The 115,343-nt window shown below is 45.1% G+C and carries 111 protein-coding genes and 1 pseudogene (1 of these 112 running past the window's edge); 39 read left to right on the forward strand and 73 right to left on the reverse strand.

All coding sequences use genetic code 11. The annotated features are described in order from the left end of the window. Positions 1-140 precede the first annotated feature (140 nt). The 6 genes from PAE54_RS03480 to pilG form a co-directional block, all read right to left on the reverse strand. Positions 141-605 (reverse strand): hypothetical protein, encoded by a 465-nt coding sequence (locus PAE54_RS03480; RefSeq protein WP_273777270.1) that lies wholly within the window; start codon positions 603-605, stop codon positions 141-143. A gap of 4 nt (positions 606-609) precedes the next feature. Beyond that, positions 610-5,148, reverse strand: a complete 4,539-nt coding sequence (locus PAE54_RS03485) for a hybrid sensor histidine kinase/response regulator (RefSeq protein WP_326518452.1) — start codon at positions 5,146-5,148, stop codon at positions 610-612. Positions 5,149-5,314: 166 nt separating this feature from the next. Then, positions 5,315-7,006, reverse strand: coding sequence for a methyl-accepting chemotaxis protein (locus tag PAE54_RS03490; protein WP_273777272.1), 1,692 nt, complete (start codon positions 7,004-7,006; stop codon positions 5,315-5,317). Between the two features lie 47 nt (positions 7,007-7,053). Further along, positions 7,054-7,590: a chemotaxis protein CheW gene (locus PAE54_RS03495; RefSeq protein WP_326518453.1), complete on the reverse strand. Its 537-nt coding sequence runs from the start codon at positions 7,588-7,590 to the stop codon at positions 7,054-7,056. A gap of 3 nt (positions 7,591-7,593) precedes the next feature. After that, entirely contained in the window at positions 7,594-7,962 is a 369-nt protein-coding gene (locus tag PAE54_RS03500; RefSeq protein WP_273777274.1) for a response regulator, read from the reverse strand. Between the two features lie 29 nt (positions 7,963-7,991). Further along, on the reverse strand, positions 7,992-8,375 hold the full coding sequence (gene pilG / locus PAE54_RS03505) for a twitching motility response regulator PilG (protein ID WP_273777275.1): 384 nt from the start codon (positions 8,373-8,375) through the stop codon (positions 7,992-7,994). Positions 8,376-8,660: 285 nt separating this feature from the next. Here pilG and PAE54_RS03510 point away from each other — a divergent pair, with 285 nt between their 5' ends. Both PAE54_RS03510 and PAE54_RS03515 read left to right on the forward strand, forming a co-directional pair. Beyond that, positions 8,661-9,305: a hypothetical protein gene (locus PAE54_RS03510; protein ID WP_326518454.1), complete on the forward strand. Its 645-nt coding sequence runs from the start codon at positions 8,661-8,663 to the stop codon at positions 9,303-9,305. A 262-nt stretch (positions 9,306-9,567) separates the two neighbouring features. Continuing rightward, positions 9,568-11,283: a proline--tRNA ligase gene (locus PAE54_RS03515; protein ID WP_326518455.1), complete on the forward strand. Its 1,716-nt coding sequence runs from the start codon at positions 9,568-9,570 to the stop codon at positions 11,281-11,283. A 60-nt stretch (positions 11,284-11,343) separates the two neighbouring features. On the opposite strand, the gene dcd is transcribed toward PAE54_RS03515, so the two are convergent. After that, positions 11,344-11,913 carry a dCTP deaminase gene (dcd, locus tag PAE54_RS03520; protein WP_273777278.1) on the reverse strand — a complete coding sequence of 190 codons (570 nt, stop codon included), beginning with the start codon at positions 11,911-11,913 and terminating at the stop codon, positions 11,344-11,346. A gap of 274 nt (positions 11,914-12,187) precedes the next feature. Between dcd and PAE54_RS03525 the strand changes: the two genes are divergently transcribed. Then, complete coding sequence (locus tag PAE54_RS03525) at positions 12,188-12,748, forward strand: DUF2062 domain-containing protein (protein WP_273777279.1); 561 nt, start codon at positions 12,188-12,190, stop codon at positions 12,746-12,748. A gap of 46 nt (positions 12,749-12,794) precedes the next feature. Here PAE54_RS03525 and apbC read toward each other — a convergent pair whose 3' ends face one another. Continuing rightward, positions 12,795-14,021 (reverse strand): iron-sulfur cluster carrier protein ApbC, encoded by a 1,227-nt coding sequence (apbC, locus tag PAE54_RS03530; RefSeq protein WP_326518456.1) that lies wholly within the window; start codon positions 14,019-14,021, stop codon positions 12,795-12,797. A 388-nt stretch (positions 14,022-14,409) separates the two neighbouring features. On the opposite strand from apbC, the gene metG reads away from it, so the two are divergent. Beyond that, complete coding sequence (metG, locus tag PAE54_RS03535) at positions 14,410-16,467, forward strand: methionine--tRNA ligase (protein ID WP_326518457.1); 2,058 nt, start codon at positions 14,410-14,412, stop codon at positions 16,465-16,467. A 38-nt stretch (positions 16,468-16,505) separates the two neighbouring features. Here the strand turns inward: metG and PAE54_RS03540 are convergent, their stop codons facing one another. Further along, entirely contained in the window at positions 16,506-17,183 is a 678-nt protein-coding gene (locus PAE54_RS03540) for a DUF1345 domain-containing protein (protein WP_326518458.1), read from the reverse strand. A gap of 204 nt (positions 17,184-17,387) precedes the next feature. Between PAE54_RS03540 and PAE54_RS03545 the strand changes: the two genes are divergently transcribed. Together PAE54_RS03545 and PAE54_RS03550 are read left to right on the forward strand one after the other, a co-directional pair. Next, entirely contained in the window at positions 17,388-18,260 is an 873-nt protein-coding gene (locus PAE54_RS03545) for a 1-aminocyclopropane-1-carboxylate deaminase/D-cysteine desulfhydrase (RefSeq protein ID WP_442784378.1), read from the forward strand. Between the two features lie 54 nt (positions 18,261-18,314). Then, positions 18,315-19,514, forward strand: coding sequence for a BaiN/RdsA family NAD(P)/FAD-dependent oxidoreductase (locus tag PAE54_RS03550; RefSeq protein ID WP_326518460.1), 1,200 nt, complete (start codon positions 18,315-18,317; stop codon positions 19,512-19,514). Positions 19,515-19,518: 4 nt separating this feature from the next. On the opposite strand, the gene PAE54_RS03555 is transcribed toward PAE54_RS03550, so the two are convergent. The 3 genes from PAE54_RS03555 to PAE54_RS03565 all read right to left on the reverse strand — a co-directional run bounded on the left by PAE54_RS03555 (position 19,519) and on the right by PAE54_RS03565 (position 22,328). Beyond that, complete coding sequence (locus tag PAE54_RS03555; protein ID WP_273777285.1) at positions 19,519-19,692, reverse strand: hypothetical protein; 174 nt, start codon at positions 19,690-19,692, stop codon at positions 19,519-19,521. A 373-nt stretch (positions 19,693-20,065) separates the two neighbouring features. Beyond that, on the reverse strand, positions 20,066-21,799 hold the full coding sequence (locus tag PAE54_RS03560; protein ID WP_326518461.1) for a mechanosensitive ion channel: 1,734 nt from the start codon (positions 21,797-21,799) through the stop codon (positions 20,066-20,068). 250 nt (positions 21,800-22,049) lie between these two features. Further along, positions 22,050-22,328 (reverse strand): hypothetical protein, encoded by a 279-nt coding sequence (locus tag PAE54_RS03565; RefSeq protein WP_326518462.1) that lies wholly within the window; start codon positions 22,326-22,328, stop codon positions 22,050-22,052. Between the two features lie 157 nt (positions 22,329-22,485). Here PAE54_RS03565 and PAE54_RS03570 point away from each other — a divergent pair, with 157 nt between their 5' ends. Beyond that, positions 22,486-22,908, forward strand: a complete 423-nt coding sequence (locus PAE54_RS03570; RefSeq protein ID WP_273779485.1) for a hypothetical protein — start codon at positions 22,486-22,488, stop codon at positions 22,906-22,908. An 88-nt stretch (positions 22,909-22,996) separates the two neighbouring features. Here the strand turns inward: PAE54_RS03570 and PAE54_RS03575 are convergent, their stop codons facing one another. Continuing rightward, positions 22,997-23,758 carry a ferredoxin--NADP reductase gene (locus tag PAE54_RS03575; RefSeq protein ID WP_326518463.1) on the reverse strand — a complete coding sequence of 254 codons (762 nt, stop codon included), beginning with the start codon at positions 23,756-23,758 and terminating at the stop codon, positions 22,997-22,999. A gap of 85 nt (positions 23,759-23,843) precedes the next feature. Between PAE54_RS03575 and gigC the strand changes: the two genes are divergently transcribed. Then, entirely contained in the window at positions 23,844-24,731 is an 888-nt protein-coding gene (gigC, locus tag PAE54_RS03580; protein WP_273777289.1) for a LysR family transcriptional regulator GigC, read from the forward strand. Between the two features lie 55 nt (positions 24,732-24,786). On the opposite strand, the gene PAE54_RS03585 is transcribed toward gigC, so the two are convergent. The 16 genes from PAE54_RS03585 to ndhC form a co-directional block, all read right to left on the reverse strand. Further along, complete coding sequence (locus tag PAE54_RS03585) at positions 24,787-25,494, reverse strand: cold shock domain-containing protein (protein ID WP_326518464.1); 708 nt, start codon at positions 25,492-25,494, stop codon at positions 24,787-24,789. Between the two features lie 87 nt (positions 25,495-25,581). Beyond that, positions 25,582-25,875 (reverse strand): cold shock domain-containing protein, encoded by a 294-nt coding sequence (locus tag PAE54_RS03590; RefSeq protein WP_326518465.1) that lies wholly within the window; start codon positions 25,873-25,875, stop codon positions 25,582-25,584. An 82-nt stretch (positions 25,876-25,957) separates the two neighbouring features. Further along, complete coding sequence (gene upp, locus PAE54_RS03595) at positions 25,958-26,593, reverse strand: uracil phosphoribosyltransferase (protein ID WP_326518466.1); 636 nt, start codon at positions 26,591-26,593, stop codon at positions 25,958-25,960. A gap of 112 nt (positions 26,594-26,705) precedes the next feature. Then, positions 26,706-28,199, reverse strand: coding sequence for an NADH-quinone oxidoreductase subunit NuoN (gene nuoN, locus PAE54_RS03600; RefSeq protein ID WP_273777293.1), 1,494 nt, complete (start codon positions 28,197-28,199; stop codon positions 26,706-26,708). A 3-nt stretch (positions 28,200-28,202) separates the two neighbouring features. After that, entirely contained in the window at positions 28,203-29,810 is a 1,608-nt protein-coding gene (nuoM, locus tag PAE54_RS03605; RefSeq protein WP_326518467.1) for an NADH-quinone oxidoreductase subunit M, read from the reverse strand. Position 29,811: 1 nt separating this feature from the next. After that, positions 29,812-31,701, reverse strand: coding sequence for an NADH-quinone oxidoreductase subunit L (gene nuoL / locus PAE54_RS03610; protein ID WP_326518468.1), 1,890 nt, complete (start codon positions 31,699-31,701; stop codon positions 29,812-29,814). After that, a complete protein-coding gene (nuoK, locus tag PAE54_RS03615; protein ID WP_004987386.1) occupies positions 31,698-32,006 on the reverse strand; it encodes an NADH-quinone oxidoreductase subunit NuoK in 309 nt (102 codons plus the stop codon). The genes nuoL and nuoK overlap by 4 nt, the downstream gene beginning before the upstream one ends. Further along, entirely contained in the window at positions 32,006-32,524 is a 519-nt protein-coding gene (nuoJ, locus tag PAE54_RS03620; protein ID WP_273779486.1) for an NADH-quinone oxidoreductase subunit J, read from the reverse strand. The genes nuoK and nuoJ overlap by 1 nt, the downstream gene beginning before the upstream one ends. Continuing rightward, positions 32,524-33,066, reverse strand: coding sequence for an NADH-quinone oxidoreductase subunit NuoI (gene nuoI / locus PAE54_RS03625; RefSeq protein WP_273777296.1), 543 nt, complete (start codon positions 33,064-33,066; stop codon positions 32,524-32,526). Before nuoI ends, nuoJ begins: the two co-directional genes overlap by 1 nt. 18 nt (positions 33,067-33,084) lie before the next feature. Next, positions 33,085-34,101, reverse strand: a complete 1,017-nt coding sequence (gene nuoH / locus PAE54_RS03630) for an NADH-quinone oxidoreductase subunit NuoH (protein ID WP_273777297.1) — start codon at positions 34,099-34,101, stop codon at positions 33,085-33,087. 2 nt (positions 34,102-34,103) lie between these two features. After that, positions 34,104-36,794, reverse strand: coding sequence for an NADH-quinone oxidoreductase subunit NuoG (gene nuoG / locus PAE54_RS03635; protein ID WP_326518469.1), 2,691 nt, complete (start codon positions 36,792-36,794; stop codon positions 34,104-34,106). A gap of 11 nt (positions 36,795-36,805) precedes the next feature. After that, positions 36,806-38,137, reverse strand: a complete 1,332-nt coding sequence (nuoF, locus tag PAE54_RS03640) for an NADH-quinone oxidoreductase subunit NuoF (RefSeq protein WP_273777299.1) — start codon at positions 38,135-38,137, stop codon at positions 36,806-36,808. After that, positions 38,134-38,643 (reverse strand): NADH-quinone oxidoreductase subunit NuoE, encoded by a 510-nt coding sequence (gene nuoE, locus PAE54_RS03645; RefSeq protein WP_273777300.1) that lies wholly within the window; start codon positions 38,641-38,643, stop codon positions 38,134-38,136. The genes nuoF and nuoE overlap by 4 nt, the downstream gene beginning before the upstream one ends. 14 nt (positions 38,644-38,657) lie before the next feature. Further along, a complete protein-coding gene (nuoC, locus tag PAE54_RS03650) occupies positions 38,658-40,445 on the reverse strand; it encodes an NADH-quinone oxidoreductase subunit C/D (RefSeq protein ID WP_273777301.1) in 1,788 nt (595 codons plus the stop codon). 85 nt (positions 40,446-40,530) lie between these two features. Further along, positions 40,531-41,208, reverse strand: a complete 678-nt coding sequence (locus PAE54_RS03655) for a NuoB/complex I 20 kDa subunit family protein (RefSeq protein ID WP_273777302.1) — start codon at positions 41,206-41,208, stop codon at positions 40,531-40,533. Positions 41,209-41,214: 6 nt separating this feature from the next. Continuing rightward, positions 41,215-41,766 carry an NADH-quinone oxidoreductase subunit A gene (gene ndhC, locus PAE54_RS03660; protein WP_273777303.1) on the reverse strand — a complete coding sequence of 184 codons (552 nt, stop codon included), beginning with the start codon at positions 41,764-41,766 and terminating at the stop codon, positions 41,215-41,217. 436 nt (positions 41,767-42,202) lie between these two features. On the opposite strand from ndhC, the gene PAE54_RS03665 reads away from it, so the two are divergent. Both PAE54_RS03665 and PAE54_RS03670 read left to right on the forward strand, forming a co-directional pair. Next, positions 42,203-43,624 (forward strand): GGDEF domain-containing protein, encoded by a 1,422-nt coding sequence (locus tag PAE54_RS03665; RefSeq protein ID WP_326518530.1) that lies wholly within the window; start codon positions 42,203-42,205, stop codon positions 43,622-43,624. Between the two features lie 91 nt (positions 43,625-43,715). Continuing rightward, on the forward strand, positions 43,716-44,072 hold the full coding sequence (locus PAE54_RS03670; RefSeq protein ID WP_326518470.1) for a hypothetical protein: 357 nt from the start codon (positions 43,716-43,718) through the stop codon (positions 44,070-44,072). A gap of 26 nt (positions 44,073-44,098) precedes the next feature. Here PAE54_RS03670 and bfmS read toward each other — a convergent pair whose 3' ends face one another. Further along, positions 44,099-45,751 (reverse strand): sensor histidine kinase BfmS, encoded by a 1,653-nt coding sequence (gene bfmS, locus PAE54_RS03675; RefSeq protein WP_326518531.1) that lies wholly within the window; start codon positions 45,749-45,751, stop codon positions 44,099-44,101. 47 nt (positions 45,752-45,798) lie between these two features. Next, entirely contained in the window at positions 45,799-46,515 is a 717-nt protein-coding gene (gene bfmR, locus PAE54_RS03680; protein WP_326518471.1) for a response regulator transcription factor BfmR, read from the reverse strand. Positions 46,516-47,090: 575 nt separating this feature from the next. On the opposite strand from bfmR, the gene PAE54_RS03685 reads away from it, so the two are divergent. The 6 genes from PAE54_RS03685 (at position 47,091) to PAE54_RS03710 (ending at position 53,074) form a co-directional block, all read left to right on the forward strand. After that, the gene (locus tag PAE54_RS03685; protein ID WP_326518472.1) at positions 47,091-49,919 is read left to right on the forward strand and encodes a ribonucleoside-diphosphate reductase subunit alpha; all 2,829 of its coding nucleotides are present in this window, start codon (positions 47,091-47,093) and stop codon (positions 49,917-49,919) included. A gap of 130 nt (positions 49,920-50,049) precedes the next feature. After that, entirely contained in the window at positions 50,050-50,223 is a 174-nt protein-coding gene (locus PAE54_RS03690) for a hypothetical protein (protein WP_326518473.1), read from the forward strand. 17 nt (positions 50,224-50,240) lie between these two features. Then, entirely contained in the window at positions 50,241-50,378 is a 138-nt protein-coding gene (locus tag PAE54_RS03695) for a preprotein translocase subunit YajC (RefSeq protein WP_273777308.1), read from the forward strand. 135 nt (positions 50,379-50,513) lie between these two features. Then, positions 50,514-51,797, forward strand: coding sequence for a ribonucleotide-diphosphate reductase subunit beta (locus tag PAE54_RS03700; RefSeq protein WP_326518474.1), 1,284 nt, complete (start codon positions 50,514-50,516; stop codon positions 51,795-51,797). Positions 51,798-51,899: 102 nt separating this feature from the next. Continuing rightward, positions 51,900-52,496, forward strand: coding sequence for a hypothetical protein (locus PAE54_RS03705; protein ID WP_326518475.1), 597 nt, complete (start codon positions 51,900-51,902; stop codon positions 52,494-52,496). 14 nt (positions 52,497-52,510) lie between these two features. Beyond that, complete coding sequence (locus tag PAE54_RS03710) at positions 52,511-53,074, forward strand: 3'-5' exonuclease (protein WP_326518476.1); 564 nt, start codon at positions 52,511-52,513, stop codon at positions 53,072-53,074. Positions 53,075-53,177: 103 nt separating this feature from the next. Here the strand turns inward: PAE54_RS03710 and lysM are convergent, their stop codons facing one another. The 6 genes from lysM to PAE54_RS03740 form a co-directional block, all read right to left on the reverse strand. Further along, the gene (gene lysM, locus PAE54_RS03715) at positions 53,178-53,687 is read right to left on the reverse strand and encodes a peptidoglycan-binding protein LysM (protein ID WP_326518477.1); all 510 of its coding nucleotides are present in this window, start codon (positions 53,685-53,687) and stop codon (positions 53,178-53,180) included. Positions 53,688-53,883: 196 nt separating this feature from the next. Next, a complete protein-coding gene (acpP, locus tag PAE54_RS03720) occupies positions 53,884-54,120 on the reverse strand; it encodes an acyl carrier protein (protein WP_273777315.1) in 237 nt (78 codons plus the stop codon). Between the two features lie 84 nt (positions 54,121-54,204). Next, positions 54,205-54,939, reverse strand: coding sequence for a 3-oxoacyl-ACP reductase FabG (fabG, locus tag PAE54_RS03725; protein ID WP_273777316.1), 735 nt, complete (start codon positions 54,937-54,939; stop codon positions 54,205-54,207). Then, on the reverse strand, positions 54,936-55,922 hold the full coding sequence (fabD, locus tag PAE54_RS03730; protein WP_273777317.1) for an ACP S-malonyltransferase: 987 nt from the start codon (positions 55,920-55,922) through the stop codon (positions 54,936-54,938). The genes fabG and fabD overlap by 4 nt, the downstream gene beginning before the upstream one ends. A gap of 150 nt (positions 55,923-56,072) precedes the next feature. Then, positions 56,073-56,258 (reverse strand): 50S ribosomal protein L32, encoded by a 186-nt coding sequence (gene rpmF / locus PAE54_RS03735; protein ID WP_000290730.1) that lies wholly within the window; start codon positions 56,256-56,258, stop codon positions 56,073-56,075. Positions 56,259-56,334: 76 nt separating this feature from the next. Next, complete coding sequence (locus PAE54_RS03740; protein WP_326518478.1) at positions 56,335-56,895, reverse strand: YceD family protein; 561 nt, start codon at positions 56,893-56,895, stop codon at positions 56,335-56,337. Between the two features lie 97 nt (positions 56,896-56,992). On the opposite strand from PAE54_RS03740, the gene PAE54_RS03745 reads away from it, so the two are divergent. The 5 genes from PAE54_RS03745 to rluB all read left to right on the forward strand — a co-directional run bounded on the left by PAE54_RS03745 (position 56,993) and on the right by rluB (position 60,998). Further along, positions 56,993-57,655: an elongation factor P hydroxylase gene (locus tag PAE54_RS03745; protein WP_326518479.1), complete on the forward strand. Its 663-nt coding sequence runs from the start codon at positions 56,993-56,995 to the stop codon at positions 57,653-57,655. 93 nt (positions 57,656-57,748) lie between these two features. Further along, positions 57,749-58,366, forward strand: a complete 618-nt coding sequence (locus PAE54_RS03750) for an L-threonylcarbamoyladenylate synthase (RefSeq protein WP_326518480.1) — start codon at positions 57,749-57,751, stop codon at positions 58,364-58,366. Positions 58,367-58,597: 231 nt separating this feature from the next. Beyond that, complete coding sequence (locus PAE54_RS03755) at positions 58,598-59,389, forward strand: segregation and condensation protein A (RefSeq protein WP_273777321.1); 792 nt, start codon at positions 58,598-58,600, stop codon at positions 59,387-59,389. Then, positions 59,386-59,976, forward strand: coding sequence for an SMC-Scp complex subunit ScpB (gene scpB / locus PAE54_RS03760; protein WP_273777322.1), 591 nt, complete (start codon positions 59,386-59,388; stop codon positions 59,974-59,976). Before PAE54_RS03755 ends, scpB begins: the two co-directional genes overlap by 4 nt. Positions 59,977-60,017: 41 nt before the next feature. After that, positions 60,018-60,998 (forward strand): 23S rRNA pseudouridine(2605) synthase RluB, encoded by a 981-nt coding sequence (gene rluB / locus PAE54_RS03765; protein WP_273777323.1) that lies wholly within the window; start codon positions 60,018-60,020, stop codon positions 60,996-60,998. Between the two features lie 51 nt (positions 60,999-61,049). On the opposite strand, the gene bioD is transcribed toward rluB, so the two are convergent. The 6 genes from bioD to ftn all read right to left on the reverse strand — a co-directional run bounded on the left by bioD (position 61,050) and on the right by ftn (position 66,305). Next, positions 61,050-61,703 (reverse strand): dethiobiotin synthase, encoded by a 654-nt coding sequence (gene bioD / locus PAE54_RS03770; RefSeq protein ID WP_326518481.1) that lies wholly within the window; start codon positions 61,701-61,703, stop codon positions 61,050-61,052. Continuing rightward, on the reverse strand, positions 61,700-62,467 hold the full coding sequence (bioC, locus tag PAE54_RS03775; protein WP_326518482.1) for a malonyl-ACP O-methyltransferase BioC: 768 nt from the start codon (positions 62,465-62,467) through the stop codon (positions 61,700-61,702). The genes bioD and bioC overlap by 4 nt, the downstream gene beginning before the upstream one ends. Next, the gene (locus PAE54_RS03780) at positions 62,464-63,621 is read right to left on the reverse strand and encodes an 8-amino-7-oxononanoate synthase (RefSeq protein ID WP_326518483.1); all 1,158 of its coding nucleotides are present in this window, start codon (positions 63,619-63,621) and stop codon (positions 62,464-62,466) included. The genes bioC and PAE54_RS03780 overlap by 4 nt, the downstream gene beginning before the upstream one ends. Further along, on the reverse strand, positions 63,608-64,903 hold the full coding sequence (bioA, locus tag PAE54_RS03785) for an adenosylmethionine--8-amino-7-oxononanoate transaminase (RefSeq protein ID WP_326518484.1): 1,296 nt from the start codon (positions 64,901-64,903) through the stop codon (positions 63,608-63,610). Before bioA ends, PAE54_RS03780 begins: the two co-directional genes overlap by 14 nt. Before the next feature lie 96 nt (positions 64,904-64,999). Then, on the reverse strand, positions 65,000-65,725 hold the full coding sequence (locus tag PAE54_RS03790) for an alpha/beta fold hydrolase (protein ID WP_326518485.1): 726 nt from the start codon (positions 65,723-65,725) through the stop codon (positions 65,000-65,002). A gap of 115 nt (positions 65,726-65,840) precedes the next feature. Then, on the reverse strand, positions 65,841-66,305 hold the full coding sequence (gene ftn, locus PAE54_RS03795; protein ID WP_326518486.1) for a heteropolymeric bacterioferritin subunit Ftn: 465 nt from the start codon (positions 66,303-66,305) through the stop codon (positions 65,841-65,843). A 524-nt stretch (positions 66,306-66,829) separates the two neighbouring features. On the opposite strand from ftn, the pseudogene PAE54_RS03800 reads away from it, so the two are divergent. Next, a pseudogene (locus PAE54_RS03800) lies at positions 66,830-67,246 on the forward strand (trehalose-phosphatase); the annotation flags it as partial. 39 nt (positions 67,247-67,285) lie between these two features. Here PAE54_RS03800 and ligA read toward each other — a convergent pair. From ligA to PAE54_RS03825, 5 genes are all read right to left on the reverse strand, one after another. Then, positions 67,286-69,316, reverse strand: a complete 2,031-nt coding sequence (gene ligA, locus PAE54_RS03805; protein WP_442784375.1) for an NAD-dependent DNA ligase LigA — start codon at positions 69,314-69,316, stop codon at positions 67,286-67,288. Positions 69,317-69,399: 83 nt separating this feature from the next. Further along, positions 69,400-70,350 carry a cell division protein ZipA C-terminal FtsZ-binding domain-containing protein gene (locus PAE54_RS03810; RefSeq protein WP_326518487.1) on the reverse strand — a complete coding sequence of 317 codons (951 nt, stop codon included), beginning with the start codon at positions 70,348-70,350 and terminating at the stop codon, positions 69,400-69,402. Positions 70,351-70,355: 5 nt separating this feature from the next. Then, on the reverse strand, positions 70,356-73,808 hold the full coding sequence (gene smc / locus PAE54_RS03815; RefSeq protein ID WP_326518533.1) for a chromosome segregation protein SMC: 3,453 nt from the start codon (positions 73,806-73,808) through the stop codon (positions 70,356-70,358). 10 nt (positions 73,809-73,818) lie between these two features. Next, positions 73,819-74,514, reverse strand: a complete 696-nt coding sequence (locus PAE54_RS03820) for a GntR family transcriptional regulator (RefSeq protein ID WP_326518488.1) — start codon at positions 74,512-74,514, stop codon at positions 73,819-73,821. A gap of 161 nt (positions 74,515-74,675) precedes the next feature. Further along, positions 74,676-75,479: a sulfite exporter TauE/SafE family protein gene (locus PAE54_RS03825; RefSeq protein WP_273777334.1), complete on the reverse strand. Its 804-nt coding sequence runs from the start codon at positions 75,477-75,479 to the stop codon at positions 74,676-74,678. Between the two features lie 28 nt (positions 75,480-75,507). On the opposite strand from PAE54_RS03825, the gene PAE54_RS03830 reads away from it, so the two are divergent. Beyond that, entirely contained in the window at positions 75,508-76,257 is a 750-nt protein-coding gene (locus tag PAE54_RS03830) for a biotin--[acetyl-CoA-carboxylase] ligase (protein ID WP_326518489.1), read from the forward strand. Positions 76,258-76,274: 17 nt separating this feature from the next. Then, the gene (locus PAE54_RS03835) at positions 76,275-77,021 is read left to right on the forward strand and encodes a pantothenate kinase (protein WP_326518490.1); all 747 of its coding nucleotides are present in this window, start codon (positions 76,275-76,277) and stop codon (positions 77,019-77,021) included. 56 nt (positions 77,022-77,077) lie between these two features. On the opposite strand, the gene ffh is transcribed toward PAE54_RS03835, so the two are convergent. After that, positions 77,078-78,490, reverse strand: a complete 1,413-nt coding sequence (ffh, locus tag PAE54_RS03840) for a signal recognition particle protein (RefSeq protein WP_273777337.1) — start codon at positions 78,488-78,490, stop codon at positions 77,078-77,080. A 147-nt stretch (positions 78,491-78,637) separates the two neighbouring features. Here ffh and PAE54_RS03845 point away from each other — a divergent pair, with 147 nt between their 5' ends. From PAE54_RS03845 to PAE54_RS03855, 3 genes are all read left to right on the forward strand, one after another. After that, complete coding sequence (locus PAE54_RS03845; protein WP_326518491.1) at positions 78,638-79,444, forward strand: cytochrome C assembly family protein; 807 nt, start codon at positions 78,638-78,640, stop codon at positions 79,442-79,444. Positions 79,445-79,672: 228 nt separating this feature from the next. Beyond that, positions 79,673-80,104, forward strand: a complete 432-nt coding sequence (locus PAE54_RS03850) for a hypothetical protein (RefSeq protein WP_326518492.1) — start codon at positions 79,673-79,675, stop codon at positions 80,102-80,104. A 228-nt stretch (positions 80,105-80,332) separates the two neighbouring features. Then, positions 80,333-81,277 carry a tRNA-dihydrouridine synthase gene (locus PAE54_RS03855; protein WP_326518493.1) on the forward strand — a complete coding sequence of 315 codons (945 nt, stop codon included), beginning with the start codon at positions 80,333-80,335 and terminating at the stop codon, positions 81,275-81,277. Between the two features lie 92 nt (positions 81,278-81,369). On the opposite strand, the gene PAE54_RS03860 is transcribed toward PAE54_RS03855, so the two are convergent. The 12 genes from PAE54_RS03860 to PAE54_RS03915 all read right to left on the reverse strand — a co-directional run bounded on the left by PAE54_RS03860 (position 81,370) and on the right by PAE54_RS03915 (position 90,140). Beyond that, positions 81,370-81,960, reverse strand: a complete 591-nt coding sequence (locus tag PAE54_RS03860; protein WP_273777341.1) for a LysE family translocator — start codon at positions 81,958-81,960, stop codon at positions 81,370-81,372. Positions 81,961-82,300: 340 nt separating this feature from the next. Next, complete coding sequence (locus PAE54_RS03865) at positions 82,301-82,657, reverse strand: ribonuclease E inhibitor RraB (protein WP_273777342.1); 357 nt, start codon at positions 82,655-82,657, stop codon at positions 82,301-82,303. A 77-nt stretch (positions 82,658-82,734) separates the two neighbouring features. Beyond that, positions 82,735-83,085, reverse strand: a complete 351-nt coding sequence (locus PAE54_RS03870) for a DUF488 domain-containing protein (RefSeq protein ID WP_326518494.1) — start codon at positions 83,083-83,085, stop codon at positions 82,735-82,737. Positions 83,086-83,103: 18 nt separating this feature from the next. Next, on the reverse strand, positions 83,104-83,550 hold the full coding sequence (locus PAE54_RS03875) for an SRPBCC domain-containing protein (RefSeq protein WP_326518495.1): 447 nt from the start codon (positions 83,548-83,550) through the stop codon (positions 83,104-83,106). Between the two features lie 148 nt (positions 83,551-83,698). Continuing rightward, entirely contained in the window at positions 83,699-84,067 is a 369-nt protein-coding gene (locus PAE54_RS03880; protein ID WP_326518496.1) for a ribonuclease E inhibitor RraB, read from the reverse strand. Between the two features lie 177 nt (positions 84,068-84,244). Next, the gene (locus tag PAE54_RS03885; RefSeq protein WP_326518497.1) at positions 84,245-84,961 is read right to left on the reverse strand and encodes an SIMPL domain-containing protein; all 717 of its coding nucleotides are present in this window, start codon (positions 84,959-84,961) and stop codon (positions 84,245-84,247) included. A 163-nt stretch (positions 84,962-85,124) separates the two neighbouring features. Continuing rightward, positions 85,125-85,790 carry a pseudouridine synthase gene (locus tag PAE54_RS03890; RefSeq protein WP_326518498.1) on the reverse strand — a complete coding sequence of 222 codons (666 nt, stop codon included), beginning with the start codon at positions 85,788-85,790 and terminating at the stop codon, positions 85,125-85,127. Positions 85,791-86,097: 307 nt separating this feature from the next. Beyond that, positions 86,098-86,781 carry a DUF421 domain-containing protein gene (locus PAE54_RS03895; protein ID WP_326518499.1) on the reverse strand — a complete coding sequence of 228 codons (684 nt, stop codon included), beginning with the start codon at positions 86,779-86,781 and terminating at the stop codon, positions 86,098-86,100. A gap of 101 nt (positions 86,782-86,882) precedes the next feature. Continuing rightward, positions 86,883-87,200, reverse strand: a complete 318-nt coding sequence (locus tag PAE54_RS03900; RefSeq protein WP_442784376.1) for a hypothetical protein — start codon at positions 87,198-87,200, stop codon at positions 86,883-86,885. A 92-nt stretch (positions 87,201-87,292) separates the two neighbouring features. After that, the gene (locus PAE54_RS03905; RefSeq protein WP_326518500.1) at positions 87,293-87,544 is read right to left on the reverse strand and encodes a hypothetical protein; all 252 of its coding nucleotides are present in this window, start codon (positions 87,542-87,544) and stop codon (positions 87,293-87,295) included. A 403-nt stretch (positions 87,545-87,947) separates the two neighbouring features. Continuing rightward, positions 87,948-88,655, reverse strand: a complete 708-nt coding sequence (locus tag PAE54_RS03910) for a DUF1003 domain-containing protein (protein WP_273777351.1) — start codon at positions 88,653-88,655, stop codon at positions 87,948-87,950. 597 nt (positions 88,656-89,252) lie between these two features. Continuing rightward, a complete protein-coding gene (locus PAE54_RS03915) occupies positions 89,253-90,140 on the reverse strand; it encodes a DMT family transporter (RefSeq protein WP_326518501.1) in 888 nt (295 codons plus the stop codon). Between the two features lie 422 nt (positions 90,141-90,562). On the opposite strand from PAE54_RS03915, the gene ygfZ reads away from it, so the two are divergent. Together ygfZ and PAE54_RS03925 are read left to right on the forward strand one after the other, a co-directional pair. Beyond that, complete coding sequence (gene ygfZ, locus PAE54_RS03920) at positions 90,563-91,285, forward strand: CAF17-like 4Fe-4S cluster assembly/insertion protein YgfZ (protein WP_326518502.1); 723 nt, start codon at positions 90,563-90,565, stop codon at positions 91,283-91,285. A gap of 197 nt (positions 91,286-91,482) precedes the next feature. Continuing rightward, positions 91,483-92,289 (forward strand): tetratricopeptide repeat protein, encoded by an 807-nt coding sequence (locus tag PAE54_RS03925; RefSeq protein WP_326518535.1) that lies wholly within the window; start codon positions 91,483-91,485, stop codon positions 92,287-92,289. Positions 92,290-92,362: 73 nt separating this feature from the next. Here PAE54_RS03925 and PAE54_RS03930 read toward each other — a convergent pair whose 3' ends face one another. Further along, entirely contained in the window at positions 92,363-93,481 is a 1,119-nt protein-coding gene (locus PAE54_RS03930; protein ID WP_326518503.1) for an NADH:flavin oxidoreductase/NADH oxidase, read from the reverse strand. A 231-nt stretch (positions 93,482-93,712) separates the two neighbouring features. Here PAE54_RS03930 and mutM point away from each other — a divergent pair, with 231 nt between their 5' ends. Both mutM and PAE54_RS03940 read left to right on the forward strand, forming a co-directional pair. Then, positions 93,713-94,567 (forward strand): bifunctional DNA-formamidopyrimidine glycosylase/DNA-(apurinic or apyrimidinic site) lyase, encoded by an 855-nt coding sequence (gene mutM / locus PAE54_RS03935; protein WP_326518504.1) that lies wholly within the window; start codon positions 93,713-93,715, stop codon positions 94,565-94,567. Further along, complete coding sequence (locus PAE54_RS03940; RefSeq protein ID WP_326518505.1) at positions 94,564-94,848, forward strand: peptidylprolyl isomerase; 285 nt, start codon at positions 94,564-94,566, stop codon at positions 94,846-94,848. Before mutM ends, PAE54_RS03940 begins: the two co-directional genes overlap by 4 nt. Positions 94,849-94,898: 50 nt before the next feature. Here the strand turns inward: PAE54_RS03940 and PAE54_RS03945 are convergent, their stop codons facing one another. From PAE54_RS03945 to typA, 3 genes are all read right to left on the reverse strand, one after another. Next, positions 94,899-95,231: a gamma-glutamylcyclotransferase family protein gene (locus tag PAE54_RS03945; protein WP_326518506.1), complete on the reverse strand. Its 333-nt coding sequence runs from the start codon at positions 95,229-95,231 to the stop codon at positions 94,899-94,901. 123 nt (positions 95,232-95,354) lie between these two features. After that, positions 95,355-95,789, reverse strand: a complete 435-nt coding sequence (gene mscL / locus PAE54_RS03950; protein WP_326518507.1) for a large conductance mechanosensitive channel protein MscL — start codon at positions 95,787-95,789, stop codon at positions 95,355-95,357. A 165-nt stretch (positions 95,790-95,954) separates the two neighbouring features. Next, positions 95,955-97,790, reverse strand: coding sequence for a translational GTPase TypA (gene typA, locus PAE54_RS03955; RefSeq protein ID WP_326518508.1), 1,836 nt, complete (start codon positions 97,788-97,790; stop codon positions 95,955-95,957). A 695-nt stretch (positions 97,791-98,485) separates the two neighbouring features. On the opposite strand from typA, the gene PAE54_RS03960 reads away from it, so the two are divergent. Beyond that, a complete protein-coding gene (locus PAE54_RS03960) occupies positions 98,486-99,505 on the forward strand; it encodes a methyltransferase (RefSeq protein WP_326518509.1) in 1,020 nt (339 codons plus the stop codon). A gap of 197 nt (positions 99,506-99,702) precedes the next feature. Here PAE54_RS03960 and omp38 read toward each other — a convergent pair whose 3' ends face one another. Further along, positions 99,703-100,785 (reverse strand): outer membrane protein Omp38, encoded by a 1,083-nt coding sequence (gene omp38, locus PAE54_RS03965; RefSeq protein WP_326518510.1) that lies wholly within the window; start codon positions 100,783-100,785, stop codon positions 99,703-99,705. 347 nt (positions 100,786-101,132) lie between these two features. On the opposite strand from omp38, the gene PAE54_RS03970 reads away from it, so the two are divergent. Next, entirely contained in the window at positions 101,133-101,654 is a 522-nt protein-coding gene (locus PAE54_RS03970; RefSeq protein ID WP_326518511.1) for a GspH/FimT family pseudopilin, read from the forward strand. A gap of 115 nt (positions 101,655-101,769) precedes the next feature. On the opposite strand, the gene PAE54_RS03975 is transcribed toward PAE54_RS03970, so the two are convergent. From PAE54_RS03975 to PAE54_RS03985, 3 genes are all read right to left on the reverse strand, one after another. Beyond that, entirely contained in the window at positions 101,770-102,261 is a 492-nt protein-coding gene (locus tag PAE54_RS03975; RefSeq protein WP_326518512.1) for a DUF934 domain-containing protein, read from the reverse strand. Continuing rightward, positions 102,254-103,897 (reverse strand): nitrite/sulfite reductase, encoded by a 1,644-nt coding sequence (locus PAE54_RS03980; protein WP_273777365.1) that lies wholly within the window; start codon positions 103,895-103,897, stop codon positions 102,254-102,256. Before PAE54_RS03980 ends, PAE54_RS03975 begins: the two co-directional genes overlap by 8 nt. Positions 103,898-104,076: 179 nt before the next feature. Further along, the gene (locus PAE54_RS03985; protein WP_326518513.1) at positions 104,077-105,198 is read right to left on the reverse strand and encodes a CaiB/BaiF CoA transferase family protein; all 1,122 of its coding nucleotides are present in this window, start codon (positions 105,196-105,198) and stop codon (positions 104,077-104,079) included. 220 nt (positions 105,199-105,418) lie between these two features. On the opposite strand from PAE54_RS03985, the gene PAE54_RS03990 reads away from it, so the two are divergent. Both PAE54_RS03990 and PAE54_RS03995 read left to right on the forward strand, forming a co-directional pair. Beyond that, a complete protein-coding gene (locus tag PAE54_RS03990) occupies positions 105,419-106,429 on the forward strand; it encodes an AraC family transcriptional regulator (protein WP_326518514.1) in 1,011 nt (336 codons plus the stop codon). A gap of 281 nt (positions 106,430-106,710) precedes the next feature. Then, positions 106,711-106,974: a hypothetical protein gene (locus tag PAE54_RS03995; RefSeq protein WP_326518515.1), complete on the forward strand. Its 264-nt coding sequence runs from the start codon at positions 106,711-106,713 to the stop codon at positions 106,972-106,974. Between the two features lie 89 nt (positions 106,975-107,063). Here the strand turns inward: PAE54_RS03995 and PAE54_RS04000 are convergent, their stop codons facing one another. Both PAE54_RS04000 and PAE54_RS04005 read right to left on the reverse strand, forming a co-directional pair. After that, positions 107,064-107,633 carry a hypothetical protein gene (locus PAE54_RS04000; protein WP_326518516.1) on the reverse strand — a complete coding sequence of 190 codons (570 nt, stop codon included), beginning with the start codon at positions 107,631-107,633 and terminating at the stop codon, positions 107,064-107,066. Positions 107,634-107,717: 84 nt separating this feature from the next. Beyond that, positions 107,718-108,941, reverse strand: coding sequence for a class I SAM-dependent methyltransferase (locus PAE54_RS04005; RefSeq protein ID WP_326518517.1), 1,224 nt, complete (start codon positions 108,939-108,941; stop codon positions 107,718-107,720). Between the two features lie 93 nt (positions 108,942-109,034). On the opposite strand from PAE54_RS04005, the gene trhA reads away from it, so the two are divergent. Together trhA and PAE54_RS04015 are read left to right on the forward strand one after the other, a co-directional pair. Continuing rightward, a complete protein-coding gene (gene trhA / locus PAE54_RS04010; protein ID WP_442784377.1) occupies positions 109,035-109,682 on the forward strand; it encodes a PAQR family membrane homeostasis protein TrhA in 648 nt (215 codons plus the stop codon). Between the two features lie 80 nt (positions 109,683-109,762). Beyond that, positions 109,763-111,076: an MFS transporter gene (locus PAE54_RS04015; protein ID WP_326518518.1), complete on the forward strand. Its 1,314-nt coding sequence runs from the start codon at positions 109,763-109,765 to the stop codon at positions 111,074-111,076. 58 nt (positions 111,077-111,134) lie between these two features. Here PAE54_RS04015 and PAE54_RS04020 read toward each other — a convergent pair whose 3' ends face one another. After that, on the reverse strand, positions 111,135-112,145 hold the full coding sequence (locus tag PAE54_RS04020; protein ID WP_273777371.1) for a metallophosphoesterase: 1,011 nt from the start codon (positions 112,143-112,145) through the stop codon (positions 111,135-111,137). A gap of 103 nt (positions 112,146-112,248) precedes the next feature. Here PAE54_RS04020 and PAE54_RS04025 point away from each other — a divergent pair, with 103 nt between their 5' ends. Continuing rightward, positions 112,249-113,880: a phospholipase D family protein gene (locus PAE54_RS04025; RefSeq protein ID WP_326518519.1), complete on the forward strand. Its 1,632-nt coding sequence runs from the start codon at positions 112,249-112,251 to the stop codon at positions 113,878-113,880. Here the strand turns inward: PAE54_RS04025 and PAE54_RS04030 are convergent. Then, positions 113,873-114,715, reverse strand: coding sequence for a lysophospholipid acyltransferase family protein (locus PAE54_RS04030; protein WP_326518520.1), 843 nt, complete (start codon positions 114,713-114,715; stop codon positions 113,873-113,875). The two genes, PAE54_RS04025 and PAE54_RS04030, sit on opposite strands and share 8 nt — an antisense overlap. A gap of 379 nt (positions 114,716-115,094) precedes the next feature. Here PAE54_RS04030 and hflX point away from each other — a divergent pair, with 379 nt between their 5' ends. Then, a protein-coding gene (hflX, locus tag PAE54_RS04035) for a ribosome rescue GTPase HflX (protein ID WP_326518521.1) crosses the window boundary here: on the forward strand, positions 115,095-115,343 show its beginning. It continues 1,092 nt past the right edge of the window; the window shows 249 of its 1,341 coding nt (coding positions 1-249); its start codon is at positions 115,095-115,097; its stop codon lies beyond the right edge, outside the window.

The following is a 115,343-nucleotide window of genomic DNA, read 5'->3' on the forward strand; positions in this document are numbered from 1 at the left end:
AATAGAAGAATTACTGCCACATCGCTGGAAATCCAACTCAAATTAAAAAATAGGCATGGGGTTCAGCGGACGCTTACCCTAATCTGTAGAAGACATAAAAAAGGAACTCCGTAGAGTTCCTTTTTTATTGGAGAGTTCAGTTATTCTCCCAGACCCAAATCTTTTTGAATCTGACTCAGGTTGGGAACATGAAAAATCTGATCTGCCATACGTACGTATTGGTAAATGCTTGGATCATCACTTTCACGTTCATCATCAACCACTTCCGAAATACGGATACGGATCGTATTCGGCATCGCATCACAGAGTAATGCGAAACGTTGACTTGCCTCTTCTCCTTCAACCACCAAGGCCACCCCGGTGGTATTAGCAGGATCATTGACCGCATACACAGGAAGTTCAACATCATGCCAAGTGACACTATCAACCTGTGTAGACGTATCGAGTGCCGACAAAACAATGTTTTGTGGTAGTAACATCGGTTCCTTGTCATAACAATGAATGATGTAGGCATCAATAAATCCGGTGGATACCGTAATCAGGTGTTGCAATTCTTGCTGGTTAATCTGCTTGAGTGCCGAATTAAGCGTCGGTGTTTGGCTCATCGTCTTATCCTCGTGCAACGGCTAACAGTGTTTCAATATTTTCCAGCAATTCATCTTCCTGGAACGGTTTACCCATATAGTGTGACACGCCTAAGCTGAACGCCCGCTCACGGTGTTTTTCACCGGTACGCGAAGTAATCATGATAATCGGCAAATGCTGGTGAATGTCATGGTGACGAACCAAGTTGGTCACTTCAAAACCATCCATCCGTGGCATTTCAATATCTAGCAACATCAGATCAGGTTTGACATTTTCTAGCTGCTCAATCGCATCCACACCATCTTTGGCGGTCACCACATCATAACCATTACGCTCCAACAGACGTGATGTCACCTTACGTACAGTCACCGAGTCATCCACAATCATGATCAAGCGGCGTTCATCATGATGACGGTGTAACTCACGCACATCACCACCCTGTTTAATACGCTGTGTCGTTTGAATCTGACGGGCAATATTCTGACCGTCGAGAATCAAACACACCTGACCATCACCGAGAATTGTCGCACCTGCAATGGCACCAATACTATCAAACTGCTGACCTATCGGTTTCACTACGATTTGCGCACGTGAACCGATCAACTGATCAACGAGCAAGGCGATAGTTTGTCCTGTGGATCCTTTAATCAACAACACCGGCAAGGAGTGCATCACGCCGCCCAAACGTGGTGTTGAATGGTTACCGACAAATTCCGACAAGTAACGTAATTTGTAACTGGTCTGGTCAATCGTGAAGAAGTCATCTTTGCTCTGGAAGTACTCTTCCAGTGCTGCAGGTGAAATACGTACAATACGTTCAATTTGCGCCAATGGTAAGGCAAATTGCTGATCACCTGCTTTCACCATCAAGGCATCACTCACCGCTACCGTGGTTGGTACACGAATGGTAAAGGTTGTACCCTGACCGAGTACCGATTCAACAGAAACGTGACCACCCAGCGCCTTGATATCGCTTTGTACAACATCCAGCCCCACACCCCGTCCAGAAATCTGGGTAACAGCTTGTGCGGTGGTGAAACCTGGATGGAAAATTAACTGTAGAATCTCTTGTGATTCAAGATGTTGATCCGCTTTAATCAAGCCAAGCTGTAAGGCTTTTTGCTTGATTTTCTCGACATCAATCCCTTTACCATCATCACTAAAGGTCACCACGACATCCGTGCCCTGACGGGTAATGTTCAGCTCAATCAAACCAGTTGCCGGCTTGTTCAATTCTGCACGACGTGGTGGATCTTCCAGACCATGGTCGATCGCATTACGTAACATATGCTCAAATGGTGTTACCAGACGCTCGAGAATAGTGCGGTCCAATTCACCTTCGGTATTCTGTACCACCAACTCTGCTGGACGGTTTAACGTCGAGGAAGTTTGACGCACAATACGTTGCAAACGTGGCAGTAACCGCGAGAATGGAACCAAGCGGGTGCGCATCAGACCTTCCTGAATCTCAGCCTGAATACGTGATTGTTGTAGTAACAGACCTTCAGTATCACGGATTTTTTCCGCTAAAGTGGTCTTAAAGTCGACCAAGTCCGAAGCTGATTCCGCCAATGATTTTGACAACTGGTTCAAAGAGGAATATTGGTCCATTTCCAGCGGGTCAAAGTCTTTATAACGTGAAGCCTCATCACCGTGCTTGGCAATGATCTGACTTTCCAATTCGCCTTCCATACGACGCAGCTGATCCGCCAAACGCTTGATGGCCAATTCCATATCGTTCAGAGTATTGCCGAGTTGCCCCAGGTCCATCTCGATACGCGAACGGTTAATTGCATTCTCACCGGACAAGTCGATCATTTTTTCAACCAAATCAGCTGAAATACGGATCATCTCATTATTATTGTCCAGTTGTTGTGTGCTGTCCCATTCACCCTGCATCGATGGAGGTTCTGTACCATCCCCCTGCACAAACTCAATATTGACTGGTGTATTCAGCAAGTCCGCCTGCGTTACTTTGCTCGGCAGCTGCACGCTAACATCTACAAACTCAATACTTTCAAGGTTGTGTTTCAGCGGATAGAAATTGTTGTAATCCTGCTGGAAAATTGCCTGTCTAAGCCACTGCAGCGTGGTTTCCAACAAGGCATCATAGGCATTCGAGTTAAAGTTATGTAAACCAATTTTCTCAAATACAGTTTCTAACTGATAACCAATAACGGCGATTGGCTCAAGTCCAACCATCCGTGCACCACCCTTCAGACTATGAGCTGTACGCTGTAACTGTAGCAAGAGACTACGGTCATTACGCTGTTCAAACCATTGCTGTAACAAGCTCTCTGCAGCTTCTAGCAATTCTTCTGCTTCTTCATGGAAACTTTCTTCCACAATCGAACGCATCTGCTGATCTTCAGCAAATACGAGAGAAGCAGCTTCCGTGAATTCTTCATTCACTAGATCTTCAGGCTCATCAAGCAGAGCATCATCAGCAACAGGGGTTAATGGCGTAAAGCCCCCCATATCAGCCGTTTCAGTAGCGAATAAGGCTTCAGCCTGATGAACCTCTTCAATTTGCTCGATTTGCTCAGCTGGTTCAACGAGGCATAGCTCATCCAGAATTTCATGTACTGGAGACAATTCAGCCACAGCCGTAGCACTGTCTCCGGTCGCAAGACCATTGACCACAACCGACTCAATATTTTTCAGAATCTCAATGCTATAGGTTGCTGGATAATCAACCTTTTCATCACGAATGGTCTGAATACGATCCGCCAAGTGATCCTGTACTAGACGGATGACTTGAATCAACGGCTGTGAAACCTGAATTTGACGGTGAATCACACGCTCATAAATTGTTTCCAGTTCATGAGCAATCAAACCGAGGTGAGTCGCCTGAATCATATTTGCACCACCTTTTAAGGTATGCAGATAACGCATCAGGTTATTTAAAGCCGGAATATTGCTCTGATCTTGTGACCAACTATTGAGATCCTGGTCAATGCCGACCAACAGTTCTTCTGCCTCTTCAAGGAAGATATCCAGCAAATCTGGATCAAACTCACGGTTGGCTTCAGCTGCATCGATCAACTGCTGGTCCTTCGCCACTTGTTGTGAAATCGCAGAGAGGTCAAATGCTGTTTCTGTGGCACCCTGATCTTGTTCTGGAACCAATGTATCCGCTTCAAGTTCAGGTGTTTCACTATCAGCAAATTGCTCAAGTTCCTGATCTACAAATGCATGCAGGTCATACAGGTCTTTTTGTAACTCTTCGGTCAAGACTACACGCTGGCCAGCTGCCAAAGTATCAAACAGGTAGATAAAATCCTGATGAATTTGTGCATATAAATCATAAGCATAATCGATATGTAACAGTTGAGGTTTGGCCAAAAGTTGGTCATAACTGGCTTTCAACTGCACAACAAAATCATGGATACCTACTGCTGCACGATTATTGGTATGCATAATCAACTGCGCAGCTTGTGCACTTAACTGTTCAATATAGATCGGGAATTCATGACGAGCACGTTTCTCAAATTCAAACTCAGCATCCAGCAACTGATCAATATTCAGTTCGATTAACTGTGAAACCAAACCTTGGGGTGCGATTTCTTCACTACGTTCTTCGACTTGGAAATCATAGCTATCCCAAGCAGCATTGAAAGTTGCATAGATGTCAGCCAGTTGTGCCGATTCGCCCTGACGCAAAGTATGTAAATAATCACGCACAAACTCGGCATAGTTGGTCAGCAAAGCGGTTTCTTGCGAAGTAGAAAGGAGCTCATCCTGTAGCAAATTTTTGAACAGGTTTTCCACCTTAGAGCTGGCTTCAAAGATTTCTTCAATATGCGCCATTGAAGAACTGCCACGCAATGTGTGCAGTGCACGAATCAAACTGTTGTAATCTCGTGCATCCGGTTGCATTTTATTCAAGAACTGATCAATCACAGCTAGATGTTCATCAGATTCTTCAAGGAAAATACTCAGCGTTTCAGCCTGCATATCTGAAGAGACTTGCTCAGCCGTGAGCATGGTGTCATTGCTTTCTTCTGCAATTACGCTTTCAGATTCAGCCTCATCCAACAATTCGAGTCCAGTTTTGGCCTCGGTATTGTTGAGCGTATCTGCCAATCCGAGCAGTTCTTCAAGTGCGGGCTCGACACTTTGCTGTTTTTGTAATTGTTGGCCTAAAAGCACCAATGGTCGAAAATCGATCTGGTGAACCGTAACACTCTTAAAATTGTCATACAGTTTGTATTTGAAAATCTGATAAACCGTTTTGACATACTGCTGCACAGCGGGGGTCAATTCGACACCACCAGCCAAAACACGGTTTAAAGTATCTTCTACAGTCCAGGCCAATTCCCCGGCAGATTTGGCACCAACCATACGCCCTGAACCTTTCAGCGTATGAAAGTGACGGCGGATACTAACAAGGCTGTCATGGTCAGCAGGATCGCTCATCCACTGTTCAAGTAGCTGATCGAGTTCAACAAAAATTTCTTCTATTTCTTCAACAAAAATATCAAGAATTTCTGAATCTTGGTCGAGATAACTGTCTTCTGGAAGCGTCGTCGTTTCAACTAAATTTTTTAATATTTCTTTCATAGCTAAGGCTTCTTTGGTTCTGTGCCACAAAGCGCTGGCTCAAACTAAATGATCATCATCACATCAGTAGCAACTCGATTATTGTCTATCGATGAAATAATTGACCGTAACTGGAACAGATACCTGTCGTCTGACAGGCATCCCAGTCCAAGCTTTGTCAGCTGACTTATTCTGGTAATTTAAAGTCAGTCACAGACTCACGTAATGACTCTGCCATATGGGCCAATTCAGAAACCGAACGTGCTGTATCGAAGGTTGCTCCAGTGGTTTGCGAAGTAATTTCCTGTACGACATGCATCGTATTGGCAATGTGACCAGCTGATGCAGACTGTAGCTGTGCTGCATCGGAAATGCTCGCAATCAGTTTTGCCAAGTCGCCCGATACCTTTTGAATTTCATCCAGTGCAACACCCGCGTCTTTTGCCAAGTTGGCACCACGAACAACCTCAGACGTGGTTTGTTCCATGGAAATTACCGCTTCGTTCGTATCGGCCTGAATCGTTTTTACCAGAGTTTCAATCTGCTTCGTTGCAGAAGCCGAACGTTCCGCAAGACGCTGTACCTCATCCGCAACCACCGCGAAGCCTCGACCATATTCACCCGCCATCGATGCCTGAATCGCGGCATTCAAGGCTAGAATGTTCGTTTGGTCTGCAATATCGTTAATCAGGGAGACGATGTTACCAATCTCTTGTGAAGATTCACCCAGACGTTTAATACGTTTGGAGGTTTCCTGGATCTGTTCACGAATGGTATCCATACCTTCGATCGAACGGTTTACGACATCTGCACCATTCGATGCGATTTGTACAGAACGCTGTGCTACCTCAGCAGATTCAGTAGCGTTAGAAGATACCTGGTCAATCGAATATGCCATTTCGTTAATCGCAGCAGAGGCACCGGCAATCTCTTGTGCTTGGTGTTCAGAAGCTTCGGCTAACTGGTTGGTAATATTCTGGGTATCTTGGGTATAACGTGCAACTTCCTGTGACGTTTCATTGATTCGAGATACCAAATCACGTAACTGGTCAATCGCGAAGTTAATAGAGTCGGCAATCGCACCAGTAAAGTCTTCAGATACCGTTGCGTACGAACGCAAGTCACCATCTGCCAAGTCAGCGATTTCGTCCAGAAGACGCAAAATCGCATTCTGGTTACGGTCATATTCTTCTTGTAAACGTGCTACACGTTCTTTATCGGCATCACCACGTAAGCTTAACAGGCGATACATTGACCATACGAAACCCGCCAAGAGCATGAACATTGCCAGCAGGGCTACCGGAATCAGGTTCAGCATGGTTTCTTCAATCTTGTTCTTTTTCAGAACATTCAACAGGTCAGCCGACTGTTTTTGAACCTGTGCTGCAGCATTACGTGCAACTACCAATTCAGCAGGATTTTTTAATACTTTCGCTTTAGCCGCAATGGTATCAATATCCTTTGACATCATGTTCCATTGTTTTTCAACAGCAGTGACATCCGCCGTTACACCGGCAATATCTTTCACCATTGCCAAGTTTTTATCAAAATCTTTTTGTGCAGCTAACAAGGCCGTCATTGCATCAGGAGAACCATTGGTTGCCACAGCAGCCTGATCCGGAAGGGTTACGGATAATAAACGCAATTCACCCAAACTACGGGTCAAATCATTATTACGAGGAACGTTATAAACCAGGTAAGCCAAGAAGAAAACAACTGAAAGTAAGCAGGCGATCGCAATATAGATCAGTGGTTCGGATTTTTTTCGGTCGCCGAACACTTCAGAAATCTGGTTCAGTTTAGAATTTTTTCCAGAACCTTGTTCACCAGACTGATCTAATCCTTCAGTCTTGTTTTTCTTTTTCAATGTAAAGCCCATGCAGCTTCTCCCCAGAATTGCCTTAATTCGTTCGTAATATGCGTTATTTAATTTTTGAGTTTCGCGGATGCGTTCATATAATTTGGGTTTTTCAGTAAACGACTGAATAAGAACACGTGCCAGTGTTGATTATGTTGATGAAAATAGCCTTGGCAATATTCTTGTAATCGGTTATCCAAGTCGTCATTTTTTGAAAAGAAACTTTTCTTATTAAAATGCTGAATCCCCAGAACCTGATCTACGACTAAACCGACATATTGGTCATTGTGACTAATGCACAATACTTTTTGAGTAGGTGAAAACGAGCTACGTTGCCCCGAAATAAACTGTGACAAATCTGACACAGAAAGTAGACGTCCACGAATATTTGCCAAACCCTTAACCCAAGTCTGAGTATTCGGAACTGGCGTACACTTTGGTGGATAAATTACCTCAGATACTTCACCTAAAGGGGCAACAAAATATTGCCCCAACATCTCAAAAGCAATGCCTGACCATCGGTTTACTTCGTTGTCTGACGTAACGTAGTTTTTATTACCACGCTTCGCTAAACGGAGTAATTCGATAAATCCATTTGCTGCCATACATTAACCTGCATTGAGCTGCTGTTTAATCACTTCGATTAATTGATCTTCATCAATTGGCTTGGTGAGATAATCACGAGCGCCCTGACGTTTACCCCAAACACGGTCAGTCGCCTGATCTTTGGTACTCACAATCACGACTGGAATGTGCTTCGTGGTGCTGCCACGTGAAATCTCACGAGTCGCCTGAAACCCGTTCACGCCTGGCATGACCACATCCATTAATACCAAATCTGGCAATTCTGCTTGTGCCATGGTCACACCATCTGCACCATTGGCGGCTTCAATCACTTCATAACCATGTTTGGTCAGAATTTCTCTGAAGCGGAAAGTTTCTGTTGGCGAGTCATCTACTACTAAAATTCGAGCCATTTTTATTCCCCTGACTGACGCAAATACGCTTAAGCGGTGACGTGGTTACGTATTGCGTTTAACAATTCATCTTTACTAAATGGCTTGGTCAAATATTCATCTGAACCGACCACTCGCCCTTTGGCTTGGTCAAACAAGCCGTCTTTACTCGACAACATAATCACTGGGATATTTTGGTAGTTTTGTGAGTTTTTAATTAATGCACAAGTTTGATAACCATCTAAACGCGGCATCATAATATCCACAAATACGATATCAGGATTTGTTTCGGCAATTTTTGAAAGTGCTTCAAAACCATCAACGGCAGTGATGACCTCACATCCTTCACGTTGCAACAAGGTTTCTGCTGTACGGCGAATGGTTTTTGAATCATCGATTACCATGACTTTTAGATTTTGAAATTTTTCTTCCATTGCATGGCCCTTCCCATTTCATTTATTAAATTTACAACCTAATTTTAAGCGGATTGTTTTTACAGATTATGAACCTTTTTTAACATATATTTACTTGCATTTTCAATGAACAAATTCTGTTCATAACCGCAGTATTTTAGTAAAATGATAAACAGTTCACACTTTAATATTTACAGTGACTTATTTTTGATATTAGGCTATTTTCAAAATGCTAGAAAGTTTTTAATCTAGCAGAAAAGCCATATAAAAATAAGTAAATTGGTCAAGTTTATAAGGGGAAAAGTCATGATTGCATTACGCCATAAAACCACCCCAACACGACAATGGCTCAGCTCCTCCCCTCCAGCATTATTGGCTATTTTATTTAGTTTTGCTTCATGGTCTCTTCAGGCAGCTGAACAAGCGCCGAAAGCCGTGTGGTATCGCTATTACGACAGTCAAGGCGTTGCCAATCTCAGCACGTCGGTAACTCCTGCACATATCCGTCATGGCTATGATGCGCTCGATAGCAATATGAAGGTGATCAAACGTAGTCCGTCCTACAACACTGAAGCAGATATTCGTCAATCTCCCAAACGTGCTGCTCAGGCGAAACAGCAATCTGAAGACATCAAACTTAAAAAAGCATATAGCAATGTCAAGGTCGCCGAGTTTAAACGCAATGATGCCTTACAAGGCATACGCAAACAAATTAACTTTCAACAGCAACAACTCAAGCAACTACAAAGTGACCGTAGCTTTTTTAAACAGCAAGAAGCAGGTTACTTAGATCAAGGTAAAACCGTACCTGCTACGCTGAAACAACAACTTGATTATAATGCGGGGAATATTCTCAGAGGCCAACAAAGCATTAAGCATTTACAAGCAGATTATCAACGCACGGAAAAGCATTATCAGCAAATCATTGAGCGTTTGAAAGCTCTCGAATAAAGACAAAACATCGCCTAGTGCATCGGCAGAATATGAATAGATCCTAGGTAATCTTTGATGCCTTGAGATTGTTAATTTTTTGTCGATCCAAGTAGGGTACTAAACCGCTAATGGTAGGTGGTAAAGATTCTTTGCATCGGCACAATTAAGCCAAAAAACAAAAATAATGGCATAATGCCTGCACGCAAAGCAGGTGCAATCCTCACCTCATTTTTTTATCATAGCGTTTTTATTTTATTCTCTTGCTATTAGGACATTTTCCATGCGCGCGAGTCGCTTTTTATTTGCAACGTTAAGAGAAACCCCAAACGATGCCGAAGTTATTTCGCATCAGCTCATGCTACGGGCTGGGATGATTCGTAAACTGGCTTCCGGTTTATATACCTGGTTACCGATGGGTGTACGTGTGCTCAATAAAGTTGAAGCGATTGTGCGTGAAGAAATGAACCGCTCTGGCGCGCTTGAAGTCTTTATGCCAGTGACGCAACCTTCGGGTCTTTGGGAAGAATCTGGACGTTATGAACAATACGGTCCAGAATTACTCCGTTTCAAGGATCGCCATGATAATCCTTTTGTACTGGGCCCGACCCATGAAGAAGTGATTACTGATCTGGCACGTAACGAACTGAAAAGTTACAAGCAGTTGCCAATGAATTTTTACCAGATTCAAACCAAATTCCGTGACGAAATACGTCCACGCTTTGGTGTGATGCGTTCACGTGAATTCATTATGAAAGATGCCTATTCTTTTCATGCCAACCAGGCTTCATTGCAAGAAACCTATGATGTCATGTATGACACCTATTGCCGTATTTTTAGCCGTCTAGGTTTGGATTTCCGTCCAGTACAAGCCGATACGGGTTCGATCGGTGGCTCTGCATCGCATGAATTTCACGTCTTGGCTTCTAGCGGTGAAGATGATATCGCCTTCTCAACAGAATCAGACTACGCAGCGAATGTGGAAATGGCAGAAGCCGTCTTGGTCGGTGAACGTGCAGCACCAACACAGGCCTTGACTATTGTTGACACGCCAGATCAGAAAACCATTGCCGATGTTTGTGCTTTCCTGAATGTAGAAACCAAACAATCCGCAAAAGCACTGTTAGTCCAGGGCATTGCCGATGACAAAGGCAATGTGCCTGTCATCGCACTATTCCTGCGTGGCGATCACGAACTCAACAAGATCAAAGCAGAAAAACACCCACTGATTGCGGCTCCATTGACATTTGCCACTGAAGAGCAATTATCTGCATTAGGATTAACGGCTGGTTTTGTTGGCCCGCAAGGCTTAGTGGACAAAGGCATTACCGTGATTGTCGACCGTGCAGCTTCAGTTCTGTCTGACTTTGTCGCGGGTGCCAATGAAGTCGGCAAACATGCTACCGGCGTGAACTGGGAACGTGATGCCCAATTCACGGAGGTTTATGACCTGCGCAATGTGGTAGAAGGCGACCCATCTCCAGATGGAAAAGGTACTTTACAAATCAAGCGCGGGATCGAAGTTGGTCACATTTTCCAATTGGGACAAAAATACTCTGAAGCTCTTGGCTGTAAAGTCCTAGGTGAAGATGGCAAACCATTCGTCGTTATCATGGGCTGTTATGGCATCGGGGTAACACGTGTGGTCGCTTCCGCGATTGAACAGAATTTTGACGAGAAAGGCATTATCTGGCCAGCCGCGATTGCACCATTTGAAATCGCCATCGTGCCAATGAATGCCCACAAGTCACCACGCACGCTAGAAGCCGCTGAAGCATTGTATGCGGAACTGACTGCTGCCGGTTATGATGTATTGCTCGACGACCGTAATGAGCGTCCTGGAGTCAAATTCTCCGATCTTGAATTGACGGGGATCCCTCACCGTATCGTGATTGGTGAAAAAGGCTTGGATGCAGGTACATTTGAGTACAAAGGCCGTCGTGATGAAGAATCAGTAAATATCAGTAAAGAAGCGTTATTGGCAAAAATCGCGCAATAATCTTTGACCATAAAAAAATCCCGCACTTGGCGGGATTTTTTATTTAAACAAACGAACAACTTAAGCTTTAGGCAAAGTTACACCCATTTGTCCCTGATATTTACCACCACGGTCTTTATAAGACGTTTCACACACTTCGTCGCTTTCAAAGAACAACATCTGTGCAACCCCTTCACCGGCATAAATACGCGCCGGCAAATTGGTAGTATTCGAGAATTCCAAAGTCACGTGTCCTTCCCATTCCGGCTCAAGTGGGGTGACATTCACAATGATACCGCAACGTGCATAGGTCGATTTACCCAAGCACACGGTCAGCACATTACGCGGAATACGGAAATACTCCACTGTACGTGCCAAAGCAAAAGAGTTCGGTGGAATAATGCAGACATCGGAATGAATGTCGATAAAACTCTTTTCATCGAAATTTTTCGGATCGACAATTGCAGAATGCACATTGGTAAAAACTTTGAATTCTGGTGCACAGCGGACATCATAGCCATAACTGGACACACCATAAGAAATTAGTTTCTCACCTTGTTCATTGAAACGCACTTGATTTGGCGCGAAGGGCTCAATCATTCCGTGCTTTTCGCTCATCTCGCGAATCCAGCGATCCGATTTAATCGACATGGTTTTTAATCCCAACAAAATTTTCTAGCTCATATAAGGCGATTACTTTAACTGAAATACCCAGCAAATTAAATCTTTTCTCATCGGCCCTTTATCGTGAGGCAGTGCAAGAGTAGATTGGAAAGAACCGATCTCTTGAAAATACTTTAACGATCAAAATCATCAAATCTTCCCATCAACAATTTACATACTATGTCGCAAATCAGCCCAAAGTTCGGTAGCAAGTTGCAATAATTTGTGCAAAATAAGGCTGATTGCCCAGAATAATTGCGCCATGTTTAAAAGTCTGCTGAATAAACTAATCCCGACACCGGACCAAATTGCATCGATGAAAATCATGCGCTTATTTGGCAAGCGTGCCATGGCTCCGCAATTGTGGCAAATGAACCGCCGCTCTGTCAGCAAAGCGATTTTTGTTGGAACTTTTTGGGGAGCATTACCGATCCCTTTTCATAGTCTCCTCATTTTATTGAGTGCAGTTTTTTTACGTGTCAATGTCCCAATCAGTTTGGCTTTAGCTTGGCTACTCAATCCTTTAACCATTTTGCCCATCTTATATACGGGTTTTTGGTTTGGCACACAGCTGTTCCAAATTCCGATGGTCGACCAGGATACTTTATGGCTATTGGTACATGAGCTGGCGGACTGGGTAAGTTCATTCGGCAAAGCCAATCTGGATGTAAGTTTACTCGAACCCCTCATGCTGGGATTAGTACTTGAGGCCTTACTTTTGGCCAGCGGGTTTTATCTACTCAGCCATGTGCTCTGGCGTTGGCGAATTATCAAACGCTGGCAAAAGCGTAAACATCGCCTACCCTCACACCAGTTACAGTAAAACAAAAAGCTCCCGACCTGCTGGAGCTTTTTTATCATGCCAAGCATTAAAAAATGCGTTTGTCATCGCGTGCGGGCTGCGGCAGTTCTGAAACTTGTGTCCAGACTGCTTGCGCAATTTCTCTATAGCTGTCTGCCGCTTCATCCATAGCAACAACACTCGGCTGGCCTTTATCGGCATTTTCACGAATCTGAGCATTTAGAGGCAAACGCCCTAACAACGGAATATCATATTGCTCAGAAAGTTTATCACCGCCCCCTTTACCAAAAATCTGCTCCTCATAACCACAATTGGAGCAGATATGCGTCGACATATTCTCAATTACACCGAGCACGGGAATACCGACTTTATTGAATAACTCAATACCCTTAGTTGCATCCAACAAGGCTACATTTTGCGGTGTTGTCACAATCACCGCACCCGTGACCGGAATGCGCTGTGCCAAAGTCAATTGAATATCGCCGGTTCCCGGTGGCATATCAATCATCAACACATCCAGATCAGGCCACAAGGTTTGATTGAATAGCTGCACCAAGGCACCGGTGGCTTTCGGGCCACGCCAAGCCACTGGGGTATTGTTGTCGCCAGTTAGATGACCAATCGACAAAACCGCCATGCCATACGCTTCAAGTGGCACAAAATGTTCATTTTCAATCAGCGGCGCCTGTCCGGCATTACCCAGCATCGTCGGAATACTCGGTCCATAAATATCCGCATCCAGTACACCGACTTTTAAGCCCTGCTGCTGTAATGCCAAAGCCAGATTGACCGTGGTGGTTGATTTACCGACTCCCCCTTTACCCGAGGAAACCAAAATGACATTTTTAATGCGTGGATGTGGCGCCAGATCACGCTGCTGCGGCGCCGCTTTCTGGATCGGTGGATTATTCGGATCGCTTTCAACTTTTTCAGCTGCAGGTGAAGCATTAACTACAGGAGGCAACTGCGTATTTGCAGTAGTCGGTTGACTGGAACAACTGTCACTGGCTGCTTTCTTCTGTTGTACGACATGCAGATTGAGTTCCTGAATACCACATTTTTCCAGTGCATCGGCTAAATCATCATGGATCTTTTGCAGATGATCAGCTTCTTCCGGATAAGTTTTGATACTAAGCTGTAGCACTCGGCCCTGCACCTGTAACTGGGTAATCCGATCCTGCAAGCGGTCATTCGACTGAGGCAGATGATAGCCTTGCAGCACCTGCTGGATTTCTTCCTCTTTGACCTCCTGTGCAGGAGAAAAGACCGATTTTAATGAAGAAAACCACGACATAACTTTCGCTCCAGATCCGGAAAATGCTATTCAACTGCATATAGTGTACAGTCAAGCTGAGCTAAGGTTAAGCAAAGTTGTATCAGGCTTTTTGAATCTTGATATAAAGTTGATTGATTTGCTTGGTTTAACGCCAAATTCATGCTAATGCGACTGCCATACATCTGTAAAATGCTCAATGTGGTAATTTTCAGTTTAAAACAGTTTTTTGCTTCCCCCTGATGGGTACAGCCCAGCTTGCATATTCATGGTTTGTTATTTTTCATCTTGATTGACAAATGCTGTTGCAGCTTAAGCGAGCTTGAAGCCTTGCTTTGTTTTCCCCGATTGATCAGGTAAAATCACGGGTCTTGCGTAAAATGCCAACCACTATAAGAGAGTCACATCCGTGCGTAAAATACTCGTCACCAATGCCCTACCTTATGCCAATGGTCCAATCCATATGGGTCACTTACTCGGTTATATTCAGGCGGATATCTGGGTACGTGCCATGCGTGCAATGGGTCACGAAGTGACATATGTATGTGCGGATGATGCACATGGCACGGCGATTATGCTGCGGGCCGAAGCCAATGGCATTACGCTGGAACAGCAGATTGCCAATGTGCAGCGTGAACATGAGCGTGACTTTGCCGGCTTTGGCATCAGCTTTGACCACTATGACTCGACCCACAGCGATACCAACAAAGCCCGTGCTTCAGATATTTATTTAAAAAACCGCGAAGCCGGTAATATCGCAGTGCGTCCCGTGACGCAATTGTTTGATCCAGAAAAACAGATGTTCCTCTCGGATCGTTTTATTAAAGGCACCTGCCCGAAATGTGATGCGGAAGATCAGTACGGTGATTCCTGTGAAGTGTGCGGTACCACTTACAATGCCACTGAACTGAAAAATCCGCGTTCAACACTCAGTGGTGCGACACCCGTTGAGAAATCATCGGATCATTATTTCTTTAAACTGCCAAACTTTGCAGAATACTTGCAGCAATGGACCCGTGATCAGGGCCGTTTACCGGTTTCAATTGCCAACAAACTGGATGAATGGTTTGAAGCGGGCTTGACTGATTGGGATATTTCCCGTGATGCGCCTTATTTTGGTTTTGAAATTCCAGATGCACCCAACAAATACTTCTACGTTTGGGTTGATGCCCCAATCGGCTATATGTCGAGTTTTGAAAATTACATCAAAACCAAGCGTCCAGACCTGAACTTTGCAGACTACTGGAAAAAAGATTCTGATAAAGAAGTCTATCACTTCATCGGGAAAGACATCGTCTATTTCCATGCCCTATTCTGGCCAGCGATGCTGGACGGCGCAGGTTATCGCACGCCTACCGGACTGTTCGTGAACGGTTTCTTGACCGTAAATGGTCAGAAAATGTCAAAATCACGCGGTACGTTCATCAAGGCTGAGACCTATCTCGAACATTTGAATCCGGAATACTTACGTTACTACTTTGCCTCAAAACTTTCCGACAAGGTAGAAGATTCTGATCTAAATCTGGATGACTTTATCCAGAAAGTGAACTCGGATCTGGTGGGTAAAGTGGTGAACATTGCCAGCCGTTGTGCCAAATTCATCAATAAAGACTTTAGCAGTACCTTATCTGCCACTTGTGCTGAGCCTGAACTGCTACAAAGCTTTATTGCTGCCGGCGACTCGATTGCTCAAGCCTATGAAGCACGTGAATTTTCCGCTGCCATTCGTGAAATCATGGCACTGGCGGACAAAGCTAACCAGTACATTGATGAAAAGAAACCGTGGGCTCTAGCAAAACAGGAAGGTCAGGAACAGCAAGTACACGAGGTTTGCTCTGTCGGGATCAACCTGTTCCGTCAGTTGGCCATTTACCTTGCACCGGTATTGCCAAAACTGGCTGAAGACGTACAAGCCTTCCTACAACTTGATAGCTTTAACTTTGCTTCACGCGAAACAGTACTGACCAATCATGTGATTGCACAGTTCCAGCCATTGATGCAACGTGTCGACAAAGCCAAAGTGGATGCCATGGTTGATGCCTCTAAAGATTCTTTAGCAGCACCGACTGAACCAGCCAAAGCTGAAAAGAAAAAAGAGAAAGCCAAAGAAAAGAAAGCTGAGCCTAAGGTCGGTGAAGCTGAAATCATTGGTATTGAAGACTTTATGAAGATTGATCTTCGTGTTGCAGAAGTTGTTGAAGCTGCAACCGTTGAAGGTTCTGACAAACTGCTGCAACTCACGTTAAATGTCGGTGAAGCTGAACCCCGCAATGTGTTCAGTGGGATCCGTGAGTTCTATCAACCAGAAGATCTGAAAGGAAAACTGGTGGTGATGGTCGCGAATCTTGCTCCACGTAAGATGCGTTTTGGGATCTCAAACGGGATGGTGTTAGCCGCGGGTAATGGTGAAGGTGTTTGGGTGATTTCACCTGCATCTGGTGCTAAACCAGGCGATAAAGTGTCATAAGACTCCCCTTAAATCAAAGGCTTCTTCGGAAGCCTTTTTTATACCCCTAAAAATCCTGCCGTCACATTAATCGTAATGGCCAAAATCACCGTATTAAAAGCAAATGCCAATACACAATGAAAAATATTTAAACGGCGCATCAACTGACTGGTCACAGCGATATCTGCTGTTTGCGCGGATGTACCGACAATGTAGCTAAAATAAATAAAATCAAAATAAACCGGATCTTCTGTTTTGGGAAATTCCAGTCCCGGTTCTTCATGACGGCTTTTGGCCAAATAATAATCATGCGCATAATGAATGGCAAACATGGTATGAATCAGCAGCCAAGTGGAAAAAATGGTAGCAATCGTCAGGCCAATATCCACAAATTCCAGCCATACCTGTTGTTTTGATGTCTGGCTCAACTGCACCAAAATTCCGACCAGACACACCAGCACAGCCACCAGTACCGCCCCCAGAATCACCCATTTGGATTCATCCTGATCGCGAGCACGTTGCAGAATATTTTGCCTGCTGGTATTCAACATCATACGTAAGGTAACGAGCAAATACATCCAGGTAGCTACATTCCAGCCCAGCAGCAGGCAAGTGGACCATTGCCAGCTGGTCATCACGCGCAAGATAAAATATAAAGAGATCCCCAAAGCAAAAGTTCCGGACAGATAGGGACGCTGGGAAAAACCGTGATGCAAGCGTTTTACAAATTTTTTCATACACGTCCTGCTATTATCTAAGCCATTGTGAACATGGATTGTTGTTTTATCTTAAACTTAAACAGATTCAGCATCATTCGCCAGTCTATTTCGACCATTTATGCTTGACGATAATCTTAAGCATTGATGCAATCGGATCAGCACGAAGCTTCTAATCGTTTTAAGATTACTCATCTCTTGGTTTAAGCAGGCAGCATGGATTTTATATTTACACTCTCTGATCAGCAGCTCCCCTATCACAACATTCCCGCTCATCCAGACCTGCGACTCGACATCAAACGTTTAGACCTGATCCATCCGCTGATTTCAGGAAACAAATTCTATAAGCTGAAAGATAACATCCGCACTGCACAACAACAGGGGTATCAGCAACTGCTCACTTTTGGAGGGGCTTATTCCAACCATATTGCAGCGACTGCTGCGGCCGGAAAATTACTCAACATACCGACGATTGGAATCATTCGTGGAGAGGAGCTAGAGCATCAAGCACTGAACCCAACACTGACAACAGCACAGCAGAATGGTATGCAGCTACATTTTGTAAGCCGTCAGGAGTATCGGCAACGCCATGAGGCAGAATATCTGGCAAGACTCAGCGCAAAATTCCCATATGCCTATATCATTCCTGAAGGGGGAACCAATACCCTCGCAGTCCAAGGCTGTCAGGAAATTTTGTCAGAAAAAGACTTGCAGACTTATGATGTGATTTGCTGTGCAGTCGGTACAGGGGGGACAATCAGTGGCTTGATCAATGCCAGTGCAGAGCATCAACAAGTGATCGGCTTTCCAGCCTTAAAAGGTGATTTTCTCATCCAAGACATTCAGCATTGGACTAAAAAAAGCAACTGGCTGCTGGTTCAAGATTACCATTTTGGTGGCTATGCCAAAGTCACACCTGCATTACTCGATTTTATCCAACGCTTTGAACAGCAATACCAGATTCCACTGGAACCCATCTATACCGGAAAAATGCTGTTTGGCCTATTTGAACTGATTAAGCAGAACTACTTTGTCAAAGGCAGCCGGATTCTGGTGATCCATAGTGGTGGACTCCAAGGCAAAACGAGTTTGTCCTGAAACAGCCGTTAAAATCAACTATAATGCCCCGCTGTGCTAGATTGAGAGAAAGTTATGGCTGCTGCTTTTTATGATGTGATTGTATTGGGAGGTGGTGCTTCCGGACTGATGCTCGCATCCATGGCAGCGAAACGGGGCCGCAAGGTACTGGTTCTGGAAAAAGCCAACAAAGTCGGCAAAAAAATCCTGATGTCCGGCGGGGGGAAATGTAACTTTACCAATCTATATGTCGAGCCTGACAACTATATTTCACATAACCCGCATTTTGTCATTTCCGCCCTGTCCCGTTATAGCAATTGGGATTTTATCGGGATGGTCTGTGACTATGGAATCGAGTATGAAGAACGAAAACACGGTCAGCTGTTTACCCTGAACGGCGCCAAAGAAATTCTCGCCATGCTGTTACAAGAATGCGAAAAAGCAGGAAATGTCGACATCCGCACCAGCTGTGAAGTCAAAGCTGTCAATCCTTTAGAGAATAAAGGTTTTCAAGTAGCGACCGTACAGGGCTATTTCGAATGTGAATCTTTCGTGGTTGCCAGCGGTGGATTATCGATTCCAACATTGGGAGGATCTGGCATTGGCTATGAGATTGCCAAACAATTTGGCCACCACGTTTATCCGACCCGTGCCGGTCTAGTGCCTTTTACCTTTAGTGACCAGTTTAAAGACGTCACCACCCGTCTCAGCGGAAATGCCCTAGAAGCCACACTGAGCAATACGCGTCACGCATTTACGGAAGCTTTATTGTTCACCCATCGAGGACTCAGCGGGCCGAGTTCTCTACAACTGTCCAACTACTGGAACAGTGGGGAAAGCTTCCAGATTAATTTCCTGCCCGGTTTAGATGTACTGCAATGGCTAAAAGACAAAAAACAGAGTCAACCTAAAGTCCTACTGCGTACCCTATTGAGTGAACACATGGCCAAAAGTGTGGTGATTGAATTACAAAATCTTATCTGGCTAGAAGACAGCGAAATTGCGATTGGACAGTTCAGTGACCAACGTTTAGAGCAAATTTGTCAGCAACTGGAGAGTTTTGAAGTCAAACCTTCCGGTACTGAAGGGTATCGTACTGCTGAAGTCACGTTGGGCGGTGTCGATACGCGTGAGGTTTCATCAAAAACAATGGAAAGCCAGAAACAAAAAGGCTTGTATTTTCTGGGCGAGGTACTGGACGTCACAGGACATTTGGGCGGATATAATTTTCAATGGGCATGGGCATCAGCCCATGCAGCCAGTCAATTTGTTTAAGAAATTATTCCAAGTAATCAGTACGCAATAAAGCAACTTGCTGGTTTTGTTGCGTACGTGCAATCGCGTTTTCCATTTTTGCGATACCGCTTTTCAATTCATAAGATGTGCGCTGAGATACGACTTTAGTCAAACGTTTTACAACTGCAAATACTGGAAGTTTGAAGTTAAGGTTCATCCTGATTTCCCCTTTATAATTAATCTTATGGCAACATTAATCCATAACTGTTGCATGTATATGAAACAATCTCATTCTATAACAAATATTTATTCTGTATAGAGGGTCTGTCCTAGAACAATAACTGCTAACTTATGTCGAAATAAAGAAAAGCCTTATTACACAAGGTGTTGCAGGAAAGAAAAAACCACAGATTAAAATTACTAGACCTTAGTCGAATTTAGTCCAGTCTTTTTCCCTTCAAGTCAGCATAAAATTCCACATAATTCATAACAGTTGGCACTTCTCAGCTAATATTTTCCTCAATCCTCACATTTCAGGTATAAAAAAGTGACTACACAGGTGTAGTCACTTTTGCATGGGATACTCGACCTTAGATATCATCATTGCTCTTTGGCGGATGAGAAATATCCACGTCCTGTTCCACTTCACCCGTTGAACCAAAAGGTTTATTCACTGGTGGATGTTCTGGGTTGACCTTAAATTCACTGATGTCGCCTTCCTCAGGTTTAGTAGTAGAACCATGCTGCTCTGCTGAAGCAGGCTCTGTCACCACTGTAGGTGCCATACTAGGTTGTGTAGAAGAAGCCGCCTTGGGCTGATGTAAAGGATTAGATTTTTTGGCATGTTGCTTAGCTTGGTCAAGTAAATCTGTCAATAAGCGCTCGGCAGGCTGACGGCCGCCGAGACCAAAGGCCAGAGCAAAAGCAACTGCAACCGCTCCTAAGGTTAAACCGAAGGCCAGATTCACGATTGAATCCGCGATGCCCATGGCTCGGAGTCCCATGGCAATCACCAAGCCCATAATCAGGATACGGACCAAATTCGCCAACCAGCGTGAATAATTATATTCACCGCGCTCTAAGACTTTGGCTACCAGATTGGCCAACCAGAAACCGATCAGCAGAATCACCGCACCCAGCAAGATACTGGCACCAAACTGAATAAACATCGCGATCAGACCACTGATCTGTTCAAAACCTAGACGGTTCGCCGCCTCAGCAACTGCAAATAGCATGGTGAAGAACACGATCAATGTGCCGATCATAACTGAAATTTTGTTACTACCTAAAAAGCGTTGCAAGTCCAGTTTAGCTGGCAGTTCATCAACACCTGTACCAGCGAGCAACTCGCTGACCAGTCGAGCAACAAAACGTGAAACCACGTAGGCAATGATCAGGATCAAACCGGCAGCAATAATGTTTGGAATCGCGTTCAGGATTTCATACAACATTGCCGTCGCGGGTTGCGAAATGGCTTCAATCCCCAGAGCTTCAAACGCGATGATCAATGCGGTGATTATGATTAAAGTAAAGACAAAGGTACCTAACAAGCCAGGTAAGTTGCCAGTCTTAAACAGACCAATCTTTTGCGCCTGTGATTGTACATTCAGGCTACCGAGTAAACCCTCCACAATACCGCGCACAATTTTTGCCAGAATATAACCGACAAAAATAATCACACCGGCAATAAACAGATTTGGCAGGAACAGAATGGCTTCATTCAGCATGTTCTGCACAGGCACTAATAATCCGTTCAGGCCGAGGATCGAAAGGATGATTGGCAAGAACAATAACAAAATCAGCCAGTACACAATATCTGCAATATTTTGGCTAATCGGTCGAACACCCACCTCGGTACTAAGCTTCTCATCCAGCTGAGTACGGGCCAAAAGCCGTTGCAATCCCATACGTACCAGTTTGGCTAGAATCCAACCGATGAAACCCACCGCAATAGCCGCAATCAGGTTCGGAATAAAAGCCAATACCTGTGCTAGCATGTCACTGAATGGTCCACTAACACTGTTGATATTCAAAACATTTAATGCTGCGACCACCGCAATAATCAGAATAAACCAGAACACCACACGCGAGATAATCTGTTCAATATCGGGAAATTTTCCCGCCGTTGTAGTGGTTGCAGTAGAAAGATGATGGTTGGTGCCGATTTTTTGCAGTAATTTTTTAACACCGGCGGCGATGATCAGAGCCACAACCCAACCGAGCAATAAAATGACCACAGCTGCAATAATCGGCTGGAATTGATCCCAATAATACATTGCACCATAATTTGATCCTCTCGGACCTCCAGCAAAAAAATCATTCATAATTCTTCGCCCTCTTATCTTTATCAGGTTTGTATATGCAAATTGGTCTAAATCTGCTTTTTACTTTTTTCTAATCGTTACCTGTATCACCTTAAAACTCGGTGTTTTTTGAATCAATTCAAAGCAGCATAAGAGCAACAAAAGCGCTGCATAAGTTTGCAAAACAATAAAGCCCGTCGTGATTCACTTCGGGCTTTGTTTTAGGAATAAGGGAAATGATTCATCCTAATGAGGAAGATCACGTTCTTCCTTAACGGTTGGCTGCGGTTTTCGCATTATCCGTTGCTACAGCATCCTGCTCGCTGACTTTAGGTGCACTATTGTTCATATTATTCATGGTGGCAGGTTGCATAGCAGTCTGATCCGGCGGGGCTTCCCGTGGAGAAGGATTACGTTCAACGAACATATAGATCAGTAGTGCAACAAGGAAAAGACCAACTGCTACCAGCATATACACTGGTAAACGTTTTTTTTGCATATTCTCTTCTGCACTGGTCACATGCGCCGGTTTACTAAAATCGTGCTTCATGGCCTTCCCTCTCTTATTTTTTTTCTGATAAGAACAGTTTAACAAGAGGCTATGTATCAATGTGTGAAGAAGCTTAGTGTAATCGTGACGATCGGTTTTAATGTTGTATGCAAAATGCGCTATACTGCATGTCCGTTTTTTTATGTGCTTTACCATTATGGCGTATCGTCAGCAAAGAGTAACGCTTGATCTTGACACTGACGTCACTCATCAATGTGGCTTACATTATACCCGCGATCAACATCTGATCGGTATTATTGAATTCGATAAACCCAGTTATGTGCTGCAATGGGGCGACTTAGAATATTTTCGCCGCCGTACTGAAGAATTTTCTGTCATGCCTTTCCCCGACTGTATCAATGCTATGGTGATTGATATTCGTAATGTCAGTGCATTTTTAGACAATGAAGTACCGATTATTCCATGGCGTTTACTCGAAGAGGAATGTCCGATTCGTCTGGTGGTCCCCCAAGATCGTCTGGAATACTATGCAGGATTTTTTGAGCCGACTTGGCTCAGCACAGATCTAGAGAGTGCCATTCAGGAAATTCGTGAATTTATGGACATGTTTGTGCATTAAAGTTCACTCATTTCCATACAGTGCCCTCGATTGAGGGCATTTTGTATTTTGGGCGATTCAATTCACATCATTGCAACTTGCAAAGGGATTACCAGTAATTTTCTACTGCGATATTGCCTTCCCCACGACGATTCATGCTCAGACCACGGCGTTTTAAGGCTTCTTTGGTATCCTCGACCATTTCAGGGTTACCACACAGCATAATATGACTGCTATTTGGGTCAAAAGACATGCCTACCACCTGCTCCAAAGCTCCATTCTCGATCAGTCGTGGTAAACGCTCATGCAAATCAGCCGTTGCATCACGGGTAATCACCGGCACAAATTTAAAACCACTGTGCCCTTCCCCAAAGGTTTGAGCAATTTCTTGAATACGATTGACATAGGCTAATTCTGCTCTGGTGCGAACACTATACACCAGATGAATGTGCTGATATTTGGACCAGGTTTCAAAATCTTGCAGCATTGATAGGAAAGGAGCCAAACCGGTTCCGGTCGCCAATAACCAGAGATCTTTCGGTAAAGGTAACTGATAACGTGCCAAGGTCAGAAAACCATAAGGAATTTTTTCCAGATACAGCTCATCACCGACTTTCAGGTGTTGCAGATTAGAGGTAAATGCCCCATCCGGCACCACAATCGAAAAGAACTCCAGCGTTTCATCATAAGGTGATGAGACAATCGAATAAGCGCGCACCACCAGCTCCTCTCCGACTTTCAAACCAATCCGTGCGAACTGGCCTGCCGTGAACTTGAAATGCGCTGGACGCGTTAGGGTAAAGCTAAATAAGGTGTCCGTCCAGCGATGCACAGACAGAACCGTTTCTAGGCTAAATTTTTCAATTGACATGATTTCAACATGGCACGATACGGTGTGCTCATGTTAGCATGACGGGTCAATTTGTTCATATTTTTTAAACCTTAAGGCTTCATCCATGCGCATGACTTTACGCCAACTGGCGGTTTTTGTAGCAGTCGCTCAAGAAGGAACTGTCACCAAAGCAAGCGAGGCGGTCAAACTCACGCAAAGCGCAGCAAGTATGGCCTTGGCGGATTTAGAAGATGGCTTAGGTGCACCACTGTTTGACCGTTTAGGCAAACGTTTGCAACTTAATGATCTTGGGCGTTTTTTGTTGCCACAGGCACTGGAAATTCTGGGTCGTTGTGAAGCCTTTGAACAGGCTGCCAAAGGTGAATTACAGAGTATTGATTTACGCTTGGGTGCTACGCTCACGATCAGTGATTATTTAATGCCGGATCTGATGGCGGGTTTCTTGCAAGTTCAACCCCAGGCACACTTACAATTACAAGTCGGCAATACCCGGCAAATGATTGAAGCGGTCAACCAATTTCAGCTGGATCTCGCACTGATTGAAGGTTCCTGCCATTTACCACAATTACAATCGATTCCATGGCGTGATGATGAGCTTGCTGTGTGCTGTGCACCCAATCATCCGCTGGCCCAGCTAGACCGTCCCTTGAATGCCGTGGACTTTCTTAATGTTGAATGGATTTTGCGTGAAGAAGGTTCTGGTACACGTGAAGTGTTTGACCATGTGATCTTGCAGGATTTGCCCGATGCTAATATCCGTTTGACCCTCGGGCATAATGAAGCCATTCTGAAAATTGTCGCAGGTGGTTTGGGCTTGTCCTGTATTTCCCGACTGGCCATTGAACCTTTACAGGAAAAAGGCCAACTGGTGATTTTAGAAACTCCTTTCTGGCAACTCACTCGCCCGCTGTTTATGCTGGTCCATCGTCAAAAATATCAGGGGCCAGGTCTAAAAGCCTTTATGAAATTCTGCGAAGATCAGTTTCAGTAAGCTACTGCCTACTCAGCACCTGAGAGATTCTGCCAATTTACTCAGGTAGTCTGGCCTATCGACCAAACTGCCGTTCACAAGGTTCACCATCATTGTTTCCGTCCATTTGCGTACCCGGACAGTTTTTCAGGAAGAAAACTGCTTCTTCATAGGAACGCATTTGGCTGCAATGCGTACGGCCATCACAACGAAATTGTGTTTGTGCACTGGCAACCACAGGACTAACGGAAACAGGCGTCACTGTAGCAGCAGGTTTTGTAGCCTCAGCCTCGATTCTTTTTTCTTTGACAATAATTTCATCAGACACCTTATCGCCTAATGCTGCACGTTGCTGAGCAATAATCTGTTTTTGTAATTCTGCCAATTGCTGCACTTTTAGTTGCTTAACGAGCTGGGTACGCTGATATTGCTGATAGCCCAACACTGCGATGATTATCGCGAGCAAACAGGTGATGCAGATTCCCCAGACTAACTTGCGCTGTGATGCCTTAATCCGATCAACAGGCGTCGTTATCCCTGTATAGGGTTTACTATCGGGTTGAATCAATTCACACTGATGGTCCAAACGAAGGAGATTATCCGCTTTAAATTTACCGTCTTGTTCAACAACCATGAATTTCAGTGATTCACCCAACTGAGGGGCAAGATTTGCATTCGGCATATCGCGGATATGAAAAAACACCTCTTGACCGTTTCCATCTAGCTCGATAAAACCAAAACCGCGCATGGCATCGTAGCTTTTAATTTTCCCCTTGTTAAACATGTATGGCTCTTTTATTTTTTAGTGCTGGTATTCTAATAAAAAAGAGGTTAAAAAACCTCTTCTATATTTTTAAAAATAATAAAAAAATTAACGCTTTAAATTAGACAATAAGGCTGAAGTGATTGATGTATTCACGGCTACCGCTTTCGCTTTCTTGGCTTTTTTTGATTTGTCCTCGACGCGCTCAATTTTAATGGCTTTATATCTTTCACCATTTTGAACAACGTTAAACTTTACCCGATCATTGCGCTTTGGTTCGCCTGTCTCTGTAGGGAAATCCGAAATATGAAAGAATACTTCTCCTTCAGGTGAGGAAATAAAACCAAATCCTTTCTCTGAATTATACTGCTTTACTTTTCCTTGATATTGCTCGGAAGTCATACCTATCCCCAGTCTGTATCTGTCATGCGTTTAGTATATAAAAAAGAGGCTGTAAAAGCCTCTTTTCTGACTTCAATTTCGTTTAGTCTTTCTGCACACTGCCAAAAATCTTGTCACCTGCATCTCCCAGCCCAGGAATGATATAGCCTTGCTCATTTAAACCCTCATCAATAGATGCAGTAAAAATACGGACATCGGGATGTGCAGCTTCTACTTTAGCGATCCCTTCCGGGGCTGCTACTAATACCATGACACGGATATCCTTACAACCACTAGCTTTGAGCACATCAATTGCCGCAATCAGGGAGGAACCGGTCGCGAGCATTGGGTCAATGATCATGGCAATGCGGTTTTCCACATCAGGAACCAGTTTTTTGTAGTAGGTACGGGCTTGCAAAGTCTGCTCATCACGCTCTAAGCCTAAAACGGAAACCTTAGCGCTTGGAATCAGATTGAGGAAACCATCCAACATCCCAATACCGGCACGTAAAATCGGAACAACGGTAATTTTCTTCCCGGCAATCCTTTGCGTCACTACGGGTCCTGCCCAACCTTCAATTTCCTGATCTTCAACAGCAAGATCTTTCGTCGCTTCGTAGGTCAGCAACATTGTGACTTCTTGAGCCAATTCACGGAAATTTTTGGTACTAATTCCAGCACGGCGTAATATGCCTAGTTTATGACGGATCAGCGGATGACGAATTTCTTGGATGGGCACGGGAGAACACCTAAATAACGAAAAAGCATATTTTTTCATTATAAAGGTTTTTAACAATTGGTATAAGAAAAGCCCCCAATTTAGGAGGCTTTTTTATAGTATCAAGTCAAACTTATCGTTGCGTCAACATGAAATGTAATGGCGATAAGATCTCAGCCTGAAGGGCTAATTTGATCAGTGGATCTGGATAAATACCAATCACCAAAACCAAAGCTGCCGCTGCAAGCACCATGATACCGCCCACTTTTTGACCCCAATGCTTGTCAGCATCGATACGTGGTGTTTCTGGTGGTGTCATATACATGACGATCATCACGCGTAGGTAGTAGTACAAACCAATACCAGAACCCACAATAATCATAGCCGCCAAGAACCAATGTTGTGTTGTAACTGCAGCCATCACCACCAAGAACTTACCAATGAAGCCAGCAGTGAGTGGAATACCGGCCAATGACAACATCATCACGGTTAAAGTCGCAGTCAACACTGGACGGCGCCAGAATAAACCACGGTAGTCGGCAAGGGTTTGTGCTTCATCCAAGTTATTATATGGACTAGACATCAACGCAACTGCACCGAAAGCACCGATCGTAGTCAACACATAAGTCACGACATAAACGCTTACGCTACCTAAACTTGCATAAGTCATGCTGATAATCGCAATTAACAGATAACCAAAGTGTGCAATTGAAGAGTAAGCCAAAATACGTTTCAAGTTGACCTGACGTACTGCAAGCAAGTTACCCACCAAGATTGAAAGCACTGCAATGATCGTAATAATCGTTACGATCGAATCAACCATGATGGCACCGGAAGTTAACAAGTAACGCACGAACAGACCAATGGTTGCCACTTTCGCAGCAGTTGCCAAGAAAGTTGCGATTGGTGCTGGTGCACCTGCGTACACGTCTGGTGTCCATTTGTGGAATGGTGCAAGTGATAACTTGAATGCTACCGCAAAGATGATCAAGCCTAGACCTAAAATCACCATTGGCTGCTTTAACGCTTCCATAAATGCTTGTACAGAGTCATAGAATGACAATGAACCGGTATAGGCGTAGATGTATGCCATACCCATCAGCAACATCGCTGAAGCGGTCGCAGAAAGTACCAGATATTTCACACCGGCTTCGAGCGATTGGCTACGCTGATGCGTATAAGCCAATAGACCATAGACTGGAATAGACATCAATTCCAGGCTAATGAAGAACGCCGCATAATGTGCACTCGCCACCATCAACATGGCACCTGCAACCGAACACAGCATCAATAGATACAGTTCTTCACGGTTATCTTGATACGATTCAATATAAGCATGTGACAAGGTTGAACATGCCAATGCCGCAATCAGAATGACCAACTGGTACAGCAAGGTGAACGGGTCAATCATAAACATGCCCATCACGTTGGCTGGTGCAAAAGCACCGCCAAACATGGTGAGTAAGATATAAAGACCGGCAAGGTTTAAGCCCACCACAGACGCTGTTGCAATTAAATTATGGTTACGTTTAATTGAGGTGAGAATCATCACCACGACCGCGGTTAACGCCACGATCATCACAGGCGCCAATGGCATGAGCTGTGCAAAAGACATTGTGAAGTTCATGGCTTATTGGATCTCCACATTTTCGAGTTGAGTCGCGGTTTGTTGTACCGCTTCAACTGCTTCTTGAACTGGAATGTAGCTATTCGCTAACCACGCCATACTTGAGTTAGACACATCAAGGAAGGTTTGTGGGTAGAGACCAAGCCAGACTAAACCAAACGCACAAATCAGTAGGATACCCAATTCACGTGCATTGAGATCTTTTAACGGGTTAGCGTGATGCTGTTTTTGCTCTTCATTTGGTGTACCAAACAAAGCACGATGGATCAGGATCAAACCGTACAAACCAGCAAACACTAAGCTAACTGCAGCAATGATGGTAAAGGTTGGGAACTTCGCGAATGAACCCATCAAGATCAGGAATTCACCGATAAAGTTACCTAGACCCGGAATACCGACCAGTGCAGAGATAAAGAACATCAAGAAGAACGCAAGATAGCCAAACTGACCACGCATACCGCCCATCAAACGCATGTCACGGGTATGAACACGTTCGTAGATCTGACCACACATGATGAACAATGCTGCAGAAGACAGACCATGTGCCAACATCATGATCATCAAACCTTGATAGGTCAGGATGTTTCCTGCATACAACGCAAGCAGTACAAAGCCCATGTGCGAAATTGACGTGTAAGCCAAGAGGCGTTTCATGTCGGTTTGCTGGAAAGCACACCATGCACCGTAGAACACACCGATCAAACCGAAAATGATCGCGATATCTGCAAATTGCGCAGATGCTGCCGGGAAGAATGGCATTACGAAACGTAATAAACCATAAGCCGCTGTCTTGATCAGGATACCGGCCAAGTCAACAGAACCCGCGGTAGGTGCCTGTGCATGCGCATCAGGTAACCAGCCGTGTAGCGGGAACACTGGAAGTTTTACTGCGAAACCGATGAACATACAGATCATCAAGGCATACGCAACTGATGGAACTTGTGCATCAAGCGTATTCGCTACACCTAGCAAGTAGTTGTAATCGAAGCCAATCATACCTGTCATCATGTAACCATAGATCACTAGACCTAGGATACCGATTAGCATGATCAAACCTGCAACTTGGGTATAGATGAAAAACTTGGTCGCTGCATATACACGTGACTTGCCATCTGCTCCCTTATGGCCCCAAAGGGCAATCAAGAAGTAGATTGGAACCAGCATCATCTCCCAGAAGAAGAAGAACAGGAACAAGTCGATCGCCAAGAATACGCCAATCACCCCACCCAATGACCAAAGTAGGTTCAAGTGGAAGAAGCCCACATGCTTCTGGATCTCACCCCATGAACAGCCTACTGCCAGTACACCGAGTAATGCAGTCAAGCCCACCATGAGTAAAGAAAGGCCATCCAGCGCAAGATGGATGTTAATCCCTAAAGTCTGAATCCACGGTAAATAGAATTCAGCTGACCAGGTTGGAACTTTTTGTCCCAACTCATAATTAAAGTTACCACTTTGCCATAATGAAATGGTTAAGCCCAAAGTCACGAGCATACCAATCAAGGCAATCCAACGAGGGAGATGTTGGTCAACTTTGTCGACCAACCAGCATACAAAACCTGCAATGAACGGAACGAGGATCAGCGCGGGTAAAATCAAATTGTTTTCCATTTTATTTCCCCACTACCTGAATCACGATCAAGATCATCAGTAGAACGACAACACCAAATGACATGCTTGAAGCATATTCACGCAACGAACCCGTTTGACGTGAACTGGTAAAGCTGTTGCCACCTTTGACAAGTGCTGGCAATACCAACCACAAACCGTCAATTGGGTCACGACCCAAGATCTTCGCGATGAGCAAATAAGGTTGAACAAACACGATGTTATACAGTGCATCAAAACCAAGTGCATTACGGCAAATATTTGCAAGACCTGCACCCAATGAAGTTTGAGCAAAGCTCTTCACTGCATTGTAGGCAAAAGCAAACAGAATGATGCCGACCACAAGACCTGCAAGAGCAATACCAACAGCGGTATATTCAGCCGTATGTACACCTGCTTCTAATGCTTCAGGAATAACAAATGCTGGAATTTTAGCCGAATTCAGGATCGCTTCTACCGGCGCTTTTAACACATATGCGAGACCAGTTGAAAGTACCGCCAAGATCGCAAGAGGCCCCCAATAGGTAACGCCCTTGATTTCGTGATAATGGGTTTTTTCTTCGCCGAAGAATACCACCCAGATCAAACGGAAAGTATAAATTGAAGTTAAGAATGCACCCGCAACACCAACCCAGTACAAACTGTTATACACGGCAACGGCTTGACCTTGTGCCCAAACTGCACCCAAGATCGCATCTTTAGAGAAGAAACCGATGGTAACAAACGGAATCGCAGCAAGTGCACCGCCACCAATCGCGAAGCAGGCAAACAGGAATTTGTTACGCTTGAACAAACCACCCATTTTGAAAATGTTCTGTTCGTGATGGTAAGCCAGAATCACCGCACCTGAAGACAAGAATAATAATGCCTTGAAGAATGCGTGAGTGAGCATATGGAACAGACCTGCTTGGTACGCTTCAGCACCAACCGCCATGAACATATAACCCAGCTGACTCATAGTTGAGTAAGCCAAGATACGTTTGATATCGGTTTGTACCAATGCTGCAAAACCAGCAACCAGCAAAGTCACTGCACCGGTAATCGCGATGAACTGCAAGACTTCAGGTGCCATTTCAAACACGGTGTAAGTACGGCAAGTCAAATATACGCCCGCAGTTACCATGGTCGCTGCGTGGATCAAGGCAGACACCGGTGTCGGACCTGCCATCGCATCGGCTAACCAGGTTTGGAGCGGAATCTGCGCTGATTTACCTGCAGCACCCAAGAACAACATCAACGCTGTCCAGATGGAAAGCGATGAGCTTTGAGTCATCACGGTCGCTGCATGTTCTACGATGTACTGGATGTTCAAGGTACCAAACTGTTGGTAAAGCAAGAACAATGCAATCAGCAAGAATACGTCACCGATACGGGTCACGGTAAATGCTTTGATTGCAGCCCATCCATTCGCAGGATTTGAATAGTAGAAACCAATCAATAGGTATGAACACAGACCTACACCTTCCCAACCGAGGAACAACAACGCCAAGTTGTCACCCAGCACCAATAACAGCATGCTGGTTACGAACAGGTTGAAGTAAGAGAAGAAGCGCGCATAGCCCTCTTCGCCACGCATATACCAAGAGGCAAAGATGTGGATCAAGAAACCAACACCGGTGATCATGCCCATCATCAATAAGGACAAGCCATCAAGGTGCAAGCTGAATGCAGGTGCAAAACCACCGACATTGAACCACGTCCAAAGATGTTGAACGTGCGTCACTGAACCATTATTAACGAAGTCCATACCAGCGATCAGCGCAAACAGTGCTGAAAGACCAACGGAACCCACACCAATAATCGCTGCCACTGTTTCAGGCAGCTTGTCACGCCCTGCCGCTAATAAAAGGAAACCGATTAGCGGAAATAATACTGTTAAATATAAATAACTCATCCGCGCATCTCACTAGCAGCATCCACATCCAGGTGATGGAAGCGATGGTAGAACTGGAGGACGATCGCAAGACCAATACATGCCTCTGCTGCAGCCAAGGTCAGGATCAAGATGAACATGATCTGTCCATCCGGTTGTGCCCAGGCACTGCCTGCCAGAACGAATGCCAACGCAGCGGCATTCATCATGATCTCAAGGCTCATTAACATAAACAAAAGGTTACGTCGCACCATTACACCGTAAAAACCGAGTGCAAAAAGAATGGTTGCAACGATCAAACCATGTTCTAAAGGGATATTACCCATTATTCTTTTTCCTCTTCTGCACTTGGTTCACGTTTACCTAGATGGTATGCCGCTACTAGCGCAGCCAGTAACAACATTGCGGCAACTTCAACCAATAATAAATAGTGTGTAAAGAGTGCTTGACCAACGGCTTTAGGACCAATCACTTCTTTGCCCAAAGTGAGACCCGCAACGGTATAGTCTGAGCCAAGCATCCAAACCAAGACCAAGCCTAACAAGAAGCTCATCAAGGCTGGATAAGCCCACGCCGAAGAATTCAACCATTTCGATTCCTGCTCAACGGTTTGCTGCCCCAAATTCAGCATCATCACCACGAACACGAACAACACCATGATTGCCCCGGCATACACAATGATCTCAAGCGCACCAGCAAATGGTGCACCCACGATCATGAAAATACCCGCTACAGCAAGCAGCGATACAATCAAGCTCAATAATGCATGGACTGGATTCGTGTTAGTCACAACACGAACAGTCGAGATAATGGCCACGAGAGCCATCAGATAAAATGGCCACATCATGGTAATAAACTCCGTACATCCACAGGTGCACTTTCTTTTTGTGCTTGACCTTTGTCCTTACCTGTAACTGCCATACCGGTTACGCGGTAGAAATTATAGTCTGGATATTTACCTGGACCTGAAATAAGCAAGTTTTCTTTTTCATAGACCAAGTCTTGACGAACATATTCACCCAACTCGAAATCTGGAGTCAGCTGAATCGCAGTCGTTGGACATGCTTCTTCACACATCCCGCAGAAAATACAGCGTGAGAAGTTAATACGGAAAAATTCCGGATACCAACGACCATCTTCTTTTTCTGCTTTTTGTAATGAAATACAGCCTACTGGACAAGCAACCGCACACAGGTTACAAGCCACACAACGCTCTTCGCCATCTGGGTCACGCGTCAGGATAATACGACCACGGTAACGTGGTGGTACGATTTCAGCGGCTGGCACTTCTGGATAAAGGATGGTGTCACGTTTACGTGTCACGTGGGTAAAAACCATCCACAATGACCGTACAACGGACCCAACTCCAGCTAGAAACTTAAACATTCTGTTCTCCCTGCTGTCTTAGGCCGCTTGATTCATAAGAATCACAGCACCAGTCACCAACAAATTGACAAGCGCCAGTGGCAAACAAATCTTCCAACCAAAGTTCATGACCTGGTCATAACGTGGACGCATTAAAGAACCACGCGCCAAGACAAACATCATCACGAAGAATGCTGTTTTAATCACGAACCAGAACACTGGTGGAACAAACGGAATTTCAATATTGAATGGCGCTAACCAGCCACCAAAGAATAACGTTACGATCAAGGCAGAGATCAGCACCACGTTGACGTATTCGGCAACGAAGAACATCCCCCATTTCATACCACCGTATTCGACATGGTAACCTTCGGCCAATTCTTGTTCTGCTTCCGGTTGGTCAAATGGATGACGGTGCGTGACCGCTACCCCTGCCACGACGAAAATCATAAAGCCGATGAATTGTGGAATAACAAACCAAACATCACGTTGCGCTTCAACGATTTCACGCAGATTGAATGAACCCGCAATCGCGACCACGCCCATGAGCGAGATACCCAAGAACACTTCATACGAAATGGTTTGAGCCGCCGAACGCAGACCACCTAACAGTGAGTATTTGTTGTTTGAAGACCAGCCACCGAACAGTACGGCATAGACCGCAATACCCGCCATTGCCATAAAGAACAACAGGCCAATGCTCATATCCGCCACACCCAAAGATGGTGATACCGGGATCACCATAAATGAGAGCACTGCAGTTGCCATCGCAACAGCAGGTGCCAAACGGAAAGTTAATTTATCGGCAAACTTTGGTGTCCAGTCTTCTTTGAACATGATTTTCAACATGTCCGCGACGATCTGGAACATACCACCAGGACCCACACGGTTTGGACCGTAACGGTCCTGCCACCATGCCAGTAGACGACGTTCAATGAACGACATCAATGCAGCTACCAGTACCACCACCAAGAGGACAACAATCGCTTGTACGACCAGGAATGTCGTTTCCCAACCTGTTGCCCATTCTGGTAGAACGCGTAAAGATTCATTCATGATTACACTCCTACCGCAGTTTCTACTGATACAGGCTCAGCAAGAGAAACCGTTGGTGCTAAACCAATTGGATAACCAATATAACCTGTAGGTAAATATTCGATCACTTGTACAGGAAGGCTCACAGTGGTGTCACCGGCTTTCACTGTCACGCGTTGACCATCTTTCAGATTCAAACGAGTTGCATCCTGTTCACCCACTGCGAACACCGCTTCAGGAATACGTGATTCCATAGCTGGAGTCTTGATCGTGAATTCACCAGATGCAAAGATGTGGTGCATTGGAACCAGACGGAAACTTGCTGGATTTGCTACAACCGCACTTGGTGCTACATAAGAACGTGCAGGACGTTTTGGTAGACGGTCAAATAAACGAATACCAGAGTCACCACCTTTCAAATGGCCGCCCACTTCATCTTGGTATTTGTTCCAAGATTGCGGCGAGTTCCAGCCTGGTGCCCAAGCAAATGGCACAAGTGCCGCTTTCGTTTCAGAACCCACATAACCTTCCATAGAGAACGTTAATGCCGAATCTGGATCGGTTGGCTGTTTAGGCTCATGAATCGATAATGGCGCACGCATCGCAGTACGACCTGAATAACGGCGTGGTTCACGCGCAATTTTCAAGCCATGGACACGGTAGCCAGCATCTGGCGCAACGTCTTGAATGGCTTCAAGTACCGGAACATTTCTCACGACAGATTCAATCACGTCATCCAGTACAGTCCAGTCAATCGCTTTGCCTTGAATACCGGTTTCAATCGCATGTAACCAGCGCCAAGATTCCTTGATTGCGTATTCCGGATTGTAGTAGCTTGGGTCATACACTTGGTAGAAACGCTGTGCACGGCCTTCTTGGCTGACCACAGTACCGTCACCTTCCGCAAAGCTCGCTGCAGAAAGCACGATGTCGGCCTGTTTAACGGTTTCTGTTTCAGAGTGATCTAACACAATTACTTTTTCAGCTTTCGCCAATGCGGCAGTCACCTGAGGTGCAGGCAAACGACGGAAGATGTCATTTTCAACAACCACCAGAGTGTCATAGTCTTGCGCAAAGGCTTGTTCTAGGCTTAAGCCACCGAGCAGCGCCAAGCCCATCGAGTTCACTTCAGGCACCACCAGACTTAAACCGGCATTTGCACCCAAGTTTTGTGTCAATTGTGCTGCTGCTTCCATGATGGCCGCATCCTGCAAGCTGGTACCTGCAATCACCAATGGTTTTTTCGCTGCTTTTAGCGTGTCTGCAATAGTTTGTGCAAAGGCTTTCGCATCATCATCCAAACCAAGCACTGTTTCACCAGCAACCGCTGCTGCCACGGCAAAACCTAAACGCGCGATATCGTTTGGAGAAGCAACCACTTCACCGGTTGCTACATCAGACAAACGGGTTTGCGTTGCCGCCAAGATATAAATTGGAGATTTCGCATCCTGACCGATACGTTGAACAGGTTCAGCCAGCCATTCTTGCGTACGACGCTCTGCCGCCATTTCTTTGGCTTTGTTTTTCGCTGCTTGACGAACAGACAGAGCCATACGTGGCGCAGTTTGCGTCAGGTCTTCACCCAAAATCAACACAGCATCATAGCTTTCGATTTCACGCATGTTCGGGTTATGAATACCCTCGGTTTGCATGATCGATGCTGCAAGCTCAATCAGGCCCTGCTCTTTTTGTGACATACCGGTTGAATAGTTGTCCTGACCGACCAGTTCACGAAGTGCATAGTTCGATTCAAGGCTGGCACGTGGCGAACCGATACCCAAGACTTTTTTGCCTTGAATTGTGGCGATCACCTGATCCAATGCCTGATCCACCGATACAGTTTCAATTGCCCCCGCACCACGGAACTGTGGCTGACGTGGACGGTCTGCACGGTTGACATAACCGGTACCGAAACGGCCTTTGTCGCAGAGGAAGTATTGGTTCACTTCACCGTTGAAACGGTTTTCTACACGACGCAACTCACCATAACGCTCACCCGGAGAGATGTTACAACCTGAAGAACAGCCTTGGCAGACGCTTGGCGCATACTGCATGTCCCATTTACGGTTATAGCGTGCAGAATGCGTTTTGTCGGTGAATACGCCTGTTGGGCAGATCTCGGTCAAGTTACCGGAGAATTCTGATTCCAACGTGCCTGATTCTGGACGACCAAAATACACACGTGACGCATTGGCATACACACCAAAGTCAGTACCGCCCGCGTAGTCCTTGTAGTAACGGACACAACGGTAACATGCGATACAACGGTTCATTTCATGTGCAATAAACGAACCGAGTTCTTGGTTGTAGTGCGTACGCTTGGTGAAACGGTAACGACGACGGTCATGCTGTGTCATTACAGTCATATCTTGTAAATGACAGTGACCACCTTCTTCACAGACTGGACAGTCGTGTGGGTGGTTGGTCATCAAAAACTCGACCACAGAAGCACGGAAATCCACCGCTTCTTTGTCTTCGATCGAGATATAGGTATTGTCAGATGCCGGTGTCATACATGACATGACCAAACGACCACGCGTATCTTCTGCGTTTGCGTACTGGGTCACAGCACATTGACGGCAAGAGCCGACAGAACCTAAGGATGGATGCCAACAAAAATATGGGATGTCGATGCCCAGACTCAAACATGCTTGCAGCAAGTTTTCCGAGCCATTGACTTCGTACGATTTTCCATCGACATGAATGGTAGCCATAGTCGAATTCCTTAAGCTTGTTCTACGTTGCTAGCTTGAGCGGCCGCATTTACGACTTTTGCTTCAAACTCGCCACGGAAATGTTTGAGTGCGCCCATGAGTGGTTCCATCGCACCTGGAGCGTGGGCACAAAAAGTTTTACCAATCCATAATTTACGAGTCAGTTCTTGTAAATGATCGATATCTTCCTGTTTTCCTTCACCATTTTCCAGCGCTTTTAACGCTTTCACGGCCCAAGGCAGACCATCACGGCAAGGTGTACACCAGCCACATGATTCACGTGCAAAGAATTCTTCTAAGTTACGGGTTGCTGAAACCATACATTGGGTTTCATCAACAACCATCAACAAACAGGTCCCCAAACGTGATCCTGCTTTCATGATACTTTCCGCATCCATTGGAAGGTCGATGTGTTCAGCAGCCAAGAAGTCTGTTGATGCACCACCTGGCAACCACGCTTTGAGTTTTAAACCATCGCGCATACCACCAGCATGTTCTTCAATCACTTCACGTGCTGTAGTACCAAATGGCAATTCCCATAGACCCGGGAATTTCACCTTGCCTGATGCACCATAAATTTTGGTGCCTGGATCTTTCGATTTACCCGCAGACAAACCGATATACCATTCAGGACCGCGCAACATAATCGCTGGCAAGTTATTGTAGGTCTCTACGTTGTTGACAATCGTAGGACGACCCCAAGCCCCTGCAACCTGCGGGAATGGTGGTTTGGTACGCGGGTTGGCACGGCGGCCTTCAAGCGAGTTAATCAATGCGGTTTCTTCACCACAGATATAACGGCCTGCACCAGTGTGCACATACATTTCGAAGTTCCAGCCAGTGCCCAGGATGTTTTCACCCAAGTAGCCTTTGGCACGGATCTGCTCAAGCGCTTCATTTAAATATTGCGCTGCTTCAATGTATTCACCACGGATAAAGATATAACCATGAGTGGCTTCAAGGGTATAACCTGCTATCAGCATCCCTTCGATCAATTGATGTGGAAGTTTTTCCATCAACAAACGGTCTTTGAAGGTACCTGGTTCCATCTCATCGGCATTACAAATCAGGTAACGAGGACCTGAGTTGTCATTCGGTGCCATCAATGACCATTTAATACCTGCTGGGAAGCCTGCACCACCACGACCTTTTACCGTTGCCGCTTTAATGATTTCAAGAACATCTTTCGGTGGCATGGTCACGGCTTTTTTGAAGCCCGCGTAACCCTCTAGTGCTTCATAATCGTCCGCACTACGCACATGTTCTTGTTTGCTCAAACGCCAGGTTAATGGATGGGTTTCTGGGTTACCGTCACCATAAATTGGTTTTGGTTCGGTATTCATACATACTTCTCCAGTAACTGTTTAATTGATGTCACTTCAACTAGACCGTGAGTATCTTCATCAATCATCAACGTTGGACCTTTGTCGCAGTTGCCTAGGCAGCAAATCGGCAGCAAAGTGAAGCGGCCATCGGTCGTGGTTTGACCGAACTGGATCCCCAATTCACGCTGGAATGCTTCAGCCAAAGTTTCCGCCCCCATCAGGAAGCAGGCAATCGAATCACATAACAAAATTACGTGACGGCCAACCGGCTGACGGTAAATACGGTTATAGAAAGTAGCAACACCTTCTAAATCTGCAACACTAATCGTCAACAGTTGTGCAATCGCATTCAGCTGCGCGTCATCTACCCAGCCATTACGGCGCTGTACACACTTCAAGGCATCTAGCGATGCCGCACGTGGGTACGGATAGTGACCAATGTGATGTTCAATTTCGTGAATTTCGTCCGCAGTCAAAATCCCTTCAACATTCACGCGTGGCTTTTTATCAGTCAAAATCATCATAATGCGTTTACCCCTTAGCGATCCACGTCAGCCATAACCACGTCAATGGTCGCTAAATAAATGATCAAGTCAGATACCAGACTGCCGTTAATCACGGAAGGCATTTGCTGCAAATGCGTGAAGGTCGGTGTACGAATACGGGTACGGTAACTCATGGTCGACTTGTCAGAAGTCAGATAATAAGTACTCGCGCCTTTCACCACTTCAGTCATGAAGGATGACTCACCTGCAGGCATGACAGGACCCCAAGAAACGCTCAAGAAGTGCGTAATCAAGGTTTCAATATCTTGTAATGTCTTGTCTTTTGGTGGTGGAACAGCCAATGGGTGATCCGCTTTATAAGGACCCGATGGCATGTTATCCAGACACTGCTGAATGATCTTCAATGACTCGGTGATTTCACGGAAGTGCACCAAGACACGTGCGTAAGCGTCACCTTCGTATTCCACTGGAACGTCGAAATCAAAGTTTTCATAGCCACTGTACGGACGGTATTTACGTACGTCGAAGTCAATACCTGTTGCACGTAAACCGGTACCAGTGACACCCCATGCCAATGCCGATTTTGCATCGTATTGCGCCACATTACGGGTACGACCGATAAACACCGAGTTTTTCAATGCCGCGGTATAGTATTCGTTCAGACGTTTTGGCATCCATTCGAGCAGTTCACGCACCAGTTTTTGCCAGTTGTTTGGCAAATCGTGTGCTGTACCACCAATACGGAACCAAGCTGGGTGCATACGGTAACCGGTGATCGCCTCAACGATGTCATAGACTTTTTGACGGTCTGCGAACATGTAGAAAACTGGCGTCATACCACCAGCATCCTGAATCGCCGTACCACAGAACAACAAGTGGTTATTAATACGGAACAATTCGTTCAGCATCACACGGATGACCTGCGCACGCTCAGGCACTTTAATGCCTGCAAGCTGCTCAACCGCCATCACGTATGGCATGTTTTGCGCACAACCACCCAAGTAATCAACACGGTCAGTATAAGGAATGAAAGAGTGCCAGGTTTGGCGCTCAGCCATCTTTTCCACACCACGGTGGTGATAACCGATATCAGGCACACAGTCTTTAACTTCTTCACCATCCAACTGCAAAACCACACGGAACGCACCGTGCGCAGATGGATGGTTCGGACCCAAGTTCAGGAACATGAAGTCTTCATCAGCATTGCCACGTTTTAGACCCCAATCTTCCGGGACAAAACGTAAATGCTCTTGTTCGAAATCCTGTTTGGCTTGGTTCTGCATATACGGCGTATATTCTGTCGCACGTGCAGAATATTCTTTACGTAGCGGATGACCTTCCCAGTAGGTTGGCAACAAGATACGACGGAGCATTGGATGCCCTTCGAAATTGATGCCGAACATGTCATACGCTTCACGTTCGTACCAGTTGGCATTTGGCCAGATATTGGTTGCCGTTGGAATGTTCAGATCATTCTCGTTTAACGCAACCTTGATACGGATATCACTGTTACGCTCTAGCGATAACAGGTGATAGAACACGGTAAAGTCAGATGCTGGCAAACCGTCACGATGAACACGTAAACGTTCATCCATCGCAGACAAGTCAAACAGCATGACATAAGGACGTTCCACTTTACGCAGGAACATGAGGACTTCTTGCACGCGTGCGCGCTCAACCCAGACAGTTGGAAACTCTTCACAAGTTGCCTGCACGTAGAAATTCTCACCAAATTTGGTTTTGAGCTCTTCTACAATTGCAAATGCTGGGCGTGAGTCAACAGTCGTCGACTCTGGCATAGCAATGTCAGTTTCAGCCATTGGCTTGGCTTCCTATTTAATACAAATTCATTCAACTCTAACGACAAGTACACCCATACGGGTGCCCTAATACCTTTCGTTAAAATTATTCAATTTCATCCATAGAGCGTAAGTTTTTCACTGCGATACGTTCAGCATTCTTACGGTCACGTTCTGGCATCATCTTTGGCTTATACACTGGCTGAAGATCATCACCAATCACCGCAGAAAGCGGACGACGCTCTAATTGAATTTGGTCTTGTAGCAGCATTAATGCCTGGATTAATGCTTCAGGACGCGGTGGACAACCCGGAATATACACGTCTACAGGAATGATTTTATCGACCCCTTGTACAACAGAGTAAATGTCGTACATACCCCCGGAGTTCGCACAAGCACCCATAGAAATGACCCATTTCGGCTCCAGCATTTGCTCATACAGGCGCTGAATAACCGGTGCCATTTTCACAAAGCAAGTTCCGGCAACAATCATCAAGTCAGCCTGACGCGGTGAAGCACGGATAACTTCGGCACCGAAACGTGACAAGTCATGCACACCCGTTAAGGTGGTTGCATATTCAACGTAGCAGCACGATGTACCAAAGTTAAAAGGCCATAATGAATTTTTACGGCCCCAGTTCACAGCTGTGTGTAACACGTCCTCTAAACGAGTCATGAACACATTTTTATTCACTTCTTCCTCAAGCGGATCCGTCACAATTTGACGATCCTGAAGTGGATATTGCTCAGCATCTGGATTCGCACGGGTTAGGGTATATTTCATCCCGAGTTACTCCTGTTCCGATGACAAGGCAGTCGTAGTTTTGGATTTCACACGACCAGAAGATTGAGCTGGAATTTGACCCGTAGGATCAGTGACCAACTCTTCAATGGAATTGAATCGGGTAATATCCGCGATATTCATATTTGGCGCGCCAATTTTCGGCAAGATACCAGCTGATTTACGGCGATCGGCTGGAGCCCAATTCAACGCTCCAACAGAAAATGCATAAACCAAGGCAATTAATAAATCGACAACGAAAATCACCACGGTGGTATAACCCAACCACCCAGCCTCGCGCACAGACGTCGCCCATGCGTAAAGATAAAGTGCTTCCAAGTCGAAAACCACGAAGAAAATAGCAACCAGATAGAATTTTGCAGATAAGCGAATGCGTGCACCACCCGCACTCACCACACCTGACTCAAATTGCTCTTGCTTGGCACGGCCCCATGATTTACCCCCAAGGAGTAAAGGGACAGTGAGCATAAAGACGCAAAGAAATGTAACGCCGATCACGAAGGCAATAATTGCCCAATCGTATGGAGTAATGGCACTCATGCGGGGATAACTCCTGGCAGGCCTATTATTAACAAAGAATGTATGTATTGGCCTAAAATACACCAAACATAAAATTAATCCCGCCAATTGTACCTGATTTATGATTTCTCTTGCTAGCGAAAGCGTCTTAGTCTTTTGGCTGATTTTTTATTCAGTATTATGAATGTAGAGAAGTTTGTAAGCCGAACCGCCCTCTTTATCGTTTTATTAAATTAAAAGCCAAATTTCTATTAATTTTTCTTAAAATTGGCATTTTCTTATCAGTGCTAAGGTGCCGTTCACATAAAAAACATTTTGGGTAGAATTCACAAATTAAACCCATTAAGCAAACAATTTGTTGTTTTTCTGATACAAAATGTTATGATTAATTAATAAACAAAATAATAAATCCGTTTAGCCCTGCTGATGTAATCTGCACTTCCACACGAGCGAAATGATGTCACCCACGTTAAGAGAATCACGTTTCTCCCCCTTAACGCTATTTTGTTTATTCACAGTCATTCTTTTGACATTCGCTTGGCTTGGAATTGCGACGCGACCCAATGAATATCTCGCTTCATTCTGGCCAGCCAACTCCATTCTGCTCGGCTTGTTAGCCCGCTACCCCAAAACCCGCTCAATTTACAGCCTGTTGGGGGCGTTTTGCGGCTATGTCTTAGCTGACCTAAGCAATGGTAGCGACGTATTACTCAGTTGTGTGCTGACCACTGCCAACATGATTTATGTCGTTACCACACTGGCACTTTATCAGTATTTTCGCGAATTCATCCATTCATTACATCGTGGATATTTTTATCTTTTTGTGTTTACGTTCTGCACCTTGGGGGGGCTGTTAGGCGCATCGTTTGCTGCACTGGCTGTGCCGTATGTCACTACAGCCTTTATGAACGGACCGTTCCTGCTCGAAGTCGGTGACTGGTTTACTGCAGAGCTGCAAAATGCCCTGCTACTTTTACCCATCATGCTCAATATTCCACGCTGGAAAAAGAAAAAATTTATCCTGGCGCCGATTGCGCATGGACACAATCGCGTGGTTCATAGCTTGCCTTTGCTGGCACTCATTTTCTCATTGTTTATGAGTTATATTGATTCAGGCCCCGGCTCTCTCCTCTATTCAATTGCAGCCTTGATTTGGTGTGCACTAACCTATCGGCATTTTTTTGTTACGCTGATTACCTCATTTACCTGTGGCTGTATTATTTTTTGGTTTACCCAAGAATATCTAGTGATCTACCCGCATCTTTATACACAAAACAGCATTTCACTGCGTTTAGGCATCATGATGATGGCGATTGCCCCACTGACTGTCTCTAGCATCAATGAAGTGCGATCACGGCTCATCCGCCAACTACAATACAATCTGGCTTATGATGATTTGACAATTTGTTTGAGCCGTCGCCAATTTATGGAATCTGCTGGCTCACTATTAGAACAAATGCAGAATAAACAGCGTTATGCGGCTGTTTTAATGCTAGATATAGACCACTTTAAAAAGATCAACGACAGCTATGGCCATCAGGCAGGTGACCGTGCATTGCAGATTTGCGCAGAAACCATTCAGGAAAATCTACGTAGCTACGACTTACTCGGCCGTCTAGGTGGCGAAGAGTTCGCAGCGCTTCTGATTGATATCCATCCTCAGCACGCTTTACAGATTGCCGAACGCATCCGCCATAATCTGAGCAAGAAACAGGTAGAAATTGCACCGGGTACAGTGATTCAGATTCAAACCAGTATTGGTTTACACATCTGTGAACCACAACAAACCGACTCGATTGAAGTATGTTTAAAAGAAGCAGACGATGCACTTTATCAGGCAAAACGTAGTGGGCGGAATCAGGTCATTACCACAATCTAACGGATTGTTTTAATTGCGTATCATTCCTTAACTTTGACCAAAATCTGTGTTATTGCTTTATACAGAACAAGTAAGAATAAGGAATAAAATAATGAACCTCCCTCTCACTCATCAGCCCGATTATTTTTTATTTGCTCAATTATTAATGAAGCATATTCAACAATATGCCCAACAACAGCCTCATGAGAGTCAAGCCATTTTCATGCTGGGGGAAATTTATCAACTATTTCAGCAGGACCTTGCCTCAACCACCATCAACTTGGATGGGATCATGAATATCGCTGATGAATATCAGGTTGAAACTTTAAATGGCGACCAGAAAATTATTCAACATTATCAAATTGATGTCGAACACAATCAGCTATTGATTACATTCCCTCCATTGGTCTTGCAGAGTTTAGCTGAAGGTAAAACCTTGCTCGCACCCGACCCAACCATTCAGCAATAATTCTATAAAAAGAAAACACCTCTTGCTTAGGTGTTTTCTTTTTGTTTCTCGGTCTTTGCTGCTGGCTTGCTTCGCTGCTGGGCTGGCCAAGTCATCATAAATCGTGCGCCCCCTAAAACTGGACTTTGATCGACCTGTACTCGTCCCCCAAACCAGTAGGCAATCCGGCTCACAATTGACAAACCTAAGCCATAGCCTCCTGATGCACGAGTACGACTGTCATCTAAACGTGAAAAAGCCTCAAAGATACGTGCACGGTCTTGCTCAGCAATGCCTGGGCCATCATCCTCGACACAGACATATGCCTGCCCATCTGCTTGAATCCCTCCAGTGATCCGCACTTTATGATCACAGTAACGCACAGCATTGCCCACCAGATTTTGTACCACCCGATGCAGATAACGGCGTTCTGCCTCCACAATCACATAAGGTGGTGGCGGGATCAACTCAATCTCTTTTTGGGTTTTCAATGCTTCTGTTTCGGTGGCTACCTGCTCAAGGACATCGGTCAGCATAATCTGCTCAAAATCCAGAGATGGCATCCCCTGCTCGAGTTTGGCATAAGTCATGATCTCATCAATCAAGGTATTTAAGGCCTCAATGTCTTTATCAATCATTTCCATTTGCTGGACACGATAATCATAGTCATCTTCATCAGTCAGCATTTCCATGCCAAAGCGGATACGTGCTACAGGAGTGCGCAACTCATGAGACACCGCTCGCATGAGTTCACGCTGCGCCTCAATCAAGCGCTGTATATGATCAGACATGCTGTTATAACTGGAAGCCAATCCCGCCAACTCATCGGTTCCTTCAACAGGTAAACGTACCGACAAGTTACCAGACTTCATTTTATTCAAAGCATAATTGACCTGACGCAATTTACGTTGCATGGGCAAAATCAGGCCATAAATCCCCAAACTCAACAAAAACAGACTCAGTAAGGTAATTCCAGCGGAAAGCTGGAATGGCATCCAGTTAAACAGTGGAATGGGACCAATAACCAATACTTCGGCTGGATTATTCGGCATCGGCGAAACAATCGAAATCGTGGTTCCACGCACACTCGCATTATCACGATATAAAATAACGCTATTGTCCTGGCGCAAACGCCCCACCTGTTCAGGATCCAAGCCTAAATCGCGAATGGACTGAATGTTGATCGGGTAAGAGAAGTATTTTTGAATTTTTTCCAGATATTCCCGTTCCTGTCCAGGATAGTAAATCAGGTAATCCAGAATAAAAATCGGCACCGCCTTCATTTGACGTTCACCGATCTTATCAACTTTTACATAGAGATAATGTTGAGGATCATCTTGCAATCCTAAGATTACATAGGCTGTTGCCGTTTTGGCATCATAGCGCACAGCGGATTTTTGTTCTTTAATTCGCTTTTGTTCGGCACGCGTCAAATCAACACGATCAGCTCCAACATAGTAAATCGGTAACTCAAGCAGATCTGAAGCATCAGAAATCCAGTCACGTTTTTGCTGGTCAGTCTGCTGCCGTGCAACCCCTTGACTAATCACAAAAGAGAGGCCGTCTGTTAAAGACTCACGATATTCCTGCGCCCGTTGGTAATTAATAATCTGCACCAGCAAATAACTAAAAATGGCGATCAGCACGACGAGGATCACCAGCCCTGCATAAATGCGCAGAAATATGCTGTGTTTAAACAGACGAACATCCCGAGTAAGAGGATTTTTCAGCAGACTGTCGAGTCGCATTAGAGACCGTTTGTTTCCTTAACAAATAAATAACCCTTACTGCGTACGGTTTTAATACGTTTCGGGTTTTCAGGATCATCACCAATTTTCGGACGAATACGTGAAATACGCACATCAATTGAACGGTCTTGACCATCATATTCAATACCGCGCAGACGTTCAAAAATGTCTTCACGAGACAAGATACGACCCGCATTTGAAGCCAATAGCCAGAGCAAGTCATATTCTGCACTGGTAAAATCGACCAATTCACCATTCAACGTCACAGAACGGCCACCGTTATCAATTACCAGATCATCAAATTCAATGCGTTGTAACACTTCATCTTCAGGGGTTTTATCGGTACGGCGCAATAAAGCACGAATTCGAGCCAACAGAACGCGCGGTTGCACAGGCTTCGCCACATAATCGTCCGCACCCATTTCCAGACCCAATACCTGATCCATATCTTCAGTACGTGCTGTCAGCATCAAGATCGGCTGGTGATAATGTGGTCGCACCTCACGGCATACTGTTAAGCCATCCGCCCCTGGCAACATGACATCCAGTACCACCAAATCTGGCTGTTCGCTGATGATACGGCGGATCGCACGGTTACCATCAGGTTCTACCCCCACTTCCAATCCATTGCGGATTAAATATTCTTGCGTTAAACGCGCCAAACGCTCGTCATCTTCAACAATTAGAATCTTGGGTAACTTTTCTTCTTGACTCATTTACATGCCCCTATTTCGGTTAGGCGTATCCTTATAAATCTGAGGGATACGTCACTCATAGTTTGCAATATACACTCGTTTACATTGTAAACAAGAGTGCGTTCACGAAACCAATACATGCCTGTAGCATTTTGTTAAATTTCGCAAAACTTCCTTCACATTCATTTTTTATTAATTTTTACCCTGCGCTCATGAATTACTTCCTACTCACGATAAATTTTAAAAAGTGACAATTTTTGGCAGTCAATAAATCATCACGAAAGACTGTTTTTCACTTATCCACAAGGTTATCTATAAGGGCTAAGAGAGGGCTTTGCTATGCTATAGCCCTATCAATTCAGACATCTCAAAATAACAAGAAAAAGTATGATTGCAGCCAGCTTTAACCAGCCGGAGCCAATCAAAATTTTTTGCAAAATGTCAATATTGATCTGACCTGAAATTTCCCGTATCTTGTGTTCAATTCAAATTTAAACCACTAAGTCTTGTGTTTATTCCTCAAACATCGTGGCGACTTTTCGTACGATTCAAACGGTCCATAAACATAACAATGAAGACAATGGAGCTATGCCAAAATGAGCGTAATTACATCCACTCCCGGTCAATTGCAGGTGATTAAACGCACCGGTGATGTTGCCGCTTTTGATGCAGAAAAGATTTCAGTTGCGATTGGAAAAGCTTTTTTAGCTGTTGAAGGGCAACAATGTGCAGATTCGAGCCGTATTCATGACCGAATCAGCCAATTGACGGAAATGGTGTTAAATACGTTCAAGCGTCGCCTACCTTCTGGTGGCACGATCCATATTGAAGAAATTCAGGATCAGGTTGAACTGGCATTAATGCGCACAGGCGAACAAAAAGTTGCACGTGCCTATGTCATCTATCGTGAACAACGCGCCACAGCACGTCAGCAAAACAACGCCAATCATCATCCAACCCTGCAAATTACCGATGCGAATGGCCAGCTCCAGCCACTCGACTTGAGTAAGCTACAAGCCACCATTGAAAAAGCGAGTGAAGGTCTAGAAGGGATCGATGTACAGGCCGTGATCGATGAAACCGTCAAGAACCTTTACAACGGTGTCAAATCATCCGACATCGCGACGACCATGATGATGGCAACGCGTACCCGTATCGAACAAGAACCAAACTATACTTATGTGACGGCACGGTTGTTACGCGATGAACTGGTCGCGACTGGTCTTGAATTCTTGGGTTTACCAACAGATACACTGGAAAATGATGCACTTGCTGCATTCCTGACCAAAGGTGTTGAGCTAGAGCTCCTTGATCCAGAACTATTGAATTTTGACTTGGCAAAACTTGCCGCTGCCATTCAACCAGAACGCTCAAACCAGTTTACCTATTTAGGTCTACAAACACTATTTGACCGTTATTTCTTGCACTCCAACGGCATCCGCTTTGAATTACCACAATTGTTCTTTATGCGTGTTGCAATGGGTCTTGCAGTTCAGGAAGATGATCGTGAAGCGCGTGCAATCGAGTTCTACAACCTGCTTTCCAGCTTCGACTACATGGCATCTACGCCGACTCTGTTCAACTCAGGAACGTTACGCCCACAACTTTCAAGCTGCTATCTGACCACAATTTCTGATGACCTTTACAGCATCTATGGCGCAATGCGTGATAACGCCATGCTATCTAAATGGGCGGGTGGTTTAGGAAATGACTGGACACCAGTTCGTGCCCTGAACTCTTACATCAAAGGTACCAACGGGAAATCACAGGGTGTAGTTCCATTCCTGAAAGTAGCGAACGATACCGCTGTTGCCGTCAACCAAGGTGGTAAACGTAAAGGTGCCGTGTGTGCCTACCTTGAAACCTGGCACCTCGACATCGAAGAGTTCCTAGAATTGCGTAAAAACACCGGTGATGACCGTCGTCGTACCCATGACATGAATACCGCGAACTGGGTGCCTGACCTGTTTATGCAACGTGTGATTGAAGATGCCGAGTGGACGCTTTTCACGCCATCAGAAACACCAGACTTGCACGATTTAACCGGTCAAGCTTTCGCAGAGCGTTATGCGTATTATGAGTCTGTAGCAAAAGAAAATAACATGCTGCACAAGAAAATCCGTGCGAAAGACTTGTGGCGCAAAATGCTTTCCATGCTGTTTGAAACCGGCCATCCTTGGATCACATTTAAAGATGTCTGTAACTTACGTTCGCCACAGCAGCACGTGGGTGTTGTCCACTCTTCTAACCTGTGCACCGAAATTACCCTGAATACCAGTGAAGATGAAATCGCGGTATGCAACCTCGGTTCGATCAACCTGGTACAACACGTACAAGGTGGCAAGCTGGATCGCGAAAAACTGGCACGCACTGTCAAAACTGCAGTTCGTATGCTCGACAACGTCATCGACATCAACTATTACGCTGTGCCACAAGCGAAAAACTCAAACTTAAAACACCGCCCAGTCGGTATGGGTATCATGGGCTTCCAGGATGCTTTGTATGAAATGAGCCTTGCGTACGGTTCAGATGCAGCTGTTGATTTTGCTGATGAATCGATGGAAGTCATCAGCTACTACGCGATTCAGACGTCAAGTGATCTGGCTGTAGAACGTGGCACCTACTCAACGTTCAAGGGTTCATTGTGGGATCAAGGTATTTTACCAATCGACTCACTTGAGATCGTAGCGAAATCACGTCCAGAACGCATGTTTGAAGTGGATCGTACACAGCGTCTAGACTGGGACACTTTACGTGCCAAAGTTCAGAAAGACGGTATGCGCAACTCAAACGTGATGGCAATTGCTCCGACTGCAACGATTTCAAATATCTGTGGCGTATCACAATCGATTGAGCCAACTTTCCAGAACTTGTATGTGAAATCAAACCTGTCTGGTGAATTCACAGTGATTAACCCTTACCTGGTTCGTGCACTCAAAGAACGTGGTCTGTGGGATACCGTGATGGTCAATGACTTGAAACACTTTGAAGGTTCTGTACAGAAAATCTCACGCATCCCGGATGAGCTTAAAGCGATTTTTGCAACAGCATTTGAAGTTGAGCCACGCTGGATTGTCGATGCGGCATCACGCCGTCAAAAATGGATTGATCAGGCACAATCATTAAACCTGTACATTGCGGGTGCAAATGGTAAGAAACTTGATATTACCTACAAAATGGCTTGGTTACGTGGTTTGAAAACCACTTATTACCTCCGTGCTTTAGGTGCAACCTCTGCAGAAAAATCCACCATTAACACCGGTGCATTGAATGCAGTAAAACCGGCAACCGTAGCGCAGGCTCCAGTGGCTGCAGCACCTGAAGTTAAGCCTGAAGTAGCAGCGGAAGAAGAAGGTTTTGCTCAAGCAGCACCAGTACCAATGGCTTGCTCGATTGACAATCCTGATTGTGAGGCTTGTCAGTAATCACTGATTAGACAATTGATCCATTAGGTTCAATAAATACTTGTTTATTGAACCGCTCAAAATAGTCGATTCGACTATCTGGATTGTTGTTTAGTCAGGGATAGTCGAATCCCTTTAATTAGGTGATTCAATGACCATTGAAAGCATTATTACTATTATTGCTATTGGTTTTGTTGTAATTGGATTGGTGACTTATATCGGTTGGTCAGTGAAATGTACTTTGCAGAATATTGCAAATAAAACAAATTCACACAACACGTATATCACTAATAATTATTACGGAACAAAAGAACCGAGAGAATAAATTTTAAGGAAAAGACCATGCTGCATATGACACCGAACTATGAATTAGGACTTGCAGTGCTGGTCTTATGCTTTGTTTCATTCTACATCCCTATGGTATATGCCTTCGTCAAATTTCGCGGGCAGCAACGTGAACAAAATCAGTCCAATCGATAGCCCACTGATAAAAGCATAAATTTACAGCAGCCATCGACAAAACTTAATTTTGTTTAAACAGAATCAGCGTATAGTAATGACATCTTCGCTTGCGAGATGTCGCTCACACAGATAAGCAACGAAGCGAGAACAGATATGTCTATCCTTAGTTGGGACGATTTCGAAGATGATTCGCAAAAACCGGCTGTTACAGAGTCCAAGCCTACGCCCGTCGAGCCGCAAGAAGCGCCTCGTACACAGATGGTATCTGATGCACAACAATCGTCGTCGAGTGTGGCAGTTCCTCAATCCACTGGAACCGCTTCCGTGCGATCAACAGATCCAACCGATTCGTTGGCTCGAGCATCTGAATCCCTAAACAATCTTGATGTTGCCCCTGGCTTGGAAGAGCTAGAAATGGGTGCTGCACGTGTGCAAGTTGATGATAAAGCCATGATCAACTGCCGTGCTGACTTGAACCAGTTAGTACCATTCAAATACGAATGGGCTTGGCAGAAGTATCTGGATGGTTGTGCCAACCACTGGATGCCGCAAGAAGTGAACATGAACCATGACATCGCGTTATGGAAATCAGAAAATGGCTTGTCAGAAGATGAACGAACCATCGTGATGCGTTCACTCGGTTTCTTCTCGACCGCAGACTCACTGGTTGCAAACAATCTGGTATTGGCAATTTACCGTCACATTACCAACCCTGAATGTCGTCAATACTTGTTGCGTCAGGCTTTTGAAGAAGCAATCCACACGCATGCTTACCAATACTGTATCGAATCTTTAGGGATGGATGAAGGCGAAGTCTTCAACATGTACCGTGAAGTTCCTGCCGTTGCACGTAAAGCAGCGTGGGGCCTGAAATATACTCAGTCCTTGAATGATCCAACCTTCCAAACCGGTACACCAGAGAACGACCAGTTGTTACTGCGTAATCTGATTGCGTTCTATTGTGTTCTTGAAGGAATTTTCTTCTATTGTGGTTTCACCCAGATTCTATCGATGGGCCGCCGCAACAAGATGAATGGTGTCGCAGAACAGTTCCAGTACATCTTGCGTGATGAATCAATGCACCTGAACTTCGGTATCGACATGATCAATCAGATCAAGATTGAAAATCCGCATCTATGGACGGCTGAATTCCAGCAGGAAGTGGTTCAAATGATTCTTGAAGGCACCATGCTTGAGATTGAATACGCACGTGACACCATGCCACGCGGTGTACTCGGCATGAATGCTGCGATGATGGAAGAATACCTGAAATTTATCGCCAACCGTCGTTTGGCCCAGTTAGGCTTACCAGAACAGTTTGCAGGCGTAAACAATCCATTCCAGTGGATGTCTGAGATGATGGACTTGCGTAAAGAGAAGAACTTCTTTGAAACGCGTGTCACTGATTACCAAACTGGCGGTGCATTAAGCTGGTAATTGATTTTCCTATAAAAACCCACTTCGGTGGGTTTTTTATTTTCTTGATTAAATCATTTTGAATCTGTAAGTTACATTTATTATTTAATCAAAAAAATAAAGATGAACCGCAGATTCCCTTCTAAACAGCACAATAAAACCAAATCACTCCTACAAAATAATGTATTTGGCATTGTGATTGCTGTCAGTATTATCGCAGTAATTTTTACTTTTCAGGATAAAAAAGTCCCGAACTCAACGTTACCAGTTATGCAGCATGCAGTCCAAGCGGAAACTCGGAACCTACCTGTACAACCTTTCACTCAAGGCATCGATAAAATTTATACCTCTGCACCACTAGAAGCTCCATTTACGCTGCATACTGCGCAACAAAATATTTATCTCAAATTACTGGATAAACACACCAAACAAATCATCATGACGATTAAGGCACCCAGCCATCAGACCATCCAGGTCAAGGTTCCTCTAGGTGAGTTCATCATTCGGGTCGCTGCAGGGGATGAATGGTATGGTGACGAAATTTTATTTGGAACTACAACACGCTATAAAGAGTTTGAACATCTTTTTAATTTTTACAGGTCAATAGAAACTTTATCTTCAAATACAACACGTACGAGGATTATGGGTCATCAAATCTATTTCCAAGAGAATATTGATGGTAACTTGCATTCTCGCTCGATTAACTCGGCTGATTTTTAGAAAAAAGTAATCATATGAGTAAGCGCCTAGAATGTTACGTTTCTGTGGATATCGAGGCTTCTGGTCCCGTTCCCGGACTGTACAGCATGCTTTCAATTGGAGCTTGCCACGTTGATGACCCGACAAAAACCTTTTATCGTGAATTATGTCCACTGAATGATAATTTCATCGCTGAGGCACTTAAAGTCAGTGGTTTTTCTCTCACCGAATTACAGCATCAAGGTGTGGCTCCAACTCAAGCCATGCATAGCTTTGAGCAATTGCTCACCTCCTTAACACCTAATAACGAAAGATTGGTCTTTGTCGGTTTAAATGCAACGTTTGACTGGTCCTTTATTAATTATTATTTTTGGGCATTCCTTGGACGTAATCCATTTGGTATCAGTGGACTAGACATTAAAGCGTATTATATGGGTGCAACAGGTTGTAACTGGGCTGAAACCACTTCAAGACATATGGATCAGCAGCTCCACCCCCAGCAGACAAAAAGCCACCATGCCTTGGAAGATGCTTTATATCAGGCAGAATTATTCAGAGAAATTCGCCAACAACTGCTGAATTCAAGCCAGAAGAAATAATTACACCAACCCTTTGTGGGTACATATATTTTTAAATACCGTAATTTACTAATTAAACTTGTTTATCAATACAGGATAAAAGGCGCTCATCGCGCCTTTTTATTTATTGAGGGATACGCAAGGTTTGTCCAGGAAAGATTTCATCGGGATCTTTCAACATCGGCTGGTTGGCCTGAAAGATTTTTTGGTATTGAGCATCATCCCCATAAAACTGTTGGGCAATTTTCGATAGAGTATCCCCTGCTTTCACCGTATAAAATTGGCTTGCTGGAGCAGACTCCATCACCGTCATCTGATCATCAACTTTGGCCACATGATCCACATTACCGACAACCAAGACGATTTTTTCACGATCTGCCTGGCTTTTGACCTGCCCTTTAATCGTAGCAAGGTCTTGACTGCCATTATAGGTTACAGAGAGCCCCTCTACTGCAAATCCTAAACTCTTGATCAATCCTAACAGCTTGTTTGCCATTTCCTGGGCGGTGGGCTCATCCGATTGCACAGGTTTCGCTGCAGGAGCAGGTGTAGGCTGTGTTGTGTTATGAGGTTGCTGGACAGGTGCAGCAGTATTTTTTTTACCAATACCTTTGACGAAATCAAAAAGCCCCATAATCTTCTCCTGTATTTTTTGAAGTAAAGAGCTTCACAGCTGTCATTATTTTTATAAAAGAGAATTGGACAGCAATATAAACAGCATTGGTGCAAAAACAGTAAGCACAGGTAAATTATGTTTTTTATGCATAAAAAAACCGCCTTCAACAGGCGGCTTTTTATTTTTTCAGTGAATCACTGAAAAATTCGACGCATTAACCAAGTTTCTTAGTTACGTAGTCGATTGCTGATTGAACAGTTGTGATTTCGTTAGAATCTTCATCAGGAATCGTGATGTCGAAGTCATTTTCGAAAGACATAACAAGTTCAACTAGGTCTAGAGAGTCTGCACCCAAATCATCCATGAAAGACGCTTCATTTTTGATGTCTTCAGCTTTCATGCCAAGTTGTTCTGCAACCGCTTGTTTAACGCGTTGTTCGATATCGCTCACAGGAATTCTCCTCATTGCTTGTGGCGTTTTAATTGCCGTTAGTTTAATTGAATCTTAAAGATTTTGAAAGTTTATCCGTCGGCCTTAAGCCATGTATAAACCGCCATTTACGTGTAAAACTGTACCAGTGATGTAACTTGCCTTATCACTTGCAAGGAAACTCACGGCATTCGCGATATCTTGTGGATCACCTAAACGTTGAAGTGCCACTTGTTCACTCATCTTTTTACGTAAGTCTTCGCTTAATGCATCTGTCATTTCAGTTGCGATAAAGCCAGGTGCTACGCTGTTCACGGTAATTTGACGGCTACCCATCTCTTTTGCCAATGAACGGCTGAATGCTTCGATACCCGCTTTTGCAGCAGAGTAGTTCGCTTGACCAGGGTTAGCAAAATGCGCAACTACTGAACTGATGTTAATAATGCGGCCAAAGCGTGCACGGGTCATACCTTTTAACACACGCTTAGAAAGACGGTAAACGGCTTTCAAATGGATGTTAAGGATGTCATCCCAGTCATCTTCTGACATACGCAGTAACAAATTATCTTTGGTAATCCCGGCATTGTTCACTAAAACCAAGATTGAGCCGTATTTTTGCTCAATATCAGTGACTAATGCTTCGATCTCGTCGCCATTACGAACATCGAGCACTGCACCCGCGCCGTTTTCCCCAAATTTTTCAGTTAATTTCGCAGCGCCAGACTCAGAAGTCGCGGTACCCACAACGAAATAACCATCCTGAATCAGTTGCTGAGCAATGGCAGCACCAATGCCTCGACTTGCGCCTGTTACCAATGCGACTTTGCGTTCTTGTGTCATGCAATTTTCCCTTCTGCCACTAAAACGGCATTTAAGGCATCTTCCATACGACTCTTGCTGTCGATTGGGAATGCTTTTTCAATATTAGGTAAACGCTTCGCAAGATTGGCCAATACGTTACCTGGACCGCATTCAACCACATACTGGATCCCCTGATCTTGCAGGTACTGCATGGTATTGGTCCATTGCACGGATTGATACAATTGCGCCGTTAATGCCTGGCGTAATTGCGCCACATCTGTCGCGATTTTTGCGTTGACATTTTGTATTACAGGAAGGCTAGGCATCACAATGGCAGTTTGTTCCAATGCTTCAGCAAATTCTTCCGCTGCAGGTTTCATTAAAGAACAATGTGATGGAACTGAAACTGGTAGTGCAATCGCTTTACCGGACTGTTCTTTTGCTGCAGCCATAACCGCCTCAACCAGGATCTTGTCACCTGCGATCACAACTTGGCCTTGCGCATTGTAGTTCGCAGCTTCAACAGAACCACGACCCTCATTGTTTACTTGCTCGCACAGCTCAATGACTTTTTCATCTGCCAGACCCAAAATGGCTGCCATCGCACCTTGACCTTGTGGTACAGCGCTTTGCATCAGTTTGCCACGCAGGTTCACCAACTTAACCGCATCACCTAAGCTCATGGATTCAGCTGCAACCAAGGCACTGTATTCCCCCAAAGAGTGACCTGCCAAGAATTTTGGTGCCAAACCACCTAATTCTAACCATACGCGCCATAATGCGATGCTGGCTGTTAACAATACAGGCTGAGTATTTTCAGTCTGATCCAGACCTTCACCACTTTGTGCAATGTGCCATAAATCAAAACCGATCGCATCAGAAGCTTCAGCAAACGTGTCACGCACACCACTAAACTGTTCTGCAAGTTCAGCGAGCATGCCGACTTTTTGCGAACCTTGGCCTGGGAACACAAATGCTGTTTTGGTTGCTTGGGCCACTTGCTCGAGTCGTTTAGCAGACATATAAAAATCCTTTATTTTCGTCTTCGCTCATTTATGGAGCGGAAATTTAACATTTAATAAGGCGATTAGTAATTGCGAAATACAACAAAAAAAGGGAGCGAAACGCTCCCATTTTTTCCACTAAGCTTTAAGCTTAATGCGTATCAACAATTATTCAGCATCAGCTGCTTTAGCGAATAATTGACGACCACGGTAGAAACCATCTTTAGTTACGTGGTGACGACGATGAGTTTCACCAGTAGCTTGGTCTACAGTTAATGCATTCTCGGTTAAAGCGTCATGTGAACGGCGCATGTCACGGCGAGAGCGACTTTTACGGTTTTGCTGAACGGCCATGATGGCTCCTTACAAAAATCGAAAACAATGGATCAGAACAAATTCAGATGTCTTAACTCTACAAGTATAACATGTTTTACGAGTTAAGTTTACCCTTCAAACTTGCCAAAACGTCAAACGGATTATCCCGTTTTTCTTCGACAATGTCCTGAATGGCAGGCTGATGCTTCAGTTCACAAGCGTCATGCTTAGGTGAAAGTGGCAACAGCAATAACAGTTCATCTTCTAGCAGTGCGAGCAAATCTATGGTCGACGGCGTGAGATAATCTCCTTTCGTCGTAGACTCGCTTTCACCTAAAACGATGAAATCAGCATCCTCATCCAAGCGCTCTATCAGTGACTCGTCATCGACAAGCGCAAGATGAAAGTCTGAAACGAGAGGAACTTCAACAGGATCCAGACAACGCTGGCATTCCATTGGTACTTTCGTTTCAACGTGACCATCTAACCACACGATTCGATGATAAGCATCCATTGATAGCTTACAGTCTATGTTGATCAATTGATTATCAATTGATCCAACAGCTTCACGAGCAATACGAGCAAAGCGAGACAATGGCAGGGTACCTGACCATGTAAAGCCCTGTTCAGCCCATTTAAACGGCTCAATCTGTGCCGGAAAGGTATTTGCTGACATAATTAAGGCGGCAATTCTACAAATTCATCAGTACTCTGTCAAAGATTAAGATACAATTTTGCACTTATTTAGACAGAACATTTGGGTTTATTTCGTTATGCATCCGTTGCAACCGCAACCAGAAGTCACAACTTCGTCTCTCGTTCGCATCTTGCCAACTTCTGATTCTGGAGCAGGTTTAGAACCGGTGCAACTTTCGGCATGGTCTAGTTTGCAAACAGAAGCAGAGCAAGTTGACTGGCTTATCTTACACTTTAATCACTGGTTTTCCCACCACAATGTCGTTTTAGTCAAAGGCTGTGGTGAACCCGAGTATTTCCCTGCACAGGATGGCCAGCCTGCAAGGATTGAATTTGCTCATGGCTTTTTTAATAGTGCCCTGCATGAAATCAGCCACTGGACGATTGCCGGTGCACAACGCCGCTTGTTACCAGATTTGGGATACTGGTATGCACCCGACGGCCGCAGTCAGGAACAGCAGGTGGAATTCGAAAAAGTCGAGATTAAACCGCAGGCGATTGAATGGCTGTTTGCCCAAGCCTTTGGCCGCAAGTTTAGAGTTTCTTTAGACAATCTCACCGGTGAGGGAGGAAATGGTCGTAGCTTTAAAGACAATGTCTATACACAGCTACAAGCCTACTTTAACGGAACAGCAAAATTACCACGTGATGCTGAACGCTTGATTCAATGTATCTGTTTATGTACACGACAGGGAAAAATGCTACAAGCAGATGAATTTCAGCGGGAGTTACTGGATTAAATCACAGAAAATCAACTTGCTAAAGATTGCATCACACTAAGGCCTGGTTCCATAATAAAACTATAAGCATGTTCAAAAATACCGGAGGCACCGATGCTACATTTGAGAGTACACCCGGATAATCCTCAACCGCGCCTGATCCAACAAGCCGTTGAGCGCATTCGTGCGGGCGATGTGGTGGTCTACCCGACAGATGCAGCGTATGCCATTGGCTGCCAGATTGGGAATAAAAACGCCATGGAGCGTATTGCGCAGATCCGTGACTTGGGCCCAAAACACCAGTATGCAATTTTGTGCTGCGACTTATCGGATATTGCCACCTATGCCAAGGTAGACAATGCCATGTACCGTTTGCTGAAAGCGAACACGCCTGCTATTACCACTTTTATTCTGCCGGCAACGAGTGAAGTACCCAAACGTTTGATGCACCCCAAAAAGAAAACCATTGGTCTGCGTATCCCCAGCAATCCGGTTTGCCAAGCCTTATTGAAAGAATTAGGTGAGCCCCTACTGACCAGTACATTAATTCTACCTGGACAGGAAGATCCGCTGGATGACCCTTATGAAATTGAAATGCAGTTAGGCAAACGCATTGATGTGTTTATCGACAGCGGACTTGGCACCCTTACCACCACGAGTGTTGTGGACTTATCTGGTGAGTATCCACAAGTGATCCGTCGTGGTGTTGGTGATGTCAGTGCTTTTGAATAAATACGCTACTCAGCCATAGCACCCTATCATCGAAATAAATAACTGGTATTTATTTCGATGTTTTTTTGCTTTTCCCTGTGGAAGTCATGTTTTCAAACCGGCTTTTCGGTTACAATAAACGCACTCTATCTGTGCTCTTTGGTTCCTTTTCATCTGTGTCACTCTGCACCACAAGATGTGCCAAAGTTGCTTCCAACATGCCTTTGAAAATTCGCGTGGCCTATAACTGTCATGAATCAAGCTATCCAGCCTCTTATGGAACAAGCTCCTCACATCCGTGTTTTGGATGCATGGCAAGAAACCCTGCCGGAGGACTTATACATCCCTCCCGCCGCGTTCGAAATTCTGCTTGAGCATTTTGAAGGCCCGCTTGATTTCCTGATTTACCTGATTCAAAAAAATGGTTTTGACCTGCTGCAACTCGATATTGCACCAATTGCAACGCAATACTTGTCCTATATGGACAGCATGAAGTCGCTGAATATTGAACTCACTGCCGATTACATGGTCATGGCTGCGCTGCTGGCAGATCTCAAATCCCGGCTGCTCCTCCCCAAACCAAGTACGATCCAGCTGGAAAAAGACCCGAAGCAGCAGCTGATTGACCGTCTAGAAACTTATCTGCGTATTAAACAGGCTGCTGAACGTCTGGGACAAATGCCCGTTCTAGATCGCGATATCTTTAGCACCCATGTCCATTTAGGACATAACACGCCGGTGTATGAAGGCTATGATGTCAACAGCCTGCGCGATGCGCTGTTTTGTGTGTTTAACCGTCCGGAACCTGTTGTTCACCAAATCCACCAGGAACCTGTTCTGCTCGAAGAACGTCTGGCATTTATTGAAGACAAAATAGCGTCCGGTGAGGTTTTAAGCTTCGTAGAATTACTGAAACCGAGTCAGGGTAAAATGGGCATGGTTGTGACCTTTATGGCCGTTCTCGAACTCACCCGCCAGCAAAAAATTCGTATTGTGGCGAGTGGCGTAGAAGCACCTCTAGCAATTCAAGGAGCGGCTGCATGAGCATTGACCAGAATGCCGCATTGTCTTTAGGCGATTTACATCATGAAGTATTGATGCAGATTGAGGCGATTGTTTTTGCTAGCGATGCGCCTGTCTCTCTCGCTCGTCTGAAAGAAGCTTTTCAGAACCAATACAACAAACAGCAATTACGTCAGTATTTACAGCAACTTGCAGTATTACAACATGGCCGCTCGATTGAGTTGGTAGAAACCGCACAAGGATTTCGATTCCAAGTACGGGCAAAATATCGTAATGTAATTGCACAAACCTGGCCGGAACGTCCGACCAAACTGTCCCCATCATTACTGGAAACTGTTGCCGTGATCGCTTATCACCAGCCGGTCACTCGCGCAGATATTGAACAAATTCGTGGAGTTTCGAATAATAGTCAAATTCTGAAAACATTATTTGATTGGAACTGGATCAAGGAATCTGGCTTCCGTGAACTCCCGGGAAGACCTGCGTTGTTAATCACAACGCCACAATTTTTAAATGCGTTTGGCCTGACCTCTTTAGGCCAATTGCCTCCCCTGCAGGATGCCAAGGAAGTTTTCATGGCGCTAGATGCACATGCATCCAAGTCGTGAATAGGTGAACTGTTGATGATTATTTCTAAGGTTATGCTGTCATGAGTGAAAAATTGCAAAAGGTATTAGCGCGAATTGGATTGGGTTCTCGCCGCTATATGGAAGAGGTCATTGCCGCAGGTCGCGTTAGTGTCAACGGTCAGATTGCTCAAGTGGGTGAACGGATCGAACCCGGTGATGAACTTCGCATCGATGGCCGTAAAGTTCAGTTCCAGATTGAAGATGAAATTCGTCGTCGTGTGCTGATCTATTACAAACCTGAAGGTGAAATCTGTTCACGTAACGATCCGGAATCACGTCCAACCGTGTTTGATCACCTCCCTCCGATTTCTAATGACCGTTGGGTCATGGTGGGTCGTCTGGATATCAACTCCACTGGTCTTTTACTGTTTACCAATGACGGTGAAATGGCCAACCGCCTGATGCATCCATCGAATGAAATCGAACGCGAATATGCAGTACGTGTGATGGGTGAAGTGACACCACAAATTCGCAACAACATGCTCAATGGCGTAGTACTGGATGATGGCCCGGCCAAGTTTGAGTCTTTCTCGGAAATTGGCGGTGATGGTATTAACCGCTGGTATCAAGTGGTGGTAAAAGAAGGCCGTAACCGCGAAGTCCGTCGTATTTTTGAATCTCAGGGTCTGAAAGTCAGCCGCCTGTTGCGTACCCGTTATGGTACTGTAATTCTACCGCGTGAATTGCGTACCGGTCGCTGGATGGAACTGGATAAAAATGACATTGATGCACTGACCAAACTGGTCGAGCTGAAGCCACGTCAAGGCACAGGTCTGTACGGCATGGCAAAACGCCGTAATGAACGTATGCAAGAAAAACCAATGGCTGCACGCCGTGGTGGTTTTTTACGTCAGCAACGCCGTGACACTGATGAAAATAACCAGAATGGTTATGCTGGCAATCGTGAACGTCGTAATGAGCAGCAAGGTTTTAAGCCGCGTCGTGATGAAAATGCACCACGCAAGCCATTCGGCACCAATAAGACCTTTAAAAAGTTCTGAGTTGAATGCTGTAATAAAAAAGCCGCGAATTGCGGCTTTTTTATGTCCGGTTTATTCGGCTGCTGCCAACACGGGAATATCGATCCATTGTGCCTCTGGAAAATGACGAGCCACATAATTGTGCAAATACTGACGTGTGTCGTCCGAGATCAATTTGTCTTGTGATTCATCTTTCAGGTTATAGGCCAAAGCATGCAATTTCAAACCACGGGCCAGCATGGCTTCCAGACTCAGTAAGGTATGGTTGATACTCCCCAAACGTCCTGAACTGACCAGAATCACAGGAAAATCATACTGGGCAATATAATCAATCATCAGCATGTCTTGTGTAAGCGGCACCATCAAACCGCCAGCACCTTCTAGCAACACTGCATCATAACGTTGGGCCAACTGCTCTGTCGCGGCGCTGATTTTGCTAAAGTCAATCTCACGACCATCAATCTGGCTGGCCAAATGCGGCGAAGCCGGATAACTAAAGATCTCAGGCATGGTCAATTTTTCCTGGTCTTCCACAAACCAGCCCATTCCCATCACCTGGCGGTGAACTTCAATATCCTCAGACACATCGATATTGCCCGTTTGCACCAGTTTTTGCGTAATGGTGCGTAGCCCCTGCTGATTCCATAATTTGGCCAAATAGCCGGTGGTATAGGTTTTGCCAATTCCGGTATCAATTCCACTGACAAAATATAACTGCGCACTCATACACGTCTCCGGGCAATACAATAAATCGGATGATAAGTCAGTGGATACAACACCTCTCCCTGATCACCGATAGTACTGAATTGCTGATAACCTCGATAAAACTGTTGCAGACTCTGTTTAGTCCAGCGATAGCTGCGGTTGGTTGCCGTCACACCCGTCGCCTTGAGATGCTGCAATACCGCTTGTGGTTGAGCAAAATACAGCTGCTGTCGCTGTTGCTCTAAGTACAGAATTTCAAAACCGGCTGCTTGTAGCTTTTCACGCAACTGTTCCAGAGTGAAATAATGCAAACCCTGTCCGGTCAACTGCTTGATTTGCAGTAAATTTTCCGGTCCAAAGCTAGAAAAACACAAAGCTCCCTGCGGCAGCAAACTGGCATAACAATGACGGAACACTGCATCCAGATCAGCTATCCACTGCAAAGCCGAAGTGGAAACAATTGCATCCAGTGCATCAGGCCAGCGGATTTGCTCAATGTCACCGAGATACCACTGTACGGATGAAAGATCCTGAAAATGCTGTTGTACCTGTGAATAGAGATCATTCAGGTACAAATGAGGAAGGCTGCGTTGGTTCAGCAGTTGCCGGGTAAGGTATCCAGAACCGCAACCCATTTCAAATACCTTTGACCAAGACTCGGGACAAAACACGGCAATCTGCTCTGCCAGATGCTGGGCAATTTTCTGCTGTACGACAGCCTGGCGCTGATAACTCTGCCCAGCACGTGCAAAACGTTGCGCGATGTTGTGTTTATCCAAAATCACAGGCAAGCAACCAAAGCATCAAGGTCATGTGGCTGGATCAAGGCAGTTAAGCAGATCCTTAAACGGGCGCTATTTTGTGGCACGGTTGGTGGACGTACAGGCATGACGTAAAAGCCCTGTTGCTGTATCTGTTTGGCATAGTCCACGGCTTTTTGGCTATCCCCAATAATCACCGGTACGATGTGAGAACTGGCCGGACAGGCAAATCCCTTATACTGAATGGATTGAATTAACTGTTGGCTGAGTTGGGCCAGATGCTGACGTTTTTCTGGCATGTGCTGCATCTGCTGAAAAATAAAATTTCCCCAGGCCATCGATAAAGGTGGCTGTGCGGTACTAAAAATCAGCGGGCGCATTTTATTAACCAAATAATCACGGATGACTGGCGCTGAAATCAGATAGCCACCGACCGAAGCTAATGCTTTACCAAAGGTGCCCACCAGCAAATCAATCTGATCCATCACCTGATATTGTTCAGCACAGCCCAGTCCACGCTCGCCACGTACCCCGATAGCATGCGCTTCATCGACATATAACATCACTTTGCTATAGCGCTGTTTGAGCTGAGCCAGCTGGGCCAGATCAGTTTCGTCACCATCCATACTAAAAATACTTTCAGTCGCCACGATAATACGGTCAAAACTGTCATCATCCTGATAGCGCTGTAATAACTGTTCCAGATGTACCAAATCGTTGTGACGGTAACGTACATATTTGGCTGCAGATAAACGAATCCCATCAATAATGCTGGCATGCACCAACTTATCAGCCAAAATCAGGGTCCTGGCATCCGCCAACGCTGGCAAGATGCCGATATTCATGTGATAGCCACTGTTAAACAATAATGCAGCGCGCCCCTGAAATGCCTGACTGAGCTGTTGCTCAAACGCCTCATATTCCGGGAAATTACCGGTCAGCAAACGAGATGAAGATGAGGTGAGACGGCGCTGTTCCACAGGCAACTGATCAAAAAACTGCTCACGTAACTGGAGGTCTGCTGCTAGTCCTAAATAGTCATTGGATGACAGATTCAGCATGTCTTGCCCGGCAATCCGGATTTGCTTGCCGGCCTGTTGGTGCGGCGTAAACTGACGAAAATTCCCCTGCTGTTTCAGCTGATCAAGCTGCTCTGCATAATGATCAAGCAGACTCATGGATGACTTCTCCTTGCATATCTTTCACCACCGCCACAAGCTGCTGCAGCAGCTTGTCCAGCTCAGCTGATGTAATCACATAGGGTGGCATCACATAGACCAGTTTGCCAAATGGGCGCACCCAGATTCCACGCGCGACAAATTGCTGTTGCAACGTTTTCATCTCTACGGGAACCGTGAGTTCCACTACCCCAATTGCCCCCAAAATGCGGACATCTGCCACATGTGGCAGTTGAGCCAATGCGGTTAGACCTTGCTGTAACTGTTGTTGAATGCGTTGAATATTGGCTTGCCAGTTTTGTGACACTAACAATTGGGTGCTTTTCAATGCCACGGCACAGGCCAGTGGATTGGCCATAAAGGTCGGGCCGTGCATAAACACACCGGCTTCGCCCTGACTGATGGTTTCGGCCACATGCTGTGTGGTCAAGGTTGCTGACAGGGTCATGTATCCCCCGGTGAGTCCCTTGCCGATACACATAATATCTGGCTCAACCTGGGCATGCTCCCAGGCAAACAGTTTACCGGTACGGCCAAAACCGGTGGCGATCTCATCAAAGATCAACAGAATATTGTATTTTTCGCAGAGTTGTTTGGCCTGACGCAAATATTCAGGATGATAAAAATGCATCCCGCCTGCACCTTGCACAATCGGCTCAATAATCAGCGCTGCGATACTGTCATGATGTTGGGCTAGAGTTTGTTCCAGCTCCAGAATATCCTGAGCATTCCAATCACCATGAAACCGGCTCTGCGGTGCAGGCACAAACAACCGGTTCGGTAGGCTTGAGCCAAAAATCTGGTGCATGCCAGTCACAGGATCACATACTGACATAGCATTCCAGGTATCGCCATGATAGCCGGAACGTGTGGTGATGAAATTGCTCTTCTGACTGAAACCCCGTGCAGCCCAGTATTGCACCGCCATTTTCAGGGCAACTTCAACCGCTACAGAGCCAGAATCGGCATAGAAAATTTTGTCTAAACTGGGCGGGGTAATTTGCAGGAGTAATTTGCCGAGTTCAATTGCAGGATCATGCGTCAAGCCACCAAACATGATATGTGCCATGTTCTCTAACTGGTCACGTACTGCCTGATTCAGCTCAGGATGGTTATAGCCATGAATCGCACACCACCATGAGGACATGCCATCAATTAAAGTAGTGCCATCCTCAAGTTCAATTGTCGCACCATACGCCTTTTTTACCTTAAAGGTCGGCAAAGGATTGAGCATCGATGTATAGGGATGCCATAGATGGTTCTGGTCAAATAGATCGGTCATCCTTAACCCACACGCTGCTTTTCAAGACATTTATTCATGCCATACATCTTAAACTTGCAGGATAGGAAAAGAAATTGCCAGAAACTCCAAGCCATATCAATTTTTCTGCCAATTTGCACAAAAACCCAAAATTTGCTGTACTGTCCAGTCAGTTTCAAAGCAGGGAAAACTGTGTGCAGCCTGTTTCAGAACTTTTACCTGCAGATTTTTTGCAGGCAATTTCTGCATTTTCGCGACGATCTGGTGAGGAACCAGTGCATCCTGCTCAGCATATAAGTGAAGTTGGGCACCCGGATAATGTTCGAGTTTTTCCACCAGATTTAACTGGGCCAACAGTTCAAGCCCATCCTGTAACAGTTGATGATTGGGTTGATCCTGTAATTGTTGCAGCATTTTCTGCTGTTCTTTAGCGCTAGCACTGCCCATGGCGATCAGGGCAATAAAACGCTTCAGGGTTTGTGCCGGTAAGCGCTGGAAGGATTCCTGAAAGGTTTGAAAGGTCTCTTTGGGCATCGCACAATGCCAATGCGAATGGGCCACAAAAGAAGGGTTGCTGGCTAGAGTAATCAGTGGCTTAGCCTCCCCATGCTGTTGATAGATGGCATCGGCCAAAAGCATGGCCAACTCGCCCCCCAACGACCACCCCATAAGCACATCAGCACCGCGCGCTTTCTCGATATATTGTGCGAGAACTTCAGCCTTTTGTGCAGGAAAAATATCGCTCAGCTCAACCTGAATATCATGTTGTTCCAGTGCATGTTTTAAGGGATGTAACACAGCAGTTCCCATTCCCCAACCGGTGATCAACAAGATATTTAGCATGTGCTCTCTTCCTTTCTTGCGGCGCATTTTTATTGGGACTATACGCTGTTTTTTGCTAAAACGCAGCCGTAAAAAAGCCCAATACAAGATTGGGCCTGAATTGCAAAAAACTGGATTAAATCTGGGACTGAATATAGTTTTGTAAGCCGATTAATTCAATGAGACGCAACTGTTTTTCCAGCCAATAAGTATGGTCTTCTTCGGTATCAGACAACTGTTGTTTCAGCATATCACGACTGATGTAATCGCCTTTTTCTTCACATAAGCGAATACCGGTGACCAGTTTTTCACGCACGTGATATTCGAGTGCCAAATCAGCATTCAAACAGCTCACGACATCGGTACCGACTTTAATGTTTTCACGCTGCATATTGGGTGTACCCCCCAAAAACAGCACACGGCGGATGATCGCATCAGCATGGGAAGCTTCTTCCTGCATCTCATGATCAATACGTTCAAAAATTTTAGTGAGACCCCAATCTTCATACAGGCGTGAGTGAATCAGGTATTGATCCCGGGCTGCCAGCTCGCCACCGATCAACATATTTAAATAGTCTATGACCTCTGGATTGCCACGCATAAGCTCATCTCCAAACTGTTTTGCTCTTTATTATGAGTAAGTTCAAGCACAAATGCAAAATTAAAATTATGTAAGTTTATGATTTTTATAAAATTAAAATGAGAAACATACGCATTTAGATCGGCGATAAGCTTTTAATTATTTGTTTTTGCATATTATTTTACTCAGGATTTTTTTGTAGTTAATTTATCAGGATGACATCGTGTTACACAAACCCATCAAGAATGTCAAAGAAATATGGCATTCGGTCGTAGCCGCCATATAAATGTAAGTAAATTTTAAATCGGTTACACAACTTAACCTGATCCAATTTCTATTCAATCATTTTTAATTCCTTCATTTTCCAAGCATATTTTAAAAAGCTGACACTCACATCCCGAGTTCCTCAAGCAGGATGTTATGAATATGAACCGACTATGTAAGGCTAGTTAATATTGTGTAGGCAAAATACTAAATTCTGACCTGAGCACATTTTCTAATGCTAAAAGAAATCAACAGCTTTAGAAAATGATCAGGACAATTTTATGGCTAGCCCGCTGGATGATACTTTTTTAGCGCCAAACTGTTCTCATCCTCTCGATCTGATTGACACCCTAAACTTTACTACTCAGACCTATTGCCTGTTTTTAGACCTTGATGGCACCTTGGCTGCTTTCCAGGACAATCCGCAACACAGTTTTATTCCACCGGCAACGTTACAGCTCTTACGACATTGTATCGAACAGACTACCCCGGTGATTGCGGTGACCGGACGTGATCTCACGACAGCCGAGAAACTCTTGGCCTCATTACCCATTCCGATTGCCGGTTTACATGGTCTGGACATCAAAATTGATGCCAAAAAATTACTACGTCCGGATTTAAGCGCTATCAATTTTGACCAGCTGAAACAACAGATCAGCAAGGCTTGTGCGCTCTACCCTGATTTACTCATCGAAAATGAGGAGCGACTATGTAAGATTCAGCTAACAAGCATGACATTAAAGTTCTTGACCATAAGTTTTCATCAACTCGATAAACTGATTTTCATCGAGTACGGGAATATTCAGTTTTTCAGCTTTTTCCAGTTTGGATCCCGCCTTTTCACCCGCGACCACACATTTGGTTTTACTGGATACACTACCACTAACACGTGCCCCTAAAGCCTGTAGCATTTGCGTTGCCTGATCCCGGGTCATGAGCGCCAGTGTTCCGGTCAGTACCCAGCTTTCACCATTGAGGGGCTGGCGGCTCGGTGCCGTTGGCGCATCCCAATGAATCCCGGCAGCCAGCAGACGTTCAATCACTTCCAGGTTATGCGGTGCCTGGAAGAAGTCGACAATCCACTCCGCCGTAATATCCCCCACATCGGGGGTTTTTTTCAAAGCATCAATATCCGCCTGCTGTAAGGCTTCAAAGGTCTGGAAGGTATTCGCCAACATGCGTGCCGTGGTTTCCCCCACACCGCGTATTCCGAGCGCATAGATAAAACGTGCCAGCGTGGTTTTTTTACTGTTCTCAATGGCATCGATCAAGTTCTGAACCGATTTCTCTCCCATCTTTTCGATGCCGAGCAAAGTCTGGCGATGCTCATACAAATGATAGATATCTGCAACATTATTCAGCAGGTTAAGGTTGAGTAATGATTCCACCCAACGATCACCCAACCCTTCAATATCCAACGCCTTGCGCGATACAAAATGGCGAATGGCTTCAATACGCTGTGCCGCACAGTACAAACCGCCGGAGCAGCGCGCCAGTGCCTCACCTTCAGGCATCACCACCGGAGAAGCACAGACTGGACATTCAGCCGGCAAATGGACCACCTGTGCATCATCTGGACGGAACTCTGGCCAAATTTTTTCCACTTTGGGGATCACGTCACCGGTACGGTAAACACTGACCGTATCGCCCACGCGCACATCCAGACGATGGATTTCACCGATGTTGTGCAAGGTCACATTGGACACTGTAACCCCACCGACAAATACTGGATTGAGACGTGCAACTGGTGTTAAAACACCGGTACGTCCAACTTGCCAGTCAATCTGTTCAACAATGGTCAAGGCTGCAACAGCCGGAAATTTGTAGGCGGTGGCCCAACGTGGCTCTCGGCTTAAGTAACCGAGCTGCTGCTGTTGTTTCAGGCTGTCGACCTTAATCACCATACCATCAATTTCAACCTGCAGATTTGGCCGTTCCTGCTGGATTTGCTCATACAACCGCTGCACTTCAACAATCGAAGGACACAGGAACTGGCGCTCTGCAATCTCGAAGCCAAGTTGGAATAGCCACTGCAAACTTTCATGCATGGACTGTAAACCGTTTGAAGGTTCACATTGTGCAATGCCATAGGCATAAAAGGCCAATGGGCGCGCAGCAGCAATCGCAGGATCAAGCTGGCGCAAACTGCCTGCAGCGGCATTACGCGGATTGGCAAAGGTCTTCTCTCCTTTGGCTTCCTGCTCGGCGTTGAGTCTTTCAAAACCCGACTTCGGCATTAACACTTCGCCACGTACTTCCAGTAAACGCGGAATTTCGATGTCAGTCGAAGTCAGCACTTTCGGCAAGTTACGGATGGTTTTGACATTCTGGGTAATGTCTTCTCCGGTTTCTCCGTCACCACGGGTTACCCCACGCACCAGCACACCATTTTCATACCACAAGGAAATGGCCAGCCCATCGAGTTTCAGCTCAACATCATAAGTCACCTCTTGCCCAGGCAGCCGTTCTTCTACGCGGCGAGCAAAAGCAAACAGTTCATCCTGATTAAAGACATTGCCCAATGACAGCATCGGTACGGCATGGGTCACACTTTCAAATTTCGACAGCGCTTTACCCCCAACTTTATGCGTTGGCGTATCGGCTTGGATCAGTGCTGGATATTGCTGTTCCAGAGCTTTCAACTGCTGAAACAGGGCATCATATTCGTGATCGGAAATAACAGGCTGATCCATGACATAGTAAGCGTGATTGTGCTTGGCAATCAGTTGAATCAGTTGGCGCATTTGCGCGACCACAGCGGATGTCATGATAGTGTTCCCCATACAAAAGGGCGGATAATCCGCCCTCAATTTGACTGCCCAGCATTATATAAGAAGATGCTGTGAACTGTTTAAACGTTTTCCTGAGCTGGTCGATAATCAATCACTTGATGACGCCAGTGTTCTTTCAGCTGTGGCGTGAATTCCAAGTTATTCTCATCGTACACCTTGCCCTCAATTTCACGGGCGATCAGGCCGGCAATGCTGGCCATCATATCAAAACCGGTTTGTGCATGCGGGTTTGGTAACGCTAGAAAGAACGCCAGACCTTGAACCTGTTCGGTCGACAGGGTTTCCAAATCAAAACCAGCCGGGCCTTCATCAGTAATACGCAAGACCGAGAACATTAGCGGGCTTGGCTCATTCGTTTCCAGATAACGATGGAAACAGGACATCTCGCCATAACGCAGGCCATATTTCATCAATACTTTCAGTGTCTTATCACCTGATAAAGCACGACGTGGGTTCGGATAGACATTCAGCGCGATAATGTACTGGGCATTAGCCAAAGCGCTTTCATCATCCTGGCGTTGTTGTTCATGCAAATGCACATCCAGAATACTGCTATCACCATCAAAGTCAGAGATTTGTGCTGTTTCCAACTCGGGATTGAGGCTAAGTTCCGGCTCAACTTTTTCGCTCGCGCTTTTTTTCACCGCTACATCTGGTTCTTGATCTACAGCATCCGCTTTGGCAGGTTCAGTCTCTGGCGTATGGTCTTCGACGGTTGCTGTAGAGGACGGAGCAACTGGCGTTTCATCCTGAGCAGAAGCAGGTGGAGCAGCTTCTTCTGGTTGTTTGGTCGTGCTGAGTACCGGTTCAATGCGGTTCTCCGGCTGCTCGGCAACCGGCAGCTGATCACGCACATGACGCGGAATCACCGGCTGGTTACTGTCAGGATCAACGTGTAATTCAGAATCAAGCGAAGGGGCGGCATCATTCGGCTTTTTCAGTATCATCCTCAGACCCAGCAGAATGATGATCACTGCGATCACAATGCCAATGATGGTGTTGATTTCCATTTTTTTTATGCCTCCACGACTAAACCGTATTCTTTTGCCTGTTCCAAATTTACAGTGACTAATTTTGATGTTCCCGGTTCAGGCATGGTAACACCCAATAAATCGGTTGCCATCGTCATTGCAAGTTTATTATGTGTAATGTAAATGAATTGTACCTGTTCAGAAAGTTCTTTTACCAAATTACAAAACCGTTGTACGTTGGCATCATCCAGTGGAGCATCCACCTCATCCAGTACACAGAACGGTGCCGGATTCAGCCGAAAAATAGCAAACACCAAAGCCAGTGCAGTCAATGCTTTTTCTCCACCTGACAGTAAGGCCAGGGAACTGTTACGTTTGCCTGGAGGACGGGCCATGAGTTTTACCCCGGATTGCCAGTCATCTTCCAGTGTCAGGTTGGCTTCTCCGCCATTAAAAACTTTGGGAAACAGCTGTTGTAGTTCAGCATTCACCTGCTCAAACGTCGACATAAACAGCTTACGGGTTTCCTGATCAATACTTTTCATGGCCTGTCTCAGCTGCTCAACCGTATTTTCCAAATCCTGAATCTGATGGTTCAACTCGTCATAGCGCTGAGCAACTTCTTCATATTCCTGCGATGCGGCCAAGTTCACCGCACCGAGTTTGGCGAACTGTTGCTGGGCTTTTTCCAGTTGTTGCTGATGCTGGGTCAGATCAATCTTGCAGTCTGGCAGAATTTCACTTTCGAGTGCCTGCAGCTGTTCGCGATAATGTGCCAGATCTGATTTGCTGGCTTGCCAAGCCAAACGCTGCTGTTCGAGTTTTTCACGCAGCTGTTCATCCTGCTGCTGATATTGATGACGCTGTTCAGTCAGCTGCTGCTGTTTTTCCTGCACGCTGTTCAGTTCAAGCTGCCATTCATTCCAGTGTTTTTGCAATTTTTCGGTTTGCTGGTACTGCTCGGAAAACTCACCTTGCAAGGTAGGTAATTCCAGCTGAATCGGGTCAACAAATTTTTTCGCCTGCTCCATTTGCAGCAGAATCTGTTGTTGCTGGGTGTGCAGAAAAGACTGGTCTTTTTCCAGCAATTCAATCTGCTGTTGGATCTGACTGAGCTGACGGCGCTGCAGTTCGACATTCTGTTGCAGTTGCTGGTAATTTCTCTGTTCGGACTCAGCCTGTTCACTGAGCTCGTCAACCTGATACTGCAGGGCTTTATAATCTGGCAGTTGCTGTTCCAATTTTAAAGCGACTGCATGCAGATCAATCTCCAGATCATCACGTTGCATGGCATCTTCTTCGTACTGCACATCCAACTGTTGCAACTGTTCGATCAGCTGACGTTTTTGCACGCTAAAGGCTTCGGCACTGGCCTGCCATTTCACGATTTGCATTTCGAGCTGCTGTACAGCCTGCTGTTGCTGTTGCAAGCGGGCCTGCTGAGTGGTTAATGTCTGCTGAGCTGCTTTAATTTTCTCAGCATAATCCAGTAGGCTTTGCTCAGCCTGTTGCCATTCCGGTTGCTGCTCGGTCAGAGCCTGCTCGATTTCCTGCAGGCGGATGCGGTGGCTGAGAGCACCCTGCCTAGCTTGACTATTTTCATCATAAAGCAAGCCAATCACCCAATCCGGCCCCACCTGATAACCATCCAAGGTTAAAATGGACTGGCCAGCCTGTAGCTGATTTTGCCAGATCAAAGCGTCTTGCAAAGTGTCTGCAACCCCAATCTGCTGCCACAGTGAATGGGCAGGTTCAGCAATCCAATCCGCCAAGCAGGCCAAATGCCCCAGTTGCAGCCTTTGTTCGGTCAGGGCTGTTTTTAACTGGCGCGCGACTTGTGGCTGAAAAGGCATATCAATATCTAGCACCTGTGCCGCCAGCCATTGTGCCAGTAATTTTTCAATCAGCGCAGCATGCGGTTGGGCTGCCTCTTGCAGTTTCAGCACCTGTATCAATTGTGTGGCCTGCTGTTGCTGTTGTGGACTGCTCTTCACCACTAAACGCTGCAGGTTTTTCTGTTCAGATTGCAGTACCTGAACAGCAGCTTTCAGATCGGCACAGCGTGCTTTCTGCTGGGCATAGTCTGCCTGTAATTGTTCTAACTGTTGCTTATCCTGCTGTAGCGTCTGTTCGAGTTGCTGCACTTGCTGGGTCAGCTGCAGCTTTTCATCCATCCACTGCTGCAGTTCTTCCGGCTGGTATTGCTGTTCGAGCTGGGTGCTTTGCTGTTGTAAGGTCTGCTTTTGTTGTTCCAAGCGCTGCATATTTTTACTGAGCTGTTCGATCTGAGCCTGCATCTGCAGTTTCTGCTGCTGATACTTTTCAACCTGGGCCTTGATCTGCTCGAATTGCTGCACTGTCTGCTGCTTTTGCACATTCAGTATCTTCAGCTGCTGTTCACGTTGTTCACGCTGCTGTTCCTGATCTTGCAATTGCTCGGCCAATGCTTCCTGCTGCTGTAGCAGTGTTTCAAGCTGTAGATCAATCAGTTGGCGCCGCTCTTTGCTTTGGGCTTTTTGTTGTTCCAGTTGTGCTAGCGTTGCAGTGTTCTGCTGCAGCAAAGACTGTTTCTGCTCCAGACTCATTTTCAGTTCAGCCAGCTTTTTCTCGGCTTGCTGCCACTCACTTTGTAAGGGTGTGGATTGCTGAATCAAACGCTGAAACAGCGCATTGGTCGCGGCCAGGTCATGCTCAACGGTATTCAGTTCGGAACGAACCAGTTTGAACTGCTCACCGCTTTCTGTCATTTGCAGGGTATATTCCTGCTGTAAACGCTGGCTCTGCGTGCATTGAAAGGACAGAATTTCAATTTTAAAGCTGCGAATCTGCTGCTCAAGCTGTTTGTAATGCAGTGCGGTTTCTGACTGACGTTTCAGGGTTTTCAGCTGCGACTTCAGTTCCTGGGCAATATCTTCCAGACGCGCCAGATTCTGCGTGGTATGTTCCAAATGCTGCAGGGTTTCACGGCGACGTGCCTGATAGCGCGATACGCCAGCAGCCTCTTCAATAAATACCCGTAATTCTTCAGGTTTGGCATCCACCAGACGGTTAATCATGCCCTGCTCAATAATCGCATAAGAGCGTGGCCCCAGACCGGTCCCCAAAAAAATGTCGGTAATATCACGACGGCGGCAGCGTGTCCCGTTCAGAAAATATTCGGACTTGCCATCCCGATTAACCTGCCGGCGCACTGCCAGCTCGGTATAGGCATTATAGGCACCCCCCAATTGGCCATAGGTATTTTCAAAACGCAGTTCAACACTGGCCATACCGACCGGCTTGCGTTTGGCTGTCCCGGTAAAAATGACATCCTGCATGCTGCCACCGCGCAGCTGCCGTGCGCTGGATTCGCCCATCACCCAACGGATGGCATCAATGACATTCGATTTACCACAACCATTCGGGCCAACGACGGCGGTCCGGTTATCACGGAAATGTAAAGTCGTACTGTCCGCAAAGGATTTGAAGCCCGAAAGTTTTAAACTGCTTAAACGCATAGTGTCCAGATCATTGGCGCGCACAACGCGCCCAAGCCAATTCAATTTGTTTCATTCGTGTCAGGGAGTCCAACACGAGGTTACGCAAGTGTCGGCAAAAATCCTGCATAAATAAAGTGGCTTGAGCGGTTTTTCGGATCAAAATTGCATCAATTACCTGCTGGAACAGTTGAAATGCTACCTGTAAGTCGCGCCGTGCACTGTTCAGGGTCAAAAAATAACTACGGCGTAGGGAGGGTAACAACTGCTGATAAAACTGCGTCATGTACGGATTGTCAATCAGCTGAGCCTGCTGCTGTAGATACTGAAAAATCGCATCGTAGAAAAATTCACTTTGGCCGGCCTGCACATACTGCTGCAATTGCAGCCGAAGCTGCTCTAGATCTGGCACATGCACAGGACTATAGCCCTCACTCAACCTTTGCACCATATAACCGAGTACCAGAGCACTACTGTCAAACAGCAGATGCACCTGCTGCAGTGACATTTCCGACACCATCGCCCCGCGGCGCGGATAAATCTGGATCAGATGGGTACGCTCCAAGAGCAGCAAGGCTTCCCGTACCGAACCCCGACTGACATTCAGCTCTTGCGCAATTCGTAGTTCAGGAATGCGTTCGCCTTCCAGCAATTCACCGTGAATGATCTGTTCACTGATCTGCTGGGCAATCTGTTCGGACAGACTTGCTACGTCTTGAAATTGCATCACTACTCCGCTCAATTCGATGTGCTATGAACTATTTTCAGTATTAGCGTGAGAAAAGCTGTTGTAGCGGATTTCAGTCTGGGTGAGCTATGTCTTTGTCACATCAGTTTTGTGTGTTTTTGGTCAAGGTGCTGGCACATTGCGCACCAGCACTACCCTCATTATCGAGTCAAACCTTGATAAACTAGATAGCTGCCCACGGTCAGCAGCAAACCGGCGAAACATCTTTTCAGCATGACGGGTGATAAAGCATGTGCAACTTTTGCGCCAAATTTCGCCGTAATAAAGCTCATCACGCTAATGCCGATAAAGGCATAAATATGCACATAGCCAATCACATTCGGTACGTTAATTGGCTCATTGGAACCAAACCACATGAAGCCAATTGCACCAGCGACCGCGATCGGCAAACCGCACGCTGCTGAAGTGGCCACGGCATTTTGCATAACCACGCCATGACGGTTCAGATACGGCACTGTCAGGCTACCGCCACCAATACCAAAAATCGCCGATGCAATGCCGATTCCACCTCCCGCCAGGGTTTGCATAGGTGCAGAGGGTAAATGACGGCTCGTGTCTACAGCCGCTTTGGCGCCACTAAACATCCGATAAGCCATCCAGACGGCAAATGTTCCAATGACCAACTGCAGCTGTTGCCCACCCATCCGGTCGGCAATCCCTGCGCCAATAAACGAACCAATGACCAGACCAGGAGCCAGATTGCGAAACACCGTCCACATAACAGCGCCACGTTTATGGTGAGCCAAGACTGAACTGATCGAGGTGACGATAATCGTCGCGAGTGAAGTCCCCACGGCCATATGCATCAGTACGGAAGGATCGTAATTCAACTGGGTAAAAACGATATACAGAATAGGGACAATGATCAGGCCACCACCAACGCCAAACAAGCCTGCGGCAAAACCAGCGATTGCACCAATCAGTAAATATATGATTAACTCCATAAATATTTTCCACTATTCTCAGATTCAAATGGATTTAGAGACCCGCCAGCTTCGACAATTACTGAGTGAGCAGCATCAGCTTCCTGAAGTCTTATTACTCAAACAAACCACTACCTCCACCAATGATGATGTAAGGGCGTTTGCACAAAAAGGAATCACATCTGTACTCGTCTCAAGTGTCCAGCAGACTCAGGGACGAGGACAGCGACAACGACAATGGGTGTCACCGGAAGGGAATATTTATTTAAGCACATTGCTGTCCTTAGGAACACCCATAGACGGACGCCTGGCATTGGAAATTGCCTTAAATATTCTACAAATGCCGAGTCTGCAGCCCCTCAACCTGCAAGTGAAATGGCCAAATGACCTGTACAGCCCACAAGGCAAATGGGGTGGCATCCTGATTGAACCGCTGTCACCGCATCAGGTGATTGTTGGTGTCGGAGTCAATACTGCGTCCATGTCAGAGCATCAACTGGATCAGCAAGTCAGCTCACTGACTGAACTTGGACTGTTGCAGCCCAACCGGGTAAAACTGATTGCCGAACTGTATCTGGCGATTCAGCAGGCCGGTCAATGGTTTAATCATGGCTGCCCGAATCTGGCACAACGTTTCAATCATCATGCCAGCTTTATGGGAGATAGCGTAGAATTTGAACACCATCACGGCCTCAGCACCGGCATTTTCCGTGGCATTGCGGATGATGGTGCGGTACAACTTGAAACCACAAACGGAATTGAACTGTTTTATCAGGGTCGCCTCCGCCGGCTAGCCTGAACTGAATGGATACACAGATGAAAAACTTATGGCTGGATATCGGCAACACTCGCCTCAAATACTGGATTACTGAACAGCAGCAAGTCATCGAGCAGGGTGCAGAGCTGCATTTGCAATCCCCTGCTGATTTACTGCTGGGTCTGATCCAACATTTTAAAACCCAGCATTTACAAAATGTTGGCATCTCTTCAGTTCTGGACAGTGAAAATAACGAGCGCATTCGCCTAATTTTAAGCCAGCTGAATATTCCTGTGGTATTTGCCCAAGTGCATGCCGAATATGCCGGCCTACACTGCGGTTATGCGGAACCACAACAACTGGGGATTGACCGCTGGTTACAGGTATTAGCAGTCGCTCAACCGAATCAGGAATTTTGCGTGATTGGCTGCGGCACCGCCCTGACCATTGATCTGGTACAGGGTTTACAGCATCTCGGCGGTTATATTTTACCCAACCTGTACTTGCAGCGTGATGCACTGATTCAGAACACTAAAGGTATTAAAATTCCGGATTGCGCTTTCGATGATCTTAGTCCCGGTCAAAATACCATTGATGCCGTGCATCATGGCATCTTGCTGGGTCTGCTGAGCACCATCGAACACATCATGCAGCAATCCCCGAAACAGCTCGTGCTCACCGGCGGTGATGCCGCACTGTTTGCCAAATTCCTGCAACCGTATCAACCTCGGGTTGAATCCGATTTACTGCTCTATGGCTTAAAGCATTATTTGCGCCATCATCCACAATTCAATGAAATCAGCTAAATTCAGCCCATAAAAAAAGGCGCACATTACGCCTTTTTTATGAGGGAGAACTGAGCTTATTTTTTCGGTTCGTTATTACCGAACAATGGGCCCATTCCTGCACCGCCACCACCAAACTGTTTCTGCAGATTGCCCAGTCCACGCATCATTTTGCTCATGCCTGATGGATTAGCAAATTTCTTCATCATCTTGGCCATCTGGCTGTGCTGTTTCAACAGTTTGTTGATTTCCGAAACATCCATACCACAACCCGCTGCAATCCGTTTTTTACGGCTTGGGTTGATGATGTCCGGATTACGGCGCTCTTTCGGCGTCATCGACTGGATAATCGCTTCCATTTTTTTCACTTGCTTTTCTGGATTCGCCTGCTCAAGTGCCTGCTGAATACCGGAATTGCTCATGCCTGGAAGTTTGTCCAGGAAGCCCATCATACCGCCCATTTTTTTCATTTGCTCAAATTGCATCAGCATGTCTTCAAGATTGAAGCTGCCGCCTTTCTGCAATTTTTTCGCCATTTTTTCGGCTTTTTCTTTGTCGATTTTACGTTCAACTTCTTCGACCAAAGAAAGTACGTCACCCATGCCGAGAATACGTTGTGCCACACGTTCCGGATGGAATGGCTCTAAGGCATCAAGTTTTTCTCCCATACCGAGGAACTTGATTGGCTTGCCAGTAATCGCACGCACAGACAGTGCCGCACCACCACGCGCATCACCATCGGTTTTGGTCAGGATCACACCTGTCAGTGGTAAAGCATCATTAAAGGCTTTCGCGGTATTGGCCGCATCCTGACCGGTCATGGCATCGACCACAAACAGGGTTTCGGTTGGCTTGATCGCGGCGTGTAATTCCTTGATTTCGCCCATCATGTCTTCATCGACATGCAGACGACCTGCCGTATCGACAATCAGGACATCGGCAAACTGGATTTTGGCCTGTTCAATGGCACGATTGGCAATCGTGATCGGTTGTTCATTCGCGCTGGATTCAAAGAAAATCGCGCCGACTTCACCCGCAACGGTCTGTAGCTGCTTGATTGCTGCCGGACGGTACACGTCGGCAGACACCATCGCTACTTTTTTCTTCTGACGCTCTTGTAGGAAACGGGCCAGTTTCGCTGCAGTAGTGGTTTTACCCGCCCCCTGCAAACCGGCTAACAAGATCACCACAGGAGGTTTAGCTGCAAGATCCAGTGTTTCGTTGGCTTCGCCCATCATCTTGGTCAATTCGTCATAGACGATCTTGACAAAGGCCTGGCCTGGAGAAAGCTGACTCATCACTTCTTGGCCCAATGCCTGTTCCTTAACTTTCGCGATGAATTCACGAGTTACAGGTAACGCCACATCGGCCTCAAGAAGGGCCATACGTACTTCACGTAACGTATCTTTAATATTATCTTCGGTCAGCTGCCCTGAGCCAGTAACATTTCTTAAACTCTGCGTGAGTCGTTCTGTTAAGGTATCAAACATTGCAAAATCCGCTTAAAATGGCTAGTTGCAAAAAAATCTTTCTTCAATTAGAAAATTTATGCATAAGATGCTATAGGATACTTTAGTTCGCGTAGAATTTATATCTTCTAACATCACGAATCTTCATCATCCCGCAAAAGGTTTGACATGATCAGTCTCCCCTTGGTTTATCTCGTTTTGGCCCTTGTTGCCTATAGCTCTGCATTTTGGTACTTGTTAATGCAACTGATGTCAAAACGTCATCCCCACCATGGACTGATCAGTATCCTGTTAAGTTTGGGTCTCATTTTACATGGCCTGATCTTATCTGGCGATATGCTCACCCTGTTGGGCGTAAATTATGACGTTTTTAACCTGATGTCATTTACCTCAGGTCTGATGTTGCTGCTCAGCCTATTGTTCAGTCATTACCGCCCAGTAATGGCACTGAATCTGATCGGTATTCCGGTGGCTGCACTAGGCCTGATTCTGGGCTTTGGTCTGAGTAAATCCAACCAGTTGATGAGTGAAAACTCACTCAGTCTGGACATTCATATTCTGCTGTCGCTTTCTGCCTATGCCATTTTGCTGATGGCTGCTTTGCATGCCCTTCTGCTTTGGGTACAAAACCGTGAGTTAAAGAAAAAGCAAAAACGCCTCTGGGTCAATTTATTACCCCCCTATCAGGCTATGGAATCCTTGTTATTTGACATGCTGGGGATCGGTTTTGCCCTGCTGACCATCGCACTCGGCTTCGGTTTTTTCACCATTGATAACTTCTTTGCCCAGCATCTGGCACATAAAACCACCTTCAGTATTCTGTCCTGGTTTGTTTTCGGCATCCTGTTGATTGGTCATTACCGTTTAGGCTGGCGTGGACAAAAAGCCATCCGGTTTACCCTCAGTGGCTTTATGCTGTTGGCGATCGGCTTTATTGGTAGCAAATTTGTGCTGGAAATGATTTTGGGACGTTAATTTTGCTTTCTTTAATTTTGTGAGAGATTGACCGTGGAACACTGATCAATTATCAATCATTAAACGCAATCAATTCATAAAAAAGCCCAATCGGGTTGGGTTGATTAATAAAAAATTATAACCAATTGATTTAAAATAAATAATTAAAAATACTTCGCATAACATGTATTATATTAATTTACGTAATACTTAATAATCTGAAGTTTAAACGTATAAAATGAGATAAAAATGCAAAATAATATGAGTGATAATAAAAAAGTTGGAATTACTTGGATTGCCTGGTTAACCACACTTCCCTTTTTTTATATAGCTTTAACAGGTGGTGGACCTAAACGAAATATTTATATATTTTTTGAGCATCTCACCAACTTATCACATCTTTCAGAGCTTACATCCAAGCAACTATTTGAAGAATTTTATTTTCCATTAAGTGTTTGGATTTCCATCCTAGTATTATTTGCTATGAATATTGGCTGGTTACTGAATAAAAGAATTAATCCTATTATTGTTTGCCTCGGATCTTTTTGTGGAATTCTGCTTTCATCGTTGGCTCTCTCCTTGACACTGGCATTCGGTTTAGGACTGCTTTTAATTCCAGGAATTTGGTTTGCTGGTTATTTCGCGATGTGGCATTTGAACTATAAATCAAAAAATACGTAATTGAACAACTATCTGTAACCTATATTCTTTGATTTTAAGGCAAGTATTAAAATCATTTTTTATTCAAAAAATTCCTATTTAATACCACGGACATTATCTGAAAAAAGTCTGTCAGCACCAAGTAGAAATGCCCACTTTCCCATCCCTCACTAAAAGCACCATACTGAACTTGCCATCCCTGTTAAAAAAACGTATAACCCTGTTTTTTGATCGCTAGGGCAAACTGTCTTGAAACTCATCCTTGCACCCATGGAAGGTCTAACCGATCCCATCATGCGTGACGTGCTGACGCATGTCGGCAGTTTTGACTGGTGTGTGACCGAGTTTATCCGGGTTACAGATACCGTATTGCCCGATCATATTTATTATAGCTACTGCCCTGAACTAAAAACCGCAGGCAAGACAGCAGCAGGTACTCCGGTCCACGTACAATTTCTAGGTAACAACCCGGAAATGCTGGCAGCAAATGCCGTCCGCGCAGTCGAACTGGGTGCACCCGCAATAGACCTGAATTTTGGTTGTCCGGCAAAAACCGTCAACCGTCATCGCGGTGGTTCGATCCTGCTAGATGAACCGGATGTGGTACACCTGTTAGTCAAAGCGGTCCGTGATGCCGTTCCAGCGCATATTCCGGTTTCAGCCAAAATGCGCTTGGGCTACCTCGACGAAAATCATACGATGGAGAATGCCTATGCCATTCAGGCAGCAGGTGCCAGCTGGCTGACGGTACATGCCCGAACAAAGGCAGATGGCTATACTCCCCCGGCGTATTGGGAAAAGATCCAACCCATCCGTGAAGCATTAAACATCAATGTAATCGCCAACGGGGAAATCTGGAACAACCAGCATGCCTTGAAATGCTTACGCGATTCAGGTTGCGAAGACCTGATGCTGGGTCGGGGAGCTGTCACCACCCCAGACCTGAGCCAATGTATCCGACAAAACCTTGATGAGCCAGTACTGCACTGGACTGATCTCATTGAATTGCAAATTCGCTTTTTGAGTGGATCCAGCAAAACTGAAATCGGGATGGTCGGCCGTTATAAGCAGTGGCTGGGGATGATGAGCAAGCATTATCCGGAAGCCAAAGCCCTATGGGATGAGATTAAACGGCTGAAAAAGCTGGACGAAATTGTTGAGAAATTGCACTTGAGCCGTGGCATGGTCGGCTAATGCTGAGACGGTCCAGCGGCTGCCAAGTATCTCCCAAACGGCATACTGAACGTTAAAGAAAAACGCTCAATTTTTTATGCAGCCTTGTGTTATTAAAGTGAGGTCATCGCTGAATAGCTGAGTGGAACCGAAAAACTGATCAGAATCAATGATGCAGTACGCTGCAGGTTGCGCTGGTTCAGCCAACTGATCCTGTTTGAGGTCAACAGATACCCCATAAAGACCCAGAAAAATGCAATGGGAACCAACAGCAGCAGAAATACCACCATATTCTGCATATAGACAGGCACACTATTCCAAGTCGCTAACGGAAAAACCGCTGAAGCAAATAACAGAGCTTTGGGATTGAGTAACGTAGCCAGGAACAATTGACGCGGCCCAATGATAGTGACTTTATTCAGGTCGGTATTCGCTGCACTTTTCCACAGCTTCACAGCGAGAAAAAGAATATACATTGCGCTCAGTAATTTCAGCAGGGCGGGTAAAAAGGGCAAAGTTTCAGCCACACGATCCACAAAAATCCCCCAGATACTAATCGCGATCAAGTAGCCTAGTGCTTCTGCAGGAATCAGATGTAAAGATTTTTGAAATCCCACCTGTATTCCAGAAGAGGCCAATAAGGTATTGGTCGGTCCAGGAGTGAGCAGAATTGTCATGACTAAAGCAATAAACATCCAAGACATAACTTTTGCCTTTTCCTTTTTGAGCCGCACAAAATTAATCGAATATGACAGTTTTGTCACGTTCTATCTTGTTTTACGTTCACATTGAGGCATTTTGCTATGAATTAAAAGGTTTAAAACGTAACCATTTCTTACTGAGAAAACAAAAAATTAAAAATCTAACCTATTGTTTATTCATAATTTTTTTAAAATTTTGATGTTTTTAATAAGTGGGATTTAAGCAGATCAAACCCGATCTGACGCAACAGTCTAAAATTATATTTTTCACGGATTTGAATAGGATGCACAATCGGGTCACTTCGAGTTGATGTGAGAGGCCACATCAACTCTTTTTTTATTTTTAGGATTCAATATCTACCCAAGCCATACAGCCCCAGCCATCATATTGACCGGAGAACTGTAGCGCCACCTGCTTTAACCAGGTTTCAATTTCCACAATCTCAGCATAGTCCGGTGGCATCGTGATATGAACCACCACTTCCCACAGCAAATCGCCCTCTTCATCTTCCTGATAGAGTGAAACCTTCTGTTCCTGACGCAATAAATGCAAAGCACTCTGCTCAGCCTGAGATTGATCGGGAAAAATCAGGGTAAAGTCAATTTCTCTGATTTCGGTCAAGTCATCGCCATCGAGTGCCATCTGCCATAGCACATCACCATTTTCATCTGCAGGAAATTGTTGCGGATCTCGTTGCATGATCATCCTTATTGTTGTGTGTTTATTATAGGTCTTCATACTAAGCCAATTTTATGACCGAACGTCAATAGCGCTGTCTATTTAACTGCTTCAATCACCTGTTTCAACACCAGCGCATGATTATAGTGCTCACTTTTAACAGCGGTAATCAGGCTGATCTTTTGTTTTTGCGCCATCTGTTGCAGCTGCTGTATCAGCTCAGGATAACAGGCCAATTCAGCCTTATAACGTTGCTTAAATTCAGCCCAGCGTTCAGGATCATGCGCATACCATTTCCTGAGTGCTGTCGATGGAGTCAGTTCCTTCGGCCACAAATCAATATGTGCCTCAGCCTTACTCACACCTCTAGGCCATAGCCGATCTACCAGGATACGTTGACCATCAGATTCATCCGCAGCAACATAAGCACGTTTAATCACAATATTCATCCATGATCATCCATCTTGTTACGTATCTGAAATAACCGGTGTCACCAAGAGCTGTAGCAGCTGCAAGGATTCTTGCCACCCCAGATAACAGCCGTCCAAGGGAATCTGCTCGGGTATGCCACTTTGAGTAATATAAAGGGCTGTTCCGATGGGAACCTCTTTAAAATCCACTGTAACCTGGATGCTTCCAGCGAGACTTGAGTCATCAAACTGGTCGCTATAGCATAAGCGCTGATGAGGAATAATCTCATGATACACGCCAGAAAAAGAGATAATCGTGCCGGTAGAAAAATTACGAAAAGACATGCGATAGCCACCCCCAATTTTTAGATCAAGATGACTGACTTTGGCGACAAAACCATGCGGTGCCATCCATTTCACCAGAGCATCAGGATCAACAAAAGCCTGAAACACTCGTGCTGGAGGCGCAGCCAATACACGATGTAATTTGACCGTATTCATCATTTTTCCTTTCATTATTGTTTTCAGTTGTAGTGTAGGACAGCCCACCGTTTGCTGTGTAGCGCTTTGGTATATCCCTCTGCTGTGAACCACAAAATGAAATAAAAAAGCATGTTCAAATGAACATGCTTTTGATGAGAAGAGGTTGTGTTTAGTCTTCTACTTCTTCGTCTAGATCATAGAGATACGTCATACAGCCCCAACCATCATATTCACCTTGAAACTCGGTCGCGATGCGCGTAAACCACTCTTCGAGGTCCTGAATATCCTGATATTCAGGAATCATGTTGACATGTGCATTCAGCACCCACAACTGACTGCCTTCGGTTTCCTGAAATAGAGAAATCTTTTGTTCCTGCTGTAATAAATGCAGGGCACATTTTTCTGCCAACTCTAGCGTTTTAAAAACAATCGAAAATTCAATTTCATGTGGCTCATTCAGGTCATCACCATCTTCGTACATTTCCCAAAGCAGGTTGCCGTTATCGTCATCAGGATATTGGGTATAGTCACGTGTCATTGCTCTATTCCTTGTTGTTGTTTACTAATTTTAAATTTTGTTTGTCCTGATACTAGCAGAGTTATATGTCAATTGTGTGCCCGGTTCCTGTTTATTTTTATCGATTAAATCTGTACCCACAATTAAGCAAGATTCAGCCGAGTCATGAATACAAATCATGATCTGCAACGCCTCTGATTAGTCGGACAGATAATAGTCGACCGTCGAAACTACCCGGACTTTCTTCAGGTAAGGGGTATTGCTGTCGCGATCTTCAATACTGAACTGCCCCTGATTGGCGGATTTAATTTTACCCAGTTGGCTGTTGGAATCAGCAGCAAATTTTTCAGCCACCTCACGTGCCTTACGTGTTGCTTCTTCAATCATCGCGGGCTTAATGCTGTTGAGCTGGGTAAATAGATACTCGGTTTTCTGACCGTATTCTTCACCGCCAAAGGCAATGCCTTTTTTACCTAACGTTACCAAACCATTTTGCGCGGATCGAACAGCATCAATACGATGGGTATAGACCGTGACAGTTTGATGTGCGGTATAACGTAATGCGACATTACCCTCTCCACCATATTGCTGTGCATATTTATCAGTCACGACAGGCACGGCGGTCGTAATTTCACTGGGTTTAAAACCCGAATTCAGCAAAAATTGCTGCACGTCACGGGCATGGCTTTCCATCAGGGCATACAGTTCTGTTAAATCCTGACTAGCCGCAGAGAAACGGATCGGCCAAACCGCAATATCTGCCCGCACTTCCCGATCGGAAAGCCCTTTTACCGAAACCACCCGCTCATATTCTTTGAAACGCAGCGCACTGTTTCCCAAGATCCAGCCCATGGTGATTAATCCGAGGCTGATCAACACACCCAAAATCAGGGCAGCTTTTGGCTCGTGATTCATTCTTGACTCCTTTGGGCGTTAGCGTTGGTCAAGCCCGGTTGCTTGTTGTTATCCGGATTATTTTCTGCTCATCTATTCAGCATAAGGAGTGCCCAGCGCGAGATCAATTAGCAACATGCAACAAACTGATACTATCAGTGAAAATAAGCGATTGAGAATGAATTTAAAATGGCAACGGTGACTGCAATTTCAGCAAATTTCCCTGCAGAGGATGTTGAAAAACCAGATCCCAGGCATGTAGAGCCAAACGTTGTAATGGACTACGTGTAGGTTCCGGGTGATAGAGTTTATCGCCAGTAATTGGATGGCCAATATACTGCATGTGCACGCGGAGCTGGTGTGAACGTCCGGTAATCGGCGTTAAAAGTACCCGGCTGATGTCCTGCTCAACATTATAATCGAGTACCTGATACAGCGTTTTCGCGGACTTACCCAATTCAAAGTGCACGATCTGTTGGGGACGATTCTCCCAATCGGTAATCAGGGGAACTTCCACACTTCCCTCTCCTTCAAGCTGGCCTTGCACCAATGCAATATAGTGCTTCTCAACTGTTCGGGCCTGGAACATTTTACTGATCGCGACCTCTGCGGTACGGTGTTTGGCAAACATCAGCAAGCCTGAAGTGGCCATATCCAAACGGTGGGTAACTTTGGCCTCAGGGTGATCACGCAGAATACGCGCATAAGCACTGTCATGATGCTCTGGTAAACGCCCTGGCACGGACAACAGTCCAGCGGGTTTATCAATCACGATCAGATCATCATCTTCATAAATCGTACAAAGCGCGTGTTGCGGAGGTGCGTAGACAAATGAAGAACGGGCGGACATTAACAGTTCAATCCTAAAAATTCAAAAGCGCGTGGACGTTAGCAAGGTGGCTACGGGCTGTCAACAGTGCAGCACTCCTGAACAGCTATCCTATAAGGTTAGGATGGCAACTGGCAAACCGCATAATTCTATTTTATAGATGACTCATACAATCGACATCTTACTTCGTGTGTTTAGCCGAGCCTATCAGGGTCATAAGTATCTACTTAAAATGTAAACCATTCAGAATCAAAGGCTGAATTGCAGAGGCAACTGTTATTTTTTGATCTCAAGTCAAAAGTTGTTGCCATCCGAAAATTATCAATCATTACAAGCTCCAGTGTGCATCTCTAATCGCTTGCGCCCAACTGGTATGATTGCAGCGTGGACAACGTTGCCCCTGAATCTGTTCATAAATTTGTGTACAGCCACAAAACATGCAGGCATAAAAAGTATAGGGATGAAATTGCTCAACTTTGACATAGGCCTTAGGAAAAATTGGTAATCCCCATTTGGTGGTCTCAGCAGCGTAAAACAGAACACTCAGACTACCATCAGTTTCCAGTAGAGCCGCCCGGACTTGCCCCAGATGTTCAATGTTGGACTGACGCATTTCAGCAAAGAATTCATCATGGGAAAACTTTTCTTTTGCGACATCATCAATGACCAGCTCTCCCTCTTCCACAATATAAAGGGGCTTTCCTTCCAGCAATTCCTCAATTTTCTGGTTTTTCATCATGCTCCAGGTGGTAAACCGGTACAGCAACAGAATGGTGAAAATGACCAGAAAGGCCTGAACAATCGGCAGGTCTTCAGTAAACATAGGATCGCCCGCAGCCGACCCCAGACATAAAATAATCGCCAGCTCAAAAATAGAAAGCTGGCGAATTCCTCTTTTTCCAGAAATGCGTAAAAAGAGCAAAATTAAAATATACATGACACAGCTACGAACCATTATTTCCAGAATAAAAGGCCAAGTAGTGTCATGTATAAATAATTTAAAAACATCCATGTAAATAAACCTATTCTCATTTAACTATTATTTATTACGTATTATTAGTTAGGTTTATCATAAAGTTATAAAATGTTTAAGTTGAAATAACAAAATAGCAACTACATTCTGTCCCATGCATCTTTTACTGCATGTTTGGCGTGTTCCCATTTTAAACGAGATTCCGCCTTAAACTCTTCCCATTTTGAACGTAAACCTGTCTCTTGATCTTCGAAACGGGCATCCTGACCTGACTCTGCACGAGCACGGCTCCCTAAAGCATAGGCTGAAGATAGATCACGGTCATAATCCAGATCAGGAATTTCTTTTTGAAAATCGCTGTAATATGGGCGATCGACATAGTTTTGACGCCAATATTGTTCAGAATCTGAATTGTTATATGACGGACTTGGATTATTGGTATTGATGTTATTCATCATGAACTCCAAATTTTTTGTTTTGAAGTTAAGGAGAAGCATCAGATATTCTCCTTAACTTCAGGTCGAAATTAAGACAAAATTTTTACCAGGACTTATTTATGCTGGTTATTTTGCGAATTTGACTGATCACGCTGATTTTGTTGCGTATTTTTCTGGTTAGAGCCAGATTGACGACGGTTTTCATTTTGCTGCTGTTGTTGATTACCCATACCACCATTATCCTGGTCACGTTGCCGCCCTGGCTGCTGATTTTTCTGGTTCTGTTGATTCTGCTGGTTGAACTGATCATTCTGTTGTTGCTGCTGGTTATTTTGCTTTTGCTGCTTTTGATTTGAATTCATCATTTTCACTACCTCATCAAGTGGAACACATAAGATCTGAATCGTTCAGACACTCATATAAGTAGCATGGAAAAATTCAACTCCCCACCCATCGGCTGTTACAGTCTTTTTAAATGTAAGCGGGCAGAAAAATTATGTGTTTTAAATCAAGAGAATCACGTTCATTAGCAATTTAAATGATTACATTATTGATCTTATTTAACATAGCTCTCTAGAAAGACGTTTATCTTTTAGCATTTTTTATAATGGCGTGACTTTTCCCAATTTTATTTATCTTGATGATTATAACTAGCAGTAAATTCTTAAATATATCCGTTAAAGAATAAATAAAATCATCTTCAAATCAACACAAACACCACATTTTTGATTTTAAATTACATTTTCACTATAAAGAAAATAGTATTCTTTATTTATTTTGCTTTTTACTCATCTCTTCCAACAAATCGAGTTGAATTTCCTGGATTTGCGCTAGTCGTTCCCATTGATGTGACAACAGATGGTCAACTTTTTCATGTAAGTGTCGAATTTCCAACTCAGCTTTAAGGTTAATCTGGTAATCATACTGGGAACGTAAACGGTCTTTGGCTTCCTGCCGGTTTTGGCTCATCATGATGATCGGTGCCTGAATGGCTGCAAGACAGGACAGTAATAGATTGAGCAGGATAAATGGATATGGATCTGCGGGATGAACTTTCATCACCATGGTATTGATCACAATCCAGATCAGCAAAAACAAAGCAAAACAGATCAGAAAAGCCCAACTTCCACCAAAAGTCGCGATTTTATCCGCCAACCGTTCGCCAAAACTCCACTGCTCATCAAACTCTGATTCGGCATTTTTCGTAATGAGCTCATGCTTTTGCATGCTTTCAACAACTTCTTTTTCCAGATCCGTCAGTTCACCTTTTTCAGACTTCAGTAAGGCATGCACGTACTGAATCCGGTATTTGGCCAAATCCGACTGACAGATATAACTGTCCAGAGAACCTTCGGGATAATCATGAATAATCCGTTCTGCAATCACCTCACGAATCGCCTCAATTGGCATGAGCTGATCACGCTGAAACTGTTTCTTGCAAACCAAACATTCACGACATTCAACCTGGCTGTCCATGAGCATTCTCTGGGCATAAAAAGAATGAAAAAGATTATATAAGGTTTCGCAACGATTGCGATGGTAGGCTGACTCAAATGGTGAGTAGCCGAAGTCCAGAAGAGTGTTCTTATTCTTGCAGGATGTGCACTGCTACAGCGGTTTTACGGTCAGATTCTCGATCTCAAAAGATCATAAATTGCCAATCAAAAGTTATAAGGGTGTATAGAAGATTGGGGTTGCGTTACAACCCGTTTTGCTGGATAAACAAAACTTTCAGCATTCTGATGGATCACATCATTGGCCTGTCTGCCGAATCGAGACCTTGTGGGTCAATACACCTACACGGGATCAGTGCTGGTGCATATTCATCTTTTCGGTTTCTATCTCACCCTCATGTATTAATTTAACTAAACTTTACCGGGATTGTTTCCCGAAAATTAGCCAATCAACCCAAAACCTCAAAAAATATTTTCACACAGACATTTAAAAATGGAAAAATCAACAACAATAAACCAATTCACTGATTAATCTTCCGGATCTCATTACTTTTTCTGGACGTACTGCGTCACAGCTTAGCGCTGAGTGATTCCAAAGAAAAAGATAGTGAAAGGCTGGCTAAGCCCAGATCACCATGATGGCCGCCACAATCACGAGCAATAAACCCAGATGGTCAGATCGGGCCAGTTTTTCCTTAAAGAAGAATGCCGAGATCAATAAGCTAAACAAAATCTCGACTTGACCTAAGGTTTTCACAATCGCAACGGTCTGCATGCTCATGGCACTGAACCAGCCTAATGATGCCAGAAAACTGCAGACACTCACCTTAAAGGTCAAGCCCAGACGTTGCCACATGTGATATAGCGTTTTTCGGCTAAAGAGAGCTAAATACAGCAACAACGCCACACATTGAAAACTGATCAGTGAACACAATACCCATGCCGCACGATGCAAAAAAGGCAACATACTTAGTTCTAAACTGGCTTCACGCACCAGCAAAGAAGTAACAGCAAAACACAGCCCGCTCCCCAATCCAATCATAAGCGTTTTGACGGATAACTCTGTATGTCGGCTGCCTTTACTCAACAAGAAAACCGCAATCGCTCCGATCAACACCCCAAGCCAGCCCCAGCCGGTTAAATGTTCCTGTAGAAACACAACCCCAATTAAGGCAGCCAGAATGGCTTCACTTTTCGCCAAGCCAATCCCAATTGCATAATTTTTTTGCTGGAATAATTTGACCATCAAGGCCGTAGCATAAATCTGGCTCATGCCGGCAATCACCACGTACACCCAGAATTTATTTGAAAAAGTCACATGGGCTGTAATCGGTTGCTGGCTATATAAGATTGCCAGATAGCTAAAGGCAAAAATTGGCGCAAACAGGAAACGTGCCAGCGTTGTTCCATAAATATCGACACTGCTACTGAGCTGTTTTTGAAATGCATTGCGCCAGGCCTGCATAAATGCCGCCATCAGCGTAAAAAGAACCCAACTGATTGCCATAACTTGAAATGCTGAGAGCAAAAGAAGTGGCTAATTTACGCCTTTGCAGGATGTTTTTCGAGTGATGAACGTCCTTATTTACATTTGATGTGTTTATTTTCTTCTTACTCAATGGGTTCAGTTAAGCATGACATTTTTATATCTATCACGGTTTATGAGAGGCGTTCTTTATAACATAATTGCTGTTAGAAGCCTTTTTCGGCTATTTCAATATCATTGAGTGGCTGATTTCATCATTTTCATGCTGAGACTCGCTATTTGAAAAATCAGCATAAATTTTCATGAGTTAAAAGCAAAAACCCGTGGTGTAGTTTTACTGGCCTGGATATCTGCCATTTGCAGTCTAAACAGTGTTTTTTTTGTCAAAATAAAGCAAAATAAGCCTCATTGTTTAGTACTAGATTGACATTCGAGACCATCCCATGAACGACTTTGCTTTCTCTCGTTTCACCCTGAACGGTGTTGATGCACAAAAATTCCTGCAAGGCCAAGTTACGTTGCATGTTGAACGTTTAGAAGAAAATGTCACGCGTTATACTGCAATCTGTGACCTGAAAGGCCGGATTCAGTTCGGTTTATGGCTGAAAAAACTAAGCCCTGAAAGTTTTGAAATTGTGGTTATGCAGGATCAGGCTGAAGAATTTGCCAAACATATCCGCAAGTTTGGGGCCTTTTCCAAAATCAAACTGGAAGAAGCAGGTACGGTATTCCCTATTCTCGAAGGAGATAGTACCTACTTTACTGAAAGCTCGACAGATCTCATAAACTGGCAATTACAGGCGATTGAGCAGGGACAGGCCTGGATCAGTCAAGCTACCGAACATGAGTTTCAGCCACAGGAATTACGTTTGCACCAGCGTGAAGGCGTGCATTATGACAAAGGCTGTTACCTTGGACAGGAGATCGTGGCGCGTTTATGGTTTAAAGCCAAACCAAAACACTGGCTGCATCTGGTACAAGGTACAGGTGAAGTACCAGCTCCTGCAACAAAATTACATAATGATATCCAAGTCGTGAATAGCATCGCGATCGAAGCTGGCTATAAAGCTTTAGTGATTGCCAAGCCAGCTGCACTGGAAGAGCTCGGTTTAGTGGTCTTGCCGTTGCCTGAAGCCCTCAACGGCGATGTGGCACGCCCACAATAACAACACCATTGTTACCGATAGAGAGCGGTTTTGACCGCTCTTTTTTATGGTTTAACCCTTCGCCCGCCTACCTGATTTTATTGTGCTTTCGACCACTGGCGATATTTACATTCTACAAAAAGCTCTTATGATGAATGAATCATCTTCTTTACCCATCAATGGAATGATGCGGGTTATTCTTCTCAAGGTTTTACATGATGAAAAAAATTCTATTGGCTGTCCTGATCAGCATTTCCAGCACACTCACCTTTGCAGAAACGGCTGCTCCAGCACAAAATCCTGTCTTTGCTTCAGTCGAAAAATTGGTTCAAGCCAAAGATTATGCGGGAGCCTATAAAGAACTGGAAAAGATTGCCAAAACAGGTAATGTGCAAGCGCTTTATCATCTAGCGGTGCTCACCCAGATCGGTCAAGGCACCACAAAAGATGAGAAAAAAGCACTGGATCTGTTCCAGCAAGCCGCTAAAAAAGGGGATCCACTCGCCAATTATACCTTGGCGAAAAGCTATATGATGGGTGGCAACCTAGGACTGAAACCGGATGTACAAAAGGCCAAGGAATATTTCCAGGCATCAGCCAAAGCCGGTTTTGAGGATGCAAATGTCGATTTGGCCGTACTGTTCTTCTCGGAAAATAAAGCTGAGTCAGATAAACAAGGTCTGGCCAAACTTGAACCGTTGATCAAGAAAAATCACCCTCAAGCAATTTATGCCAAAGCACTGTATGACATCAATCTGGGTTTTAAAAACAAAGATGAAAAGAGTGTCAAAAGTGGTTTAACTGCTATCCAGCAGTTGGCTGAAAAAGGTTACATTCCGGCGCTAATGGCCGTCGGCAACATGTTTACCAATGGCAATATCATCGATCAGGATCTAGTGAAAGCCAAAGAAATCTTTAGCTTACTGGCACAAAAAAATGTCCCGAATGCCAAAGAGTCTTTAGCCCTTGTAGAAAAAATGATGGCAGAAAAAGTCAAACCGGCAGCAGCCAAAAGCAAAAGCTAAATTTTGATGACAGAATTACAAACTAAATGGGCTGAATCATTCAGCCCATTTTTATATTGAACACAACAACTGTTTAGTCCCCTTCGAAAGGGACAAACAGGTTTTTCAGCTCATGTGGCTGGCAACGCAAGTACTGGGGTGCAATTGCAATCTGTTCCCCGAGTTGTGCCGCAGCATGCCAAGGCCAGCGTGGATCATACAAAATGGCCCGTGCCAGTGCGATAGCATCGGCTCTACCCTGCTGCAAGACCTGTTCCGCCTGCTCGGCTTCCGTGATCAGTCCCACGGCAATGACCGGGATCTCGACCACCTGCTTGATCGCTTCAGCAAATGGTACCTGATAATTTGGACCAATCTGGATCTTTTGTGCTTCATGCAGACCTGCAGAGGAAACATGAATATAAGCAACACCCAACTGTTGCAATGCTTTGGCCAGTTCAATACTTGACTCAAGATTCCAACCGTTTTGCTCATCCATCCAGTCACTGGCAGAAATCCGGATTCCGACCGGGAAGTTTTCCGGCACTGCTGCACGGATTGCCTGCACTACCTCCAAAGTCATCCGCATCCGGTTTTCCAAGGATCCCCCATATTGATCATGACGCAAATTGGATAAAGGGGACAAGAATTGGTGCAATAAATACCCATGTGCGGCATGAATTTCAATGAGCTCAAAACCGGCTTCTACTGCACGTTTTGCGGCTGCTGCAAAATCCGCCTGAACCTGCTCGATCTGTTGCAGGGTTAATGCTTGTGGTGCCAAATCATCCGAGCCAAAGGCAATCTCACTCGGAGCCATGGTTTGCCAGCCATGCGGATCATCCGGTGGCAATTGCCCTTTCCCTAGCCATGGCTTATCGGTTGAGGCTTTGCGCCCCGCATGTGCCAACTGGACGGCAAATGGCATCGGTGACAGGCTACGTACTTTTTCTAACAAGGCTTTGATCTGATCTCGCTGCTGGTCATTCCAAAGCCCCAAATCGGCATAACTGATTCGTCCCTCTGGCTGTACGGCTGTCGCTTCGACAATACACAAACCTGCCCCGGATAAGGCATAAGTCGCCCATTGCTGTTCATGCCAATAACTTAGCTCTCCTTGCAGATTGGCCGAATATTGGCACATCGGGGCAATCACAATCCGGTTGGCAACAGCCAATTCCCCATATTGAATAGGTTGAAAAAGTAAGCTCATGATCCTTCACTCATTAACGGGCCTGATTGTCTTCTGTTATAGCACTTTTTAACGGTCTAGAAACTGGATTCACGTGAGTCGGTTATATCATTGAGGTTTAGTAAAACTGATGAATAAGCAAATCCTTTACATCGGCTCAAATAGGCACATGGCTGCAAAATCGGCGATATTTTCTTGTAAAATAAGCTTTATGCCCCAATTTTCTCTGCATCCTCGCTTGCTGAACTGACCATGCCTGAATTACCTGAAGTCGAAACCACCAAAACCAGTTTATTGCCCCTGCTTGAACAGACCGTTCAGCATGTTCAAATACGTGAATCACGTCTACGCTGGCCGATTCCGGAGGATCTAGACAAGCTGCAAGGACAAAAACTGCTGAAGTTAACGCGTCGCTCCAAATATATTCTGGCTGAATTTGAACAGGATACTATGCTCTGGCACTTGGGCATGTCAGGTAGTTTTCGCTTATGTGTGGCAGAGGATGAATTACGCAAACATGATCACTTGATTCTGCAGTTTGATGATATCCAGCTGCGTTATCATGACCCGCGACGCTTTGGTTGCATTCTGTGGCTCAATCCGGAAACACAGCACAAGCTGTTGGACACCTTGGGGCCAGAACCTTTATCTGAATCCTTCAATGCGGCCTATCTGGCCGAGAAACTCAAAAACAAACAGACGGCGATCAAGGTTGCCATCATGGATAACCACGTCGTGGTCGGTGTAGGCAATATTTACGCGACTGAAAGTCTGTTTAACCTCGGCATTCACCCGGCACAACCCGCTGCCACGCTGAATATGCGACAGATTGAACAGCTAGTACAGGAAATTAAACGCATCCTGAAATTTGCGATTGAACTCGGTGGTTCAACATTACGCGATTACACCAATGCCATGGGAGAAAATGGCTATTTCCAGCAAACCCTACTGGCCTATGGCCGTGCCGGAGAAATGTGTGTGAACTGTGAAACCACGCTAGAAAACCTAAAACTGGGCCAGCGTGCCAGTGTGTTCTGCCCGCAATGCCAACCCTTAAAGAAAAGCAAAGCACCGACCGTTAAATCCAGCCGAGGAAGCAAAGCATGAAAACCGCAATTGTACGTCATATCTTGGTGAAGGATAAAGAACTCGCGGAACAGCTGAAAAAGAAAATCAAGGACGGTGCAGACTTTACCAAAATGGCCAAGCAGCACTCGACCTGTAACTCAGCCAAACGTGGTGGCGAACTGGGTGAAGTCAAAAAAGGGCAACTGGTTGGCCCGATCGACAAAGCCGTGTTTAGCCTGAAAGAGCGTGAGCTGCATGGCCCGATCAAAAGCCAGTTTGGCTGGCATTTACTGGAAATCAAATTCCGTATGGATTTTTAATAACAAAACTGAACAGCCATCAGTGGATGGCTGTCTTTACAGACTGTTTTTTACTTCATCTCTTTCATGACATAAATCCAGGCATCGGTCTTTTCACCCGTGTCGAGTTCAACCTGTACCGGTACACGTTCATATTGTGCCCCTTCAAACGCATCAATCCGCTCCCAGTGCTGGGCCAGCTGTTCAGTCGTTAACAGATCACCCTCCACTTTACCGGCTTCAGGATCCAGCACGATCGCTGGTAAACCTTGATCAGGTCCCCAATCCAGAATATGCACTACACCCCGCACAGAACCTTTTCTCCAGGTTCCGCCAATCGGCTCTAAAATATGGGCGTTCTCACGACCTGGACACAGTGTTCCATAGACAAATAATCGGTTCATCAACAACTCATCCCTTTGCGAATCGGCCGCATGTTAAAATGGAATCTGTCTAAACACCAGTCCTACAATCGTCCGAAGAATAAAAAACGGTGCTTTGAGCACCGTTTTTCAACGTTAAAATCATTAAGCCTTTTTCTTCAACTCATCCCGGATTTCACGTAACAACTGGATGTCTTCGGGCGTTGGTGCGGGTGCTGCCGGTGTTTCTTCTTTAGTACGACGCATGCGGTTCAACATTTTCACCATCAGAAAGACCACCCAAGCTAAGATGATGAAATTAATTAAAATGGTCAAGAAGTTTCCATAGGTCAATACGTTGATACCTGCTTTGGTCAACTCATCCAAAGACTGCAAATTATTCGGATTATCCCCAAGGACAATAAATTTTTGGGTAAAATCCACGCCGCCGCCAGTGATTAGGGTAATGATCGGCATGATAATGTCTTTCACCAGAGAGTCGACGATTTTACCAAATGCCCCCCCAATGATGACCCCGATGGCTAAATCCATCATATTGCCTTTAATGGCAAATTCTTTAAATTCTTGAATGATACTCATAGAAACTCCAAACACCATTTATCAGTGTTTTTATAGGGTGATGATTAGTCAGTAGTTATTGTTACTTTAGCAATTTTTTATCACACGCCAGTTTCATTTTGTAACTTATGTTCACAAAAAAACCGCTAACGGATGTTAGCGGTTTTTTCAACTTCACTGAATAACTTATTTGTCGCGGTTACGCTTACGTTCGTTTTCAGTCAAATAACGCTTACGGATACGGATCGATTTAGGTGTTACTTCAACTAACTCATCATCCTCAATAAATTCAAGCGCTTGTTCAAGCGTGAATTCGATTGGCGGAGTCAAGGTCAATGCATCATCAGTACCCGATGCACGAACGTTAGTCAGCTGTTTCGCTTTAGTTGGGTTAACCACCATATCGTCTGAACGCGAGTTAATCCCCACGATCATACCTTCGTAAACTTCCAACTGTGGCTTAGCAAATAGACGACCACGGTCTTGTAAGCTGAACAATGCATAGCCCAAGCAAGTACCTTGAACCATCGAAATCAATACACCGTTTTGACGTTTCGCAACACTACCTTGTTTTACAGGGCCATAATGCGAGAAGCTTGACGTCATGATCCCTGTACCAGAAGTCATGGTCAAGAATTCAGAACGGAAACCGATCAAACCACGTGAAGGAACAGTCGCTTCAATACGGATACGGCCTTTACCATCCACTTCCATATTGGTCATTTCACCTTTACGGTGACCCATTTGTTCCATTACAGCGCCTTGGTGCTGTTCTTCAACGTCAAAGGTTACGTTTTCATAAGGCTCTTGTTTTTCACCATCAACTTCTTTGATGATTACTTGCGGACGAGATACGCCCATTTCGAAGCCTTCACGGCGCATGTTTTCAATTAATACTGAAAGATGCAGCTCACCACGACCAGAAACTTTGAAACGGTCTGGACTGTCCGTATCTTCTACACGAAGCGCCACGTTATGAATCAATTCTCGATCCAGACGTTCACGGATGTTGCGTGAAGTCACGAACTTACCTTCTTTACCAGCAAATGGTGAGTTGTTCACCTGGAAGGTCATCGATACGGTTGGTTCGTCTACAGAAAGTGCTGGTAATGCTTCAACATTTTTCGGATCACAGATCGTGTCAGAAATATTGAGTGCATCAATACCGGTAATACATACGATATCACCCGCAGAAGCCGATTCAACATCAACACGCTCTAGACCATGGTAACCCATGATTTTCAAGATACGGCCGTTACGTGTATTGCCATCTTTATCAATCACAGTTACAGGTGTGTTGGTTTTTACAGAACCACGCTGAATACGACCCACACCGATAACACCCACGAAGCTGTTATAGTCGAGCGATGAAATCTGCATTTGGAATGGACCATCAACATCCACCGCTGGTGGCTCTACGATGTCGACGATGGTTTCAAACAACGGAGTCATGTCTTCAGCAAGTTCTTCTGGTGCTGGACCAGCCACACCACGTAGACCTGAAGCATAGACAATCGGGAAGTCTAACTGTTCGTCAGTCGCGCCCAAGTTGTCAAACAAGTCAAATACTTGGTCGATTACCCAGTCACAACGTGCACTTGGCTTGTCGACTTTGTTAATGATCACGATTGGTTTCAAACCACGAGCAAACGCTTTTTGTGTTACAAAGCGAGTTTGTGGCATTGGACCTTCTTGTGCGTCTACAAGGAGCAGTACACAGTCTACCATCGACAATACACGTTCTACTTCACCACCGAAGTCGGCGTGTCCCGGGGTGTCCACGATGTTGATACGGTATTCAGTATCAGTACGCTTGTCTAACCATTTGATGGCCGTATTTTTTGCAAGAATCGTAATACCACGCTCTGATTCTAGCGCGTTTGAGTCCATGACACGCTCAATCTCGCCCGCTCGTTCACCGAGTGCACCTGATTGTTGAAGAAGTTTATCGACAAGAGTGGTTTTACCATGGTCAACGTGCGCAATAATTGCGATGTTGCGGAGAGTTTTGATATCTGACATGAAATTCGATACGTTTAAAATTTTGAGGGCAAATTATACAAAAAAACACTACTCTTGAGTAGTGACAGTTTATTGACGAAACCTGATTTTTTTGCTGAGGTGTTTAATTGCCTAATTTGTCTTATCTTCAGACCGGTTAACATCGATATTTTGATCGAAATGTCTGTTAATGCTTGGGATTCAACAAAAAATAATCTGACTCCCCCTCCTCTGTTTATCGATCTCCTTCGACTTTGATCATAATTTAAGCCAAAAATACTGTAACATCTCCTTGCAATTCAGAAAATAAAGATCATCACTCATCCTCATTTTATATTCGCTCTGCTGTAATCGGCAGCAAATTTTTAAATCCCTTGCCTGGCAAATTAAATGGCCACCTTCAAAAATGATCGCAAACATACACTGTACATCCAAACAGGTATATAACGTCAGCCCTTCTTATGCTCCAAAAGACATATGAATAAAATGAGGATACCTCATAAAAATAGGCTACTCATACAATCTTTGTTGAATGGTCTGGATCACCTCATTGGCCATTTGGCTCAATCTATTTACAATACTGAAGCGGTTCATCGCACAAATGAATAGAATCTTGCACTTATCCCTTCCCGCCTCTGTCAATTCAAATTAAGCTATTCAGCGAAAAGAGACCTTATATGCCTGGCATAGGCCGTTAGATGAAAGAGTGGAAAAGTATGGATCCTCGAAGTGAAGTGGTGTTGCGACAAATTGATCTGCTTGATGGAGAGGTTTTATTTATTAATCCGCCTCGTGATAGCTTGCTCAAACAATTGCCTTCGCCGATCACTGGGCAAGTCTGGACCTGGAATTTCGCCGATCACCAATACTTTCTTGGCCAGCAAATCACCTCGCATTTTTTGATTGAATGTCCAACAGCTGATTTCAATCAGGCTGTGATTTTTGTACCCAAATCACGAGAGTTACTCGACTATTTGCTCAATCAAGTTTTAAGCCAAATTAAACCGGGTGCCCAGATTTTTATCGTCGGTGAGAAGAAAGGGGGGGTTGAGCGTGCAGCCAAACAGCTACAGGTATTTGGCAAAGCCATCAAAATCGACAGTGCTCGACACTGCCAAATGTGGCAAATGCAAAGTGCTCAGCAACCTGAAAGAAAGGCTCTACAAAACTGGTTAAAAACCTATACGGTACATACGGCGCATAAAGAATTATCCATCTGTGCCTTGCCGGGGGTATTCAGCCAGAAACAGCTCGATATCGGAACAGCAGTCTTGTTGCCTTATTTGACTCAGGTCAAAGCTGGAAAAATTGCGGATTTTGGCTGTGGGGCGGGTGTCATCAGTTGCTATATGGCCAGTTTAAATCCAGAAAACCAGATTTATGCGCTCGATGTGGATGCCTTTGCGCTGGCATCGACTCAATTAACCTTCGAAATCAATCAACTGAATCCAGAGCGTTTACAGGTACTCCCCGTGACGGGAATTGCCGATGCACCTGATGATCTGGATGCAATTGTGAGCAACCCACCGTTCCATCAAGGAATTCATACCGATTATGATGCCAGTGAGCAGCTGTGCCAGCAGGCCAAACAGCATCTTAAGCCATCTGGTGAACTTTGGATTGTCGCTAACCGATTTTTAAATTACCCACCTTTATTGGAGCGTAGCTTCGGTCAATGCCAGATCTTGACTGACACACAGGGCTTTAAAGTGTTATATGCAAGTGTCAGACACTAAAATAATCGGGGCTCTCATTCTCTGAAATTGATGGACAAAAATGAGTTCCATCATCCACATCTAGCGATGTCTGTGAGTTTTAGCTTTACAACAATCAATTAAAGCTTTTGATTTTATAAAATTGGTAAAATCAGATTTTGCATGATCTACAATAAAAAACGGCTCCTAAGAGCCGTTTTTTATAATCTCGTTAGAGATTATTGAGCTGGTTGTTGTGCTGCTGGTTGAGCAACAACAGTACGGCTACCAGTGATGGTCGCGAATACACGACGGTTCATTGCACGGCCTTCTTTAGTGCTGTTGTCAGCAATTGGTTGATCCCATGCGAAGCCTTGAGTAGACAAACGAGATGGATCAACATTGTATTCATTTACAAGTGCAGATTTCACAGAGTTCGCACGTGCTAGAGATAAGCGTTCGTTCAATGCGCGTGGACCAGTGTTGTCTGTGTGACCTTCGATACGTGCAGTTGCATTTGGATATTCAACCAATTTTTCAGCAACTTTCGCGATTTCAGGCTTGTATTGTGGCTTGATGTTTGACTTGTTTGTATCGAAGAATACACGGAGTTCCATGTTCAAATCTTCAGTCAACTGTTGTGGTTGTTGTGGTTCAACAACTGGTGTTGGAGCAACCACTGGAGTTTGTTCAACTACTGGTGCAGCAGGCTTCAAGTGACCGCCAAGAACAACGTTTAAACCAGCAAGTGCTGTGTAATCCCAGAATTTGTTGTCAAAGTTATAAGTACCACGTGCTTCAGTACGTAGTGACAATGCATCGTTTAAGCGCCAGAAAGCACCTAGACCTGCGTTACCAATTGTGCTTTCTTCTTCCCATCCTGAAAAATCACCTTTACCTTCATATTTCACATGACCTGCACCTAACAATACGTAAGGTTTAATCTTGCTGTCATAATTTTTAGTGATCAGGTCAGAGGTCGCGTAGAAGTTACCCGCTAACTGCTGTTTTTTATACTCCCCAACTGTTCCAAGAGATTCTAATGCACCAACTGCATCGATATCACCTTTAACTTGAGAATATTCAGCTTCAAAGCCTAACCATGGTGTAAGTTCTACACCTAGAGCAGCACCTACGAATACGTCATCTTGTAGTTCTACTACGTTATCCGCATCTGTACCAGAAAAAAGTTTGCCAGTATTGTTATGCTGAGTTTCGTTCCAAGTGTAACCCGCCATTAATGGAGTAATGGTAACGCCAGCATTCGCTGCAGCGAATGGTGCAGCAACTAATAAAGCAAGTGCAATACGATTCATTTTCATGGATTATCCTCCAGAGATAACATTTGTTTTCAAGCTCGGCCTAAAACTTTTCTTCACATTCTGAGATCGCTTTTACATCTCAGTATTATTTTTAAGCTACTCACTTTGCATCATACAAACACTTAACAGGTTTTCCAAGTGTTTGATAATTCTAATCAAGCGAATTATTGACAAAATTATTTACAATTTCCGTTGTATTTCAGTAAATATTCGCTCAATTTCAGCCGCGAGTTCACTTATTGTTTTCGCAGCTCTATCTTAACAGTATCTCTGACGAATAAAAGATAAACAGTAAAAACTCAACAATTCATCTTTCTTTTCTTGTTTTTTATAATCAGGTCTCGACCATGTTAAACAATAAGAATAATGGTTTTACGCTTATTGAACTCATCGTTACGATTGCAGTGATTGCAATTATCGCGAGCCTTGCAATGCCATATTACCATCGGTTTATGGCGGAAGCAGAAGCAAAAAATATTACTCGCCTGCTGGAGTTTCATATTCAAAAAGCCAAGAACTCAGCCGCTATCTATCGCACCAATGTCGTGATATGTTCATCACCTGATCAGAGCAGTTGCCAAAGCAACCAATGGAATCAAGGTTTTTTGGTTTTTATCGACTACAACAAAAACCGGCAAGTCGATACAAATGAACCCGTTCTAAGTCAACATCAGGATCCCTTGAAATATGGGGCATTAAGCTGGCAAGGAACACTCAATAGCAGTAGCGTCACCTTTCAAGGAGATAGTGGTTTACCACGTGGCTCCAATGGCAGCTTTTATTACTGTGCACATCAAATCGCACAGCATCAGAAGCTAGTACTCAGCATGATGGGACAAACACGCGTCGAACACCCCACAACATGCTAAAAGATGTGAACATGGCGTATTTCAATACAGGATTTCTAAACAGAAACATTGCCTTAAAAGAATTTAAAGTATAAAAAACCGGACAGTAGTCCGGTTTTTTATTAGGGCATCGCTATTAAACAGAAGCACCCGTTTGATAGTGTGCTTGCTGTACGGCTGTTGAAGCCTGGTAAGGATGAGTAAAGTCAGAAAGACCAGCAGCGGCTTCGACAATATCTTTACCTTCTTTGATCACAAAGCTATCAAACCCTGAACGCTTCATATAATTCAAGACATCTTTAAAGACATCACCGATCGCACGCAATTCCCCTTGGAATCCCTGACGGCGTAAGAGCGCGGCAAACGAATAACCACGACCATCATTAAACCCAGCAAACTCAATAAAGATGGTATCAAGCTGATCAAGTGGGTATTGATGGTTTTCTGGTGAATCATTCACAGTCAAGTACAACGCTTTTTTAGCTTGTACTTGTGGCAACAATTCCAGCTGCGCTGTGGTGAGTACCACATCACCTTGTGGCAATACCGCATCTTCTGGCACTGCTTGGTAAGTATTGTCGAGAACCGTGCCATCTTTATACAGCACAGGTAATGCGATATTAAGCATATGCACGCTCCTTGAATGGTTGAATCCCGACACGGCGGTAAGTATCAATAAAGCTTTCGCCTTCCTGACGCAAGTCAAGATAAGTATTCAAGATTTCTTCAACTACATCCGGCACGGCTTCTGCTGCAAATGATGGTCCAAGAATATCGCCAATGGAAGCATCATGGTCTGCATTACCCCCTAGGGTAATCTGGTAGAATTCAGCACCTTTTTTGTCGACACCGAGAATCCCGATATTTCCGACATGGTGATGACCACAGGCATTCATACAACCGGAAATATTCAGATCCAGTTTACCCAAGTTATAAATGGTATCCAGATCATCAAAACGGCGGCTGATGGCTTCTGAAATTGGAATTGACTTTGCATTTGCCAATGAACAGAAATCGCCACCAGGGCAGCAGATAATGTCGGTCAGGAAGCCAATATGAGCACGTGCCAGATTAGCCTGTTCCAGAGTCTGCCATACGGTGAATAGATCTTTTTGCGGAACATCCACCAAGGCAATATTCTGCTCATGAGTGGTACGCAACTCACCGAAGGTATATTGATCAGCCAAATCCGCAATCAGGTTCATTTCTTCGGTAGAAACGTCTCCTGGGGCAACCCCTGCACGTTTCAGTGAAATAGTGACAATACGATAACCCGTCACTTTGTGTGCGTGAGTATTGATATTGAACCATTGCTTGAATTTCGGATATTCAGCAAACAACGCACTGAAATCTTCATCAGGTAAATCTTGATAAGCAAATGGTGTGAAAACATCATCCAGTTTCTGTAAAACTTCTGGCTGAATTTTCAGGCTTTCACGCGTATAGGCGAATTCTGCTTCAACTTTCTGTGCAAAGACTTCAGGGGTTAAGGCTTTGACCAGAATCTTAATCCGTGCCTTGTACTTGTTATCACGACGACCATGCAAGTTATAGACACGCAATACCGCTTCCAGATAAGCAATCAGGTCTTCACGCGGCAAGAACTCTTTGATGACTGAACCAATAATCGGAGTACGGCCCAAACCGCCACCCACTTTGATTTTATAGCCCAACTCACCTGCCGCATTACGCACGATATAAACACCAATATCGTGGAACGATGTTGCAGCGCGATCAGTTTCTTCGAGTGCAGACACGGCAATCTTGAACTTACGTGGTAAGAATGCAAATTCCGGGTGGAAGGTACTCCACTGACGGATCAATTCACAGGTTGGACGTGGATCCGCAATCTCACCGGCAACTACCCCTGCATACTGATCCGTTGTGGTATTACGGATACAGTTACCCGAAGTCTGGATGGCATGCATCTGAACCGTAGCCAGTTCTTGCAGCATATCAGGCACATTTTCAAGCGCCGGCCAGTTAAACTGGATGTTTTGACGGGTTGAGATATGGGCATAACCACGGTCATAGTCTTTCGCCAGTTGTGCCACTTTACGCAACTGTTTGGCATTCATCAGGCCATACGGCACTGCAATACGCAACATCGGTGCATAACGTTGCACATAAAGACCATTTTGCAAACGCAGCGGACGGTATTCGTCTTCTGTTAATTTACCCGCTAAATAACGTTCTGTTTGATCACGGAACTGGGCAACTCGTTCATTGACCAGTTGTTGATCGAAATCTGTATATAAATACATGGCGTACAGCTAGATTCATAATAATGATCGCTAGCATAACGAGCTTTTATTCATCAATAAAATGCGTTTTTTACATATTTAATAGCGGTTTTACTGATAAGCATAGCCAGACTTCATTTCCATGAAAAAACTCCTGATCAGTTCACCCTGAAATCAGGCAACAGGTAGAGCCTATCTTGCTATTCCCACTGCCCTTCACCCAGTTTTTGGCCAATAAACTGATAACGTGACTGAGAGCGGGAAAATTTAATGGGACAAGCCAGTTGTTCTTCCGTTTCTTTGCTGCCCGGATGCAAGGGTACTTGCACTACCCAGCCGCGTTGCTCCGCCAATGGAGAATCTAAAGCTTCTTCCAAACTCAAAACCGGTTCCACACAGACATCCAAGGCCTGAAAAATATGCCGCCATTCTGCCCAGGTCTTTTGTCGGATCTTTTCAGTTAAAGCCTGTTTCACCAGTTGCCGATCATGGGTTTCGGTTGAGGCTGCTTTTTCCAGTAAAATCGGCAAATCCAGCACAGCCGCTAGGCCCGAAAGAAATTGTGGCTCCAAACTGGCTACTGCCAAATAGCGGCCATCCTGGGTTTGATAATAGTCATAAAACGAACCACCATTCAGCAATTCCTGTTCAGGCTGTTGTGAAACCTGTCCGGCCAAGCTTGCAGCTGCAGCCATACTGTTGAGACTGGCTACACAGTCGGTCATGGAAATATCGAGATATTGCCCTAGACCACTGTGCTGCCGTTCGACCACGGCGGCAAGAATACCGACCAAGGCATGCAAGGAGCCACCTGCCACATCTGCCATCTGGATTCCCATCGGAGGGGGGCCACTCTCTGCACGACCGCAATGCCCGGCAATGCCGGAAATGGCGACATAATTAATGTCATGCCCGGCACGGTCTTTATACTCTCCGGTTTGTCCATAACCGGTAATCGAACAGTAAATCAGGCGTGGATTCAATTTCGCCAAGGTGGCATAGTCCAGCCCCAGACGCTGCATCACACCCGGACGAAACTGTTCAATGACAATATCAAACTCCGCGATTTTCTGTTTAATGCGTTCGATATTTTCAGGTTGCTTAAGATCTAAAGCAATCGACTGTTTATTACGGTTCAGATAACTATGCGATGTTGCTTGGCCATTTGCATAAGGTGGAAACAAGCGAATTAAATCCGGCCGGGTCGGTGATTCAATATGAATGACTTCGGCACCGAGATCAGCCAGATACATGCTGGCAAAAGGCCCTGGTAATAAGGTTGAAAAATCCAGTACTTTGAGTCCATTTAATGCGCCTGTCATTGTCTTTTTCCTTTTTTTAAATCCTGTTTTTTTTAGACATCTTATAAAGATCACTGTGCCTCGACAATGCCCGCTTCTGCCATTTGCCTTGAACATTTTGGCAAATTGTTGTAAAAGCATCATCGACATCCTGGCAAAAAATGCCAGCCTGTTATTCACCATTTTTAAGCGTCATTTAGGTCAAACAGCAGTGAACATCAAAGAGACTGAAGGATTAAATATGAGCCGTGATACGATCAGTATCCATTTTGTCAACGCGGCTTTAACTGGCGTCAAACGTCTCGGTATGGATGTCGAAACCCTGCTCTCGCATGTCGGGATTGAGGCGGAGCTGCTGCGCCAACCGAAAGCCCGTATCTCGCCAGAACAATATACCCGTTTTGTGAAAATGCTCTGGATGGTCACACAGGATGAACATGTCGGTTTTGCCGATCAAGCTCGCCGTCTGGGCACGTTTGCCATCATGTGCCAGCTGATCATTCATGCCAAAACCCTCGGTGATGCACTGGATCTGTCTTCTCAGTTTTATAAACTGTTTGGCGATGACTGGAATGTCAATTTAGAACGTGACAAACACGAAGCACGTTTTGTACCGCAGGTGCCCGTTGATCGCGATCCTGACCACTTTATTACTGAAAGTATTCTGATGATCTGGCATGGCTTGGCCTCCTGGCTGATTGACCGTCGTTTACCTCTGGAACGTGTACATTTCGGCTATCCACGTCCGGCACATGCAGATGAATATGATGCGCTATTTTTTGCACCGGTCATGCAGTTTGATGCCCCGCGCACCGAAGTGACCTTTGCCGCGGATTATCTGGATTTACCGATCCGCCAAAACGAAGAAACACTGGAAGAGTTTTTAAAAACTGCCCCTGCCGATCTTTTGGTGAAATTTAAAAATACAAATTCCCTGACCTCACGGATCCGCGATGTCCTGAAAAGCCAGATTGGCGAAGAAATGCCGACTTTGAACGACGTTGCCTCAATGTTGTACTTATCACCGCAGACCCTACGTCGTCGTCTAGCCGCTGAAGGCAAAAGCTATCAAGGCGTCAAAGATGCCTTACGTCGCGATGCTGCAATTCATTTATTGCTAAATCCCGAGCTCACTTTAGAAGACGTGGCACAACAGGTCGGTTTCAGTGAAACCAGTACCTTCCATCGCGCCTTTAAAAAATGGACAGGGGTGACGCCAGGACTGTATCGCCAATTGCACGGTTACCACTAAATCAGCCTGAGCAAACCGCAAAAGCCCAAGTGAAGATCTTGGGCTTTTTTTATCGGTTGTCTGATCTACTACAGCCTATTTTTTCAACACCAAACACGCCTGCAATGACTCATCCCCCCTTGATCAGATCCTGAGATTTCCATCTGCACATAGGTGAGTCGAATTCTATTTTTCCAGCTGCATGCCCGATTACACTAAAATTATGCTATAAATTGCAGTGTTCTTATTTTGCTCAATTTGAATACCTTCAGATTTTGCCATTTCTTTTCAGGTGTACTGGTATGTCAAACGCTCCTACTTCAACTGCTAAAAACTTCCCTTGGATCTCGACAGGCATCGTGATTTTGTTAGGTTTTGTATTCCTTGGCTTTTTCTATCTCGCTGTCAGCAATGAACCCGACTACATGCCAAGCCAGCAAAAGAAAAAAGCGGCTGAAGCTGAAATCGCGATGCCTGCTTCACATGGCAATATGAGTGCCGAAGAACATGCCAAACTTGAAGCAGAAGCAGCACCAACAGCAAATAACTCCCATTCAGGCCACTAAACCCAGCTAAAATCGTCCTGAAATCTCAGATTTCATCATCACAGGCAGTTGCATTTAGCACTGCCTTTGTATTTTATGCAGCTCATTTTTCACTTTCCCGATGCGGAAAGAATATTCCATTCTGACACGGTAAAACCGAAAACGGATTTTCTGCTGGAGAACCTCACTGGCGTTGCATGTGCAGGGAAAGCCGAATATTGCGCACTTGAGATACAAACATAGGTGGGATGGTCAGGCTGTAATGCTATAGCACGCAGCTGATAACGACAATTTTTTTGGCTGGTGTGCTGACGTTCAACCACCATCTCGATATGTGCAGGTTGGCCAACCGCCTGATGCAAGATCGCCCCAAAACCATGTGCCAAACCCGCCCAAAGAACCAGATAAAGCAAAAAGCTCAAAAACAGATAAAAGCCCTGGCGTAACACCCAGGACGGTATTTCTTTACGGTAAGTGATCTGTCGCCGCTTCAGATAAATCACACTGACCACCACGATCAGACCATTGAGGATCATGGCCGTATAAAAGCTAAAGTCTAGCCAAGCTGCAGAGGGGATAAAATCCAGCCAACCAATATACAGTCCAAGTCCGACCACACAGGCATACCACCAAATCGAATAACGAGAGCGCTGTGATTGTTCTGCTGTTTTTAATTGCATGATTGCGTTTATTTTTTAAATATATTTATCTTCAATATCATACAAAAAAAAAGCAGCCCGCAGGCTGCCATTGGTCTGTTGAGATCAGCATTTACAGCCGACATCCTGAATCTCCAACTGATCTGCCAGTAGTAATTCCAGTGAATGCTGTTGAATACCGTACATCTCTTTTAAAGCCTGAATTTGTGCCAGAATTTTGGCATCAGGTGCCTGATAATCTCTGCGCTTAATTGCCAGAATCATTTTATTCTTGCTGGTATGCTCCAGAGATACAAATTCAAAGACTTTAGTTTCATAACCATAGGCTTTGAGTAACAGTGCACGAATGGTATCGGTCAGCATCTCGGCCTGCTGTCCAGCATGAATCCCAAATTGCAGCATAGGTTGTAACACCGTTGGGCTTTTTAGTTGTGGACGCAACTCTTTATGGCAACACGGCGCACACATGATTATCGAGGCATTCAAGCGGATACCGGTATGAATGGCAAAGTCAGTCGCTATGTCACAGGCATGCAGCGCAATCATCACATCCAGCTTCTCCGGATGGTAAGTCCGTACATCCCCCTGGAAAAAATCGAGATGGCTAAAATCTTCAGCCTCGGCCACTTTTTGGCAAAATTCCACCAGATTCGAACGTAGCTCAACGCCGGTCACGTAGGGGGTTTTATGTTGATGCTGCAGATAGTCATACAGTGCGAAAGTCAGATAACCTTTACCGGAACCAAAATCCACTACATGAATGTCTTGCTGTTCTAACTGTAATTGCTCCCAGGCATTGGAAAAGATTTCTACAAACTTGTTAATCTGCTTCCATTTACGTGCCATACTCGGAATGATTTCGGCTTTCTCATCAGTAATGCCCAAACGTTGCAAGAACAGACGGTCCTGCTCGACATAGCGCTGTTTGATGCGATCATGTCCCTGCACGGGCGTATTCGAAGCGGCTTTCACGGTTTTGATTTTGGATTGAGTCAGCATGGCTTTTTTCTTGTTCTTTTTCAGTTGCCATTCCTGATCCAGGCTGAATAAATTGGCTTGCTTACAACACTGTAATAGCTGCTCAATCTGGCTAAGGGCTTCTTCAAGCGGATAATTTTTGGTGACATCTTGCGTTTTGTAGCGATACACACAAGACAAAACCGTTTGACCCTGCAGTTCAATCAGGCGCCAGGTCATCTTTTCTAGCTGCTCCAGCTCTGCTTTGTACTGGCTTAACACCAGCCGATCAAAGTTTTGTGTTTCAATTGCTTGCTGTAGGGCTTGCAGAAATTGTTGTTCTTGCGGTGAGGGAGAAGCGCCTTGAGACATAATCAGAACCTGAATAAATTTGCGACTAAATTTTAAAGCTTCTTACCCTAAAAGCAAAATTACATTACTATACAAGTGTATTTTTATATTTTAATGTCTATGAAATCACCTCTACAACAGAATTATGACGCATTAGAAGAACGACTCAACGTCATTACCCATGCGATCGGAGCAGTGCTGGCCATCATTGCCGGTATTTTTTTGCTGGTCAAAGGGTCTTATCTTTCGACCGGACTGTGGATTGGTTTGTGGGTCTATGCCCTGAGCCTGATTCTGTTGTTGAGCAGTTCAACGCTTTATCATTTGGCACAAACCGAAGACCGTCGTTTCTGGCTGAAAAAACTTGATCACACGGCGATTTATTACCTGATTGCAGGAACCTATACCCCTTTTCTCAGTATTGCTTTGCCTACAGCCAAAGCGCAGTATCTGCTCATTGCCCTCTGGGTGATTGCCCTGATCGGCACCCTGTTTAAGCTGGTACTGATCCACCGTTTTCATAAAGTTTCATTAATTGCCTATATTGTGATGGGCTGGCTGGCTGTGCTGGTGATTGATGACATGCAGCGTTACCTTTCCAAAGAAACTTTAACCCTGCTGATCATAGGGGGACTAGCCTATACCATCGGTGCAGTGTTTTATGCTTTGAAACGGATCAGATATACTCACGCCATCTGGCATGTTTTTGTCCTCATCGGCGCAGCAGCACATTTCCTCGCGATCTATTGTTACGTCATTTAAAAACAGCCTCACTCTTCGCTTTAGCCACCCGAATTTATAGTTCAGGTGGCTTTTGTTCTTATACAATTTAAGGTTCTCCCATGACAGCCTCTTCTCCTGACGCGATGCCTGCGGGTGTTGCGACCAACTCCAAGGCACGAGTGTTATTTGCCAGCCTGGTGGGTACCACTATCGAGTTTTTTGATTTCTATATCTATGCGACTGCTGCGGTAATCATTTTTCCGCATCTGTTTTTCCCAGCCAGTAATGACAGTGCAGCAGTTTTACAATCCCTCGCCACTTTTGCAATTGCGTTTATTGCGCGCCCGGTTGGTGCAGCCCTGTTCGGCCATCTGGGGGATCGTATCGGCCGTAAAGCCACACTGGTCGCTGCGTTATTGACCATGGGGATTTCAACCGTGTGTATCGGTTTGTTACCGACCTATGCACAGATTGGCTTGGTTGCCCCGCTCTTATTAGCCTTATGCCGTTTGGGGCAAGGACTTGGCTTGGGTGGCGAATGGAGTGGCGCAGTGTTATTGGCCACTGAAAATGCACCAGAAGGCAAACGTGCCTGGTACGGGATGTTTCCGCAGTTAGGTGCACCGATTGGTTTTATTCTGGCAACAGGTTCTTTCCTCACGCTGGGTGCACTCATGTCGGAACAAGCCTTTATGCAATGGGGCTGGCGTATTCCGTTCTTGGCCAGTGCCATTTTAGTCATGGTCGGACTTTATATCCGTTTGAAACTGCATGAAACACCCGCCTTCCAGAAAGTGCTGGCTAAACAGAAAGAAGTGAATGTACCATTCAAGGAAGTCTTCAGCAAACATTTACGCATGCTGATCCTCGGTACGATTGCTGCGATTTGTACCTTTGTGGTGTTCTATCTGACCACGGTATTTGCGCTGAATTGGGGAACCACCAAACTGGGCTATGCACGCAGTGAATTCTTGCGTTTACAATTGATCGCCACCCTGTGCTTTGCAGCTTTTATTCCGCTGTCTGCTGTCTTCGCAGAAAAGCTCGGCCGCAAAACCACCTCAATTTTAGTCTGCCTGATTTCGGCTATTTTTGGGCTGTTCTTTGCCAACATGCTGGAATCCGGCAATACCCTGATCGTCTTTTTGTTCCTGTGTATTGGTTTGGCGATTATGGGGCTGACCTATGGCCCGATTGGCACTGTGTTATCTGAGATTTTTCCGACCTCGGTTCGTTACACCGGTTCGGCACTGACCTTTAACCTGGCCGGGATTTTTGGTGCCTCATTCGCGCCCCTGATTGCAACCAAACTGGCAGAAACCTATGGCTTATATGCCGTGGGGTATTATCTAAGTGCTGCTTCACTGCTTTCCCTGATCGCCTTTTTAATGATCCGTGAAACCAAAAATGAAGATGTCAATAATCAGATTTAAGCTGATCTGACACAACAAAAAGGCAGTCTTCATGACTGCCCTTTTGTTTTTACAATGTTTATACCAGCTCAATAATGTCAATAGTCGGCGGTACCCGAAAACGAAATGGCACTCCGACCATTCCGGTACCGACCGTAACAAACACATCGGCATGCTCATGCTGATAGAAGCCATGTTTATGACCTAAAATGGAAACTTTTTTCATAATGTAATTGGTGACAAACGGCAGTTCGACTTGTCCGCCATGGGTATGCCCTGACAGCATCAATGGACGTGTCGGGAGCTGCGGCACCATATCCACGGTATCCGGGTTATGCGACAGAATCAGCCAGGGCTTATCTTGTGGCAAGCCAGGCATATGGCGCATATCGGTTTTTCCCGCCCATAAATCGCCAATACCAATCAGACGAAACTCAGCAAAATCGATGACTTTTCCTTCAATATCGATGACCTCATTGACGTCAAGTGCATGACACAGTAGCTCACGAATCGGTGGGCCTGGATATTCTTCATCATGATTGCCGAGCACTGAATACACGGGAGCCTCAATCTGCCGCAGAATCCGCAGCTCATCCGCCAGCTTGTTTTCCGGTTCATAGGTCCAGTCACCTGCAACCACCACTAAGTCAGGGTTTTGCTGGTTAATCTTTTCTACAATAATTTTCAATTGCCGCTCATGGCCGGAGAACAACCCGATATGCAAATCGGCGATCAAGGCAACTTTCACCGGTTTCTGAAAAGGCTGCTGCGGATTGAGCTGATAACGGTGTTTCTGAATCCGCACGCTATGCGGTTCAATAAACCGTGCATAGATCAATACGCTGGTGAGCAGAAATACAAATACGGTCTGATGGCCAGAATAGTAACCGCTCCAGCCGGCATATAAACTAAAAAAGAACAAAGGAAACAATAAATAAGACAGATAAAATGCCAGAAGATGGACAAAGGCTTTAAATGGATGAATGGTCTCGGTACGAGACTGACTGATCCAGGCCTGACTCACGGCCCATAGCGCCAACAAAATAAAACTAAAGTAAAAGTACAAAATCACTGAATTGGCTGCCCACATATTTATTCTCTAAAGCTGATGCAGACGTCGGTGCTGTCATCAATATTTATCTTTGCACAACACCTGATTATACTCTAGCTCTATTTTTGACCTGATCCGCATTATGTCGCATTCCGCTGAGCACTTCACTGCTGCCAACCGCTCATCATTTTCCCGGTTCCGTTCCCGTCAAACGGCACTGGTGCTCAGCTGCAGCTTGGTCTTGGGCATTCCGGCCTGTAGCACCTTACCGACACCCGGACCTGAAACACCTCACTATGCCTATCAAGTCGATACCTCACAAGCCTCTCTATCCAAACTGGTTCATCCGCTTCGCAGCCAGAATCCAGGATTGACCGGTTATCATGTCCTGTATGATCCACTCGAAGCACTCGCAGCGCGCCTACGCCTGATTGACCGTGCTGAAAAGACTTTGGATCTGCAATATTACATCTGGGATAACGATAAAATTGGTGCCCTGGCTTTACATTCAATTTTGAAGGCAGCCGACCGCGGAGTAAAAGTCCGAATCCTGATGGATGACAATAACAGTAAAAAAATGGAAGGCATCTATCTGGCATTGTCCCAACATCCGAATATTGAAGTCAAACTGTTCAACCCTTACCGCTTCCGCAAATACCGTGCAATGGACATGCTGCTCGATCTGAAACGCATCAACCGCCGCATGCACAATAAAAGCTTTATTGCCGATAACCAGATCGCCCTGATTGGCGGGCGTAACATGAGCAACCAGTACTACAATGCCAGTGATAATTATCAGTTCTCGGATGTTGATGTCATGCTGGTTGGGCAGGCAGTGGATGAAATTATTCACTCGTTCGATGAATACTGGAATCACGACTATGCCTATTCAGTGCAACATATTGTGCATCCCGAACAGCACCGTCTAAGCTATAGCAGCCTCAGACAACAACTGGATGCTCACGCTCAGGACATTACCGTACAGAATTATCTGGATTTAGCCAAACGCTCGAATGCCTTTGAACAATGGTTGAACCAGCGTCTTCAGTTCGACTGGGTTAAAGCCGAAGTAGTAAAAGACTCGCCTGAAAAAATCAAATCGCGTGCACGCAAAGAAGACTACCTGAATTTCCAGCTGATCAATCACTTAGACACCCCAGATCACAGCGTGGATATTATTTCAGCCTATTTTGTCCCTGAGAAAAAAGGTACAGAAATGCTGAATCAGATCGCCCAAAAAGGGGTCCAGGTACGGGTGTTGACCAATTCTTTTGCGGCCAATGACGTTGCCGTTGTACATGCCTACTATGCCAAATACCGTAAACCGCTCCTGGCCAACGGTGTGCAACTCTATGAATTCTTGCCGGTGCTGGCAGCTGAAGACCTGAATGCAAACACCGAAGAGATTGCCAAGAAAGCCAAGGTCAGCCTGAAAGGTTTAAGTCATTCCAGTCTACATGCCAAACTTATGGCACTGGATGAAAAGCAGGTGTTTATTGGCTCTTTTAACTTTGACCCACGCTCGTCCTATCTCAATACCGAAATTGGCGTGCTCCTCAATAGCCCGGCACTGGCCAGTCAGGTGCATCAGACCATGGATCAGAATCTCAGTAAATATGCCTATCAACTGCTGTTAAATGCTGAGCAGAAAATCGTCTGGCGGCAAGAAAACGCACAACATAGCAAGATTTATAAAAAAGAACCGCATATGAAATGGTGGCAAAAAGCCAGTATGAAAGTGATTTCCTGGCTGCCTTTCGAAGGATTTATGTAAAACTGGCTTCCGACTCCGGCTCTGCCGCCGGAACGGGTTTTAACACCTTGCGATGTAATTCATTCAACCCCTGTACCATGCGCTGATGCACTTCTTCGGTAAGGGTTTCAAGCGTATGGCCTGCAACCTCGATTTCTGGCATCACCATCAGATGTGCCGTGACCTGCGGCATTTCCAGCACCTGCTTAATATGATCAATAAAGGTCATCTCATCAATAAATGGTGCGATCATATCCAGTTCACCCTGCTGGTTCACATAACAGATCAGCGTGACCTGTACTGGACGTTGGGCCTCTATCGCAGCGGCGAGCAGGCGTCCATGGATTTTTTTGATCGCTCGACCATTTGACGTGGTCGCTTCAGGGAAAAATAGAACCGGCACATCTTTTTTCAGGAAATCTGTAATCTGCTCACGAATCCGGCCAGAATCTCCCGAACCGCGTTTAATAAACAGGGTACCGCCACCTTTGGCCAGTTTACCGAGTAAGGGCCAATCGGCAATTTCAGCTTTTGCCAAAAAGAACACACGTGCACCAGACCCCAATACGGCAATATCCAGCCAGGACACATGATTACTCACCCATAAAGACGGACGGTGAGAAATCTGCCCATGCATTTCGACCTGAATATTAAAGACTTCACAGAGACGGCGGCAAAAATGCTGCACATAACGTGTGTTATGCGGATTGTTCGGCTCTTTATACATGCGATGGCGAAATACCAGATAAAATCCTTCCAGAATTACCGACACGGTCATGAACAGCTTTTTACTGTAGAAAAAAAATCGCGTGATTCCATGCAATTTAGACGAGAAAACCGTTGGGGTTGGATTCATAACACTGTCAGGCACAAAGCGGGCGAAGGATCATGGCTACATATCTTATACGTTTTACCTGCAAGATGCATTGATCATAAAAACCGAATATCTGCATTAAAATTCTCCATTTTTCTTTAATCTCCACCTCGTCTAACATCATCAATAAGAATAAAAACTGTCAATCCTGTATTGGTTGACTGAAACAAGAGGAGTCTGTACATGAAACCTACTCGTCTTTGTAAAGTTTTGATTGGCGGTAGCATCCTTTACCTCGGTGCACTGCTCCTCACCTCACGTATATTTGTTTACTTCCTATAAACAAACAGGGAAAAGCTCCTGAACAGGCTGCTTTTCCTCTAGAATAAGATTTTTCACCTCGTACAGAGTCTAAACATCCGTGGAACCAATTGAGCAACCTCAAGGTGTAGAACGCGCTATCCTGGTCAGCGTATCAGTACAAATGCTGGAAGATATTGATGCAGAAGAATTCAATCTACTGGCACAGTCTGCAGGTGCAGAGATCATCGAGCATCTGCAAGTGCAACGCATCAAGCCAGACCCAAAACTGTTTGTTGGCTCGGGCAAGACCGATGAAATTGCCGATTTGGTGAAACAGCAGGAAGCCAGTCTGGTCATTTTTGACCAC

The organism is Acinetobacter minutum, from assembly GCF_035916735.1.
GTDB lineage: Bacteria > Pseudomonadota > Gammaproteobacteria > Pseudomonadales > Moraxellaceae > Acinetobacter.

Coding starts and splice junctions, on each gene's coding strand:
- PAE54_RS03480 (WP_273777270.1), bottom strand. CDS start 605: ATGAGCCAAACACCGACGCTTAATTCGGCACTCAAGCAGATTAACCAG.
- PAE54_RS03485 (WP_326518452.1), bottom strand. CDS start 5,148: ATGAAAGAAATATTAAAAAATTTAGTTGAAACGACGACGCTTCCAGAA.
- PAE54_RS03490 (WP_273777272.1), bottom strand. CDS start 7,006: ATGGGCTTTACATTGAAAAAGAAAAACAAGACTGAAGGATTAGATCAG.
- PAE54_RS03495 (WP_326518453.1), bottom strand. CDS start 7,590: ATGGCAGCAAATGGATTTATCGAATTACTCCGTTTAGCGAAGCGTGGT.
- PAE54_RS03500 (WP_273777274.1), bottom strand. CDS start 7,962: ATGGCTCGAATTTTAGTAGTAGATGACTCGCCAACAGAAACTTTCCGC.
- pilG (WP_273777275.1), bottom strand. CDS start 8,375: ATGGAAGAAAAATTTCAAAATCTAAAAGTCATGGTAATCGATGATTCA.
- PAE54_RS03510 (WP_326518454.1), top strand. CDS start 8,661: ATGATTGCATTACGCCATAAAACCACCCCAACACGACAATGGCTCAGC.
- PAE54_RS03515 (WP_326518455.1), top strand. CDS start 9,568: ATGCGCGCGAGTCGCTTTTTATTTGCAACGTTAAGAGAAACCCCAAAC.
- dcd (WP_273777278.1), bottom strand. CDS start 11,913: ATGTCGATTAAATCGGATCGCTGGATTCGCGAGATGAGCGAAAAGCAC.
- PAE54_RS03525 (WP_273777279.1), top strand. CDS start 12,188: ATGTTTAAAAGTCTGCTGAATAAACTAATCCCGACACCGGACCAAATT.
- apbC (WP_326518456.1), bottom strand. CDS start 14,021: ATGTCGTGGTTTTCTTCATTAAAATCGGTCTTTTCTCCTGCACAGGAG.
- PAE54_RS03540 (WP_326518458.1), bottom strand. CDS start 17,183: ATGAAAAAATTTGTAAAACGCTTGCATCACGGTTTTTCCCAGCGTCCC.
- PAE54_RS03550 (WP_326518460.1), top strand. CDS start 18,315: ATGGCTGCTGCTTTTTATGATGTGATTGTATTGGGAGGTGGTGCTTCC.
- PAE54_RS03555 (WP_273777285.1), bottom strand. CDS start 19,692: ATGAACCTTAACTTCAAACTTCCAGTATTTGCAGTTGTAAAACGTTTG.
- PAE54_RS03560 (WP_326518461.1), bottom strand. CDS start 21,799: ATGAATGATTTTTTTGCTGGAGGTCCGAGAGGATCAAATTATGGTGCA.
- PAE54_RS03565 (WP_326518462.1), bottom strand. CDS start 22,328: ATGAAGCACGATTTTAGTAAACCGGCGCATGTGACCAGTGCAGAAGAG.
- PAE54_RS03570 (WP_273779485.1), top strand. CDS start 22,486: ATGGCGTATCGTCAGCAAAGAGTAACGCTTGATCTTGACACTGACGTC.
- PAE54_RS03575 (WP_326518463.1), bottom strand. CDS start 23,758: ATGTCAATTGAAAAATTTAGCCTAGAAACGGTTCTGTCTGTGCATCGC.
- gigC (WP_273777289.1), top strand. CDS start 23,844: ATGCGCATGACTTTACGCCAACTGGCGGTTTTTGTAGCAGTCGCTCAA.
- PAE54_RS03585 (WP_326518464.1), bottom strand. CDS start 25,494: ATGTTTAACAAGGGGAAAATTAAAAGCTACGATGCCATGCGCGGTTTT.
- PAE54_RS03590 (WP_326518465.1), bottom strand. CDS start 25,875: ATGACTTCCGAGCAATATCAAGGAAAAGTAAAGCAGTATAATTCAGAG.
- nuoN (WP_273777293.1), bottom strand. CDS start 28,199: ATGAACTTCACAATGTCTTTTGCACAGCTCATGCCATTGGCGCCTGTG.
- nuoM (WP_326518467.1), bottom strand. CDS start 29,810: ATGGAAAACAATTTGATTTTACCCGCGCTGATCCTCGTTCCGTTCATT.
- nuoL (WP_326518468.1), bottom strand. CDS start 31,701: ATGAGTTATTTATATTTAACAGTATTATTTCCGCTAATCGGTTTCCTT.
- nuoK (WP_004987386.1), bottom strand. CDS start 32,006: ATGGGTAATATCCCTTTAGAACATGGTTTGATCGTTGCAACCATTCTT.
- nuoJ (WP_273779486.1), bottom strand. CDS start 32,524: ATGTGGCCATTTTATCTGATGGCTCTCGTGGCCATTATCTCGACTGTT.
- nuoI (WP_273777296.1), bottom strand. CDS start 33,066: ATGTTTAAGTTTCTAGCTGGAGTTGGGTCCGTTGTACGGTCATTGTGG.
- nuoH (WP_273777297.1), bottom strand. CDS start 34,101: ATGAATGAATCTTTACGCGTTCTACCAGAATGGGCAACAGGTTGGGAA.
- nuoG (WP_326518469.1), bottom strand. CDS start 36,794: ATGGCTACCATTCATGTCGATGGAAAATCGTACGAAGTCAATGGCTCG.
- nuoF (WP_273777299.1), bottom strand. CDS start 38,137: ATGAATACCGAACCAAAACCAATTTATGGTGACGGTAACCCAGAAACC.
- nuoE (WP_273777300.1), bottom strand. CDS start 38,643: ATGATGATTTTGACTGATAAAAAGCCACGCGTGAATGTTGAAGGGATT.
- nuoC (WP_273777301.1), bottom strand. CDS start 40,445: ATGGCTGAAACTGACATTGCTATGCCAGAGTCGACGACTGTTGACTCA.
- PAE54_RS03655 (WP_273777302.1), bottom strand. CDS start 41,208: ATGAAATATACCCTAACCCGTGCGAATCCAGATGCTGAGCAATATCCA.
- ndhC (WP_273777303.1), bottom strand. CDS start 41,766: ATGAGTGCCATTACTCCATACGATTGGGCAATTATTGCCTTCGTGATC.
- PAE54_RS03665 (WP_326518530.1), top strand. CDS start 42,203: ATGTCACCCACGTTAAGAGAATCACGTTTCTCCCCCTTAACGCTATTT.
- PAE54_RS03670 (WP_326518470.1), top strand. CDS start 43,716: ATGAACCTCCCTCTCACTCATCAGCCCGATTATTTTTTATTTGCTCAA.
- bfmR (WP_326518471.1), bottom strand. CDS start 46,515: ATGAGTCAAGAAGAAAAGTTACCCAAGATTCTAATTGTTGAAGATGAC.
- PAE54_RS03685 (WP_326518472.1), top strand. CDS start 47,091: ATGAGCGTAATTACATCCACTCCCGGTCAATTGCAGGTGATTAAACGC.
- PAE54_RS03690 (WP_326518473.1), top strand. CDS start 50,050: ATGACCATTGAAAGCATTATTACTATTATTGCTATTGGTTTTGTTGTA.
- PAE54_RS03695 (WP_273777308.1), top strand. CDS start 50,241: ATGCTGCATATGACACCGAACTATGAATTAGGACTTGCAGTGCTGGTC.
- PAE54_RS03700 (WP_326518474.1), top strand. CDS start 50,514: ATGTCTATCCTTAGTTGGGACGATTTCGAAGATGATTCGCAAAAACCG.
- PAE54_RS03705 (WP_326518475.1), top strand. CDS start 51,900: ATGAACCGCAGATTCCCTTCTAAACAGCACAATAAAACCAAATCACTC.
- PAE54_RS03710 (WP_326518476.1), top strand. CDS start 52,511: ATGAGTAAGCGCCTAGAATGTTACGTTTCTGTGGATATCGAGGCTTCT.
- lysM (WP_326518477.1), bottom strand. CDS start 53,687: ATGGGGCTTTTTGATTTCGTCAAAGGTATTGGTAAAAAAAATACTGCT.
- fabG (WP_273777316.1), bottom strand. CDS start 54,939: ATGACACAAGAACGCAAAGTCGCATTGGTAACAGGCGCAAGTCGAGGC.
- fabD (WP_273777317.1), bottom strand. CDS start 55,922: ATGTCTGCTAAACGACTCGAGCAAGTGGCCCAAGCAACCAAAACAGCA.
- rpmF (WP_000290730.1), bottom strand. CDS start 56,258: ATGGCCGTTCAGCAAAACCGTAAAAGTCGCTCTCGCCGTGACATGCGC.
- PAE54_RS03740 (WP_326518478.1), bottom strand. CDS start 56,895: ATGTCAGCAAATACCTTTCCGGCACAGATTGAGCCGTTTAAATGGGCT.
- PAE54_RS03745 (WP_326518479.1), top strand. CDS start 56,993: ATGCATCCGTTGCAACCGCAACCAGAAGTCACAACTTCGTCTCTCGTT.
- PAE54_RS03750 (WP_326518480.1), top strand. CDS start 57,749: ATGCTACATTTGAGAGTACACCCGGATAATCCTCAACCGCGCCTGATC.
- PAE54_RS03755 (WP_273777321.1), top strand. CDS start 58,598: ATGAATCAAGCTATCCAGCCTCTTATGGAACAAGCTCCTCACATCCGT.
- scpB (WP_273777322.1), top strand. CDS start 59,386: ATGAGCATTGACCAGAATGCCGCATTGTCTTTAGGCGATTTACATCAT.
- rluB (WP_273777323.1), top strand. CDS start 60,018: ATGAGTGAAAAATTGCAAAAGGTATTAGCGCGAATTGGATTGGGTTCT.
- bioD (WP_326518481.1), bottom strand. CDS start 61,703: ATGAGTGCGCAGTTATATTTTGTCAGTGGAATTGATACCGGAATTGGC.
- PAE54_RS03780 (WP_326518483.1), bottom strand. CDS start 63,621: ATGAGTCTGCTTGATCATTATGCAGAGCAGCTTGATCAGCTGAAACAG.
- bioA (WP_326518484.1), bottom strand. CDS start 64,903: ATGACCGATCTATTTGACCAGAACCATCTATGGCATCCCTATACATCG.
- PAE54_RS03790 (WP_326518485.1), bottom strand. CDS start 65,725: ATGCTAAATATCTTGTTGATCACCGGTTGGGGAATGGGAACTGCTGTG.
- ftn (WP_326518486.1), bottom strand. CDS start 66,305: ATGCGTGGCAATCCAGAGGTCATAGACTATTTAAATATGTTGATCGGT.
- ligA (WP_442784375.1), bottom strand. CDS start 69,316: ATGACATCCGCTGTGGTCGCGCAAATGCGCCAACTGATTCAACTGATT.
- PAE54_RS03810 (WP_326518487.1), bottom strand. CDS start 70,350: ATGGAAATCAACACCATCATTGGCATTGTGATCGCAGTGATCATCATT.
- smc (WP_326518533.1), bottom strand. CDS start 73,808: ATGCGTTTAAGCAGTTTAAAACTTTCGGGCTTCAAATCCTTTGCGGAC.
- PAE54_RS03820 (WP_326518488.1), bottom strand. CDS start 74,514: ATGCAATTTCAAGACGTAGCAAGTCTGTCCGAACAGATTGCCCAGCAG.
- PAE54_RS03825 (WP_273777334.1), bottom strand. CDS start 75,479: ATGGAGTTAATCATATATTTACTGATTGGTGCAATCGCTGGTTTTGCC.
- PAE54_RS03830 (WP_326518489.1), top strand. CDS start 75,508: ATGGATTTAGAGACCCGCCAGCTTCGACAATTACTGAGTGAGCAGCAT.
- PAE54_RS03835 (WP_326518490.1), top strand. CDS start 76,275: ATGAAAAACTTATGGCTGGATATCGGCAACACTCGCCTCAAATACTGG.
- ffh (WP_273777337.1), bottom strand. CDS start 78,490: ATGTTTGATACCTTAACAGAACGACTCACGCAGAGTTTAAGAAATGTT.
- PAE54_RS03845 (WP_326518491.1), top strand. CDS start 78,638: ATGATCAGTCTCCCCTTGGTTTATCTCGTTTTGGCCCTTGTTGCCTAT.
- PAE54_RS03850 (WP_326518492.1), top strand. CDS start 79,673: ATGCAAAATAATATGAGTGATAATAAAAAAGTTGGAATTACTTGGATT.
- PAE54_RS03860 (WP_273777341.1), bottom strand. CDS start 81,960: ATGTCTTGGATGTTTATTGCTTTAGTCATGACAATTCTGCTCACTCCT.
- PAE54_RS03865 (WP_273777342.1), bottom strand. CDS start 82,657: ATGCAACGAGATCCGCAACAATTTCCTGCAGATGAAAATGGTGATGTG.
- PAE54_RS03870 (WP_326518494.1), bottom strand. CDS start 83,085: ATGAATATTGTGATTAAACGTGCTTATGTTGCTGCGGATGAATCTGAT.
- PAE54_RS03875 (WP_326518495.1), bottom strand. CDS start 83,550: ATGATGAATACGGTCAAATTACATCGTGTATTGGCTGCGCCTCCAGCA.
- PAE54_RS03880 (WP_326518496.1), bottom strand. CDS start 84,067: ATGACACGTGACTATACCCAATATCCTGATGACGATAACGGCAACCTG.
- PAE54_RS03885 (WP_326518497.1), bottom strand. CDS start 84,961: ATGAATCACGAGCCAAAAGCTGCCCTGATTTTGGGTGTGTTGATCAGC.
- PAE54_RS03890 (WP_326518498.1), bottom strand. CDS start 85,790: ATGTCCGCCCGTTCTTCATTTGTCTACGCACCTCCGCAACACGCGCTT.
- PAE54_RS03895 (WP_326518499.1), bottom strand. CDS start 86,781: ATGGATGTTTTTAAATTATTTATACATGACACTACTTGGCCTTTTATT.
- PAE54_RS03900 (WP_442784376.1), bottom strand. CDS start 87,200: ATGATGAATAACATCAATACCAATAATCCAAGTCCGTCATATAACAAT.
- PAE54_RS03905 (WP_326518500.1), bottom strand. CDS start 87,544: ATGATGAATTCAAATCAAAAGCAGCAAAAGCAAAATAACCAGCAGCAA.
- PAE54_RS03910 (WP_273777351.1), bottom strand. CDS start 88,655: ATGGACAGCCAGGTTGAATGTCGTGAATGTTTGGTTTGCAAGAAACAG.
- PAE54_RS03915 (WP_326518501.1), bottom strand. CDS start 90,140: ATGGCAATCAGTTGGGTTCTTTTTACGCTGATGGCGGCATTTATGCAG.
- ygfZ (WP_326518502.1), top strand. CDS start 90,563: ATGAACGACTTTGCTTTCTCTCGTTTCACCCTGAACGGTGTTGATGCA.
- PAE54_RS03925 (WP_326518535.1), top strand. CDS start 91,483: ATGAAAAAAATTCTATTGGCTGTCCTGATCAGCATTTCCAGCACACTC.
- PAE54_RS03930 (WP_326518503.1), bottom strand. CDS start 93,481: ATGAGCTTACTTTTTCAACCTATTCAATATGGGGAATTGGCTGTTGCC.
- mutM (WP_326518504.1), top strand. CDS start 93,713: ATGCCTGAATTACCTGAAGTCGAAACCACCAAAACCAGTTTATTGCCC.
- PAE54_RS03940 (WP_326518505.1), top strand. CDS start 94,564: ATGAAAACCGCAATTGTACGTCATATCTTGGTGAAGGATAAAGAACTC.
- PAE54_RS03945 (WP_326518506.1), bottom strand. CDS start 95,231: ATGAACCGATTATTTGTCTATGGAACACTGTGTCCAGGTCGTGAGAAC.
- mscL (WP_326518507.1), bottom strand. CDS start 95,789: ATGAGTATCATTCAAGAATTTAAAGAATTTGCCATTAAAGGCAATATG.
- typA (WP_326518508.1), bottom strand. CDS start 97,790: ATGTCAGATATCAAAACTCTCCGCAACATCGCAATTATTGCGCACGTT.
- PAE54_RS03960 (WP_326518509.1), top strand. CDS start 98,486: ATGGATCCTCGAAGTGAAGTGGTGTTGCGACAAATTGATCTGCTTGAT.
- omp38 (WP_326518510.1), bottom strand. CDS start 100,785: ATGAAAATGAATCGTATTGCACTTGCTTTATTAGTTGCTGCACCATTC.
- PAE54_RS03970 (WP_326518511.1), top strand. CDS start 101,133: ATGTTAAACAATAAGAATAATGGTTTTACGCTTATTGAACTCATCGTT.
- PAE54_RS03975 (WP_326518512.1), bottom strand. CDS start 102,261: ATGCTTAATATCGCATTACCTGTGCTGTATAAAGATGGCACGGTTCTC.
- PAE54_RS03980 (WP_273777365.1), bottom strand. CDS start 103,897: ATGTATTTATATACAGATTTCGATCAACAACTGGTCAATGAACGAGTT.
- PAE54_RS03985 (WP_326518513.1), bottom strand. CDS start 105,198: ATGACAGGCGCATTAAATGGACTCAAAGTACTGGATTTTTCAACCTTA.
- PAE54_RS03990 (WP_326518514.1), top strand. CDS start 105,419: ATGAGCCGTGATACGATCAGTATCCATTTTGTCAACGCGGCTTTAACT.
- PAE54_RS03995 (WP_326518515.1), top strand. CDS start 106,711: ATGTCAAACGCTCCTACTTCAACTGCTAAAAACTTCCCTTGGATCTCG.
- PAE54_RS04000 (WP_326518516.1), bottom strand. CDS start 107,633: ATGCAATTAAAAACAGCAGAACAATCACAGCGCTCTCGTTATTCGATT.
- PAE54_RS04005 (WP_326518517.1), bottom strand. CDS start 108,941: ATGTCTCAAGGCGCTTCTCCCTCACCGCAAGAACAACAATTTCTGCAA.
- trhA (WP_442784377.1), top strand. CDS start 109,035: ATGTCTATGAAATCACCTCTACAACAGAATTATGACGCATTAGAAGAA.
- PAE54_RS04015 (WP_326518518.1), top strand. CDS start 109,763: ATGACAGCCTCTTCTCCTGACGCGATGCCTGCGGGTGTTGCGACCAAC.
- PAE54_RS04020 (WP_273777371.1), bottom strand. CDS start 112,145: ATGTGGGCAGCCAATTCAGTGATTTTGTACTTTTACTTTAGTTTTATT.
- PAE54_RS04025 (WP_326518519.1), top strand. CDS start 112,249: ATGTCGCATTCCGCTGAGCACTTCACTGCTGCCAACCGCTCATCATTT.
- PAE54_RS04030 (WP_326518520.1), bottom strand. CDS start 114,715: ATGAATCCAACCCCAACGGTTTTCTCGTCTAAATTGCATGGAATCACG.